A 114,205-nucleotide genomic window follows, 5' to 3' on the forward strand; every position below is an offset into this window, starting at 1 on the left:
CCCGTCTTCAAAACGCAGCAGGTTTTCCAGAAGCACCTTCATGGAATAAGGCAGCTTGGAAACACCGGGCAGACCATTGGCCTCAGCCTTGGGCAGGCTGAAATAGAGATAGTCTTTCCCGTTCACGGTCAGCGTGGAACGACAATTGAAACTGTCAAGAGATTTAGACACGAGAGACCCCGTTTCTGATAGCCAACACAGTCGTGCGAACGCCTATGCACTTTATGCACATCAGGATGCGGGTACGGCCATTTCCGCTGTCCGCACGTAAGGCAGAAAACCTTATGTTCGGCGCAAGGATGAAATTCACGCCGACCGCTGGCGTGGTTGCGGGTCTTATAGATAATTTCGTAAAGACTTGCCAGAGTGGCAAAGCGCAAATTTGGACAATTTTTTGCGCGCGCGGCAATGAAAACGGGAAAGCCTGAGCAGATGCATCTAAGCGCTGAAAACCTGGCGGCAAGGCGGGGCGAAGACCTGATTTTCACGAATGTTTCCTTCAGCTTGAGCAGTGGCGAGGCCCTCATTCTGACCGGCCGCAACGGCTCGGGAAAATCGACGCTTCTGCGTGTTGTCGCGGGCCTCCTGAAGCAGGAAAAAGGCTGCGTCGTTTTCACCGATTCCAAGGGCGAATCAGACCGCCCGGCGTGCGAGGTCAGCCACTATCTCGGCCATCGCAATGCGATGAAATCGGAGCTCACCGTGGCCGAAAATCTCTCCTTTTGGAAAACCTTCTTGGGCGACATGCCAGGCGGCTCCAGTTTGGATATCGATGAAGCCGCGGATGCCGTCGGCCTTGCCGGCATCACCCACCTGCCCTTCGGCTATCTCTCCGCCGGTCAGCAACGCCGAATCGCCTTTGCCAAATTGCTGGTCGCCTATCGCCCGATCTGGATCCTCGATGAACCGACGGCAGCGCTGGACGCGACGGCCGACCGGCTGCTTGCGCAGCTCATCACGGCCCATCAGAGGTCCGGAGGCATTGTATTGGCGGCGACCCATCAGCCGCTGGGTCTTTCGAATGCGCGGGAAATGCGGATGACCGGGTTTGCTGGAGTGAATGCGGGGGTTTGGGGATGAGTTCGACAATGCAGAGTCTGCCGAACCTGCGATACCCCCCTCTGTCACTTCGTGACATCTCCCCCACAAGGGGGGAGATCGTTTGGAGTTCGCCGCACCGTCTTACAAAATCGCAAAGCTCAGCTTCAGCAGATCCGATTTTGAATGAGAGTATGCACGTGCCGCAAGTTACCAATCTCCCCCCTTGTGGGGGAGATGTCCCGAAAGGGACAGAGGGGGGCATCTCTCACCACGGCAGGATATCCCCATGACCGCCCTCTTCCTCCGCGACCTCCGACTTTCGGTGCGCGCCGGTGGCGGCGCCCTCATCGGCATCCTCTTCTTTCTGACCGTCGTCGCCGTCATTCCCTTCGGCGTCGGCCCCGATCTGAAGCTTTTGTCGCGCATCGGCCCGGCCATCGTCTGGATCGGCGCGCTGTTGTCTGCCCTCCTTGGCCTCGATCGCCTGTTTCAGGCCGAACGCGATGACGGATCGCTCGATCTGCTGGTCATGCAGGAAACGCCGCTGGTGCTGACCGTGCTCACCAAATGCGCCGCGCACTGGACGGCGACTGGCCTGCCGCTGGTCATCGCCTCGCCGTTGCTCGGCCTCTTCATGAACATGAACGAGACGGCAATCGGCGCGACAGCGCTGACTTTGCTTGTCGGTTCGCCGGCCATCACCTTCATCGGCGCGGTCGGCGCCGCCGTCGCCGTCGCCTTGCCGCGCGGCGGGCTGCTTGTGTCGATCCTGGTGCTGCCGCTGACCATTCCCGTGCTGATCTTCGGCGTCAGCGCCACCTATGCCGCCGTCGAAGGTCCGCAGCCCTTCCTGCCGCCTTTCCTGATTCTGATGGCCCTGACCTTATTCTTCGCCGTGCTCGGGCCTGCGGCGGCGGCTCTTGCCTTGCGCAACACGACGGATTGATCGCCCCGAGACGCTGGGGTCGATTGCCGTATAAGCGATATCGGTTTAAACAGGAAAAATGAGCGATATCAGTCCTGCGATCAGCCGATTTTCCGACCTCGCCAACCCAACGCGGTTCCTGGCGCTTTCGGCGCGTCTTATTCCCTGGCTGGCGGCCATATCAGCCGTGCTCTTCGCGATCGGTCTCTATCTCGCCTTCTCGACCGAGGGAGACTATCAGCAGGGCGATACAGTCCGCATCATGTATATCCACGTGCCGGCCGCCTGGCTGTCGATGATGTGCTATACGATCATGAGCATGTCTGCGATCGGCACGCTGGTCTGGCGCCATCCGCTCGCTGATGTCGCCGCCAAGGCTGCCGCGCCGCTCGGCGCCGCTTTCACCCTTATTGCCCTCGTCACCGGCTCGCTCTGGGGCAAGCCGATGTGGGGCACCTATTGGGTCTGGGATGCCCGGCTCACTTCGGTTTTCATCCTCTTCCTGATGTATCTTGGGTTGATCGCGCTGAACCGCGCCATGGATGATCCATCGAAGGCAGCGCGCGTCAGCGCCGTGCTGATCCTTGTCGGTTTCATCAACATTCCGATCATCAAGTTCTCGGTCGACTGGTGGAACACGCTGCATCAGTCCGAAAGCATCATGCGCGTGGACGGCCCAACCATCGATGCGCAATTCCTTTGGCCGCTCTTCACCATGGCGCTTGCCTTCACGCTGCTGTTCTTCACGCTGCATCTGATGGCGATCCGCAACGAGATCTGGCGTCGCCGCATTGCCGCGCAGCGCCGTCTCGCCGCCCGCATGGCCGCCCGGGAGGAATAGTATGACGCATCCTTTCTACGTCTACGGCTCCTATGGTTTTACCGCCGCCATGATCATCGCCGTCCTCGCCTGGACATGGATCGATGGGCGTCTGCGGCGCAAGGAAATCGCCGCACTCGAAGCCTCCGGCATCCGCCGCCGGTCGCAGCGCACGCCGGAAGGCAAGGCGAAATGAGCTTGGGAACCGAAGAAGGCAACAAGCCGAAATCGGCCGGCACCGGTCGCTATCTGCTGGCGCTCATTCCACTGATCGTCTTTGCCTGCATTGCCCTCGCCGTTGGCAAGGTGATGTATGACCAGGAAGTCCACGGCACCGATATTTCCGCCATCCCCTCTGCCCTGATCGGCACAAGAGCCCCGACATTGGCGCTCGCTCCGCTCGACGGCTCCAACCTGCCGGCGCTGACAGACAATGCCATTAAGGGCAAGCTGACGCTCGTCAACGTCTTCGCCTCCTGGTGCCTACCCTGCCGCGAGGAACACCCGGTCTTGAAGCAACTCGCCAAAGATGGCCGGCTGAACATCGTCGCCATCAACTACAAGGACACTGGCGAAAACGCCCTGCGTTTCCTCGGCGAACTCGGCAATCCCTATAGCGCCATCGGCATCGATCCGAACGGTTCGGCTGCCATCGACTGGGGCGTCTACGGCATTCCGGAATCCTACCTGGTCGCCCCCGACGGCACGATCCTCTATAAACAGGTCGGGCCATTTACGGCTAACAGCCTCAAAGAGGGGCTTTATCCGGCGATAGAGAAAGCTCAAGGGAAGTCGGCACTTTAACCCCTTCTCCCCGCCGCTGGGGCGAAGGGCGGATGAGGGGGCCGAGAAGCGAAGCGACGAGGGCCTTGAGCGGCAGCGAAAGGCAATCTCCGGCAACGCCCCCTTCACCCGGCGCTCCTTCGATAAACTCGGGAGCGCCCCCTCTCCCCGATGGGGCGAGGGAAAGAAACTAAAGCCCGCCCTGCCAAGTCTTGATCGCCTCGATCGGCCAGACCAGCATGATGATGTTCAGCGTGAGATTGTCGCGGATCAGCCAGCCGGTGAACACCTCGAAGAAAATGGCGATCACGATGGTCAGCGCCACCGGCGCGCGCCATGCGAACAGGAAGCCGACGACCATGAACACCGCGTCCATCGCGGAGTTCATGATGCTGTCGCCGAAATAGTCGAGCGAGATCGTCGCCGTGCGGTAACGATTGATGATGATCGGCGAATTCTCGAGCAGCTCCCAGCCGGATTCGATCAGCATGGCAACGAACAAGCGCATCGACAGGGGCTTGCGGCGCATGATCAGATGCGTCAGCCCAAAGAACAGGAAGCCGTGGATGATGTGCGACGGCGTGTACCAGTCGGCCATATGCTGCGAATTGCCGCTGGATTTCACGACGGGTTCGAAGAGCTTGACATAGCCGCAGGTGCAGATCGGCACCCGGCCCATCATATATTCCGCAACGATCTGGACGAGCAGGACCATCGCGCAGGCAATGAACCAGAAGCTCTGCTGCCGATAGCGATTTTCGGCGTCAGCCAGCGTCGTCATTCTTCGGCTTCCGCTGGCGGATTGACCGTGTGCTTCATGATCAGCGGCATCTGCGACAAGGTGAAGATGATGGTGATCGGCATCGTACCCCAGACCTTGAACAGCACCCAGAGATTATCAGCGGCTTTGACATCGGGCAGGTAATACCAGTTCGACCCGCGCCAGACGATTTCGTTGAGCACGGCGAGAAACAGGAAGAAGATGCCCCAGCGCAGCGTGAGCTTGCGCCAGCCTTCGCTATCCAACTGGAAAGCCGCATTGAAGACATAGCCGAGCAGCGATCTGCCGAAGGCAAGCCCGCCGAGCAGCACCACACCGAACAGGGCGTTGATGATGGTCGGCTTCATCTTAATGAAGGTCTCGTTCTGCAGATAGATGCCGAGCGCGCCGAAGGTGACGACGACGATGCCGGAAACGAAGGGCATCAGCGGCAGATGACCGAGCATGATCTTCGAGACGATGAGCGAGGTCACCGTTGCCGCCATGAACAAGGCGGTTGCGACGAAGAGCGGACCGCCGAGTGCTGACAATGCCGGAAAATGCTGCACCAGCCATTCGCCACGCAGATTGCCGAAGAAGAAGACCAGCAACGGCCCAAGTTCCAGAACCAGCTTCAGCAGGGGATGATGCTTGTCGGCAGCACTTGGGGTTAGGTCACTGTCGCTGGTCGTCATTGCGGCACTCTCACTATCATCGAATTTGGTCTTGTCGTTCATTGACCGATCCCGGCAATGGCCTGGGCAAAATCCTCGGCCTCGAACGGCTCGAGATCGTCTACACCTTCGCCGACGCCGATGAAATAGACCGGCAGCTTATGCTTGGCCGAGATGGCAACGAGAATGCCACCGCGCGCCGTGCCGTCGAGCTTGGTCATGATCAGCCCGTTGACTCCTGCGATGTTGCGGAAGATTTCCACCTGATTCAAGGCATTCTGGCCCGTGGTCGCATCCAGCGTCTGCAGGACGGTATGCGGCGCATCCGGATCGAGCTTGCCGAGAACGCGGACGATCTTTTCCAGCTCCGCCATCAGCTCCGCCTTGTTCTGCAGGCGGCCGGCGGTGTCGATGATCAGCACATCGCTCTTGTTGGCCTTGGCCTGCTGGAAAGCATCGAAGGCGAGGCCGGCGGCATCGGCGCCGAGCTTGGTGCCGATGAATTCCGACTTGGTGCGGTCGGCCCAGATCTTCAACTGCTCGATGGCGGCAGCGCGGAAGGTATCGCCGGCTGCGACCATGACCTTCAAACCCGCGCCGGACAGTTTCGCGGCAAGCTTGCCGATCGTCGTCGTCTTGCCGGTGCCGTTGACGCCGACGATCAGGATGACATGCGGCTTATGACCGAGATCGAGCTGCAACGGCTTGGCGACCGGCTTCAGCACCTTGGCGATTTCCTGCGCCATGATCCGGCTGACATCCTCGCCGGTCACATCCTTGCCGTAGCGTTCCGAGGCCAGCGTATCGGTGACCCGCATGGCGGTCTCGACGCCAAGATCAGCCTGGATCAACAGGTCTTCCAAATCCTGCAGGGTCTGGTCGTCCAGCTTGCGCTTGGTGAAAAGCGCCGAAATCTGACCGGTAAGCTGCGACGAGGTGCGCGCCAGGCCGGCCCGGAGGCGCTGGAACCATGAAAGCTTCTGCTTGGGGGCTTCCGGAATGGGAGCTGGAGCGGGGGCGGCCGTGGAGAAGCCCTTGGGGAGGATGGGGGATGCGGCCGGGGTTTCGGCGGTTTCCGATGAAGGTTCTGAGTCTGTTGGAGATTCTGTGCTTTCCGACGAGAACTCCGAGTTTGTCGAGCCTGCGTCACCCCCCTCTGTCCTATCGGACATCTCCCCCTCAAGGGGGGAGATCGTTTCGGAGGTGGTCTCGTCAGGCTTATCACCAACTTCAGTCGCCACAGGATACTCTGCCGAAACAGCTTTCTCAGCCTCGATTACCTGAGCATTCAACGCAACGCGAACGTCTTCCGCTTGCGCATCGGCCTGCTCTTCTGGTTCGGAAGGCGCAGCATCCTCCAAACGATCTCCCCCCTTGTGGGGGAGATGTCCCGAAGGGACAGAGGGGGGTGACGCAGGCTCGGCAAATTCGGACGCAGCGGAAGATTCCCCAAGAGGCGCCTCTTGCGCAGCAGCCGCTTCCTCAACCGGCGAAACCTCACCCGGCGCCTGCTCTTCCACCGGCTTTTCGCGGCCGAAGGTGAAGACTTTTTTGATGAAATTGAGCGCCATGAATATTCCGTGAGCGAGTAGGATCAGGCCGCGTCGGCGGCCGCAAGTTGCATGTCGAGATGCTTGCCATTGTGGCCGGTGATCGCCACCTGCACAAGATCGCGCGGCCTGAGGCTCGGGGCTGCGACAAGCGTGAAGTTTTCCGTATGCGCCAGCCCGTTATTCTCCACAAGCAGCCATTGCCGCGTACCGACCATGGAGTCGAGATGGGACTGATGCAGTTTTTGTCCAGCCAAACGCAGCCGTGCAGCGCGTTCCTTGATCAGCGCGCGGTCGAGCTGCGGCATCCGCGCAGCCGGCGTCCCCGGACGCGGGCTATAGGGAAAGACATGCAGATGCGCAATGCCAACCTCTTCCGCCAGGCTGACGGCATTCTCGAACATCGCGTCAGTTTCGGTCGGAAAACCGGCGATCATATCGGCGCCAAAGCTCATTTCCGGCCGAAGACGGCGGGCATCCTCGATAAAATTGATAGCATCGGCGCGTGAATGCCGTCGCTTCATCCGCTTCAGGATCATGTCGTCGCCGTGTTGCAGCGACAGATGCAGATGCGGCATGAAGCGCGGCTCATCGGCAATCAGATCCATCAGATGCCGGTCGGCCTCGATGCTGTCGATCGAGGACAGCCGCAGCCGGCTGATTTCAGGGATCTGCTTCAATAGCGTCTTTGCCAGAAGGCCAAGCGTCGGCTGGCCGGGCAGATCGGCGCCGTAGCTGGTGGCATCGACGCCGGTCAGGACGATCTCGCGATAGCCGCTTTCGACCAGTTTGCGCGCCTGGCTGACCACCGCGCCCATCGGCACGGAGCGCGAATTGCCGCGGCCATAGGGGATGATGCAGAAGGTGCAGCGATGGTCGCACCCATTCTGTACCTGGATGAAGGCGCGCACATGCCCGTCGATATGCCTGATCATCTGCGGCGCGGTCGCCCGCACGCTCATGATGTCGTTGACCCGCAGCTTCTCCTCCGCCGAAACGCCGAAATCCGGCAGCGAGCGATAGGAAGCACTCGTCAGCTTCTCCTCATTGCCGAGCACGGCATCCACTTCCGCCATTTCGGCAAAAGCGTGCTTTTCCGCCTGCGCGGCGCAGCCGGTGACGATGATGCGGGCATGCGGATTGTCGCGCCGCGCGCGGCGGATCGCCTGACGCGCCTGGCGCACGGCCTCGCCGGTTACAGCACAGGTATTGACCAGGATGGCGTTGTTGAGCCCGGCGGCTTCCGCCTGCGACCTCATCACTTCGGATTCATAGGTGTTGAGACGGCAGCCGAAGGTGATGACCTCGACCCCGCTCACCGCGCCTGAGCCCCCTGCTCCTGATCGCGCGTCCAGCGACCCGTCACGGGATCGACGACACCGGACCACTCCCATTCCGCGGGGCCGGTCATGACGACGTGATCATCGCTTTCCCGCCATTCGATGGTGAGCTGGCCTGAGGCGGGGGCAGAGGCAACATCGATCGTCACCTTGCGGCCGGTACGGCCGGTGCGCGCTGCGCAGACGGCGGCCGAACAGGCGGCCGAGCCGCAGGCAAGCGTCAGCCCCGCGCCACGCTCCCAGGTGCGCGTGCGCAGCATGGTCGGCGAAAGCACCTGCGCCAAGGTGATATTGGCGCGCTCGGGAAACATCGGATGGTTTTCCAGCAGCGGCCCGAAGCGGGCGAGATCGTAGGACATCGGGTCCTTGTCGACCCAGAAGATCGCATGCGGATTGCCCATCGACATGACCGAGGGCGAATGCAGGACTGGATTGTCGATCGGCCCGATCTGCAGCTCGATGCGGCGCGTGTCGGCGAATTCCTCGGCGAGCGGGATCTTGTCCCAGGCGAAGACCGGCTTGCCCATATCGACCGAAATCGTACCGTCCTCGTGCTCGATGGCATTCAGAATGCCGGCGACGGTCTGGAAGGTGAACATCTTCTTGCCGGTTTCGGCCGCAAGCGCCTGCACGACGCAGCGCGTACCGTTGCCACAGGCCTGGGCCTTGGTGCCATCGGAATTCAGAATATCGATCCAGGCGTCGGTGCCTTGCGCCTTCGGATCGTGGATTGCCATGATCTGATCGAACTCCGTGGCCGGATCCGCATTCAGCGCAATCGCCGCAGCCGCCGTCACCACGTCCTTGCGGCCGCGCATGTCGACAACCAGGATCTTGTTGCCAAGCCCGTTCATCCGCGCGAATTCGACCGTATTGCTCATAGTGGTATGTCCGTCAGTGTTTTCGAGCTGTATATGGCGGAAATGCGGGGGAATTACCAGTGGCATGATGGGCCTACGGCGTCGGACATCGGACCGGGCCAAGAGGGAGCGTCAATTATCTAGACGTAGCTCGGTTGCAAATAATCCGTAGCGAGTGCCGTGGCCGGCAACGATGATATGCGTGCCGGTCTTAAGGCCTTGCCTGAACTCATCGGAAACACCGCACACCCTGTCGAATCCGACTATAAGACCCTGAAGTTCCAAGGGTGAATAGCAATGCTTTTCATAATGATTGTCGGCGCGCCCCACCGTGTAAGCAAGCTCTTCGTGATGCCCAGCGACCAAGGCCAGGATGATCGGCCATGCGATGATCGCCACCAATCTCCCTCCAAAATACCCCATGATCGGCGAAAACAAGACATACAACGCCGGCTTCAGCTTGCCTTCCAATGTCCCGTCCTGCAACTTCTGTATGACTCCAAAGAGCACAAGCGAGCACAAAAGCAGGGCCGTGATGCCGCCCGCTACGGTGCCCAAACGATCAGTCGCCGAAACCCATTCAGTCGAAGGAAGAAAGCGATAGCCTGTTAACGCGCTACAGAGCGCTTCGACGAAGAGGAATAGGAGGCAAAAAAGGAACCAACATGAAGCCGCAAGCACAGCCGCTCTTACCACGGGATGCCTAATTTTCCAGTCCACTGATCCGCCCATCGAACAATCGCCGCTGAAACTGATGTTGCGATTCATATCGTATACTATCGGTTGTTGTTTCAAGATGTTCGCACGAGCTAAGATCGATTATTTGTGCCTTATGTCGCGGTATGGTTGAAATCACCACCGGGCGCAGCCGCCGCTTCCGATCCGGCGTGGAGCATCGAGGCCTGCTCAACCTGGTATTCAAGCACCGGCCGTCCTATTTTGCAGGGCGGCTGAGCATGGGTTTGCATTACCTGTCAAACAACCGGCACATCGAACACTTCCCCCGCTCTCAGCGGCCGGAACCGGTCGGCATCTATGCCCTCGGCCTTCAAGGCCACATCCAGCGCCTTCACCGGTGCATCGATTGCCTCGTCAGTGAGCTGGAAGGTCGCGAAATGATGGCCGGCGACGTGGGCGGCGTTGCAGAGCTTCATGCCCTGAACCGCCTCTTCCGGATTCTGATGCTGGCCCTTCATGAACCAGCGCGGCTCATAGGCGCCAAAAGGCAGGATCGCGAGGCGGAAGCCGCCGTGCTTTTGCCGCGCCGCCTCGTAATATAGGCCGCCGTGAAAGCCGGTATCGCCGATATGGTAGATCTTGCCGACGGGAGTCGTGATGACGAAAGCGGCCCAGAGCGCCATGCGGCGGTCGCCGGCGCCACGCGCCGACCAGTGATGGCAGGGCTCGGCGTCGACGGTCACCCCGTCGGCGATGGCGATGCGATCGCCCCAATCCATCGTCGTGATCCGGGCATCGGGCGCCCCGCGGCGGATAATGGCATCGTTGCCGAGCGGGGTCAGGATTTTCGGCGCATGCGTCTCGTGCAGCCGCTTTAGCGTCGCGAGATCGAGATGGTCGTAGTGATTGTGCGAGACCAGCACGAGATCGATCGGCGGCAGGTCTTCGAAGCGGATGCCGGGCGGTACCGCCCGTTTCGGTCCGATGAAGGTGAAAGGGCTGACGCGTTCCGACCACACCGGATCGGTCAACATGTTGAGCCCGGCCGCCTGGATCAGCATCGTGGCGTGGCCGACCATGGTCACCCGCAACGCGTCGCCGAAAACCCGGCTGTCGGGCTTGGCCGGGGGAATTAGGCTGACGACCGGACGCGGCCAACGCGCGCGCCCGCCGCCGAGTTGCCATTTCAACAGGTCGCGGAAGCCACCCGGTTCCACACCGTCCGGATTGAAGAAGCGTAGCCCGTCGAAATGATCGGAGATGGGACCTTGATAATAGGGGTTCGATGTCTTCCGGAAGCCGGGTTTGTCTGTCATGAATGCGCCGATGGATTTTTCTCTCGGCCAGATGTGGGGCAAACATCAGGCTTTTGAAAGCCTTTCGGCTCTCTCGGCTTGACTTTCCCACCCGTTTCCTGTTTATCCCCGCCATCTGCGACGAGCACAAGCCTCCGAGCCACCGACCGGGACCCGTTAAGGTATAAAGAGATCCCGGAGGTCAACACCCGACAGCGCGATGCGCCCTCGGGTGCTTTTTGGCTTTGCGTCTTGTTTTCGTCATGGAAAAGCACGACGTTTTCGGGCGAGGAACCGCGCAAGTTGCGCAAGTCCAAATCCCAAGCGATCGATAAGGAAGAATTGATGTTTGAAAACCTCCAGGACCGTCTTGGTTCCATTCTGAATGGACTGACTGGCCGCGGCGCGCTTTCGGAAGCCGATGTTTCCGCAGCACTCCGCGAGGTTCGCCGCGCGCTGTTGGAAGCCGACGTGGCGCTGGACGTCGTGCGCTCCTTTACCGATCGCGTCCGTGAAAAGGCCGTCGGCGCCGAGATCCTGAAGTCGATCAAGCCTGGCCAGATGGTCGTCAAGATCGTTCATGACGAGCTGATCGAAATGCTCGGCGGCGAAGGTGTCGGCATCGACCTCAACGCCCCGGCTCCGGTCGTCGTCATGATGGTTGGTCTACAAGGTTCTGGTAAGACGACCACCACGGCGAAGATCGCCAGCCGCATGACGAGCCGCGACCGCAAGAAGGTCCTGATGGCCTCGCTCGACACGCGCCGTCCGGCCGCGCAGGAGCAGTTGCGCCAGCTTGGCGTTCAAACGGGCGTCGACACCCTGCCGGTCATCGCCGGCCAGTCGCCGACCGATATTGCCGCACGCGCCGTGCAGGCGGCCAAGCTCGGCGGCCATGACATCGTCATCCTCGACACCGCCGGCCGTACGCATATCGACGAGCCGCTCATGGTCGAGATGGCGGACATCAAGAAGAAATCGAATCCGCATGAAATCCTGCTGGTCGCCGATAGCTTGACCGGTCAGGACGCCGTCAATCTCGCCCGCAATTTCGATGAGCGCGTCGGCATCACCGGCCTCGTGCTGACCCGTATGGATGGCGACGGCCGTGGCGGTGCCGCCCTTTCGATGCGCGCCGTCACCGGCAAGCCGATCAAGCTGATCGGTGTCGGCGAAAAGATGGGCGAGCTGGAAGAATTCCACCCCCGCCGTATCGCCGACCGCATCCTCGGCATGGGCGACATCGTCTCGCTGGTCGAAAAGGCGGCGGAGAATATCGACGCCGAAAAGGCGGCCGCCATGGCTGCCAAGATGGCCAAGGGCAAGTTCGATCTGAACGACCTCGCCGACCAGCTCAAGCAGATGCAGAAGATGGGCGGCATGGGCGGCATCATGGGCATGATGCCCGGCATGGCCGGCATGAAGGACAAGATGGCCGCTGCAGGCCTCAACGACAAGCTTTTCGGCCGCCAGCTCGCCATCATCTCCTCGATGACCAAGGCCGAGCGCGCCAATCCCGACCTCCTGAAGCATTCCCGCAAGAAGCGCATCGCTAGCGGCTCCGGCACCGACGCCTCCGACATCAACAAGCTTCTGAAGATGCACCGCCAGATGGCGGACATGATGAAGATGATGGGCGGCAAGGGCAAAGGCGGCATGATGAAGCAGCTCATGGGCGGCCTTGCCGGCAAGATGGGCCTCGGCGGCGGCATGGGCGGCATGCCAGACCTTTCGAACATCGATCCCAAGCAGCTCGAAGCCCTGCAGAAGCAGGCGGAAGCCGCTGGTATCGGACGTCCCGGCGGTATGCCGGGCGGATTGCCGGGTCTTGGCGGCGGCGGCGGTTTGCCGGGTCTCGGCGGCGCCAAGCTCCCCGGCCTTGGTGGTGGTTTGCCGGGACTGCCCGGTTTGCCGAAGAAAAAGTGAGAAGGATCGCAGACCCGATGATTGATCCAGACGTCAAAGCCCAACTGGGCAACTACCGCCAGTCGATCGACAATATCGATGCCGCACTGGTGCATATGCTGGCCGAACGCTTCCGCTGCACAAAGGAAGTCGGTGTGCTGAAGGCCAAATACAATCTGCCGCCGGCTGATCCGGCGCGCGAGGAATACCAGATCGAACGCCTGCGCCGCCTGGCAAAGGACGCAAATCTGGACCCGGATTTCGCCGAGAAGTTCCTGAACTTCGTCATCAAGGAAGTCATCCGGCATCATGAACAGATCGCTGCTGATCTCAAAGCATGATCCCGAACCGAAGGACCGCGTAGCAAAAAGTGTGAAGCGGTTTTCGGAAGAGATCATGCGACACACAAGACAGCAGCGCGAAGTAACCATACCGCCAAAACGAAGCGGTCAAGAAAAGCCTAAGGAGTAAAGACATGGCACTGAAAATTCGTCTCGCCCGCGGTGGCTCCAAGAAGCGCCCGTATTATCACGTCGTCGTTGCCGACGCTCGCTCGCCACGCGACGGCCGTTTCCTGGAGACCCTCGGCTCCTGGAACCCGATGCTTGCCAAGGACGACGCCAAGCGCGTTGAACTCAAGGCCGAGCGCATCAAGCATTGGCTCGACCGCGGCGCCCAGCCGACCGACCGCGTTCTGCGCTTCCTCGCCGAAGCCGGCATTGCTACGCGCGAAGCCAAGAACAACCCGGAAAAGGCAAAGCCGGGCAAGCGCGCCCAGGAACGCGCTGCTGAAAAGGCACAGAAGGCTGCTGACGCCGCCGCTGCTGCTGAATAATCGGCCGCGACGCCTATTTGAAACGGGTGGCATGGCGACATGCCGCCCGTTTTTTGTTCCCATCGGCGAGCGTTCATCTTATGAGAGAACGCAATCGATCTTCTGGCAGTCGGCACAGGACCATGACGAAACTTGAAAACCCGGTATTGATGGCCACCATCGGCGCCGCGCAGGGCCTGAGAGGCGAAGTGCGCGCCCGCGCATTCACCTCCGATCCCACAGCGCTCGGCGACTACGGCCATCTGCACAGCCTCGACGGCCGTACCTTCGAAGTATTGGAAATCCGCGAAGCCAAGAACGTGGTGATCGTCCGCTTTCGCGGCGTCAACGACCGCAATGCCGCCGAGGCGCTGAACGGGCTGGAACTCTATATCGAGCGAGACAACCTGCCCGACGACGAGCTGGAGGATGACGAGTTCTTTTATGCCGATCTCGAGGGCCTGGAAGCGGTCGATGACAAGGGCACCGGCTATGGCACTGTCAGCGGCATCTATGATTTCGGCGCCGGCGACCTGCTGGAGTTGAAAGGCCCCGGCAAGCGCCCGGTACTCATCCCCTTTTCAGAAGCCGCCGTGCTGGAAATCGATCTTGAAGGCGGGAAGATCCTGATCGACCCGATGGCGGCAGGCTTGGTCGACAACCCCGACGAGTTCACCGGCAAGCCACCGAAGCGCTCCGGCAAAACAAAGAAATGACCCGGCCATGAGTTTCCGGGCAACCATCCTGACGCTGTATCCGGAAATGTTTCCGGGCCACCTCGGCGCATCTCTCGCCGGCAAGGCGATGGAGCGCGGGCAATGGTCGCTGGACACCGTGCAGATCCGCGATTTCGCCACCGACAAGCACCGGACCGTCGATGATACGCCGGCCGGCGGCGGGGCCGGCATGGTGCTGAAACCGGACGTGCTTGCCCGCGCTATCGACCACGCCAGTGAAAACGACGATCGCCCGCGGCTGCTGATGAGCCCGCGTGGAAAACCGCTGACTCAGAAGCGCGTTCGGAAACTCGCCGCCGGCGACGGCGTCATCATCGTCTGCGGCCGTTTCGAAGGTGTCGACCAGCGGGTGATCGACGGGCGCAATCTCGAAGAGGTCTCGATCGGCGATTACATCCTCTCCGGAGGCGAGCCGGCGGCGCTGATCCTGCTCGACGCCATCGTCCGCATTCTGCCCGGCGTCATGGGCAACGATCTTTCCGGCCTGCACGAAAGTTTTGAAGGCGGCCTGCTCGAACATCCGCAGTATACGCGGCCGCAGGTCTGGGAAGGCCGCGAAATCCCGGCGGTACTGACGTCAGGCAATCACGGCGCCATCGCCAAATGGCAGAGGCAAGAGGCGGAGAAACTGACGAAAGAACGCCGGCCGGATTTGCTTGATCAAACGCCCAGGGAGTAGCCGATCGAAGGGGGGCGCCTGCCGAAACCCCATCGTTCAATCGAAATTCTACACAATCCCAGATAGCACATTCTCCCGCTAATACCTCAGGGTAATTGATCTGGCTGCGTGCCATCCCTATTATCCGCCTGCTTGAATTTGAACATGTGTCATTCCTCTCAAGGCACCCAAACCTAAGGAGCTGAGCATGAGCAATTCCCTTGATATGAAATTCGAGATTGTCGTCATCCCAGTTTCGGATGTCGATCGCGCCAAGCGTTTTTACGATGGACTGGGTTGGAGGCTTGACGCCGATTTCGCCTCCGATGATGGCGGCTACCGCGTTATCCAGTTTACGCCGCCGGGCTCCGGTTGCTCTGTTATCTTCGGCAAGAACGTCACCGCGGCAGCACCCGGCTCCGCAAAGGGGCTCTACCTGATCGTCTCCGACATCGAAGCCGCCCGCAAGGAGCTGCGCAGCCGCGGCGCCGAGATCAGCGAGGTGTTCCACAATGCCGGCGGCGTTTACGCCGGCGCGGACGAACCCTATCTGTTTGGGCGAATTCGGGTCAGCGGTCGCGATCCCGATCACCGCAGCTACCGTTCCTTCGCCTCGTTCAACGATCCGGACGGCAATGGCTGGCTGTTGCAGGAGATCACGGGAAGATTGCCCGGACGCGTGGACGCGAATACGACGACGTTCACCTCGCCGGCCGATCTCGCAAGCGCGCTCCGCCGCGCAGAGATGGCCCATGGCGAACACGAGAAGCGGACCGGCAAGCGTGATGAGGAATGGCCGGCTTGGTATGCCGAGTACATGGTCAGCGAGCAGGCCGGCAGGCCGCTGCCATTATAAACTATGGTGACCCGGCGAATTTGCTTGATCCGCCACTTCAGGAGTGGCGGATCAAAGCTTTGTGGCAAATGCCCGACCGAAGCCGGACATCGCATATTACTTTTGCAAAGCGGCGGCAGCCGGTGCGCCGCGCATCCTCAGCACATAATAGACCCCGCCGCCGATGGCGACGCCGAAGAACCAGCCATAGGTCCCCCACCAATCCGGCAGAATGCTGGTGAAGGTCGGCAGGATCGACGAGAACAGGCCGCCGATGACGAAGGCGATCAAAGCGTTGACGTGCCAGCCGCTCTGGAATTCGAACTCGCCATTCTCATGATAGAGCGCCTCGACGTTTAGCTGACCTTTGCGGATCAGATAATAGTCGACCATCATGATGCCGAAGATCGGGCCCATGGTGGAACCGATGAAGTTGACGAAATGCGCGGCACCGGTCTCCCATGGCGCGAAGGGATAAAGCACCAGCGCGATCAATGCTGCGATATAGCCGCCGCGCTTGAAGCTGATGTGCTTCGGGAAGACATTGGCGAAGTCGAAGGCCGGCGAGACGAAATTCGCCACGACGTTGATGCCGAGCGTCGCCACCGCGAAGGTGAGCGCCGCCAGCAAGGCCAGGAACCAACTGTCGAATTTTGCCGAGATCGCTTCCGGATGCAGCAGCACTTCGCCATAAACGGCAAATGCTGCCGTGGTCGTCACGCCCGCAACGAGGCAGAAAGCCAAAAGGTTGATCGGCAGACCCCAAAGATTGCCTTTGCGCAGGGTTTTCGTGTCCGTTGCATAGCGCGAGAAATCGCAGAAGTTCAGATAGAGCGCCGCAAAATAGGTGATCCAGGTCGCGGCGACTGCGGCAAGCGCGGCAAAGCTGCCCGGTTCACCCGGCACGCCGGCGTCCTTGGTCTTCTCGAGCAGCACATCTCGCGGAATTTCGGCGCCGAAGGAGAAGGTGCCGGACTTCACCACCAGATAGACGGCAAGAAAAAGCATCATCACCCAGACCGCCGGACCGGCCCAATCCTGAAACTTGCGCACCGTCTCCATGCCGTGCTGAATGATCAGCAACTGCAAGGCCCATACGATGACATAGCAGATGATTTCCAGCGTGGAGTGGCCGAGCAAGTGGCTGTTCTGATGGAAGGCAAGAATGCTGTCGTTGCGCGTCAGCAGTGCGACGATCGCACCGGAGGCGGCCGCCGTCTGCGCGCCATACCAGAAGCAGGCAACGACGGCGCGGACCAGCGCCGGCAGATTGGCGCCGAATGTGCCGAACGAAGCACGCGCCAGCACCGGGAAGGGCACGCCAGTCTTGACGCCGGCGTTTCCCACAAGGCTCATGAAGAAGAAGATCACCAGCGAACCGATGCCGATGGCGATGACGAAGTTGATGAAGCTGCCGCAGAGCAGAAAAAGACTGGCGGCGAGATAGTAGCCCCACAGACTATGGACGTCCGAGGTCCAGACGTTGAAAATACTGAAAGCTCCCCATTTCCGCTCTTCGGCTGGTGCTAGATCCTCGTTGTAAAGCGAGGGCGATGGATTATTCACTGTCATGACTGCCCCTTTTCTCAGTTCCCCTGGCGAAACTTTTTGTCAGTTCCCCTAACGAGAGAAGTGTGCCGCACGACGTGAATTTTGACAATTATTTAAACGCTTCGGATATCGGCTTATTTTTTAGCCAGCGGACGGAGTGCGCCCCTCAAAAGCGACGTCTCGCTCATAAAATTGCCCCATAAAGGGGTGACAAAGCCGCGACAATAGGATATGTGCGCGCCCGGCATGGGAAATTTCCCATCAACCACCAAAGAAAAGCAGACGTATTCGCTCCTGCCTTCGCGGGCATATATCCAAGGCGAGACCTATAGGTCCGACCAAAGATAGATCGTTCAGGGCGCTCTGGCTGTTGAACCAACAAAGAGGTTGATAACATGAACATCATTCAGCAGTTGGAAGCCGAACAGGCCGCGAAGATCGAAGCCAAGCGCACCCTTCCCGAGTTCTCGGCCGGCGATACCGTCCGCGTCAACGTGAAGGTCACGGAAGGCAACCGTACACGCGTTCAGGCCTATGAAGGCGTTTGCATCGCCCGCTCCGGCGGCGGTCTGCAGGAAAACTTCACCGTCCGCAAGATCTCCTACGGCGAAGGCGTCGAGCGCGTATTCCCGGTTTACTCCCCGATGATCGAAAGCGTCGAAGTCGTTCGCCGTGGTAAGGTCCGTCGCGCCAAGCTCTACTACCTGCGCGACCTGCGCGGTAAGGCTGCTCGTATCGTCGAAAACACCGGCACCCGCGCCCGCAAGCTCAACGATTCCGAGCGCCAGGCCATTGCCGACGAAAAGGCTCGCGTCGAGGCTGAAAAGGTTGCCGCAGCTCAGGCTCTCGCAGCCGAAAAGGCAGCAGCAGAAGCCGCCGAAGCAAAGGCAGCAGCCGAAGCCGCTGCAGCCGCCGCGGAAACGGCAGCAGAATAAGCTTTCCCCAGGGATTGCAGAGATCAAGGCGGCCTTCCGGTCGCCTTTTTTGTTGCGGGGAAAAAGATGAAGGAAAATTCTCCGCAGACCACGAGCTTTGGAGCGGCTTTTCTGTTTTTATCATCGCCGCCATGGCAATAGCCTTGCCATTCGCTTTCTAAATATGACAATTTTCCATCACACTATCCGGGGAGATTTCCATGGCATTCCGTCGTTCGTTCCTTCTGGGCCTTACCGCCCTTGTGCTTGCACCCTTTGCCTCCTTTGCCGCCGAGCTGCCGAATCTCAACGGCAAGACCGTCGTTGTCGTCACCGAGAATGCCTATCCGCCCCTGCAATTCGTCGACCCCAAGTCGGGCAAGCCGATCGGCTGGGAATATGATGCGATGAACGAGATCGCCAAGCGGCTGAACTTCAAGGTCGAGTAACAGAACACAAGCTGGGATGCGATGATCCAGGCGGTCTCCGAAGGCCAGTACAACATCGGCATGACCGGCATCACCATCAAGGAAGACCGCAAGCAGAAGGTCGACTTCTCCGATCCCTATATGCGCTCGCAGCAGTTCATGCTGGTGCGTGGTGACGAGAAGCGCTTCACGGATGCCAAGAGCTTCGCCGCTTTTAAGGAAGGCCTGATCGGCGCGCAGCCAGGCACGACTCCCTTCTACACCGCCGTCTATGAAGTCCTCGACGGCAACGAGCAGAACCCGCGCATCAAGACCTTCGAAACTTTCGGAGCGACCGTGCAGGCGCTGAAGACGGGCGATGTCGATCTGGTGCTGACCGACGGCACCGCCGGCAAGGGTTATGTCGACGCTTCGAACGGCGGCCTGAAGCTGATCGGCGACCCGCTCGGCACCGAAGATTTCGGCTTCATCTTTCAGAAGGGCTCCGATCTCGTTGCCCCGATCAATGCAGCGATCGCCAGCCTCAAGGCCGACGGCACCTTCGAAGCGCTGAACAAGAAGTGGTTCCTCGACTATAAGATGGGCCAATGAGCCCTGCAGATCGACATACTGGAAGCCCGCTCTGATGGCACCATTGGCAGGCCCCGGCGGGCCCCACGGCAAGGAGGACTTTCCCTGGTGGTTGGTCGCCCTCGCCATACTTGGCGTCGTCGTTTCCATCGCAATCGCGGCAAACGGCCTTTACGCCCAGATCTTCTCTCTTCTGCTCAACGGCATCGGCGTCACGATCTTCGTGACGCTGGTGGCATTTACGCTTGCCATGCTGCTAGGCCTCGGACTTGCGCTGCTCGGCCTGTCGGACTTCCTCGTGCTGCGGCAGGTCGCGCGCTTCTATATCGAGATCGTGCGCGGCATTCCGATGCTGGTGCTGCTCTCCTACGTCGCCTTCGTCGGCACACCGGCCTTCGTCGCCGTCTATAACGTCATCATCTCGCCGTTGATTTCCATCGGCTGGACAAGCCCGCTTGTGGTACGGGACGTGCCGTTCGTCTGGCGCACGATCATCGCGCTGACGATCGGCTATTCGTCCTTCATCGCGGAGATCTTCCGCGCCGGCATCCAGGCGGTCGACCAGGGCCAGATCGAAGCGGCAAAGGCGCTGGGCCTCACCCGCTTCCAGCGCTTCCGCCTCGTCGTCTTTCCGCAGGCGATCCGCGTCATCCTGCCCCCGCTGTCCAACGACTTCATCGCGATGGTGAAAGACAGCTCGCTGGTTTCCGTCCTCGGGGTGGCCGATATCACCCAGCTTGCCAAGCTCTACTACTCGGCCAATTTCCGATACTTCGAAACGCTTTCGATCCTCGCCTTCATCTATCTGTTGCTGACGATCGGTCTGTCGCTGCTGCTCAGGCAACTCGAAGCGTGGATGCGCCGACGTTCAGGCAGCGATCGCTCTGCATTCCGCCGCATGGCGGCGGCACAGCCGCCGGGTGCGCAAGTGTGATTGGTGCGGCCAAATGCCGGCCCTTCCCTACACACCCTATCGCCGCCATTGCCGAAGGTTTTGAAAATTGATATGAGCATGCCCATGAATAAGATCATGAGCAAAGACGGACAAGTCGTCACGGCTTTCGTGCTGCAGGACCATAAGCGCCTGCCGGCCCGATTCTTTGCGATGATTTCGGGCGCGCTCAACAGCCGACTTCGCTGATCACTCCCGAGGCCGGCGGTCCTGATCCGTCACTCCCCATTTTCGACAATGCCAATATGGATCTTTAGCCATGAGCGCTCCACGCACCCTTTACGACAAAATCTGGGATGACCATCTCGTCGACGCCCAGGACGATGGCACCTGTCTCCTCTACATCGACCGTCACCTCGTTCACGAAGTGACGTCGCCGCAAGCCTTCGAAGGCCTGCGCATGACCGGCCGCAAGGTCCGCGCGCCGGAAAAGACGCTCGCCGTCGTCGACCATAACGTCCCGACCTCTCCTGACCGCCATCTCGGCATCAAGAACGAAGAAAGCCGCATCCAGGTCGAGGCGCTCGCCAAGAACGCCGCGGAATTCGGCGTCGAATACTACTCCGAGAACGACAAGCGCCAGGGCATCGTCCACATCATCGGCCCCGAGCAGGGCTTCACCCTGCCTGGCATGACCATCGTCTGCGGTGACAGCCATACCTCGACCCACGGCGCCTTCGGCTCCTTGGCGCACGGCATCGGCACCTCCGAAGTGGAACATGTTCTGGCGACCCAGACGCTGATCCAGAAGAAGGCGAAGAACATGCTCGTGCAGGTCGACGGCCAGCTTCCGCCCGGCGTCACCGCCAAGGACATCATCCTCGCCATCATCGGTGAAATCGGCACTGCTGGCGGCACCGGCTACGTCATCGAATATGCCGGCGAAGCCATTCGCTCGCTGTCGATGGAAGGCCGCATGACCATCTGCAACATGTCGATCGAAGGCGGCGCCCGTGCCGGCCTGATCGCGCCCGACGAGATCACCTTCGAATACATCAAGGGCAAGCCGCGCGCGCCGAAGGGCGAAGCTCTGGAACAGGCCATCGCCTACTGGAAGACGCTGAAGTCGGACGAAGGAGCGCATTACGATCGCATCGTGACGCTCGATGCCGCCAACCTGCCGCCGATCGTCTCCTGGGGCTCGTCTCCGGAAGACGTCGTCTCCGTTCAGGGCATCGTGCCGAACCCGGACGAGATTCAGGACGAGACCAAGCGTGCCTCCAAGTGGCGTGCGCTCGACTATATGGGCCTGAAGCCGGGCACGCCGATGACCGAGATCAACGTCGATCGCGTCTTCATCGGCTCCTGCACCAACGGCCGCATCGAGGACCTGCGTGCCGTCGCCAAAGTCGTCGAAGGCAAGACGGTGGCATCGACTGTCGACGCCATGATCGTTCCGGGCTCCGGTCTTGTGAAGGAACAGGCGGAAGCCGAAGGCCTCGACAAGATCTTCAAGGCTGCCGGCTTCGACTGGCGCGAACCGGGCTGTTCCATGTGCCTTGCGATGAACGACGACCGCCTAAAGCCGGGTGAGCGTTGCGCTTCGACCTCGAATCGCAACTTCGAAGGCCGCCAGGGCTTCAAGGGCCGCACCCATCTGGTGTCGCCCGCCATGGCCGCAGCCGCCGCGATCGCCGGCCACTTCGTCGATATTCGCGAATGGAACTGATTGGTTTTAGGTAACCGATGGAAAAGGCGGCTTTCGGGCCGCCTTTTTTGTTTGTGCGATGGACGAAGTAGATTGCCGTCGCCGCTCTATCGTTTCGACGCGATTGTCGGATCGGCGGGCGCTGATTTCCCGGCCGAAGGAAGCTGCGTCCGCTGACTGAGCCAGACGCTGCCAAGCACGATGGCAATACCGAATATCTGCATCGGACTTAGCTGCTGACCGAGCGCTGCCCAGCCGAGGATCACCGCGGTCATGGGACTGAGAAAGCCGAGCGGCGAGACGACGGATGGCTCCAGGCGCGACAGGCCGCGAAACCAGAGAATGTAGGTGAGCGCCGCTCCGATCAGGCCGAGATAGGCAAAACCTAAGATATTGGCGGGAGTCGGAAAGGGAAGCGGCGGCTCTATCATCATGGCGAAAGGGAGCAACAGCAAGCCGCCTGATGTCAACTGCCAGGCGGTGAAGGTGAGCGGCGAGACATCCGGCCGCCAGCGCCGGCTGAGTACGGTACCGGCCGCCATGGAGACAGCACCGCCAACCCCGGCCGCAATGCCGAGCGGATCGAGCGCCGCCCCCGGCGTAAGGATCAGCAAGGCGACGCCGACAATGCCGGCAAGGGCCGCCGCGATGGACAAGCCGCGGATCGGCGAGCCCAGCAAAAGGCGGGCGAGCACGATGACGATCAGCGGTTGGATCGCACCGACAGTTGCCGCCACTCCGCCCGGCAGCCGGTAGGCGGAAATGAACAACATCCACCAGAAGATGGAAAAATTCAGCGCGCCAAGGACGAGCGATCTCGCCCACCAGATGCCGTGCGGCAATCGCCTGACAATCGCGAGCAGAAGCAGCCCTGCGGGCAGCGCACGCAACAGGGCGACCGTGAGGGGATAGCCGGCGGGCAAAAGCTGCGTCGTCACCAGATAGGTGCTGCCCCAGATCGTGGGCGAGACGGCGGTCAGCAATAGGTCGGAATTGCGCGTCATGTCATGCGTCCAAATTTACCTTGACCTCAAGATAATTCAAAATATCTTGACGTCAAGGTTTTTCCATGGCGATGTCTGGACATGGATCGCATCGACAAGATTCTTGCCCAATGGAACCGGGAACGGCCCGATCTCGACACCACCCCGATGGGATTGATCGGCCGCCTCGGAAACGTCGCCCATCATCTCGGCCGTGAGATGGATCGGACTTTCGCGCAATTCGGCTTAAATCGCGCAACCTTCGACGTGCTGGCGACCCTGCGCCGCTCAGGAGCGCCCTATGCTCTCTCGCCCAGCGATCTGATGGCCGCCATGATGGTCACCTCCGGCACCATGACCAACCGCATCGATCAACTGGAAAAAGCAGGCCTTGTCGCCCGCGGCACCAATCCCGAAGACGGCCGCAGCTTTCTGGTGTCGCTGACCGAAAAGGGATTTGCGCTGATCGACAGCGCAGTGGCGGCCCATGTCGAGACGCAGGCCCGTCTCGTCGCAAGCCTGTCGGAAGAGGAGAGAGCAGCGTTGAACGCATTGCTCGGCAAATATTTAGCCGACCTCGAAACCTCTGCGCTGGAGAACTCCGCCGCAAACTGAACCTCCGAAAAGTGGCCCGCGGATCACGGGTCACTTTCACGCTCAGTATTCTTGTCGGGTCGGCCTGAATAGTATCTCGTTGATGTCAACGTCTTCCGGCTGGCTCATAGCAAACGCAACCATGCTCGCGAAGGAATCGGCAGGGATAGCGAGCTCATAGACCTTCCGAACACGCTCGGCGACGTCAGCTTCGGTGATGCTGTCGGGAAGCTCGGTTGCGACCGCGCCGGGCGAGATGATGGTTGTCCGGATGTTGTAAGGCTTGACCCCCTGCCGCAACCCCTCGGAGATCACCCGTACGCCATGCTTCGTCGCGGCATAGACCGCTCCTCCCGGGTTGACCTTGTGGCCGGCCACCGAGGACACGTTGATGATGTGGCCGCTCTTCTGCGCCTTCATGTGCGGCAGCGCTGCGCCGATGCCGTAAAGGACCCCCTTGAGATTCACATCGATCATGCGATCCCAATCCTCGACCCTGCAGCGCTCCAGAGGAGAGTGCGGCATCAGTCCGGCATTGTTGATGATGAGGTCGATACGGCCGTGGAGCTTCACTGCGCGGTCGACGAGATGCTTGACCTGCTCGAACTGCGTCACATCGGTCTGCAGGACGGCTTGAGGATCCAGCGAAAGCTCCTCGGCGAGAGCCTTCAGCCGATCGAGGCGGCGTGCTCCCAGCACCAATTTGGCTCCGTCCTTCGCCAGGCGGCGGGCAGCCGCCTCGCCGAGACCGCTGCTTGCTCCGGTGATGACAACCACCTTGTCCGTGATGCCTTGTGTCATGGCTTTTCCTTTCCGGGTAGTATCCGCTTAGCGGTTCACCCTTGCTTGCAGATGCGGAGGATAACGGTCCCCCTGCACGGCGATCTGCGAAAGTGCGCCTTCGATATTGCGAAGTTCGTCGACAGTAAGCACAACATCAGCCGCGCCGATGTTCTCTTCAAGCCTGTGCATCTTAGTGGTGCCGGGGATCGGAACGATCCAGGGCTTTTGAGCGAGCAGCCAGGCAAGGGCGATCTGAGCCGGCGTCGCCCGCTTCTGCGCCGCGATTGCGCCCAGCAGATCGACGAGGACTTGGTTCGCTCTTCTGGCTTCCGGCGTGAAGCGCGGGACGATGTTGCGGAAGTCCTTGCTGTCGAATGTGGTGTTTTCGCTGATCGCGCCGGTGAGGAAGCCTTTGCCCAACGGACTGAACGGAACGAAGCCGATGCCAAGTTCTTCGAGCGTCGGCAGGACCTCTTGTTCCGGCTCCCTCCACCAGAGCGAATATTCGCTTTGAAGGGCTGCGACCGGTTGCACCGCATGGGCACGCCGGATCGTCTGTGCGCCGGCCTCCGACAATCCGAAATGCTTGACCTTGCCTTCCCGGATCAGATCCCTCACCGCACCAGCGACATCCTCGATCGGGACGTTGGGATCGACCCGATGTTGATAGAACAGGTCGATGACGTCGGTCTTCAGACGCGTCAGAGCGGCTTCGGCAACCCAGCGGATGTGTTCCGGCCGGCTGTTCATGCCGCTCTGGCCGCCATTCGCATCGAATTCGAAGCCGAACTTCGTTGCGATCACGACCTTTTCCCGAATGGGCGCCAGGGCTTCGCCCAGAAGCTGCTCATTCTTGTAGGGGCCATAGGCTTCGGCGGTGTCAAAGAAGGTGACGCCGCGGTCGAAGGCCGAGCGGATCAGCTTGATCGCGTCCTGCATGTCCGTTGCGGGGCCATAGCCATAGCTCAAGCCCATGCATCCGAGACCGAGGACTGAGACTTCGAGACCGTTGTTTCCAAGTTTGCGCATCTGCATGGCTTCTTCTCCATCAGGCTTGATATTGCTCGTCGCTGACATGCTCCATCCACTCGACGACCTTGCCGTCGCGGTGTTCCTGGATGGCGATATGGGTCATGGCCGTGGTGGGAGAAGCGCCGTGCCAATGCTTCTCGCCCGGAGCAAACCAGACAACGTCACCCGGCCGTATCTCTTCGATGGGACCACCCTCGCGCTGTACCCGGCCGAGCCCGGCCGTCACGATCAGGGTTTGGCCGACGGGGTGGGTATGCCATGCCGTACGGGCGCCCGGCTCGAATGTGACGCTGGCAGCAGCCGCGCGTGTGGAATCATGGGGCTGAAACAGCGGATCCACACGGATCGTTCCTGTAAACCAGTCGGCCGGTCCCTTGCCCGATGGCTGCGAACCGTTTCGTTTGATGTCCATGATCTCATCCTTTGACTAATACGCAGCCGATCAATTCGGCTGCTGATGCTCGGAATTTAAGACGTGCGATTGGTCTCGATTAGATGGTAGAAGTGGCAAAGGCTTATGAGAAAGTTTCATGAATGCCGCGTCAGCCCGTCAACGACCTGATTGCGTTCCTCGCCGTGGCGCGGGAACAGAGCTTCACCAAAGCAGCCGCAAAACTCGGGGTTTCGCAATCGGCGCTCAGCCATACTATCCGGGGACTTGAGGCTCGTCTGGGGCTGAGATTGCTGACCCGCACCACCCGCAGCGTCTCGCCGACCGAAGCAGGCGAGCGGTTGCTGGTGACCATAGGGCCCCGTTTTGACGAGATCGAAAATGAACTGGCCGCCCTCGCGAATTTCGTGAAAAGGCGGCAGGCACCATTCGCATCACCGCCGGCGAGCACGCGGCCGAAACCATTCTATGGCCGGCGCTGGAACCGTTGCTGCCGCAATATCCGGACGTCCATGTGGAAATCATCGTCGACTATGGCCTGACCGATATCGTTGCCGAACGATATGATGCCGGCGTGCGGTTGGGCGAACAGGTGGCGCGAGACATGATCGCGGTTCGCATCGGTCCGGACATGCGTATGGCCACCGTCGGCGCTCCCGCATATTTTGACGGTCGGCCGAAACCCCTGACACCGCAGGATCTGACCGGTCACAATTGCATCAATCTGCGCCTGCCGACCTATGGCGGCATCTATGCTTGGGAATTCGAGAAGGAAGGACGGGAGTTGAAGGTGCGGGTCGAAGGCCGGCTCGTGTTCAACAATATTGCACTCCGCCTGAATGCCGCATTGGCGGGGCTGGGATTGGCGTATCTTCCGGAGGATATCGTACAGCCCTATCTGCGCGACGGGCGGCTCGTCAGGGTTCTCGAGGATTGGTGCCCGCCGTTTGCCGGATATCACCTCTATTACCCGAGCAGGCGGCAGGCCTCGCCGGCCTTCGCCCTTGTGGTCAATGCGCTTCGCCGCCGCGTTTGAAGAACTTTCGACTGGAGGGCGTAAAGCGGCCCGGAGTATCAGCGCCGAGCCGAGTGTCCGGCGGAACGGCAATCCGTCCGCAGGTTCTGACGATCAGAATGAAGCCTTCAGCGGGTCCGGCCCAATACGTCCGCCAACCGAATCCAATTTGGCGATATCGGCGAGATCATTGGCATCGAGCCTGAAGTCGAACACCTTGAGGTTTTCTTCGATACGGCTCGGCGTCACCGATTTCGGGATGACGATAAGGCCGTTGTCGATGTGCCAGCGGATGATGACCTGAGCCGGCGTGCGGCCATACTTGGCGGCGACCTGGCCGATGACGGCATTGCCGAGAAGCTTGCCTTGGCCGAGCGGGCTCCACGACTCCGTCTTGATGCCGAGCTTGTCGTGCACCTCGCGCAGGGCCTTCTGCTGGAAGGTCGGATGCAATTCGATCTGGTTCAATACCGGGGTGACACCGGTCTCGCCGATGATGCGGTCCAGATGCTCCTTGGCAAAATTGGAGACGCCGATCGAGCGGGCGCGGCCTTCTTCCTTGATGCGCAGGAAAGCCTTCCAGGAATCGACATAACGCCCACGATGCGGCGACGGCCAATGGATGAGATAGAGATCGACATAATCGGTGCCGAGCCGCTTCAGGCTTTCATCGAATGCCCTCAGGGTCGAGTCGAAACCCTGGGCTTCGTTCCAGAGCTTGGTGGTCAGGAAGATGTCCTTGCGGGCGACGCCGGACTGGCGCATGCCTTCGCCCACGCCGTCCTCGTTGGCATAGATGGCGGCCGTGTCGACATGGCGATAGCCGGCCTTGAGAGCCGTGCTGACCGCCATCGGCGCGACGTTTTCCGGCGTCTGCCAGACGCCGAGGCCGACCTGCGGAATGGAATTTCCGTCATTGAACGTGATTGTCGGTTGCGTGGTCACGATAAGTCTCCAGAGAATGAGAAGTGGGTGGAGTGAAGGCGTGATTTAAATTCGCAAAGAAAAGACTCCGGCCTCAGCCCGCGCGGGCGCACCGGTCGCAAACCTATATAGTGGGGAACGTCGGTATTTTAACCCCAGCCCACTACCCAGAATTTTAATCCCAACCCACTGCTCAGAGAACCCGGATGATCGTCCCCTTGCGCAGCAGCGGCAGGATTCGCTGCATGTCGCGAAGATTGACCGCGACGCAGCCCGCCGTCGGCTCGTAGCCATGCTTGATCAGATGAAAGAAGATCGCCGAGCCGCGATGGCGCCGGCGCGAGCGGATGTTCCAGTCGAGTACCAGGCAGATGTCATAGAGCCCGTCTCGCCGCAGCATCTCTTCATGGCTTGGCTTGAACGGCGCTTTGACGAGCCTGTTGTAATTGGCGTCCTCGGGCTGGTCGCACCAGAGCATGTCCTTGCGAATACGCCGCATCTGCAAAGGCGTCTGAAGAAAGGGGACATGATCGCCACGGACAAAGCCGTAAAGCAGCGTCATCGCCGCAATCGGCGTCGCGCCGTCCCCCTCCCGCTTCATGACGCTGCGGCCCGATCGGCCGATCGCCGCCGGCAGCGTCAGCGGCCCGATCTGCACCAGGGCGCGCGTGGGTTTCCCCGGCGCCGGACGGACGACGATTGTGGAAACGGCCCTCCTGTCGCCCGCCCTTGCTCTTTGCATTTTCCTCACATGTTTTTGCTTTGCGTGTGATTTCGTTTGAAATCATAGCAGTTTCAATTGGACGACCAAGCCTGAGCCGCCTCACGACTTGCTAAAAATGCAATTTGGCGTAGGACTTAGGAGGCAATAGAACAAGGACCGCAACGGCATGACCGCACGCACCATTCTACTGGTGGATGACGACAACGACCTGCGTGAAACGCTGGTCGAGCAACTGTCCCTTTACGAGGAATTTACGGTTGTGCAGGAAGCGACCGCCGCCAAGGGTGTCCAGGCCGCCCGTGCCGCTCCCGTCGATCTGCTGATCATGGACGTCGGCCTGCCCGATATGGACGGCCGCGAAGCCGTGAAGCTGCTGCGCAAGAACGGCTTCAAGGCACCGATCATCATGCTGACGGGCCATGACACCGATTCCGATACCATCCTCGGTCTCGAAGCCGGCGCCAACGACTATGTCACCAAGCCATTCCGTTTTGCCGTGCTGCTCGCCCGCATCCGTGCGCAACTGCGCCAGCACGAGCAGAGCGAGGACGCGACCTTCACGGTCGGCCGCTATCTCTTCAAGCCGAGCCAGAAGCTGCTGACCACGGAAGACGGCCAGAAGATCCGCCTGACGGAAAAGGAAGCGGCGATCATCCGCTATCTCTACCGCGCCGACCAGAAGGTCGTCACGCGTGACATCCTTCTCGAAGAAGTCTGGGGCTACAATTCCGGCGTCACCACCCACACGCTCGAAACCCATGTCTATCGCCTGCGCCAGAAGATCGAGCGCGATCCCTCCAACGCCGAAATCCTGGTAACGGAAAACGGCGGCTACAAGATCATTCCATAGGCGATAGCGATGGCGCTCAACGACGATATCCGCCTGCTGTCGCAACTGCCGCTCTTCCACGGCATGGGCGATGAGCCGTTGCGGTTGATCGCCTTCGGCGCCGACCGCCGTCACGTCACGGCCGGGCTTACTCTGTTCCGCGAAAAATCGCCGGCCGAATGCGCCTATGTCATCGCCCGCGGCAGCTTCGAGCTGAGCACCCTTGACCCCTCTGGGCAACCGCATGTCGAGGCCACCGTGCACGAGGGTGCCATGCTCTCCGAGCTGGCGCTGGTGACGCTGGTGGAACGCAAATACACCGCCGTGGCACTGGAAGACTCCGATGTCATCCGCATTACGCGGGCGCTGTTTCACCGGCTGATCGAAGAATATCCCGACGCCGGTCTGCTCATCCAAAACCGCGTCCGCGAAAATTTCGCCGTCCTCGCCAAGCAGGCGGCGGCGTTGCTGCACCGGTTTTCTTGAGGCTCCGGCCTCCGCGGTTGCGGAACCGGAGGCCGACCCTCGTGGTCCGAGGCTACGGCCTTTGGCCCGCACACCTCACCATGAGGGCGGAGCGAACTCCTTCATCACCATCAGAGCTGATCGTCTCGCCCAGCCGCGAAACTCTCGCCACCTCATCCTGAGGCACCTTGACGCTGGAGCGTCAGCGCAAGCGGCGAGGCCTCGAAGGATCGAGGTGGCCCCATGGCCTGCGCAGCTCTGAACTCAGTCTCAGAGATTGAAATGCGCAATCACCGGCACGTGGTCGGATGGGCGGTCCCAGCCGCGTGCCGCCTTCAGGATCTCGATGCGCTGCAGGAGCGGGCCGAGATCGGATGATGACCAGATGTGGTCGAGACGCCGGCCGCGATCGGCTGCCTCCCAATCCTTGGCGCGGTAGCTCCACCACGTATAGAGCTTTTCGTTCTCCGGCACCTGCTGGCGCATCAGATCCAGCCAGGCCCCGCGCTTCATCACCTCGATCAATCCATCGGTTTCGACCGGCGTGTGGCTGACGATCTTTAGCAACTGCTTGTGCGACCAGACGTCATGTTCGAGCGGCGCGATGTTGAGATCGCCGACGAGGATTGCGGATGTATTCGCCTCGGCATTGGCATGCAGCCGCTTCATCTCCTCGATGAAATCGAGCTTATGGCCGAACTTCGGATTGATCGTCCGATCCGGCTCGTCGCCGCCGGCCGGAACATAGAAATTATGCAGCCGAATGCGCCGGCCGCCGCGTTCGAAGATCGCCGAGATATGTCTGCTATCGCCGACTCCGCAATAATCCTGCCGATGATCTTCAGTCAGCGGGAAGCGCGAGGCGATGGCGACGCCGTGATAGCCCTTTTGCCCATGGACGATGATGTGTTCGTAGCCAAGCGCTCTCAAAGGCGACAGCGGGAAGAGCTCGTTCGGGACCTTCGTTTCCTGCAGGCAGAGAATATCGGGACGGGCCTGCATCACGAATTGCTCGACGATCGGCATGCGCAGCCGCACCGAGTTGATGTTCCAAGTCGCAATTGAGAATCCCATGCCCAAACCCTTATCTGTAGTCAGGCTAGGGATTTAGACCGGCAAGGAGAGAAAAGGAAGATCATTCAACCTCTTCTCCCCGTTCCTCATGGCCGGCAGGCGATCACCGGTTCGTACCGGTATAATCAATCCGGAAAACGCTGTCGTCGAAGGAAATATTGGTCTTCACATTATTGATGATGACATCCGTCGTCTTGCCCTGAGGGTCGATGACCGTCCATTGGCGCAGGTCGTATGTCTTGGAATCGAAGATCATCGCGATGGTCGAATCACCGAAGACGGTGCGATTGCCGAGCGTGATCTTGGTCAGATCCGGCTGCGCATCGACATTGCGCACCATGTCGGCGGAAAGGTCGATCTTGTTGGCAAGCAACAGGCTCAGCGGCGTCTTCGAGAGCTGATACATGTTATTCGTATGCGTCTGGTCGTTGATGACCTGCACGTTGTTGCCGTCGCAGATAACACGCATGCGGGACGGTGGGTCATAGTTGAAGCGCATCTTGCCGGGGCGCTGAATGAAAAACGACCCGCTCATCTGGTCGCCACGCGGCCCGATCTGCAGGAAGCCACCCTTCATAGTCTTGATGGACGAGAAATGATCGGCGATTGCCTGGGCAATGCCGGGATTGAGTGCAGCAGCCTGCGCCTGCGCAAACGCCGCAACGGGTGTCGCGCCTGCCGCACCCGCCACCAGCACAGCGCCGAGAAAATGACGGCGGGTCAGGTTCAGGCGGGTCGAGGGCTGCGCATCGGTCTTTTTCATCGAATTCTCCTTCATGCTTTGTCCATCGCGCGCAAAATCGGCGTCTTCATGGCGCGCCGGCCCATGCTCGATCACCGGCCGCGATCAAATCTCCGAAAGCATATTCGGGATAGGTGACATCAGGCTCGCGATCCCTTAGCGATCGAGAACATCCGCTTCGGTCGGCACGAGAATCTCGCGCTTGCCGGCGTGGTTGGCCGGGCCGATCAGGCCTTCCTGCTCCATCCGCTCGATCAGCGAAGCGGCACGGTTATAGCCGATGCCGAGGCGGCGCTGGATGTAGGAGGTCGATGCCTTGCCGTCGCGCACCACGATCGCCACGGCCTGGTCATAGGGATCCTCCGAGTCGGAAAGGTTGGCCGTACCTGCCGGACCGTGACCATCGTCGTCGTCATCGTCGTCGGCAGTGATCGCATCGAGATATTGGGGAGAACCCTGCGTTTTCAAGTAGGAGACGATATCTTCCACCTCGCCGTCAGCGACGAACGGGCCGTGGACGCGCTGGATGCGCCCGCCGCCGGCCATATAGAGCATGTCGCCCATGCCGAGAAGCTGTTCGGCGCCCTGCTCGCCAAGGATCGTACGGCTGTCGATCTTCGAGGTTACCTGGAAGGAGATGCGGGTCGGGAAGTTCGCCTTGATCGTTCCGGTGATGACGTCGACGGACGGGCGCTGCGTCGCCATGATGACATGGATGCCGGCCGCGCGCGCCATCTGTGCCAGGCGCTGCACGGCGCCTTCAATATCCTTGCCGGCGACCATCATCAGGTCGGCCATCTCGTCGATGATGACGACGATGTATGGCATCGGCTTCAGATCGAATTCCTCGGTCTCGTAGATCGCCTCGCCGGTCTGGCGGTCAAAGCCGGTCTGCACGGTCCGGCTGATCGCCTCACCCTTGGCAACGGCCTGCTCGACGCGGGTGTTGAAGCCGTCGATATTGCGCACGCCGATCTTCGACATCTTCTTGTAGCGCTCTTCCATCTCGCGGACGGTCCATTTGAGCGCGACCACAGCCTTCTTCGGATCGGTGACCACTGGCGAGAGCAAATGCGGAATGCCGTCATAGACGGAGAGTTCGAGCATCTTCGGATCGATCATGATCAGGCGGCATTGCTCCGGCGTCATACGATAGAGCAGCGACAGGATCATGGTGTTGATGGCGACGGATTTACCCGAGCCGGTGGTACCGGCGACCAGCAGATGCGGCATCTTGGCGAGATCGGCGATGACGGGCTCACCGCCGATCGTCTTGCCGAGCGCCATGGCAAGCTTGGCCTTCGAGCTTTCGAAATCGCGGCTGGCGATGAGCTCGCGGAGGTAGACGGTCTCGCGGGTGGAGTTCGGCAATTCGATACCGATGGCATTGCGACCGGGAACGACGGCGACGCGGGCGGCGATCGCGCTCATCGAACGGGCGATATCGTCGGCAAGACCGATGACGCGCGAAGACTTGATGCCCGGCGCAGGCTCGAGCTCGTAAAGCGTCACGACAGGGCCGGGACGGACATGGATGATCTCACCCTTGACGCCGAAGTCCTCGAGCACGCCCTCGAGCATACGGGCATTCTGCTCCAGCGCATCGGAAGAGAGCGTTGCGTCCCGCACGATGGTCTTCGGCTCGGCAAGCAGATGCACGGCCGGAAGCTGGAAACCATAGGGACGGATGAAGGAGGTCTGTGCCTCGCGCTCGGCGCGGATACCGGGCTTCGGTCGGGCGGCAGCAGGAACGACGCGGTGGCCGGCATGGCCGCCGGGAACTTTCGGCGAAGCGGCACCCAGCGCCCATTCGTCCTCTTCATCATCCGGCAAAATGCCGGCCGGACGCGGCAACTCGCGCTCATAGGATTGATCCTCGTCCTCATCCTCGTCATCGTCGATGCTCATCGACGGCGGAGAAACGACGCGGCGCGCTGGACCGTTCATCGACGGCTCGACGCGTTCGCCGCGGACGACAGGCGCCTTGGCGCGCGCCGGCTCGTTCAACGTGCCGAATTCGTCATCGTTGAAGTCGTAAGGCGCATCGAAGGCGTGGTCCCGGCGCTTGCGTGGACCCATGCCGAACAGCCGGCGAAGACGCGCCTGCGTATTGTACCATGAGTGCATGAGGGCGCCGAAGGCGAGGAAGCCGCCGCGATCGTCATCCTCGTCATCATCACCGACATTGCGCGCGCGGCTCGGCGTGTTTTCGTATTCCTCTTCCTCCTCCTCGTCTTCCGGCAGGCTGCGGCCGAGAACGCCGGCAGCAAACAGCATGAGCCAAGCCGCCGGAATCGCGAGAATGGAGCCGAACACCGTAGCAAAGACGCCGCTCGGATAGGTGCCGATGAAAAGAGCGGGGAAGCGCAGGACGATGTCGCCGATGACGCCGCCGATACCGTTCGGGATCGGCCAGGTCGGAGGCGCGGGGAAACAGGCGATGGAACCGGCGGCGACGATCGCCCCGCCAACCCAGGCGCCGAGGCGAGCCGGCACGCGATGAATTCTGCGATTGGAAATCAACGCGAAAGCCCAGGCAACGACCGGCAGCAGCGCGACGACGGAGGCAAGACCGAGCGCTTGCATCAGAATGTCGGCAAAGGCAGCGCCCGGAAAGCCCAGTATGTTCGTCGGCGTGTTGCTCGTTGCATAGGAATAGCTGGGGTCCATGACGTTCCATGTCGCCAGTGCCGCAACGGCAAGCGCCAGCAGGAACAGCAGCGCGAAGCCGCCGAGGCCCCTCACCTGTCGCCAAACCACTCCCGAAAGCGAGAGACGGCCGGAAGGACCGCCCAACGCTGCCGAATTGCTTCTGCCCATATTATCCAGCCCGTTCGTTGTCGAAAGCCGCGCGAATCGGCCTCATGGCCACTCACAGAGTACGTCAGCTCTACCTAATCAGAGGAGGGTTAATGCCATGTTAACCATGCGGGTGCGGCGGGCGAATCAGTGAAATATGGGTGCGTGGCGAGCAGTCGCACCAACAAAAAAAGCCCGAACCAAGGTCCGGGTCAAGAGCGGCTCATTTCTGATGAATGGGCCGCGACGGGATGTTGCGCGGCGCCGAAAACTTTGCCCCGGCGCCGCAAGCTGCAGATTAGGAATTGTGGTAAGCGGCTTCGCCGTGGGAGGCGAGGTCGAGACCTTCGCGCTCGGCTTCCGGCGACACGCGCAGGCCGACGATCAGGTCGACGATCTTGTAAAGGATCGCCGAACCGATGCCCGACCAGATCAGCGTAGTGAGAACGCCCTTCAACTGAGCAAGCACCTGGGTTGCAGTGCCCGGATAGGAGGCTGCGAAGTCGGCCGTCGAATAGTCGACGATGCCTGCACCGCCGAGCGCCGGGTTAACCAGGATGCCGGTCATGATGGCACCGAAGATACCACCAACGCAGTGGACGCCGAAGACGTCAAGGCTGTCGTCGTAGTTGAACTTGTTCTTCACGACATCGACGAAGAAGTAGCAGATCGGCGAAACCAGCAGGCCGAGGACGATGGAACCCATCGGACCGGCAAAGCCGGCAGCCGGCGTGACCGCGACGAGGCCGGCGACGGCGCCCGAAGCTGCACCGAGCATCGAAGCCTTGCCGCGGGTGAAGGTTTCAACGACGCACCACGAAAGAGCGGCGGCAGCGGTGGCGACGAAGGTGTTGATCATCGCAAGCGATGCATAGCTGTTGGCTTCGAGATTGGAACCGGCGTTGAAGCCGAACCAGCCGACCCACAGCAGCGAAGCGCCGACCATGGTGAGCGTCATCGAATGCGGAGCCATGATCTCCTTCTTGTAGCCGGTGCGCTTGCCGAGCATGATCGCGCCGACCAGACCGGCAATACCGGCATTGATGTGAACGACCGTGCCGCCTGCGAAATCGATCGCGCCGAAGCCGAAGACCATGCCCGACGGAGCCGAGTAGGAGCTCGGACCGCCCCAGAACCAGACCATGTGGGCGATCGGGAAGTAGATGACGGTGACCCAGAGGAAGACGAAGAGCATGACAGCCGAGAACTTGATGCGCTCGGCAAAGGCGCCGACGATCAGGGCCGGCGTGATGCAGGCGAAGGTCATCTGGAAGCAGACATAGGTGAGCTCAGGAATGCCGACGCCCTTGGTGAAGGTTTCGACGAGATCCTTCGGATCGGTGCTGACGCCGGCAAGGAAAGCCTTGGAGAAGCCGCCGATGAAGCTGTTCAACGAACCGCCGTCGGTAAAGGCGAGCGAGTAGCCGTAGACGCACCAGATGATCATGACCATCGCGGTGATCATGAAGACCTGCATCAGGACGGACAGCATGTTCTTGGCGCGCACCAGACCGCCATAGAACAGCGCAAGGCCCGGAATGGTCATCAGGAGAACGAGAACCGTGGAAACCAGCATCCAGGTGTTGTCACCCTTGTCCATGGTCATTGCCGGTGCTGCGGCAGCGGCGGCCGGGGCTGCGGTCGTCGCGGCTTGCTGCGCAAAGGCAACCGCCGGCGCGAGCAGGGCCGCAGAAAGCGCACCTACCCGAGCCAGAGTGGAGGAAAGCTTTGTAGATGTCATTGCAAATAACTCCCTGATCGGCCGTCTCTTACAGCGCTTCTGAATCGGTTTCGCCCGTACGGATGCGCACGGCATGGTCAATCGAGTAGACAAAAATCTTGCCGTCGCCGATCTGTCCGGTCTTGGCGGACCCGGCGATGGCTTCGACGGCCTTGTCGACGATTTCGGTTGCGACCGCGACTTCGATCTTCAGCTTCGGCAGGAAGCTGACGGCATATTCCGTGCCGCGATAGATTTCGGTGTGCCCCTTCTGACGTCCGTAACCCTTCACTTCGGTCACGGTCAGGCCCTGGATGCCGACAGCCGTCAGGGCCTCACGGACCTCATCGAGCTTGAACGGCTTGATAATGGCCATCACAATTTTCATCTGGTTTCCCATCCTTTGTTTACCCTCGGCGCGAAGCCGATCTCCTTGCCGCTGACGACTGTTTCAGCAGCGACTGAGGGTACACATTCAAAGGACGTGCCAGATTCGTGACACTGTTATAACTAATTGAAATTTAACGGCTTTTCTGAAAACACCTAATAAAGCGGCAGATCGCGGCGGCGCTTGCGCTCAAATAATATGCAAATTTACAAAATTGCACACGGTTTAATCATTTGCCTTTTTGCGAATCAAACCCTCCTGCGCCACCGACGCAATCAGGACACCGGATCGCGTGAAAAGGCTACCGCGGGCCAAGCCACGGGCGCCCGAAGCGCTCGGGCTGTCTTGGGTGTAAAGCAGCCAATCATCAAGCTTGAACGGCCGGTGGAACCACATGGCATGATCGAGGCTTGCGACCTGCAGGCCCTGATCGAAAACCGACGTGCCATGTGCATGCAGCGCCGCGTCGATGAGCGTCATATCCGAGAGATAGGCAAGCACGGCATTCTGATAAAGCCGGTCATCCGGCACCGGGCCGGTTAAGCGAACCCAAATATCCTGCCGCTGGCTGGGCTGCGAACGGGAAAAATAATGATCAAGCGACACCGGCCGGATTTCGATCGCCCGCTTCCGCTCCCAATAGCGGCGCACATTCTCAGGCGCGTTGGCGATATAGCGTTCCTTGATCTGCTCTTCGTCCATCAGCTCTTCCGGAGCCGGCACCTGCGGCATCTCGCTTTGATGCTCAAAACCAGGCTCGTCGATCTGGAAGGAAACCGTCATCGCGAAGATCGCCTTGCCGTGCTGGATCGCCAGCACGCGGCGCGTATTGAAGCTCGAGCCGTCCCGCAGGCGATCGACTTGGTAGAGGATCGGCACGGCGGGATCGCCGGGCAGCATGAAATAGGCATGCAGCGAGTGTACGAAACGCTCGTCCGCCACCGTCCGCTGCGCCGCCATCAAGGCTTGACCGATAACCTGCCCGCCGAAAACGCGCTGCCAGCCGACCTGCGGACTGTTGCCGCGAAAAAGGTTCATCTCGATTGTTTCGAGATCGAGCGTCGCGAGTACGACTTGCATGGCGGTCTGTCTCTCGTTCTCGCGCGACATTTGATTGAACTCCAACGGTAGGAACCACGAATGGGATGCTCTATATAGAACAGGAAATGACAGTAGGACACGAGGAAGCGCTATGTTGGACATGCTGGTAGTGGGTGGCGGTTATGTGGGTCTCGCCGCCGCGGTCGCCGTCAAGCAGGCAGCGCCTCATCTTGACGTCGTGGTCATAGAGGCCGCCCCGGAAACTGCCTGGAAAAAAGACACACGCGCTTCCGCGATCATCGCCGCCGCTTCGAAGATGCTGGAGGTCTTCGGCATCTGGGATGAGATCAAGCCGGAAGCGGAACCGATCACCCGCATGATCGTCACCGATTCGCGCACGGGCGATCCCGTGCGGCCGGTGTTTCTCACCTTCGACGGGGAAGTGGCGGAAGGTCAGCCCTTCGCCCACATGGTCCCGAACCTCACCATGGTCGGCGCGCTGCGCGGCGCCTGCGAACGCTTGGGCATTTCGATTCGCCACGGCGTCAGCGCAACGGACTTCAAGACCGGGGATACCAACGTTACCCTGACGCTCTCGGACGGCAGCGCCCTGGAAGCAAAGCTTTTGGTCGCCTGCGACGGCGTGCGCTCCAAACTCCGCGACATGGCTGGAATCAAGACGGTGAGCTGGGACTACGGCCAGTCCGGCATCGTCGTGACCGTCGAGCACGAGCGGCCGCACAATGGCTGCGCCGAGGAGCATTTCCTGCCTTCCGGCCCCTTCGCCATCCTGCCACTGAAGAACAATCGCGCCTCGCTCGTCTGGACCGAGCGCACGTCCGACGCCGACCGGCTGGTCGCCGCCGACGATCTGGTGTTCGAAGAGGAGTTGGAGCGCCGTTTCGGCCACAAGCTCGGCGCGCTGCACACGGTCGGCGAGCGCCGCGCCTTCCCGCTTGGCCTGACACTTGCCCGAGATTTCGTCGCGCCGCGTTTTGCGCTCGCCGGTGACGCCGCCCACGGCATCCACCCGATCTCCGGTCAGGGCCTCAATCTCGGCTTCAAAGACGTTGCGGCATTGGCGGAAACCGTGGTCGAAGCGGACCGCCTTGGCCTCGATATCGGCTCGATCAATATTCTCGAGCGTTACCAGACCTGGCGGCGCTTCGACACTTTCCGCATGGGGGTGACCACCGACGTGCTGAACCGGCTGTTTTCCAACGATATCATGCCGCTGCGCGTCGCCCGCGATTTCGGCCTCGGCCTCGTCGACCGGCTGCCGAAACTCAAATCCTTCTTCATCGGCCAGGCCGCCGGCACGGCTGCCAGAGACAATCCGCGGCTGCTGGCGGGCGAAGCGATCTGAGTTCTGTTTGCCTTTGCCGGTAACGCCCCCTCAATCCTCGATACGCCGCGCCTCCGAGATCAGCATGATCGGAATGCCGTCGCGGATGGGATAGGCGAGCCGGGCCTTTTCCGACACCAGCTCGTTCTTGTCGCGATCGTAGCTCAGCCGTCCCTTGGTGAGGGGGCAGACGAGGAGATCGAGCAGTTTCGGGTCGACCTTGCTGACGGTGATGTCCATCGCAAACCCCTACTGCATCACCGAATCGGTATCGCCGAAACGAGCAAGGACGATTTCGATGATGGCGATGAAGGTTTCCGCCCGCGTCTTCAGGTCGGGCGCCTCCAGAAGCGCCTGCTTCTCGGCAGGGTCGAAGGGCGCCATCATCGCCAGCGAATTCACCAGCGTCATATTGCTGGCGCGCTCCACGCTCTCCCAATCCGCCTCCAGCTTGTTGGCATCGAGATAAGCCCGGAAGGCCGAAAGCAGAGCCGAGCGATCGACCGTATCTTCCTCGTCCCGCGACTTGAGGTCGGAAATGAAGGGCGTGATACGGAACGTGCGGTAGGGCTGGTGGCCGGTGATCTCATCCATCAGCCGGAAGCGGCAGATGCCTGTCAGCGAGACGATATAGCGGCCATCGCCCGTCTCCGCGAATGAGGTAATGCGCCCAAGGCAGCCGACATGCGAAAGATGCGGCGTTTCCGCCGGCTCGCCGAGCGCCGGCTGCACGACGCCGACCAGCCGGTTGCCGGCGATCGCAGCATCGAACATCGAAAGATAACGCGGCTCGAAGATATTGAGCGGCAATTGTCCGGTCGGCAGAAGCAGGGCACCGGAGAGGGGAAAGACCACCACCGATTCCGGCAGATCGCTTGGCTTCAAATATCTGGCATTGCCGACTTGCATGATTTTCGTCCCGTTACATCACTGCGCCGCTCGTTTCCGAGATGCGCAAGAACGATACCCAACGGACTTTGTTCCGTCATACGCCACGCCACAGGACAATGTGCCCCCCTCTCCCGAAAACACAAGAGGATTTCCGGGCAAAACGCCGAAGCATTCCGCTTTCCTGCTCAGCCGAGACAACCGTTGCGGTCCGGATGAAACGTCGTGCGAACACGCGGCGTCCTATGAAAACAGGATCGACGAAAGCTTGCGGCGCGCGGCAATGGTCGCCGGGTCCTTCGGACCCCAAACCTCGAAGAACTGCAGCAACTGGCGGCGCGCGCCATCGTCGTCGAAGGCGCGGTCGCGGCGCATGATCGTCAGCAGATGCTCGGCCGCCTCATCGCGCTTGCCCTCGACATTGCGGATCTTGGCGAGTTTGACACGCTGCTCGTGATTGTCGGGATTGAGCGCCAATTCCTGTTCAAGCGCCATGGGATCGCCGAGCTTGCGGGCTTCCTCGATCTGGTCGAGCTTCTTCACTACGGCCTGAATGCCGGCATCATTGGCCAGCGTTTCCGGCAGATCGGTCAACGCTTCGCGCGCCCTCTGGTTCTGACCGGCCGCGATCATGCACTCGGCCATGCCGGCAAGCGCCTTGGCATTTTCCGGATCGGCCTGCAGCACCGCACCGAACAGCTCGGCGGCGCCATTGACATCGCCGCCGGCGAGAAGACCGGCCGCCTCTTCCAGAATAGCTTCGATCTCCGCCGCCTGATCGCCGGCGCCGTCAGCCGGGCCGCCGAGGCGATCGATGAACTGGCGAACCTGGCTTTCGGGGACTGCGCCCATGAAACCGTCGGCCGGACGGCCGTTGACGAAGGCGATGACCGCCGGAATCGACTGGATACCGAGCTGGCCGGGAATGGCCGGATGGTCGTCGATATTCATCTTGACCAGCTTGACGCGGCCCTTGCCCTCGTTGACGACCTTTTCCAGAACCGGCGTGAGCTGCTTGCACGGTCCGCACCAGGGCGCCCAGAAATCCACCAGCACCGGCTGGTTGCGCGATTCCTCTATAACGTCCCGCGCGAAATTCGCCGTCGTCGTGTCCTTGATGGGCGAAGCGCCGCCGGGTGCGACAGGTGCGGCACCGTAGGATGCCGAGCCCGACATCTGGCCACCGAACGAAGCGTTATAAGGATTGTTTGAACCGCTCATGAGTGTCTCCCGCCTGCCGGCATCCTGGACCTTTTAAAGCATGATTCCAAAAGGAAAGAAGAAGCTTTCGGATAAAATCACGCCCAATGAAATTGCGTGAGCGACAGGACATTCGAAATAGGCCGTCTCGCTCTAATCGTAGCGCTAAAATCGTACGTCAGCCCGTCACTTTCAAGACTAGCGGCGTATGACCCGTCGCTTCCATGAAGCGCAGGAGATCGCCGCTGGCAATCGAGGTCGTCGCATCGTTCGACAACGGATGGCAATTGACGATGTCATGCTCCATCAATCCGGCATCGAGAACGAAGGTGACATTCTTACCCGTATCGTTGATCGCGCCGAACGCCGTTACCGCGCCGGGAATGACGCCCAGATATTCTAACAGCTTTTCCGGTTTGCCGAAGGAGACTTTGCTGGCCGCGCCGATCAGCGTGTGCACCGTCTTTAAATCGACATTCGCATTCTCCTCGACCGTCAGCAGGAAGAAATTGTCCTTCTTGTCCTTCACGAACAGGTTCTTCGTATGCCCGCCGGGGATTTCGTCGCGCAGCGACACCGATTCGGCAACCGTGAACACCGGCGGATGATCCTTGGTGCTATGGGTAATGCCGAGGCCATCCAGGAAACGGAAAAGATCGTCGCGGGTTTTCGGGCTGTTGTCGGTCATGGGCATCTCGCAATAAAAATGACCCGCCCCTGATACGTCGCTCGCAAATCCTTTGCAATCTTCCAGACGACAAAGCCAAGCGTTCTCGGGCTTTCCGGCGGACAAGGCAAAAAATACAGATTTTTCTTCGCGACCTCGTCATTTCCCTGTTGCATTTGAAAAATGGTTAGGCCATATAGCGCCCGTCGCCGCAAGACGACGCCCAGCGGTCCAACACACTACCCCGGACGGCTGCGGATATGAGCGGGTGTAGCTCAGGGGTAGAGCACAACCTTGCCAAGGTTGGGGTCGAGGGTTCGAATCCCTTCGCCCGCTCCAATTTTCCTCAAGAAAATCAAGGCTATAACCAGATCCACTGTAAAGTGGCGTTGTTGTTTGAATTTCATGTCGCTCCCGCGAAAAGGGATCTGGCGTTGGAAGCCGCGAACCCGAAGGAGCGAAATTAGGCCCACGGGTCTCCGTTTCGGAATGCGTCGACGGCTCACGGTCGCGTCTCCCACAAAGTTTCAAGATAATCCTTTCGTACTTGGACTATTTCCATCTTGCGGGCGGTGTGGATATCAGTAGGTTGCCTGATATGGTTTCGACGCAAGGACACTCATCGACTGTTGATGCGATCGGCGTAGGTTCTTACACCGCGCCGGAGGCCGCTCGGCTTTTGAAAACGTCGGCTCTCAATGTGAACCGCTGGCTTCGCGGCTACACCTTCCGGCGCTCAGGCAAAGAGCACCACATCCCGCCGCTCTGGACAACCCAGCATACCGAGATCGAGGAGCATCTGGAAATCGGCTTCCGCGATCTAATCGAGCTTCGGTTCGTCAAGGAATTCTTAGATGCTGGCGTCGGCCTATTGGCGATACGCAACTGCCTCGACTTTGCGCGCACATGTGCGAACGACGAGCGACCGTTCTCCACGCGTCGCTTTCAGACCGACGGCCGCACGATCTTCCTACAGAGCATCGAGCGATCCGCAGAGCCGAAGCTCCTCGATCTAAAACGCCGACAGTACGTGTTCCAGCAGGTCGTTGAGCGCACGTTTAAAGAACTCGACATCGAGGACGATGCGGTTGCTCGGTGGCGTCCGTTCAACGGCAAGCAGTCGATCGTGATCGATCCCGGTCGCGCGTTCGGTCAGCCGGTTGCCTCACAATCTGGTGTTCCGACTGTTGCCCTCGCCGATGCCGTGGAGGCAGAGGGATCGGTCGAGGATGTTGCGCGAATATTCGAAGTGCCAGTGAGCGTGGTTCGCGACGCGGTGCAGTTTGAAGACGGATTGAAGAGAGCTGCGTGAAGGTTTTGATAGACGAAAACCTTCCGCCCGCGCTTGCCCGCTCCCTACACGCATTGTTTTCTGGAAAACACGAAATCATCCACGTTCGGGAGCGGTTCGGACCTGGCGTGAAGGACGTGCAATGGATCGGGGAGCTTAGCGCCGAGGGCCGGTGGATTGTGATCTCTGGCGATCGGCGGATAACTCGCAACAGAGCTGAATATAACGCCTTCAGAAGCTCGCATTTGGTAGGATTCTTCCTCTCCAAGGGTCTCTACAAGTCGCCGCTCATAAAGCAGATGGAGCGCATCCTTGCGCTCTGGCAGACGATCGAAACACAGGCGGGGCTCGTACAGGGCGGCGCGATGTTCGAGCTGCCAATGACGAGCACGAGGGTCAAGCAGTTGTAAGACGGGATCGCCCACGCCAGAAACCCGGCCTCAACTTGTCTTCTCCCTCGACGATGGCGCGGCTCGAAAGGCTCGCTGTGTCACATTGGCCTAGTCAGCCGGTAATGCGAAAGCGTGTCGGCGTCTGCGTGAGCGCGGCCGGTTTTTTCTCCACGCTGGAAACCGATGCGCCAGGAGGACCATGCCAGAAACGCTCGATCATGGTCGAAATCGCGGTATTGGGCCCGGCAATCAAAGCGAGGACAGACCCATCCGCTTCGTTGCGGACCCAGCCCGCCAAACCGAGCCTTGACGCCTCGTTGCGGGTCCAAACACGAAAACTGACGCCCTGTACCCGACCGGTTATCCGCACCAGGGCAGCCTCATAATCATCGGCCATAGCCACACCTATTAGGCAACACCACCAAAATGCCAATCTGCAAAGCGGTGCGCAAGGGATGACGATTCCCACCGCAGCCGGGCCTGCCCGATCGCATCACTCCGGCATGAAGCTGCGCAGCGCGAAATAGGCGACACCTCCCGTGACGATCGCGATAGCCGACGCTTGCGCGAGCGCCATGCCATAGTCACGCGTGCCGGCCGTGAAAGCGAGGACCGCCTTTGTCACCACATTGACGACGACAGCAATGAGGATGACGGCGGTTGCTGTGTTGACATCGATCGCCGAGCCCGCGAGCCGCGCTGTCGAAAGCGTGATGGCGTCGACATCCACCAGTCCGGAGATTACCGCCACGATGAAAAGTGCCGATGTGCCGATATAGGCGATCGTCATTTTCGATATCAGGCTGATCAGCCCGAGCAATACGGCGAATGAAAACACCATGCGCAATTCAAATGGGTTCTTCAGCGTAATTTCCGGCACATCCGTTGCAGCGCTGGAACGCCAGACCCGTAGGAAGCCGGCAATCAGGAAGCCTATGATCGCCGGTACCAGGCCGGATGCCAGCGGCACAAGCAGGTTGAAGGAAAGGGCGCTGCCGATGACCAAAACGCGGGCGAAGGACAAGGCGCCGGCGATGGCCGCTCCGGCTGCCAGATCTGCGGAGCCCTGCGGGGCCTCCTTAGAATGACGAGCAAAGGAAAGCGTCAGTGCCGTCGAGGAGACCAGCCCTCCCGCGGCGCCGGCGAGCAACACGCCGCGTCTCGTGCCCGTCAGCTTGATGGCAGCGTAACCGGCAAAAGAAAGAGCGGCGATGGTGATGGTCAGCAGCCATAGAGAGAAAGGGTTGAGTGCTCCCCAGGGATCAAGCGCCCTGTCCGGCAGCAACGGCAGCGCAACCACGGTCATGGCCAGCAACACCAGTGCCGAACGCAGTTCCGGCCAGCTCAGCCCTTTAAGAAAGCCATGCAGGCTGTGACGCGCGGCAAGAATTGCCGTCGTTACGACGCCGCCGGCTGCAGCCGTTACAATGTCGCCGACAGCAGCCAGAACCCCCAATGCGAAAACGACGAGAGCGGCAACGACCGAGGTGATGCTGTAATCCTCATCCCCTTTCGTTTCCTGCCACTTGCCAGCGATATAGATGAGGCCGAGCAAGACGGCGATGGTCCCCGGCAGCAATGGGCCGGTCATGGACTGCAATATGCCGGCTATTCCGCCGAGAAAACCGGTGAGGCCGAATGTGCGGATGCCCGCAGTTCTGCCACCGGCGCGAACATCACGCTCCTGCCAGCCCCGCTCGACGCCGACAAGCAGGCCAATCGCCAGCGCCACGCCGAGGCGTTGAAAGATTTCGCTGTGTTCCATGACATGACGATAGGCCTATTACGCTCGTAGGCAATCCACCGTCGCCTTCCGGGTTGATCGGCGGAAAGACAGTCGATCGGCGGCTATGAAAACAACCGCTTCAAACTCGCCTCGTTTTTCACGCCGTGTTGATAGAACTCGATGATGGATGCGGCAAGCTCTTCGCACCGATCTTCATCCTTGATCCCCTTCTCAACGCAGATCTGGTCGAACACGCGCTGGCAGATTTCGATATCGTCATTCTGCAGCGGGATCTCACCTGCCGACACCATGCTGCGGATCATCATATCCCCTTATCGGTCGCCATTGCCAAAAAGCGCCCCGCCGGAGGAGCCTCTGGCAGGGCAATGAAAGGAAATGCATGAGACTTACTAATTTTAGCGCAGACATGATTTGAATCAAGAAAACCGCGGGTCTATCTACGCAGTCGCGATAATGTGAACCGCATCGAAAACCAAGGTTTCGACTAACCCTGGCTTGATCGAGTTTGCATGCGTCGCACGTATCACGTCGCTAGAGCAATCCGACAAAGTCCGGCTGCATTTTTGAGCGATGCAAACAAATGGGCAAATACAGGCAACCAAGCGCATCGTTTCAGGCTCTTGTTCGATACCATCTCTGCGCAACCGGCAATGATGGATCCGGATCATGAATTCTTGGGCAAAACCTCTTCTCATTTTCGAAGTCACGCTCTTTGCCGCCGCCTCGCTCGTCCACTCCGGCGTGCTCCTTGGCGGCTACTATGCGCACACACGGGCCGCGGCAGCCGAAGGGTTGATCGCGGCGGTTCTGGTTTGCGGAATATTCGCCTGCCTCCTCCAACCGGAATGGACCCGCTCCGTGGCGCTTGTGGTCCAGAGTTTTGCCCTTTTCGCAACGCTTGTCGGCGCCTTCACCATCGCCATCGGCATCGGCCCGCAAACGACGGCAGACCGCGTATTCCACCTGCTTTTGCTGCTGGTGCTGATCTCGGGCTTTGTTGCCGCCTTTAGATGGAACAGTCGGTAGGGTGGATTATTCCAGCCTCGGTCATGCATCCAATCAGTGAGAGAATTTCAATGGCTGCTTATCTTGTTTCAGAGGTGACCCCACGCGACGCCGATGCATTTCAGACGTACAGAACGAAGGCAGCCGCTTCGATCGCGCAGTATGGCGGAAGATATCTCGCGCGCGGCGGCGACGTCGATACTTTGGAAGGTAGCTGGAAACCGCGAACCATCATCATCGTCGAATTTCCCGACGTCGAGACCGCACGCCGATGGTATAGCTCATCCGAATATGCCGCTCTGGCGGTGCAAAACCAGGCCCTGGAGCGAAATTTGATCCTTGTCGACGGGATTTCGGCCACGAACGCCTGACGGCAGCGATCTTGGTTCGACTTCGCCCCACATCAGCCACCGCGATCGCAACCTTCAGGGTCTCAAATCAGTCTCAATTGAAGTTCAGGCCTCGGCACTCGACCCCAGATGGATCATGGACAGCGCCTGAATGAAACGACGAACGATTTTGCCGCTCGCGATGCTGTCGCTCTTGCCGGTCTCGGCTTTTGCCCACCCGCATATATTCATCGACGCCAAGTTCGAGGTGGTCGCGGCACCGGACGGCTCGATTGCCGAGCTTCGCAATGTCTGGCGTTTCGACGAGGTCTTCTCCTCGTCGGTGCTGTTGGATTTCGACAAGAACGGCAACATGACGCTGGATCCAAGCGAGCTGAAAGCCGTGGGCAAGACGGTCAGGAATTCGCTTGCGCAGTACAACTACTACACAAACGTCACCAGCAACGGCAAAGCGGTCGCCATGGCGAAACCGGAGGCGATACAGGCGGACTATAAGGACAACGTTCTGGTACTGACCTTCTCGTTGAGGCCGCAGCAGAAGACGCTACTCAAGGGAACCACGATTTTCGGGATTTACGACACGACGCTTTATACCGCAGTCGATTTCGCCGCCGACAGCGACATGGCCACCTCCGGCGAGGCATTTGCCCGCTGCAAGCACAAGGTGGCGCGGCCCAATCCGAACGAGATCATCGCGCAGAACCAGGCCACACTCACCAGCATGTTCTTCAACGACCCGATGGGAACGAATTATTCGCAGCTCGTAGCGACGAGGCTGGAAGTCCAGTGCTGAGATCGCCGTCGAGCTGAAGAATGGCCTCTCGTGTCGGGTGGGAAAACACGGCCCCTAGACCCTGTTCGAGTTAAGAGGTCGTGCGCGCGACCACACGGCATATGTCCTACATAACGGGTCGGACGCTTGATACCGTAGTTTTGCCGGCCTTTGTCGTGGAATACTTGACCCTGACCTTCTCGCCGGCCTTGAAGCGTTCCACTTCAATCCTCTCCGGCAGCCTGAAGACCTTTCCGCCCATCAGCGTAATCGAGTCGCCTTTTCTATCGACGCTCTGGATCGTATCGGTAATTGCCTTTGCAAAGGCCCCCGTCGACGAAGCGATCGCAAATATTGTCGCTGCGATGATGACTGATCTTTTCATCTTCTTGATCCTGTTCGAGTTGGTTGTTTCATCAGGTATCTCACCGGCGCCAGAACGGCAGAGCCGAAACGGCATCGCCTTGACCTCAAATGGGCATGCGCGCCTTGAGAGGCGACAAATTCAACGTAAACACGCAATTTTGCAGCGAGATTTCCTGAAACATACGGATATGTAACCTCGCGGGCAGCGGCCATTTGGCGAGACCGAAATGACCGGCGAGCGCGCCCACCTTACGAAACCGTATCCTTGCGGCAAGGCCGCTGTAGAGGCGCTGCGCTAGATCGCTTGCTCACCGGCGGAGAACATTTCCCCGGTCGATCAATTCGGGCCCGTCGCCCACGAGAGCAAAGGAATCTTCCATGAAAAAGATTGTCGCCGCCACCATTCTCACCGCCATTGCGAGCCTCGGCTTCGTCGCATCCCAAGCACACGCCGCTGCCGCGCCCTGCGAAGACATGTTGAAAAACATGCGCGCAGCCAAGGCAACGGCCGAGCTTAGCGATGCCGACATGGCAAAGGTCAACGACCTCGAAGCCAAGGCCATCGAGCGCTGCAATGCCGACGACGACACTCGCTCCGACAAGTTCCTGGCCGACGCCATGAAGATCATGGGCAAATAAACGCCAACGATCTGGAGAAATCCCATGTCACATACTCTCACGTCGCCGGTTCCACAGAACCGGGTTCCCGAGGTCACCATCAATTTCTGGCTGATCAAGCTGATGGCCGTGACCATGGGTGAGACGGCCGCCGATTATCTTGCGGTTAATCTCGGTCTCGGCCTGACCGTCACCTCCCTGCTGATGACTGCAGTGCTGATTATCGCCCTGGTGCTCCAGTTTGCCCAAAAGCGCTATGTTCCACCCTTCTACTGGGCAGCCGTCGTGCTCATCAGCATTGTCGGCACGCTCGTTTCCGACAATCTCGTCGACAATTTCGGGGTCGCGCTTCAGACCACAGCCATCGCATTCACGATCACTCTCGCCGTGACCTTTGCGGTCTGGTACGCAGTCGAGAGAACATTATCCATCCACTCCATCTTCACGACTCGCCGCGAAGCCTTCTATTGGCTGGCCATCCTGTTCACCTTCGCTCTCGGGACGGCGGTGGGCGATCTGGTGGCGGAAGTCTTCGCCCTCGGCTATCTCACAACCGGCATTCTCTTTGGAGGCATCATCGCCGCGATTGCGATTGCCTATTACGTCTTCAAACTGAACGCCGTTCTGGCATTCTGGCTCGCCTATATCCTGACGCGGCCGCTCGGCGCCTCGTTTGGCGATCTTCTGTCGCAGCCGCAGGAATATGGCGGCCTGGGTTTTGGTACGACCGTCACCAGCCTGCTTTTCCTCGCCGTGATCATTTGTCTGGTGATCTACATGACCATTGCTCAAAGACCTGCGGTTCAGGAACCTCTGGAGGCGGAACTCAAGGGTTCCCGGGAGATATGACCTGATTTGCTTCAGGTTGGTGAAATGAGTTTGCAGTAATCGATATCTTCGCAGCCGTCAGTCGCAAGGAGACGTCGACACACGGCGGATCAACTCGCTTCAAAACCGCGTCATTGCCGGAATAGGAACAGATCGTTTCATGCGCATACTGCTCATAGAGGACGACATCAAAATTGGGGAATTTGTCTCACGTGGCCTGCGGGAAGCAGGCCACGTGTGCGACATGCTCTCGGACGGACAGGACGGACTTTTCCACGCCATTCGCGAAACCTATGACATCTTTATCATCGACCGGATGTTGCCCAGTCTCGACGGCCTGTCGATCATGCGCTCGATGCGTGCCGCCGGCGTCAAGACGCCTGCGCTTTTTCTAACCGCGATTGCAGGCATCGACGACCGGGTGGAAGGTCTCGAGGCGGGAGCTGACGACTACCTTGTCAAACCCTTCGCATTTTCCGAACTCCTGGCGCGTGTCAACGCACTTGCCCGGCGCCCGCCCGCCGTTTCCGAGAAAACCGTGCTGCAGGTGGCCGACCTGACGATGGACATGATGAAACGCCGCGTCACTAGGGCGGGGGTCGAGATCGAACTGCAGCCGCGGGAATTCACGCTTCTCGAGGTACTCGCCCGCAACGAAGGCCGGGTCCTCACCCGGACGATGCTTCTCGAACGCGTATGGGATTTCCATTTCGACCCGAAGACCAGCGTGGTCGAAACGCACATCAGCAGGCTGCGCGGCAAGATCGACAAACCGTTCGACGTACCGCTCCTTCATACGATCAGAAACACCGGTTATTCGTTGCATGCGCCGCGATAGCATACTGCGCAGCACATCGTTTCGTCTGGCGTTGATCTTTTCGCTGATGTTCATCAGTGCATTCCTATTGACTGGCGTGATCGTCTATCAGCTTGTCAAATGGGAACTCCAACAACGTCAGGACCAGACGATCCAAGAGACCTTTGCCGTGATGGCCGCAGCCTACGGCGATCAGGACATCCAGGACCTGCTGGATACGGTTGAGACCTACACCAGGGCAAGCGGCGACGGCCAGCGCGTCTTTTCGCTCATCGATCCCTCAGGAAAGATTCTTGCCGGCAATATGCCCGACCTCCGATTTCCGGACGGCTGGAGCGACGTCGGCGGCGATAAGATTCAATTGCCCGGTCACCAGCAATACCGGATTTTTTCTGGCACCGTCGATGGAAATCGCCTGACCGTCGGCCTCAGTCAGAGGGAAACCAAAAACATTGAAGCGATCATGCTGCAAAGCTTCGGCTGGGCTTCGATCATTGTCCTGCTGCTTGCAATTTTCGGCGGCGGATTGATTGCGCTGCGCGTGCAAAGGCGTTTTGGCGCCGTTCGAAGCACGATGGAACATGTGGCGCGTGGAAACCTGGATGCGCGCGTCCCGATCGTCGGACGCGGCGATGACGTCGATCTGCTGTCGCATGACATCAACGACGCCCTTGCGCGCCTCGCGGCGACTGTCGACGGGATGCGGCAAGTCAGCACCGATATAGCCCATGACCTGAAATCCCCGCTCAACCGCCTCAAGATGACCGTCGATGAAGCGCTCGCGAAACAGGAAACTGGTTTGGCCGTCGTTCGGGAACTCGAGGCCGCGAGCTCGGAGGCCGACCGCATCAATGAAACTTTCGAGGCGTTGTTGCGGATTGCGCAGATCGAAGCGGGAGCCCGAAAATCCAGATTCGCTAAGGTCGACCTCGGCGATATCCTGCAATCGCTCAATGACGTCTATTTCAGCGTCGCCGAGGACAATGGTCAACGGCTTAAAACCAGCCTTGACCACCCCAACCAAGCTATTTTGGGCGATCGGGAACTCCTGACGCAGATGTATGCCAACCTCATCGAGAACGCCATTCGCCATTGTCCGGCCGGGACCGATATCTTGGTCCGGAGTGAAGCAAATGCTGAAACGATAACAACAAGCGTCGAAGACAATGGCGCCGGCATTCCCGAACAAGAGCACGACAACATCTTTCGCCGTCTCTACAGGCTGGAAAAAAGCCGTACATCCAAAGGCAGCGGGCTTGGTCTCAGCCTGGTAAAAGCCGTCGCTGACCTCCATGGCGCCGGGATCCTGGTAGAGAACTCCAGACCTGGGTTGCGGATAAAGGTCGTATTTCCGAGGATCGGTCCATGAAGCGTCAAAGAGATTACAACGCACTTCCCGCAAATTGTGCGAGCCGCTCCAACGGCCAAATGGGTGCCGCTATCGACGCTCAAGTTTTTTCTATTTGTATGACATCAGCCTGTGTTAGTAATGCCGCCGGGACAATCTGCCTGCAAATTAGGCGATTAGGGACGGGTGTCGGCAAAGTGTTCAGCGTCAAAACAGCTTTGTTCAACAGGTTCTCGGCACTTGCCGGGATAGCGCTACTGGCAGCATCCGCAACGGGCGCATTTCCGGCGCTGGCGCAGGAGGCGGCCAAGTCTGCGTCAACCACCTGGGTCGTGACGCTTGGCGGCACGGTGGAGTACGGGCCCTCCTATGAGGGATCGAAGCATCTTTCCTTCAGCGGCATGCCATCTTTCGATTTCCATCGCCTTGGCGAAAGCCAGGACTATAGCGCCCCGGACGATAACATCGACTACAGCCTGTTCGAGGTCGGCGGCATCGAGGTCGGCCCTGTCGTCGGCCTAAGGGGCGGGCGCTCGGCCTTTGACGATTCCCGCCTGGAGGGACTGCGCAGGGTTCGCTGGAATTTCGATGCAGGCGCGTTCGCGCAATATTGGCCGATCGAAAATCAGTTGCGGGTGCGCGCCGAGACGCGACAGGCGCTCTGGGGCGGCGACGGTCTGGTTGCCGATCTGTCGCTCGACTGGTTCCAGCCGGTTGGAGACAGTTGGCTTCTTTCTGCAGGCCCGCGCATGTCACTGGCGAACTCCACCTACATGCGCAACAATTTCGGAATCTCCGAAAGCGGGGCGGCGAAAAACGGTCATCTCGACGCCTTTGACGCCGGCGGCGGCCTGAAATCCGTGGGCTTTACGGTCGCGGCAACCTATACGTTCTCGCCCGCCTGGAGCGTGCAGGTCTATGACAAATACAGCCGTCTGGTGAGCGATGCCGCTGACAGCCCGATCACCTCGCAGATCGGCTCACCCAACCAGAACATCATCGGCTTTACGCTCAACAGAACGTTCGATGTCCGATTTTGAAGCTTGGCTCGCTTCGTTGCGGGCGATGTAGTTCCGCGTGACAGGGACGATGTCGTTGCGCTTGCTGATCTGGATCTGGAAGACGACGAGATCTTCGAAGCGGAACGCAGCCTCTGCGGTCGAAAGATAATATTCCCACATCCGACAGAAGCGCTCGTCATAGAGTTCCGCCACCTCGGCCCAGCGCGCCATGAAGCGCTCGCGCCAGTTGGCGAGCGTCCAGGCATAGTGCAGGCGCAGCACCTCGACATCGGTGATCGTCAATCCCGCTGCCTCGACTTCCGGCACAATCTCCGAAAGTGCTGGAATATAACCGCCGGGGAAGATGTATTTGTCGAGCCACGGCGTGGTGAAGCCGGGCGTCGCCGAGCAGCCGATGGTGTGCAGCACCATGATGCCGTCATCCTCGAGCAACTCGGCGCATTTGCGGAAGAAGGTGCGATAGGATGCCAGACCGACATGCTCGAACATGCCGACCGAGACGATCCTGTCGAAATGGCCGGTCAGGCTGCGATAGTCCCTGAGCGCGAACTGAACCTCCGCCCGCGATCGATCCATAGTGCCCAAAAGCCGTTTCGAAGCATACTCGTGCTGCTCTTCGGACAGCGTGACGCCGAGGACATAGCCGCCCGGCGCCTGCTCGGCCAGGTGCAAGGCGAGACCGCCCCAACCGCAGCCGATGTCGAGAATGCTGTTGTCCGGCTCGATCGACAGCTTGGCGGCCAGATGCCTTTTCTTCGCCAGTTGCGCTTCTTCCAGCGACTGGTCGGGATGCTCGAAATAGGCGCAGGAATATTGCCGGTCCGGATCCAGGAAAAGCTCGTAGAGCCGGCCGTCGAGATCGTAGTGATGCGCGACGTTTGTCTTGGAACGCCCCGGCAGATTGCGGTGACGGAAAATCCGCAGCCTCGTGCGGATATGATCAATCACGCGGGCAATGAGCGGATGCGTGCTGTTCTGCGCCTCCCGCAGCATCATCGCGACGAAATCATAGAGCGAGCCCTGTTCGACACGGAAACGGTCATCCATGTAGAGTTCGCCGAGCCGCAGGTCGGCGTCGACGAGGAAAGCCCACTCAGCGCGGGTGTCCGTGAAGCGGACATGCACCGGCTGACCGGTGCCATCGCCGAATGTCAGGACGTGGCCGGCGGCTGTCGTCACCGTCAGAGATCCCCTTGTCACGATATGCGACAGCGCGCGTTTCAGGCACCAGTCCGCAAGGCCGGACGCGATGCCAAGGCCTTTATTTTGGCGACGGTCTTCAGCTTGCAATCTGGGCATCACTTATCCTTACCCGTGTCGGCACTGAGCGAACCGTGCTTGGAACCCCAGTCATTTTGGTCTGATGTTTCGCCCGCAGCACTTGCAATCAACCAGACGCCCGTCAGGATCAACCCGCTGCCGATGACCTGCAGGCCGACGACCGGTTCGCCGAAGACGAACCAGCCGGTCGCGATGATCAAGACGTAGCTGATGCCGGAAAGAGGAAAAGCCCGGCTGAGATCAAGCTCGGAAAGCACATTCATCCAGATGAAGAAGCAGAGGATTTCGGCGGCGATGGCCGCCAGGATCCAATGCGAAGCGAGCGCTTGCCACAGCCAATCCGCTCCCGTAGCAGCATCCAACTGCCCGGCTCCATGCTTGATGAAGAATTGGTACAGCGTGTTCAGCACCGGCACAGCCAGCCAGGATAAGCGCATCGACATCATCAGTCTGCCTCATCTGTCGAAAACAGCGGAGACGCCAGCCGCAGTATCTTTTGAAGAACAGGATTACGATGGCGAAAGAACATCGCGTTGGCGGTGAGAGTGCTGCCGAGCCGCACCTTGTTCTCATAATAGGCCTGGCCGCTCTGGTAGCGGCCTATGCCGTGTTCCAGGCAATAGCGCAGATTGGTGAACCAGCTCAGGAAATAAAGATTGTAAGGCCGCCCCTCTTCGCCATCCATGCAGAAGAATTTGTCGATGGCGACGCGTCCGTCATGGACGATCAGGTTGGCCGCAAGGAGCCTGTCCTCGACGAAATAGAAGGCGCAGAAGGAACGACCTTCCATGCGCGAGAGAATTCCCTCGAAATAGCCGGCCGTCAGCTCCTCGAACTGCCATTCGCTGCGATTGCGGGTGTCGTGGTAGAGCCTCATGACCTCAGGCAGGAAATCGCCGAAATCCGTGCGGATCTCGACCCTGACCTCGCCAAAGGATTTCAACTTGCGGCGCATGTCCTTGCGCGTGCCGGAGGAGAGCCGGGCGAGATATTCGTCGATCGTCTTGAAATCGATATCGAGCCAGGCGGTCGGCAAGCCGCCGATCATGGCGTACCGGCGGGCCGAGAGCGGCCCATCCAGCGCGGGAGCAATCGGCTGCGGAATGTCCTTGAGGCCCATCAGCGCGCAGTCTTCCGTTGCCGCAAGCTGTTCGAAGAACGACAGCAACTCGGCAAACAGCACATCGCGGCGTGCCGGTGGCACATCCGGATGAAAGCCGACCGCGCCCGTTTCCGTGCAGGGCGAGCCGAGACAGGCAAGGCGCAGCGTCAGAAAACCCGGGAAGCGCTGCCGTATGCGACGCACCATCCTCCGCAGCGCGCCCTCTTCCAGCGTCGTATCCAGCGCATACGGGCAGAGGAAAGCCGGCATGGCGGCATTGACCCGTCCGTCTTCGACGACCGTGATGTAGCGCCATTCGAAGCCCGCGATGCCGGCCTCTTCGATGGCGAGCAGGCAATCATAATCTTCGACCTGATCATGGAAGCAGGCGTTCCAGGCATCGCGGCCGATGGCGCGGATGCTGAAATGCACCTCGGCGACCGGATCGCGCGCCGACGCCGGCGAATCGTTAAGCGAGAGCTGGAACATGGCTCGCCTCGAAGAAATCCGCGGTGAAATCGGCCACCTGCCGATGCTGACGGTCGACATGGATCATATGGTAGCTGTCCTTGATCCACTTCAGTTCGTGCGGACCGCCGATATGGTCGGAAATGTAGCGTGCGTGCCGGGGATTGCTGAGGTCGTCGTCCTCGGCATGCAGGATCAACGTGGGCGTCTTGATCTCCGGCAGCCTACCCCTGAGGGCCTTGCCCAGCCGATACATCTCGACGAGCCCCCTGCCGGGGAATTTCTCCAGAATGCCCTCTCCCCCCATGCTCTCGATCAGCCGGCGCATGCGCTCGTCCTTGATCCCGAGGGATGCGGTCTCGCGAAAATTGAGACGGTCGAGAAAAGGAATGCGGGAAAGCCAGCCGATCTGCGACGACAGCAGCGGATAGTAGAAGGGGACATCCCAGCCGTCATAATGAAAACAGGGCGAATAGATGGCTACGGCGCGGATCGTCTCCGGGCGCCTTTCGGCCGCCAGCATCGAAAGCTTGCCGCCGACGCAGATACCCGCTGCAAAGACCTGCTGCGTTCTCTGCGCGAGCAATTCCGACGCCTGCACGACGCTCTCCAGCCAATCCTCCCATCGCGTGCGCCGCAGGGTACCGGCATCCACGCCATGGCCGGCGAGCAGCGGCGCATAGACGCTGTAGCCCTTGCGGTGCAGATGGCGGGCGACCAGCTTCATTTCCGCCGGAGCCCCCGTCAGCCCATGAATCAATAGGACGCCTTTGTCATTCGAGCCTTCCAGAAAAAAGCTCAGTCCATCAGCCTTCATGAGAAAGCTCCGCCTGCCGGTTTTCCTTGGCCATGAAGCCAAGCGCGTGGCAGGTGCTGATGACGTGCGTGCCGGCCTTTTCCTGCTCTTCCTTGATCTGCTCGTGCAGCGTGCGCATCTTCGTCCAATGGGTCCGCGGCCGGTAATGATGCTCGGCATGGTAACCGTTGCCGAACCACAGCCAGTTGTAGAACGACTTATGGCTGCTGACGCCCCAGGCGATCGGTTCGTCCGGATCACCATGCAGATGTTCGTAATAGCCGTTGAGCGACGACAGGCAGTTGCCGAAGTAATAGAAGGGCACGAAGAAAAGCACGGCCTTCCAGTCGTAAATCAGCGCAACCGCCGCAAGGCCGAGGAAGAAGAAGAGTTCGAAACGGCCCCATTTTGCATCGAACGGCCGGTTGCGGGCGATAGCCTTGTGAATATCGCCAAGGCTGTCACGGAAGAAGCTCAGCAGCGTGTAGGACCACACATTCTCCGGCTCACCGTTGCGGCCGTGGCGATAGATCGACAAGAGGTCGATCGTATCGCCCTTTTCGTCCGGCCGGTCGCTGTTGCCGGAGTGATGGCGCATATGCACCCAATGATAATAGGTCTGCGAGAAGCCGATCGCGAGGGATTCCAGCAGGCTGAACGCATAGTTCATCCAGCGCGGCTTGAAATAGGGCGTGTGGATGAAATTATGGGATATGCTGTTGATGTTCCACGAGATCGACACGGCATAAAGGCAGCCGAGGACGGCCGAGAGCCACAATGGCCGGCTTTCGAAACCGACGATCAGATAGATGTCGAAGGCGAGATGCGCCACAGCGGCCAGAACCGGTACGGCGTCCCATCTGGTGTGCGCAAAGATTTTCATAGTCCGGTTACTCCCACACAAGCCACGCCGGCGGTCACGAGGAACACACCCGTCGCGTGGCGGAGGTTGATATTTTCTTTGAAGATCAGGGCCCCGGCGAAGACGATGACGACATAGCTCAGCGCCATCAGCGGGAAGGCGATCGACAGAGGCACATGCTCCAGCACGGCGGTCCAGGCGAACAGCTCCACCGCCCAAAAGAAGATGCCCAGCCATGTGACGGGCTTGGCCAGCGCCGAAAGCAATGCGTTCTGGCTTGCCGATTGCTTGAAGCAGACCTCGCGCGCCGTTTCCGCCAGCACGCAGAAGAGGATCAGGCCAAGCATGGGAAGAGTCAGGCTGCCGCTCATGCCATGTACTCCGCCAGGACCTCCAGCAACGCGTGGTTTGCGGCACTGTTGATGTTTCTGACCGCTTCGGCCTTTGGCCGGATATGCGGCTGATCGATAAAGATCTCGGCCCTTTTCAAAATCCTGGTTTGAAAATTGCCGCCATAGTTCGGAGCGGAGTAGTCGCCGATGACGTCGGCGCCGATGATGCGATGGCGGTTGCCGATTTCGCTGATCAGCGCCAGGAGATAGGGCAACCGCATGCGACCCTGGTCCCAGTTCGTCACGGCGTCGTCCGCAGCCAGCACGTCCTTGTCGATCGTCAGATAAACGGCTTCGGTGCGAATCCGGCTCAGCATTCGGTCGATGAAATTTTCCTCGCCGATCTCGGAAATGGATTTCCAGTGCAAGGCGCCCTTTTCCTGCCGGTAGCTGGCGCCGCTGCCGTACTCGGCCAGGACCCGGCTCGGCGGATGTTCATAGGGATAAAGTTCGAGCTTGCCTTCGCCGAGCCAGTGCAGATTGGCGCCCTTGCGTTCGGGGCTACGAAGGTCGTGGCTGCAAACGCCGATGGTGATGACCTTCTGGATATTGCGGTTGGCAAGGGCACTGTTGACCCAGGAGCCGCAGTGCATGCCCCCATTGAAAGTGACCCAATCCGGATGATTGTCGAAATGAATGAGCGTCGTCGCAATGGACTGCCGCTCCAGCGCCCCGTCAAGAAGCAGCGCCGTTATGTGATGAAAGTCGCCCGAGCCCATGAAGCAGAGCTGCGGATCCTTGCCGACTGCCGGTGTGTTCCGCACGATATTGCGGCTGAGTTCGGCGAGTGCCTTCTGCTTGCTCCAGAGACGGACCGCCGTGCCGGTTGCCTTATCGACATATTGGCACGCGCCCGCAAATTTGCAGGCGCGCACAAAATCTGGCTGCAACTCCAACGCATCATCGAGATGAAGAAGAAGGAGTTGCACCGACTTACCTCCGGGCCGCGCGCGTGAGAAGCTGATCGAGCAAGGCAATCGCCAGATCGATCTCCTCGCGGGTGATGAGCAGGTTCGGCGCGAAGGTGATGACGTTCTTGTGGTAGCCGCCGACGTCGAGCACGAGGCCGTACATCTTCGAACCGACCTGAATGTCGCCCTTCATGCCCTCGTCGCAGAGCCAGTCCATCGTCGCCTTGTCCGGCGTGTAGCTGTCGTCCTTGCAGATCTCCATCCGCAGGGCCAGGCCGAGACCGTCGACCTCGCCGACAATAGCATGGCGCTTCTGCAACTGTTTCAGCCCATCGAGGAAATAGGCGCCCTTGGCCATGATGGCCGCGCCGAAATCCTCCTCTTCCAACATCTTCATGGTTTCGAGAGCCACGGCGGTCCCCATCGGGTTGCTGGCGAAGGTGGAATGTGTCGAGCCGGGCGGGAAGATCTCCGGGTTGATCATCTCTTCCCTTGCCCAGACGCCTGAAAGCGGGTTGAGCCCGTTGGTGATCGCCTTGCCGAAGACGAGAGCATCGGGCGACACGCCGAAATGCTCGATCGACCAGAGCTTGCCGGTGCGGTAGACGCCCATCTGGATTTCGTCGACGACGAGCAGGATGCCGTGATCGTCCAGCACCTTCTTCAATTCGACGAAGAAGTTCATAGGCGGAATGACGTAGCCGCCGGTGCCCTGGATCGGCTCGATGTAGAAGGCGGCATATTCGGACTTGCCGGCCTTCGGATCCCAGACACCGTTATATTCGCTCTCGAACAGGCGGGCGAATTTCTGGACACAGTGATGCCCATATTCTTCCTTCGACATGCCCTTCGGGCCGCGGAAATGATAGGGGAATTCAACAAACTGCGCGCGATCGCCGAAATGGCCGTAGCGGCGGCGGTAGCGGTAGCTGGAGGTGATGGCCGAAGCGCCGAGGGTGCGGCCGTGATAACCGCCTTCGAAGGCGAACATCAGGCTCTTGCCGCCGGTGTAGTTGCGCACCAGCTTCAGCGAATCCTCGACGGCCTGCGAGCCGCCGACGTTGAAATGGACGCGGCCCTTGTGGCCGAACTTGCTCTCGGCGTCCTGGGCGATCATCGCCGCAAGCTCCACCTTTTCCCGGTGCAGATATTGCGAGGCGACCTGCGGCAGCCGGTCGAGCTGACGGTGTGCGGCGGCGTTCAGGCGTTCGTTGCGGTAGCCGAAATTGACGGCGGAATACCACATCTGCAGGTCGAGGAATGGCGTCCCGGCCTTGTCGTAGACGTAAGAGCCTTCGCACTCTTCGAAGAATTTCGGCTTTGCCGTGTAGTGGACCGTGTCGCCATGGGAGCAATAGGTCTCCTCAAGGACACGCAACTCCGCCTCAGATTTGACGTGCGACTCCATCTCGCCACTGAAGGCTTCGACTACATTGGTTTTCATTAAATGCCTCTTGATCTAGTTCATGCGATCTTGGATTGCAGCAGCGCGCGGGGTCCCCGGGCGACACTGGGAAGAATGGCTTTCATCTTTGGAAGCAGGTCGACGAAGCTTTCGAAGCCGACATAGGGAATGCCCTGGTCCTCGCAATAATCGGCGAGCTTGGCTTTTGCGAAGACAAGGTCGACCTTATCGGAAACACAGAAATCGCTTCGCCCATCGCCGATGTAGATCTGCAGTTCGGCGCCTTTGACAACCCGGCATTTGCAGACGCCTGAACCGGACATGCATCCGGCTGCCGCAAGCGACGGAGAAAGAGAATACAATTCTCGGCCATGAGCGAAGCGATAGGTAAGGACGTTGGCGATTATCCGCAGGTCGTCGATGCCGTGACGCGCCAGGATGTGGCGAATGAAATAGTCGACACCGTCGCTGACGATCGTCACCGGCAAATCACTGCGGTTGCAGTATGAGAGAAAGTCCTCAAAGCCGGGATCTATGGACACCTCGTCCAGGAGGGCGTTGAGATCTTTCCGGCTTGCCTGCACGAGGGCGATCTGCCGGCGCATGCACTCGGCCGACCCGATCAGCCCGCGTTTCCACTGCTGTTCTATATCTTCCCATTCGGAACCGGCGAAACGGGATAACACCATATCCGTCGCGTCTTCGATGGATATGGTTCCATCAAAATCGCAAAACACCTGCATGAAAATATCCCTTCGCCTTATCCTGAAGTTGCGTTTAACAACGACGGATGAGCCAGGCATGAGGGCAGGATGATGCGAAAATGAAAAATGGAACGGCTCAAGACGCCGTGAAAGCTGAACCCGTACAGCGACAAGCGCCTCGCGCTCAGATGAATGTGCAAGGGTTGTTCTATTGGTTTTTCGGCAGTCGCAAATCGACCCGCAGGCCCGTGCCCCAACGCGGCGTCAATAGCTGGATTGACGCGGCAAGCCTGTCAGCCGTATCGGCGACGATCGCCAGACCGAGGCCGGCGCCTTCGGTGTGCAGCGTATTGAGCCGATAGAACCGCTGGAAAACCGCCGCACGCTCATCGGGCGGAATGCCCGGGCCGCTGTCGCTGATCGATACCCGCCAAAGCGCGCTTTCGGAGGAGATCACAACTTCGATCCTGCCGGTCACGGGCGTGTATTTAATGGCATTGTCCAACAGGTTGCCGATCATCATGCGCAGCAGGGATTCATCCGTCTTGACCTGCGCCGTCTCGTCACCCTCCAGCAGGACATCGAGCTGCCGGCTGGTGATGATATTGCCGAATTCCGCCAGGACCGACGCCACCAAATGATAGAGCGTGACGGGCGTCGGATTGAGGGGGTGATGGCTTACCCGGGCAAGCCGCAGCAATTGCTCGATCAGATGTATGGCCCGATTGTTGCTGGCCACGAGATCGGCGATAATCGTCTGCCTTTCGTGCTCGCTGTCGGTGTTGCCCAGCATCTGCAGCAACAGCTTCACGCTGGCCTGCGGGGTCCGCAATTGATGCGCCGCAAGATCCGAAAAGCGTCGCTCGAGCGTCAATGAATGTCCAAGTTTTTCGAGAAGCTGGTTGATCGAGCGGCCGAGCGGCAACAGGTCCCGCGGCAGATCTTGAACAGGGATGGCGGAGAGATCGTCGGGTGAACGCGTGCGGATCTGGCGTACCAGCCCATGGATCGTGCGCAAGCCGCTATTAATGCCGAGCCAGATGAGAAAGCCGATGACCGGCACGAGGACAAGCAGCGGAAAAAAGAGATTGAGCAGGATGTTGGAGACAAGCGTTTCCCGCAGGGCGATCTTCTCGCCGATCTCCATGACGATGGTCGTATTCGGTATCGGCAGCGAATAGACCCGCCAATTCTCTCCCTTATAGGTGATCGTGGTGAAGCCGACCTTCTGCTGCGGCACGTCGGACAGGAAGGCCGTGCTGCTATAGAAGCGGATATGGCCGTCTACCCAGGCGCGAAACATGTGAGCGTCGGCATAATCGTCGGCGTCCTCGTTGAAGGATAGCTGATTGTCCATCGCGAAGTCGATATCGTCGATCTGCTTGGCAGAGCGATCCGGCGATCTTTCCAGAGGGCGACGCAGCAAGCTCCAGATAACGTTGGCATCGTCGATGAGCTGGGCATCGTAGATATTGTTGATCTCGCGCGTCGCGCTGTTGAATGCGAAGGCGCCGATCACCACGATGGTCACCGCCACGACCGGTGCGATCCTGAAGAAGAGTTTGCGGGTTAGTGTGGAGGTGCTCATCGCTCGATCATATAGCCAACGCCACGGATCGATTTGATGAAATCGGTGCCCAGCTTCTTGCGCAGATTGTAGATCGTCACCTCGATGGCGTTGCTTTCGACGGTGTTCTCGGCATCGTAGAGCGCATACTCGATATCGTTCTTGGTCACGTATCGGCCGCTGCGCTCCATCAGCAGCTTCAGCAGATGGAATTCCTTGGCGGTGGTATGAACCTGTGCACTGCCCTTGCGGGCGACCATCGCCGATGGGTCCACCTCGACATCCCCGCATCGAATGAGGCTTTCCGTCCGCCCATCGCGGCGCCGGATCAGAGCGCGCAGGCGGGCAAGCAGCTCGTCGAGATCGAACGGCTTGACGAGGTAATCGTCGGCGCCCTCATCGAGCCCTTCGACTTTCTGCCGTACCGCATCGAGCGCTGTCAACAGCAGAACCGGCACGGCGTTGCCCCGCTGCCGAATGCCTCTCAGCACCTCCATGCCATTGAGCTGTGGCAGGTTGATATCGAGAATGACAGCCGCGAAATGCGAATGCTGCGCGGCTTCGAGACCGGACGCGCCGTCGCGCATCCAATCGACGCCGTAAGCATGTTTCTCCAAAGCCTTCTTGAGGGATGATCCAAGGATATTGTCGTCTTCAACAAGCAGAACACGCACGGTCGATCTCATCTCCAAGAGGGATTGTAGAGCCGATGTGAACCGCAATTGAAGCGGCCTTGTGGCAGAGCTATAATGTGATGCTTCAGTTCAGCAAGACCTGCAAGAGCGTATTCGAGCTGCTTTACAGTGCCCGATTGTCTTTCCGATCTCTCCCCCGGCCTTCGATCATATCCCAAGACGTTTGGTTTACATATTTTATCCGTATACTGCGTACGGAGCTGAGGGATGCAGAGACATGAAAACGCTCGCTCTTGTCGTTCCATCGTTTATTTCGATTAGCCTCACTCTGTCCTTCACTGCATTGGCGGCAAACACCGCAACCAAAGGAAACAGCGATTCAACGCCATGCGCTGCCATGGTGGACAATATCAATGATGGGCTGAAGGCATCGGCGATCAGCGCCGCCGAAAGGAAGCGGGCACGCGAGCTGGTGGCCGAAGGTCTCAAGCGCTGCAAGGTCGATGACTATTCCGGCGCCGACAGCTATTTCATCGACGCTCTGAAGATGCTGCACAAATAATGCATCCGGCATCCCCGCCGGCCGGATCACCATCGCCGGGGTTCTGAGCAGAGACGCTGCCGATCATCCGGACGCCAATCTCCGCATCGACGCCGCAAGCACGTCGAAAATGCGAGCATCCGTCGATTGCGCGATATTGAAGCGCAGGAAATTGCTCGCCGTATCCCCCTGGCTGAAGGCATTGCCCGGCGCCAGAATGATGCCCTCGGCAAGGCAGTCACGCGCGACGTCGGCCGCATCAAGACCCTCGGGTAATCGGCACCAAAGAAACATGCCGGCCTGCGGCCTCAGCCAGGGCATGATGCCGATTGCTTCCAAGCGAACGATGGTTTCGCTCATGGTCTTGGCAAGCCGAGCCCGCAGCGCCTCGATATGCTTGCGATAGCTTCCGTCCTTCAGCGCCGAGAATAACAGCTCGGCCCCCAGTTGGCCGCCGCTGAAGTTGGTGGCGATCTTCAGATCGACAAGGCCGTCGATCCAGTCCCGCCGCGCAGCGATGAAGCCGCAGCGGACTGAGGCCGACAGCGTCTTTGAAAAGCTGCCGATATGGATCACCCGATCGACCCCGTCATAGGCGGCAAGGCGTGGCGCCGGCACATGCTCGAAATCGGCAAAAATATCGTCTTCGATGATGATCAGGTTGGAAGCGTCAGCCAGTTTCAACAGGCGATGCGCCGTCACCGGCGACAATACGGCACCGGTCGGATTGTGGACGCCAGAATTGGTGACGTAGAGGCGCGGCTTATGTCTTTCGAGCGCCTCTGCGAACAGCTCGATGTCCGGCCCTGTCGGCGTGAAGGGCACGCCGACGATATTGGCCCGGTGCGCCCGCAAAAGAGCATGGAAATTGAAATAGCAGGGATCGTCGACCAGCACGGTATCGCCGGGTTCGAGCAGGAAGCGGCAGAGAAGATCGATCGCCTGCGTGCCGGATTCCATAAGCATGATCTGGTCGGGCGATGCAGCGATCCCGTGTTCGCCCATGCGTCGCGCCAGAAGCTGCCGCAACGGCGGCAGACCGAGCGGCGTTCCGTAATTGGTGAGAACGCCGCCTCCGCCGGTCCGCGCCAGGCTTCGCATCGCTCGACGCAGCGCCGCCTCCGGCATCCACGAGGGCGGAAGCCAGCCGCAACCGGGCTTCAGAACAGCGTCATCCACCTCCAGCGATTGCCGCGAAATCCAGAGCGGATCGACATCTCGTTCGCGCCGGGGAGCGATCTCCGACAGGGAAAGCGGCGCGAGCGGCCCGCAGACGTAAAAGCCGGAACCGGGCCGCGAGCGGATGACGCCCTCGGCCGCCAGCCGCTCATAGGCTTCGACCACGGTGGAAACGGACACCTGCATCGTTTTGGCAAAGCTGCGCACCGAGGGAAGCCGCGCACCCGGCGCCAGGCTGCGCGCGGCGATACGATCCGCAATTGCCGTCATCACACCCTCGATACGCGTGCCGCTGGCTGCTTTCATGACGATGGCATCGTTCATCCGTACTGCACCCCATACCATAACAGTTTGCATAAATTGTACTGTACCGTCTCTGGAATGACCAGCCGACTTCGCCGATACCGGGCAGCAAATTTGGAGCATCGGCATGGACAAGACGACAAGCGGCTGGATCTACGGAATGACGGGCGTGCTGATCTTCAGCGGCTCATTGCCGGCGACGCGGGTCGCGGTCATGGATTTCGACCCCGTCTTCCTGACTGTCGCCCGCGCCGCGATCGCCGGCATGCTGGCGCTGTGCCTGCTGCTCGCTTTTCGGGAAAAGCGGCCAGTCCGCAGCGATATCATCCCCCTCACCATCGTCGCATTGGGCTGCGTCGTCGGCTTTCCGCTACTGACAGCGCTGGCGCTTAAGCATGTCACGTCGGCGCATTCGATCGTCTTCATCGGATTGCTGCCGCTGGCGACGGCCATATTCGGCGTGTTGCGCGGTGGCGAGCGGCCCCGACCGGCCTTCTGGCTATTTTCCGCCATCGGCAGCGCCATTGTTTCCGGCTATGCGCTTGCCCAGGGCATCTCCGCATCGCCGGTCGGCGATTTGCTGATGCTGGCGGCAATCCTCGTTTGCGGGCTCGGCTATGCCGAGGGCGCGGTGCTGTCGCGCCGGCTGGGCGGTTGGCAGGTCATTTCGTGGGCGCTGGTGCTGTCGCTGCCGGTCATGATCGCACTTTGCCTGTTGACCATGCCGCAGACGATCGGCGGTATCGGCGAGCCGGCCTGGATCGGCCTGGTCTATGTCTCTCTCTTCAGCATGCTGATCGGTTTCATCTTCTGGTATCGAGGACTGGCACAGGGCGGCATTGCTGCCGTCGGGCAATTGCAGTTGCTGCAGCCCTTCTTCGGCTTGGCGCTCGCCGCCACGCTGCTGAAGGAAAGCGTCAGTTGGTCGATGCTTGCAGTCACCCTTGGCGTTGTCGCCTGCGTCGTCGGCGCAAAGAAATTCGCACGATAGCGCCTCTTGAAGACGCCGAACTCGCTCTTGCCCTCCTAAACCGATCGGTCTACCATAGTCATATCGGTCTAAAAGGAGCAAGTCATGGCCACCCCACTCGTGCCGCCGTTCACCCGCGAAACCGCCATCGCCAAGGTCCGCCTCGCCGAAGACGGCTGGAACAGCCGCGATCCCGAACGTGTCTCGAAGGTCTATACCGAAGACAGCCAGTGGCGGAACCGCGCCGAATTTCCACGCGGCCGCAAAGAAATCGTCGAATTCCTCACCCGCAAATGGGCCAAGGAGTTGGACTATCGGCTGATCAAGGAACTATGGGCTTTCGATGGCAATCGCATCGCCGTGCGTTTCGCCTATGAGTGGCACGACGACAGCGGCCACTGGTTTCGCTCCTATGGCAACGAGAATTGGGAGTTCGACGCTGACGGCCTGATGCAGCGCCGCTTCGCCTCTATCAACGACATGCCGATCAAGGAAGAGGACCGGAAATTCCATTGGCCGCTCGGCCGCCGTCCGGACGATCATCCAGGGCTCTCCGACCTCGGACTCTAAGACGAAGACGATGACGCGCACCATCTTCGAAAAATCGGACGCCATAACCCTCGTCGCCGAGGTCTTTCGCGAGCTCGGCTATGAAGGCGCGTCGATGAGCGAGATCACGGTGCGCACCAAACTGTCGAAAGGCAGCCTCTATCATTTCTTCCCCGGCGGAAAGGAGGAGATGGCGGCGGAGATCATGGCCAATATCGACGCCTGGTTCGTCAACGAGATGTTCAAGCCGCTCGAAGAAGACGAACCACATGCCGCCATTGCCCGCATGTGGGAGACGACAGACACTTATTTCCGCTCGGGCCACCGCATCTGTCTCATCGGCGCCTTCGCGCTCGACGAAACACGCGACCGTTTTGCAGGCGTGATCCGGGGCTATTTCCACCGATGGATCAAGGCGCTTGCCGGCGCTTTGACGAGAGCGGGCATCAAGATAGGGGAAGCAAATCCGCTCGCCGAAGAAGCGGTTGTCGGTATCCAGGGGGCGCTGACGCTCGCGAGAGCGCTCGGGGATGATGGAATTTTTGGGCGGACGCTTGAAAGGCTGAAGGAGCGGGTCGAAGCCAGGTTGACTTGAGCCATGCGCGCGAGGCGCTTGTCGCCGCTGCAGATGGCGGCACAGGCGACTGCCCTCTGGTCACTGGTGCATAGCTTCGCTATGCTGCTGCTAGAGGGACGCTTGAACGGCATGATCAGATCGCTTCCCGGCGACGAGACAGCGGATAGTTTGCTGGACGCGGTGCTCGCGGCCATCCGCGTCGTCGATGATTGAGCTTTTTGGAGGCGACCGCCTACTGATAGGCGGGCGTCTCCATTTTAAACAATCGTCCACAAAAGCGTGGCAGCATCAATCATCTTTGATTTGCAACTGTCGGAGCTCTTATGCTCAGCAGACGGGGGGCGCCGAGGAAAATGGATCAGACTATGCTGCAACAGACCAACGAAACCGACGATGCACTGATCGATCGCCTGCAACGTTCGGCCTTCGACTATTTCATGCTCTACACCAATCCGCAAAACGGGCTGGTGGCGGATACGTCGATCAAGACGAGCCACTGCAGCATCGCCGCCGTCGGCTTCGCGCTGTCGAGCTATCCCGTCGCCGTCGAACGCGGCTGGATCAGCCGCGCGGAGGCGGCAGAGCGCGTGTTGACCGCACTCAACTTTTTTGCCGAAAGCCAGCAGGGCGAAGAGCGAGGCGCCACCGGCCATCGCGGCTTCTACTATCATTTCCTCTATATGGCGACCGGCAAGCGTGCATGGAACAGCGAGCTCTCGACCATCGACACCGGTCTTTTCCTACTTGGCGTATTGACGGCCGCCGCCTATTTCAATGGTCCCGACCAGGACGAAGAGGACATCCGTACCTTGGCGGAGTTTCTCTATGAGCGCTGCGATTGGCACTGGGCACTGAACAAGGGCAAGACGATCAGCATGGGCTGGAAGCCGAGCAGCGGTTTCCTGCGCTGGCGCTATCAGGGCTATGACGAGGCGATCTTCCTTTACGTGCTGGCACTCGCTTCGCCATCCCACCCGGTGCCGTCGCCGAGCTACGACGCCTTCGCCTCGACTTATACCTGGATGATGTTCAAGGACACGCCCTATCTCTATGCCGGGCCACTGTTCATCCATCTCTTCTCGCATGCCTGGATCGATTTTCGCGGCATCGCTGACCGGCATGTAGCCGATAAGGAGACGGATTATTTCCGCAATACCCAGACGGCCATCGCCGTTCAGCGCGATTACACCGACCGCAATCCCGGCCACTTCATCGGCTATGCCAAGGACATCTGGGGCCTCTCGGCCTGCGACGGCCCGAATCCGACCGGCACCAAGCACAGCCGGCGTTACAGCCCGAAAGTTCTCGGCTATGCCGCCCGCGGCGCGCCGCTCGGTCCCGACGACGGTACGATCGCGCCCTGGGGGCCGCTGTCCTGCCTGCCCTTTGATCGTCAGGCTGCGCTCGACGGCACCAAGGCCCTGCTTGCCACTTATCCGAACCTGCTGCTGGACGGCCGCTTTCCCGGCGGCTTCAATCCGAGCGTCAGAGGCCCCGGCCCGGAAGGCTGGGTCGACGACCGTTCGGTGGCCATCGACCAGGGCCTGCTCGTCATGATGATCGAAAACGAACGCACCGGGCTGATTTGGAACCTGATGCGGCAATCGCCGATCCTGCGCCGCGGCTTGGAACGCGCCGGCTTCACCGGCGGCTGGCTGGACGAAAAGCAGGCGGCGCCGGCGATCGCCTGATCCATCTCAAAGTTGCGCGATTGCGGCGACCACATCGTCCTCAACCAGAATCCCGTTGACCATTGCCGCGCGTCGCGCCGTCCGCCCGCGTCGACCCGGCAGGCGGGCATTGGGATCTTGGGTGATCTCGCTTGCCAGCAATGCCAGCCGCTGCGCCGTATCGACAGCGCTCGTCGCCGCGGGATTGATCGCGATGATCATATGGCCGAGCGCCGGAGGCGCGCCCTGATCATCGAAAAGCGAAGAGGACTCGAAGGCGTAATTGGCGCCGGTCAAGCCAGCCGCCAGTATTTCGACCATGAGGGCGAGCGCCGCTCCTTTCGAATCGCCAGCGGGGATCATCGTGCCGGCCAAGGCTTCTTCGGCATTGGTTGTCGGATTGCCGCTGCGGTCGAAGGCCCAGTCGGGCGGGATCGGCACCCCTTTCTGCCGGGCAGCCATCACCTTGCCCCGCGCCACTTTCGATAGCGCCAGATCGATCACGATCGGTTCGTCATCGGGAAGCGGTGCGGCGAAGGCGATCGGGTTGGTGCCGAAGACAGGCCTTTTGCCGCCCCAGGGCGCCATGGCAGCCGGCGCATTGGCGACCATCAGTGCTACCAGCCCCTGATCGGCAAAGCGCTCCACCGTCAGACCCATGACGCCGGCATGATGCGAACGGCAGATGGCTGCGAGCGCGATCCCCTGTTCGCGGGCAATAACGGAAAGCTCGGCAACGGCAAGATCGAGCGCCGGATAGGCATAGCCGTTGCCGGCATCGATGCGCAGCACGGCAGGATAGGGCCGAACGAGCTGTGGCTTGGCAAAGCCGTCGGTCTTACCGATCTTCGCCTGCCCCGCATAGGCGGGTACGCGCCGCAGGCCATGGCCACTCTGCCCAGCCGCCTCGGCCGAGACGAGGGCGACGGCCACCGAACGGGCATTTTCCGGACTGACCCGATTTCGCCGCAGCGCCTCCGCAACCAGCGTTTGAGCCTCGGCGAGCGACAGATGCATGGTGAACGACCTTGGAACGATGAAGGAGGGCAAAGGCGATCCTACGCCCGCCCTCCTCATCACAACGCAACGATTGCCACGTTCGCCTTACTCGACGTCGAATTTGACGCCCTGCGCCAACGGCAATGTCCTGCCGTAGTTGATGGTGTTGGTCGCCCGGCGCATATAGGCCTTCCAGGCGTCAGATCCGGACTCGCGGCCGCCGCCGGTCTCTTTCTCGCCGCCGAAGGCACCGCCGATTTCCGCGCCGGAAGGGCCGAGATTGACATTGGCGATGCCGCAATCCGAGCCGCGCGCCGAAACGAAGGCTTCCGCCTCGCGCATGTCGTTGGTGAAGATCGACGACGACAGGCCCTGCGGCACGGCGTTGTGCAGCGCCAATACCGCGTCGAAATCGCTGTACTTCATCACATAGAGGATCGGCGCGAAGGTTTCGTGCTCGACCGGACCGGTCTGCGCAGGCATCTCCACGAGAGCCGGACGAACGTAGAAGGCATCGGCCGTGCCGTTTTCGACGCGTTCGCCACCGGTCACCTTGCCGCCGGCCGACTGCGCCTGACCGAGGGCTGCCTGCATCTTCTCGAAGGCCTGTTTGTCGATCAGCGGGCCGACGAGAGTCCCCGTTTCCAGCGGATTGCCGATGGTGACCGAGCCGTAGGCCTTCTGCAGACGCGGCACGAGCTGATCGTAGACGCTTTCATGCACGAAGAGGCGTCGCAGCGTCGTACAGCGCTGGCCGGCAGTGCCCATGGCGGAAAAGGCGACGCCGCGCAGCGTCAGGTCGAGATCGGCCGTCGGGCAGACGATCGCGGCATTGTTGCCGCCGAGTTCGAGGATGGCGCGGGCGAAGCGGTTGGCAAGACGCGGGCCGACGGCGCGGCCCATGGCCGTCGAGCCGGTCGCCGAAACCAGCGGAATCTTGGGGTGATCGACCAGCACCTCGCCGACGTCGCGACCGCCGATGATCAGTGTGGAGAGATTGGCCGGCGCCTCACCGCCCTCGGCGACATAGCGCTTCAGCGCCTTTTCGAACAGCGCCTGTACCGCAAGCGCCGTTAACGGTGTCTTTTCCGATGGTTTCCAGACCGTGGAGTTGCCGCAGACGATGGCGAGCGCCGCGTTCCACGACCAGACGGCAACGGGGAAGTTGAAGGCGGAAATGATGCCGATCGGCCCCAGCGGATGCCAGCTTTCCATCATCCGGTGCTCTGAACGCTCGGTGGCAATGGTTAGGCCATAGAGCTGGCGCGACAGGCCGACGGCGAAATCGCAGATATCGATCATCTCCTGCACTTCGCCGAGGCCTTCGGAGGTAATCTTGCCGACTTCGATGGAAACGAGCCGACCAAGCGCCGCCTTGCCGGCACGCAACTCTTCGCCGAGCAGACGGACCAGCTGGCCGCGCTTCGGCGCCGGCACGGCGCGCCAGGACAGAAATGCCTCATGCGCCCCGTCAATCGCAGCCTTTGCTTCGGCAGCCGAATGCTCCCTGAGCCGGCCGATTTCAGCGCCGGTCACGGGTGAGGTAACGGCAAGTGTTCCGCCCGTATAGCGATCGGCGGCAACGCCGAGTTCGGTCAGGATGGCCTTGGTCTCGGCGGCGAGATCGAGTGTAGCGGTCATGTCGTCTTCCTCTTCTTGTTATGAAGGTCCAGCTCCCGTCCCCAGGGCATCACTCGCACGCGGACCGGAGCGACCTTCGTGCGTTCAATCGATCACGCGGCGCTTCAGCGCCTCGCGCCAACAAAATGCGCGGCCTGGGCGCCGGCTTCGTACCACATTTCCTTTAGCGCCCGAAAGCCAGGCTCGCTGGGATCGGTCAGCGGCAGCGGCAAGTCGGCTTCGAAGACCCGGCCAAGAATATGGTCGGACAATATCTTCCCGAACACCGTGCCCGGCGCGATGCCGCGCCCATTATAGCCGGAAAAGCCGACGACATTCGGGGCAAATCGGTGGAAGCGCGGCAAGGCATTATCGGTCATGCCGATCTTGCCGTACCACTCGCTTTCAAAGGCGATGTCTCCGAGTTGCGGAAACAGCTTCCTTAGGGAACGGCGTGCCCAGTTTTTGTGGATGGCGAGCCCGGTATTGCGCAACGCCCCGACACTGCCGAAAACAAGACGACCGGCTTGGTCCATGCGAAAGGACGACAGGATATCTTTCGTATCCCACGCTCCCTCCCGGCCCGGCAGGACCGATTTGCGCAGATGATCGCCGAGCGGCACGGTGGCGAAATTGAAATAGGGCAGATGCACCTGCTCATTGCGCACCTGCTCCCAATGGCCGGTGCTGTAGGCATCGGTCGCGACGATGATCCAATCCGCACTGACGTTGCCGCCGGCGGTCCTGACAATCCACCGCCCGCCGTTCTTCTCCGTCGCCGTCACGCGGCTGCCGGTATGGATGACAACGCCGGCCTTGGACCCCGCATGCGCCAGGCCGCGGACATAGGCCAGCGGCTGCAACGTGCCGGCGCGCATATCGAGCAGTGCTCCCGCGTAAGCAGAACTTCCCACCCGCCGCGCCGTCTCGTCGGCATCGAGGACGATGACCGGGGCACCGCGCTTGCCCCATTGACGGGCGCGCTCCTCGATCTCCTTCAGCCCCTCGGGCCCGACGGCGCAATGCAAAGTGCCGTTGCGCTCCAGCTCGCAGGCGATTCTATGTTTCTCGATCAGCGCCATCACCAGCTTCGGCGCTTCGCCCAGAAGCTCCAGCAGCCTTTCGCCATAGACCGGGCCGAGCACGCCGGGCAGGTCTTCGGGCATGACCCACATGCCGGCATTGATCAGGCCGACATTGCGCCCTGCACCGCCAAAGCCGATTTCATTGGCCTCCAGCAGCACGACCTTGATTCCAGCTTCCGCCAGATGTAGTGCCGAGGAGAGCCCCGTATAGCCGCCGCCGACCACCACCACATCGGCCAAAACATCGCCGTCAAGCGGCCTGGTCAAAGGCGGCGGCGGAGCGGTCTTCTCCCAAAGTCCGTGAGAGCGAGGGTCATTCAGCATCGAGTCGATCCGGTTGCCTAAGAGAATCCGGCCAATCTAGCGCCACCTCCCGACTTGCGGAAGCGGCAACAACGACATCCGGTGGATAGAGAAAAACTTGCATGGCCATGCCGCTTTCGACCATTATAGAGCAAAGCGCCGGCCGCCATCGCGGCCGCGACAGAGTCAAGACAGCCGCCATCGCGGTCGCGACAGAACCAGGACAATCTCATGAAGCCCATTTTCGTTCAGCTCCAATGCGCCCCCGGCAAGACCTACGAGGTTGCCGACGCGATCTATCAGACGGAGCTGGTTTCGGAACTCTATTCCACCAGCGGCGACTACGACCTGCTGCTGAAGGTCTACATCAAGGACGAGCATGACATCGGCAAGTTCATCAACGACAACATCGCCAATATCCCTGGTATCGTCCGCTCGCTGACGACATTGACGTTCCGAGCGTTTTGAGAACAGGCCTCGCCTCAGAGACAGCGCTTTCCGAGATGCCCCTCACCTAACCCTCTCCCCGCATGCGGGGAGAGGGAGTTCATTGAGTTTCGCGTCCGAGGTGCGGTAGCGCGGCAAATGCCGAAGCAGTCCCCTCGGCCCGCCTGCGGGGAGGGGGCTAGGGTGAGAGCCCAGCCTTCCCTAACGGAACGCCGCGATATTAACCCTCTTGCTTGAAACGCCGAGGCCTCTCATCCGTAATTAAGCTCTTTTTAACCAGCAAGATGATGTGCTTTGCGCTGATCAAGAGACGGCGCCTTCGCGCGCCTGATCGCCGCGGCTTTGTGCGGCTCAAGGATCGAGGGCGGGTCAATGACATCGGCTATTTCGGATATTCAGGCGCAGAATTCCGCGGGACCGCTGATCGTGCATGTCGTGCGCCAGTTCCTGCCCAACAAGGGCGGGCTGGAAGATGTGGTCGCAAATCTCTGCCGGCAGTTGATCGGCCGCGGCTATCGTGTCCGGGTCGTCACCTGTAACAGTCTGTTCTCCGATCCCACACGCGAACTGGCACCGGCCGAAATGATCGACGATATCGAGATCGTCCGCATTCCCTGGTCAGGCTCCAGCCGTTATCCACTGGCGCCGCAGGTATTCCAGCATATCGCCGACGCCGACCTCATCCACGTCCACGCCGTCGATTTCTTCTTCGACGCGCTTGCCTGGGGCAAGCTGTTCCATGGCCGTCCGATGGTTGCCACCACCCATGGCGGCTTCTTCCATACGCCGAAATATGCCGCCATCAAGAAGCTCTGGTTCAACACCGCAACCCGGCTTTTCGCCCTCGCCTATGCCGAGCTCATTTGCTGCAGCCTGTCGGACGAACGTCTATTTTCAAGCATCGCCGGGCACCGCACCCGCCTGATCGAAAACGGCGCCGATGTCGGCAAATTCGCCAATTGCGCCGCGCTCGAAGCCCGCCGCCGCGTCGTCACCATCGGCCGCTTCTCCGTCAACAAACGGCTCGACCGCATGCTTGATGTCATGAAGGTGCTCGCGGCCCGCAATGTGGATTGGCATCTCGACATTATCGGCGCCGTCTCCGATCTCGACCAGCAGACGCTGGAAAAGGAAATCGCCGCCCGCGATCTTAGCCGCCATGTGTCGCTGCATGTGTCGATCGACAATTGCGCCATCCGCAACATCATCGCCCGCGCCTCGCTTTTCGCCTCGGCCTCCGAATATGAGGGTTTCGGCCTGGTGGCGATCGAGGCGATGAGCGCCGGCCTGCTGCCGGTGCTGCACACGAACGACGCCTACAAGGCGCTGGCCGAAACCCATCCGACGCTGATGCTGTCCGATTTCTCCAATCCGGAAACCGCTGCCGATGCCCTAGCCGCCGCTTTCGCGCGCTTGGGGGCCGAGGGCCTCGGCCTCAGGGAAGAACTCATTCATGATGCCCGCGCCTATGCGTGGGACGAGGTCGCGCAGCGCTATGTCGATGTTTATGCCGAAGCCATGACGCCGAGAGGTAGACGGCGTCAACCCCTGTCCCAACGCGGCCAGGTCGCATAACCTTCCAGAATACCCATCAGCCAGGCGCGCTTGTAGCGGGCCGTATCGGCCCTGAACCGCAGCAGCGCCGCCAGCCAGCCGGCGACAGGCCGGCATAGCCGATAGCAGACATAGGCCAGCGGAAAGCGCTGCTTGCGCATCAGGGCGCCGAAGCCACGGCCATATTTGCGCGCCCGCTCGACCTGCCGTGGGCCGTATTCGCTGGTGACCTGATCGTGATGAACGATCAATTCGGGAAAGAACATCAGCCGCTTGCCCGCAGCAAGGGCGCGCAACAGAAAATCCGCTTCCTCGCCGCTCTGGAACGGCGAATCCGAGCCGACCCCGAGATTCTCGTCGAAGCCGCCGATTTCAGGCAGCGCTGAACGGCGCACGAAGATGCTATTGGAATTGCCGCACTTCAGATAGTTCCAGCGCGTTACCGCAAGCGAGGTTTCGCCCGTCGGACTGACGGAGGCTGAGCCGCCGGCATCCAGCGTACGGCCAGTGACGATGGCAAGCTCGGGATGCTCGACGAATAGCCGCGCCGCCGTCTCCAGCGTATCGGGCTCATACCAGCAATCATCGTCGGGAAAGCAGACATAGTCGCCTTTTGCCGCCACCATTCCATTGTTGCGGGCCCGCGAAAGACCCTTGGCCGAGCGGACACGGCGGATCACGAAGAAGGGCGAGAAGCTTCCGATCAGCTCCAACAGCCGATCATCCGGGTTCTGGTCGACAAGGATCACCTCGAAATCCCTGTAACGCTGGTTCATCAGCGACAGAAACAGCCTTTCCAATTGGTCGAAGCGGTCGATCGTACAGACGACGAGGCTGAACAAGGAAGACCCTCCGGACAAACGGCAAGCCAGCCAACATCGGGATATCGCATATTAGCTGAAGTAAAAATGAAAGTTACATTAGGAATAGACGGTAAATATTAAGGCATATGAAATACAGCAGACGCTATTCCATGAAGAGCCGGACATTTGCGGCCACTTTCTGCGACCTGGGGAAACGGTAATCTTCATGACGAAGAGCATCATGGCGAATTCGGCGTTGAACGCAGCGGCGGGTCTAACCCTGCTCGCGACCGGTTTTGCCTGTTCGATTATCGCCGCACGCCTGCTTGGCCCGGAGGCCAACGGCATTATCGCCTTTTCGCTCTGGCTGACGACGACCGGCGCACTCGTCGCCGAACTCGGCACCGGCATTACGCTGCTGCGCATCCTGCCACAACTGAAGGTCCAAGGGTATTCGGCGGAGGAGCGGCGCGGCTTTGCGGCCTATCTCCTGCATCCGACGATCCTTTCGACGCTGATCCTGCTTGCCGGTTATGCCGCCTATTATTGGGAAGCGGAACGGATGCATTGGGCAAACGATGCGTCGTCCATCATCGTCATCACCGGCGCGTTTTTCGTCCTTCAGTCGCTCGGCGCATACAGCAAGAACTATCTGGTCGGCGAGCAACAGCTCGGCGCTTTCTTCCGCCTGACCCTGACAAGCTCGGTTCTGCAGCTCGCCACAGTACTTCTCGGCGCCGTCTTCTTTGGCGTCACCGGCGCTCTTGCAGGCTATGCCATCGGCCAGCTCCCGATGTTCGTCTCGAGCCTGCGGATCGCAGTTGCCAGACGGAACAGTTGCGGCGTCGGCCTTGGCTATCTCGTCAGTTCCTCGCTCATTCTCTCGGTCGAATTCATCAACAGCTCGATCTTTCTGAACCGCATCGAGCTGGTCTTCCTGCAGCACTACTGGGGCATCGAAGCCGTCGGCTTCTATGCCGTCGGCCTGTCGCTTGCCAATCTGGCGCTGCAACTTCCGGTGCAGTTGAGCGGCAGCCTGCTGCCCTATTACTCCGAGCAGATGCATTCGCAGGCGTCTGGCAAGCTGCCGGTCCATGTCTTCGAAGGTGTGGCCCGCGCCATTTCCTATATTACACTGCCGATGAGCTTCGGCCTTGCGGCGATCGCGCCGGAGCTGGTGGTGACGATCTTCGGCAAACCCTTCGAGCCTAGCGGCGGCATGGTGGCGCTGCTGTCGCTGACGGCGGCTCCTTACGTCTTCATGCAGATCTGCACGCAATATCTCTACTCCATCGACCGCATGCGCGAGCGCACCATCATCGGCGGTGTCGCCAGCGCCATCATGGTCGTTGGTTGCTTCATCGCGGTCCCCCTCTATGGCGGCGAAGGTGCTGCCCTGGTGCGGCTGCTCGCCTTTACCGCCATGTGCGTGCTGATGGTGCGCCGCATGGAATTCGAAGGCTCGATGCACAGCATGTTCGTCAGCCTTGCCAAGGTGACCGGCGCATCCGCGCTCTGCGCCGCCGCGGCCTATGGTTTCATTCATGTGCTGCCCGGCATTCCCGGCCTAGCCAGCGCCGTCATCGCCGGCGTCCTGGTGTACGGCCTGGCGCTCCGGCTGCTGAATGCCGTGCCGCCGGAGGATATTGCGGCGCTGCAACAAATTGCTGCGCGTCTGCCGCGGCGCGCCCATCCAATTGCCGTTCACGCGCTGGCATGGCTGGCGCCGCGCCGAATTTGAGGAGAATGCCATGGCTGCGTTGGGAGCCGCCGAATACCAGGGCCCGCTTAGGGAGACCACCGCAGCCGCCACGCCGGTGACCTTCTCCGGAACTGTCGGCCTGTTCACGCCCGCTGCTGCACCGACGAGCCAGACGGCCGTATTGTTCCTCAGCCCCTGGGGCTTCGAGGAAATGTGCACCCGCAAATTCTGGCGCATCCTCGCCGAAGATCTCGCCAAGACAGGCATCGCCAGCCTCCGCTTCGACTATGCCGGCACAGGCGATGCGCTGGACATCGAGGATCCAGGTGAAGGGCTGGCGCTCTGGGAAGATACGGCGCGCGCCGCTGCCGCCATGCTGCAATCGCTCTCCGGTTGCGAGCGGCTGATTCTGGTGAGCCAAGGGCTCGGAAGCATCGTCGCCCTTGATATCGCAGAACAGCTCTCCGCCGTCGACGGCATCGCCCTGCTGGCTCCGACCATCTCCGGACGCGCCTATCTGCGCGAATTGACGGTGTGGTCGAAAATGATCGACGAGGGCATGGGGCTTACCGAAACGCAGCGCCGGACCGAAGGCGTCACGATCGCCAGCCTGTCCATGCCGGACGCCATCGCCGCCGCGGTCAAGAAGCTCAACCTGATGACGCTTGCCCATGTGGGCGCGCCGGACTGCCTCGTCCTGACCCGACCTGGTCGTCCAGGCGATACCGATTTCGCGGCTCATCTTGAAACGCTCGGTCCGCATGTCGAACGCGCTGCCTATGAGGGCTATGACGAGCTGGTGTCGAACCCGACGATCGCCACCATGCCGCTCGAAGCCGGCCGGAAAATCCTGGATTGGGCACGGTCGATCGCGGTGGAATCCACGACGGCATCGCGCAGAATTCTCCGCACGCCCCGCGCCGAAGCGCTTGAAGGCGATGGTTTTCGCGAAACGCCGCTGCGTTTTGGGGAGGGTGACCGCCTCTTCGGCATTCTCTGCGAACCCACAGGCGCCCGCACGGGCGCGACAGCATTGCTCTTGACCACGGCCTATGACCGCCATGCCGGTTGGGGTCGGATGTCAGTGATCATGGCGCGGGCACTCGCCCGCGACGGCATCCCGTCGCTGCGTTTCGATACCGCCAACGTCGCCGACAGCCCGCCGCTTCCGGACGCGCAGGAGCAGGTGCTCTATTCCCGCGATCAGCATCAGGACGTGCGCGCCGCACTCGACTTTCTCGAAATCCAGAAGCTACTGCCCGCCTTTGCCGTCGGCCGCTGCAGCGGTGGCTATCTCGCCTTTCAGAGCGCGATCCGCGATAGCAGGTGCAGCGGTCTGATCACCGTCAATCCCTACGCCTTCTTTTGGGATGAAACCCAGTCGGTGGACGCAGCCCTTCGCTTCGTGCCACGTTCGCTTGAGACCTACGGCCAGAAACTCCTGCAGTTCGAGACCTTGAAACGGCTCTACGGCGGCCAGATCGATGCAAAAAGTGCAGCTCGCAACATCGTTGTGGCCCTGGCGCGCCGTGCCGTCCGCCTCGGTCGGCCCCTGCTCGGCGTTCTTCCCTTTTTTGCCGGCGAGCACGAAACCGTCATCAACGGCTTCCGCACGCTTACCAAACGGCAGGTCGATATTTCGCTGATCTACAGCGCCCACGACATCGGTCTTGATCATTTTCGCGAACATTTCGGCGAGGACGCCGCCGGCCTGAAGAACTTCCCGGACATCCGCCTCACAATCATCCCCGACGCCGACCACAATCTGACGCCGCCCTATGCGCGGAAAGTGTACTTGCACGAGGTGAGAGAGATGGGATTGAGGCTCGGCAAATGAGTACCTATCTCGCCGCTGGCGAGATAGGTCTCGGACGACCCAAAACACTCGCAACACCCGGCACTTGCTGTATACTCGCCCCATGAGGCTCCTGATCGTCGAAGACAACCGCGAACTGGCGTCCTGGCTCGGCAAGGCGCTGCGCCAGGCGCAATATGCCGTCGACATTGCCTATGACGGCGAAGACGCCGAGCATATGTTGAAGGTGGCCGGTTACGCGGTCGTCATTCTCGATCTCTCGCTGCCGAAAATGGATGGATTGACGCTGCTGAAACGGTTGCGCCAGAGCGGCAACAAGGTGCCGGTCATCATCCTGACGGCCAATGCCAGCCTCGATGGCCGCGTTGCCGGGCTCGACAGCGGCGCCGACGACTATCTGGCAAAGCCTTTCGAAATCGCCGAGCTGGAAGCCCGCATCCGCGCAGTCGTCCGCCGCGGCCATGACCGCGCAGCACCCGAAATCGCTGTGGGCGACCTGCTCTTCGATGGCGGCACGCGGCAGTTCTTTCTCGGCGGCGAAACCCTGGCGCTCACGCCGCGCGAACATGCCGTGCTCGAACATCTCGTCATGAAGGTCGGCACGACGGTCACCAAGACCGCGCTCTCCGAAAGCGTTTTCGGCTTCGACGATCTAGCCGACACCAGCGCCATCGAAATCTACGTGCACCGTGTCCGCAAGAAACTCGAAGGCAGTGCCGTGCAGATCGCCACGCTGCGTGGCCTGGGCTACCTCCTTCGCCATGCGCAATGACGAAAGCCGCCAACGCAAGGGACGTCTGCGCCGCGCCGTCGCAAGGCTGACCTCCAGCCTGCGGGCGCAACTCTTTGCCTGGGTGGTGCTGACGCTGATCGGAGCGATCTGCATCAATCTCTATCTTAGCTTTCGATCGGCGAATGCCACCTCGGATCTCGTCACCGACCATACGCTGCTTGCTTCCGCCCGCGTCATCGCCGAGGCCGTGCATGTCGATCCGAGCGGCACTGTGCAAGCCGATATCCCACCGGCTGCGCTGGAGATGTTCGATACGGGCTATGGCGATCGCGTCTTCTATCAGGTGGTGACCGCCTGGGGGAACCTCGTCGCCGGCTATCCCGATCTGCCGCAGCCGAAGAAAGAGCAGGTCGGCGAAGACATTGCATTTCGCGCCGATCAGGTTCGCGTGATGATGCTGAACCAGCCAATCGTAGGTCTCGGCGAAGACGGCACGGTCTCCGTGACCGTCGCCGTCACCCACAACAGCCAATACGCCATGCGCCGCAGGCTGTGGCTGTCGGATTTCACCAAGCAACTCGTGCTGGTGCTGCTCGCTGGCCTGGTCACCATCATCGGCCTGCAGCGCGGTCTGACGCCGGTGCTGCGGCTACGCGATGCCGTGCGCGAACGCGGCCGCCAACGGCTGGACCCGCTGGAACCGGACATGGTGCAGAGCGAGCTGCGTCCCCTGGTCCATGCGCTCAACGATCACATGGAACGGGTGCAGAACCAGATGGCGGCGCAGCGCCGCTTCGTCTCCAATGCCGCCCATCAGTTGCGTACGCCGCTCGCCCTGATCTCGACGCAGGCGAGTGTGGCGGCGCGCGAGGACGACAATGCCAGGCGCGACGAAGCGCTGACCGCACTGCGCTCCAGCACAAGGCAGGTGACACGGCTGGCGAGCCAGCTTCTCACCCTGTCGCGGGCCGAACCCGGCAGCCGCCGGCCACGCAGCGATACGATCGATCTCGTCGCTACCGCCCGGCAAGTCCTGGAAACCTTGGCGGAGGAAGCGCTGAGGCGCAATATCGACCTAGGGCTGGAGGCCGATGGCGCGCCGGTTCACGTCGAAGGCGACGGCACCATGCTGCGCGAGATGCTGGTCAATCTCGTCGACAATGCCCTGCGTTATACGCCTGCGAACGGCCGGGTCACGGTCGGTGTCCGCCGCGATGGCGGCGACGCGGTGCTCTGGGTGGAGGATAACGGTCCGGGTATTCCCGAGGCCGAACGCGGCCAGGTGTTCGAACGCTTCTATCGCATCATCGGCACGGAACCGGAAGGCAGCGGCCTCGGCCTCGCCATCGTCCGCGAAGTCGTCGACGGCGCCGGCGGCACGATCGCACTCAGCGACGCGACCGGCGGCGGCCTGCTGGTGACGGTAAGACTGCCGGCGGTTTGACCAATTCCCAACCGCCGGCAACCGGAGTAGGCGGAACCGCTACCCCGCCCGAAGCTGGACTTCGCCCTTATTCAGGAAAAATGTCTTGTCGAACAGCGCCAGATCCAGCGGATTGGGCAAGCGGACATCCGCCAGATCGGGATAGGCCTTCATAGTGGGATCGTAGGACCGGTCGATCTGCGAGAGGAAGACGATGATCAACCCTCGCTCCTGCGCAAAGGACCGCAGCGCCCGAACCTGCACCATCAATTCCGGCTTCTGCCGGTTCTGGTCAAGTATTTGCAGGTAATCGATGACGACAAGCGTTCCCTCAGGCGCAGATGCCAGCTTCTGGACAATATAATCGGCGCTGATCGCGTCCGAACTGTCGAATTCGAACAAGCCTTCAAAAAGCTCGAACTGAGCGCCGATCATCCGGAAACGATCGAGAACAGCACTTTTGGTATCTTCCAGCGTGAAGAAGGCGCCCCGATTGCCTGATTTCATCGCCTCGACGGCCAGCTTGAGGCTCATCAGGGTTTTGCCTTGCAACGGGCGAGCGCCGATAAGCACTAGATCACCGGACTCCAATTGCGCGAACATCTCTTCGGCTGATGTGGTCGCCTCCGCGCGAGCTGCGAGCAAGCTCCAGCCGCGGAAACCTTCCTCGGCTGCAATGCGGTCAAGCGCTTGGTGCAAGGGAATATTCTCCTCGCGCGACATGAGCCGGGCTTTACGCTTCAAACGATAAATTGGGCTGGAAAGCCGCATGTGAAAAACCTCCTATTGCGAGCAACGACCGCAACCCCTCCTTATGCTTGGCGCCCGAACAGTCGGTTCGATGATCGATCAGCCCTGCATGAATAATACTTTCCCGGATGGAGGGGGGAGGCATGGGCTTTGCCGGAATCGGACCGTAAGCTGATTCTCGCCCGGAGAAAATTGTGCCGTGGTCGTTTCCGCATGGCCCGGCGATACGGCAAGGCAGTGCCTGTTTTATGGCAAAAAAAGAGGCCGGGTGGGGGTGCCCGGCCTTGGGAGGAAACTGAATGCCTTGGCGGCTTATTGCACGTCCATGTGCTGCTGCGGACGCCATCTGGTGATGCGGTTTTCGACGAGCGTCATCACGTATTCGGCGCCGAGCGTCACCACCATCACCAGGATGATCGCGGCATAGAGGCCGGCGGCGTCATAGGTGCCCTTGGCGATCGAGATCAGGTAGCCGATACCGGCGAGAGAGCCGACGAACTCGCCGACGATCGCACCGATGATCGCGAAGGAGAAGGAGATGTGCAAACTTGCAAAAATCCAGCCCATCGCCGACGGCAGGATCACATTGCGGGTAACCTGCCAGTTCGAAGCGCCGAGAATGCGAGCATTGGCGATCATGTTGCGGTCGGCTTCACGAACACCCTGGAAAGCATTGGCAAACACGACGAAGAACACCATGATGAAGGCGAGCGCGACCTTGGAAGGCAGGCCGAGGCCCATGATCATCACGAAGATCGGCGCGAGAACGACGCGCGGGATCGAGTTGATCGCCTTGATGTAGATCGACAGGATATCGGAAGCCAGCTTGTTGCGGCCAAGCGCCACGCCGACGAGAACGCCGGTCACCGAGCCGATGACGAAGCCGATCAGCGCTTCTTCCATCGTCACGCCGAGGTGAAACCAGAGCGAGCCGCTTTCAGTGCCCTCACGGACCCAATCCCAAAGGCGCAGGGCGATGCCATACGGGCTGGAATAGAAGAACGGATCGATCCAGTGCAGATCGGATGCGAGCTGCCAAAGGCCGAGGATGGCGGCGAGAAGGCCGGCTTGCCATGCTGCAACGACATATTTGCGGCGCCTCATCGCCTTCAGCACTGCGGCTTCGATTTCCGCGTCCGAGGTACCGGCGCGGAAGATCGGGGCGTTGCCTGCTTCGAGAGCTGTGTTTGCCATGATCAATCCTCCCTTATGCCGCTTCCGAAGCGCGGCGATAGCTGGTCTCGACCTCTTCGCGAAGGTCGTCCCAGATCGTCTTGCAATAATCGATGAAGTTCTGCTCGTAGCGGATTTCCGAGACGACGCGTGGACGCGGCAGGTCGATCGTGTAGACCGACTTCACCGTCGCCGGGCCCGCCGTCAGCACATAGACCTTGTCGGCGAGCGCCACGGCCTCTTCGAGGTCGTGCGTGACGAAGACAACGGAAGCCTGGCGCTCGGCCCAAAGCTTCAGCAGCTCTTCATGCATAACTGTGCGTGTCTGCACGTCGAGCGCCGAGAAAGGCTCGTCCATCAGCAGGATTTCCGGCTCGTTGATGAAGGTCTGCGCCAGCGAAACGCGCTTGCGCATGCCGCCCGAGAGCTGATGCGGATAATGATGCAGGAACTTCGAGAGGCCGACGCGGGCGAGCCAGTCCTTGGCGCTCTTTTCGGCTTCGGCCTTCGACTTGCCCCGGAACAGCGGACCGGACATGACATTGTCGATGACGTTCTTCCAGGGAAAGAGCGCATCCGTTTGGAAAACGAAGCCGACACGCGAATCGATGCCGTTGACGGGTCCACCCATCAGGCGAACTTCGCCGGCACTCGGCTTGGCGAGACCGGTGACCAGATTGAGCGTCGTCGATTTGCCGCACCCGGTCGGGCCGACGACGGCGACGAATTCACCGCGTTCGACGGTCATATTGAAATCGCGCAGTGCGGTCAGCGATTTGCCGGTCGGCGATACGAACCGGCGGCTGACATTGATGAGCTCGATCGCCGGCGTCCGGCGTTCATCCTGTTGCATGATGTGATCCTGACGCGTGCCTTCGGGGCGTGCACGCAAAGCCCAGTGAACTGCAAAGTCTCTTGAACTGCCGCTTCCGGAACCGGCCGGAAGCGGCACAATGACTGCTTACTTGACGTTCTTGACGAATTCCGTCGTATAGGTCTTCGACAGGTCGATCGTCTTGCCCTTGACGTTCTTGGAGAACTGGGAGAGCACGGCGAGAACCGTCTTCGGACCATCTTCCGGCATCACGCCATCAGCCGTGAACATTTCCTTGCCTGCGTCGAGAGCCTTGATGTAGCCCTCCTTGTCGCCGACGTAGAAATCCTTCGGCATTTTCTCGGCGATCTCAGCACCGGAATGGGTATTGATGAAGCGCAGCGTCTTGACGAAGGCATTTGCAAGCTTCTGCACGTCTTCCTTATGGGCATCGACCCAGGCGGCATCCATATAGAGCGACGCGGCCGGATAGGTGCCGCCGAGCGCGGCTTCGGTGCCCTTCAAGGTTCTGAGATCGACGAGAACCGAAGCTTCGCCCGTCTTCAGCATGCGCGAGATCGTCGGCTCGGTGGTCATGCCGGCCTGGATAGCGTCCTGCTGCATCGCGGCGATGAAAGTCTGGCCGGCGCCGACCGGAACAGGGGTAACGTCAGCCGGCGTCAGGCCCGCCTTGGTCGCCATATAGAGCGTCAGGAAGTTGGTCGACGAACCGAGGCCGGTAACGCCGACGCTCTTGCCCTTCAAATCGGCGAACGACTTGATTTCGGGATGCTTGGTCGACACCAGTTCGACTTCACCCGGCACCCGGCTGAACTGCACGACGGATTCGATGAACTTGCCCTTGGCCTGCAGGTCGACGCAGTGATCGTAGAAACCGACGACGCCCTGGACAGCACCGGCAAGGAGCTGGTTTTCGGCGTCGACGCCGGCGGATTCGTTCAAAAGCTCGACATCGAGACCTTCGTCCTTGAAGTAGCCAAGGCCTTCCGCAAGCTTGGCCGGCAGATAGATCTGCTTTTCATAACCGCCCACCATGATGGAAATCTTGTCGGCGGCATGCGCTGCGGTCGCACCGAGCGATGCGGCGGTCATGACGAGGGAAAGGGCTACTGTATGAAAAAGGGTGCGCGATGAACGCATAAGTATCTCCTCCTGTTAGGATGCCTGCGTCACAGTTCGCGCGTGGCATATGCTTCCTCCGCGAAGCTTCGCAAGCTTAGCGCGGACAATCTTTCAGTAAGCTTTCAGCGAAAAATTCGCCGGACGGCAGTGGGATTTTTTTCTGACCGCCGCCGGCATTTGCCGGCGGCGCAATGGAGCGCCTTACTTGGCGTTCTTGACGAATTCCGTCGTATAGGTCTTCGACAGGTCGATCGTCTTGCCCTGAACATTCTTGGAGAACTCGGAGAGCACGGCGAGAACCGTCTTCGGACCATCTTCCGGCATCACACCATCAGCCGTAAACATCGCCTTGCCGTTTTCGAGCGCCTTCACGTAGCCTTCCTTGTCGCCGACATAAAAGTCTTTCGGCATCTTGTCTGCGATCTCGGCAGCGGAGTGGGTATTGATGAAGTGCAGCGTCTTGACGAAGGCGTTCGCAAGCTTCTGCACTTCCTCTTTGTGATCCTTGACCCACGACTCCTGCATGTAAAGAGATGCGGCAGGATAGGTTCCGCCAAGAGCGGCCCTCGTTCCGTCCATCGTGCGCATGTCGATGAGCACCTTGGCCTCGCCGGTCTTCAGCAGCCGCGAGACCGTCGGCTCGGTCGTCATGCCGGCCTGGATGGCGTTCTGTTGCATGGCGGCGATGAAGGTCTGACCGGCTCCGACCGGGACGGAGGTGAATTCACCAAGCTTCAAACCGCTTTTGACCGCCAGATATTGCGTCAGGAAGTTGGTGGAGGAACCGAGGCCGGTAACGCCGAGGCTTTTGCCCTTGAAATCCGCGGGCGACTTGATTTCCGGATGATTGCTGGACACCAGCTCGACTTCGCCCGGCGCCTGGCTGAATTGCACGACGGATTCGACGAATTTGCCCTTGCCCTGGAGATCGATGCAGTGATCGTAGAAACCGACGACGCCCTGGACAGCGCCGGCAAGCATTTCGTTTTCCGCGTCGACGCCCGCCGGCTCGTTCAGAAGCTCGACATCGAGACCTTCGTCCTTGAAGTAGCCAAGGCCTTCCGCAAGCTTGGCCGGCAGATAGATCTGCTTTTCATAACCGCCCACCATGATGGAGATCTTATCGGCGGCATGCGCTGCTGTCGCACCGAGAGATGTGGCGGTCATGACGAGAGAAAGGGCTACTGTATGAAAAAGCGCGCGCGATGAACGCATGAATGTCTCCTCCTGTTAACATGCCTGCGTCACATGTTCGCGCAAGCATATGCTTCCTCCACGAAGCTTCACGAGCCTAGCGCAGGCAACCTTTCAGTAAGCTTTCAGTGGAAATTTCGCCGGACTGCGTTGCGATTTTTTCTCACCGCTGCCCGCAGGCCCTTCTGAGCTCGAAAAGCTTTCCGAGTTCCCAATGCAAATATTTGCGAGTACCGGCGATTTACAATGCTTGTGCGAGTTGCATCATCGGCAATTAAAGCAGGAGTTTGTGGACGTCAGCGGAGTTCTGGTGGATCGTCGGGCCGCCGTGCTTGGACGGCCGGGGCTCGCTGACCCCCCTGCTGTGTTGGCATGGCGGGCCCCGCAAAAATCAAAAATGAAAGCGGAAAAAGGACCCGCTGTTCTTGGTGCAGCGGGCCTAAGACTCCAGCAACTTGTCCGGGCGCGGGCACGACCGGACGATGGGCATTAAGACCATCTAATATAATAGGGTCAAGACGCGATTCCGACCAATTTTGGTTCTGTCGCTCAACCGTGAGTGGATTGGACGCTTGCGTATTACGCTAGAGCGTTGATTCTATAATAAGAAATATAAACGAGTCGCTCTCCGTAAAATAAACTTTCGAGCAAAAAATTTTTACTGTCAGCCTCACTCCACTCAACCCGGGAATGGGTAATTTCCCTATCCGCATACTTGAAAAGACTAACGCTACGTGAAGTAAGAAAAGTTCGGTGGAGGAAATGCGACGCCCAGCGGCCTCCATATTAAGCTCACCGATAGGAGATGGCGTGTGCTAAACCGGCTGCCGCGCCGGTAGAAAACAGAGCTTCCATTTAACGTCAGTTATGTCGATTGGGGAACGATCCATGAAAACAATGGCAGCCGCTCTGCTTCCGTTTACAACCATTCTCGCCGATCCGGCTTTGGCGATCTCGCGCTATGATTCACTCGGCCAAACCTGCGCATCGGTGCAGCAGATAATTTCGCGGGAGCACGCGGTGCTGCTGCGTTATCCATCGAGGAGCGGCAATGTGGTGCTCTATGACCGCTTCGTAGCCAGCGATGGACAGTGCGGAACCGGCCATTATGCTGCGCCCGCAAGCGTACCCACCAAGGATAATCCGAAGTGTCGCCTATACAATTGCAGATCGTCCTCAGTCTTTAATCCACATTGACGCGACGCTTCTTTTCTGCCGTTTATCTTTCCGACGTTCGAAGAAAAGCTCTGCGTCAGGACTTTTGGTTGAAAATTATCGATATTTAATACACACTGAACGGGCAGATTGGGGACGTGTTCTTGCCTCCTCCCCAGGCATCTGTAAGGTGGCGCCCGCTGGGGTGCCCCCGTTCGAATGAGGAGACTGCGCAGTGAGTGCAAAAGTACCAAACCCGATTGACGCCTATGTGGGCTCACGCGTGCGCATGCGCCGGCTCATGCTCGGCATGAGCCAGGAACGGCTCGCCGAACAGATTGGCGTTACCTTTCAGCAGGTGCAAAAATACGAAAAAGGCACCAATCGCATCGGCGCTAGCCGATTGCAGGCGATCGCAGGGGTTCTGGCTGTCCCTGTCGCTTTCTTCTTTCAGCAGGACAATTCGCAGCCGCTGACGACGGAAGGGCTGGGCGCGATCAGTGGCCTGGAAGATCTGTCCGATTTTCTGACGTCCAAGGAAGGTCTCAGCCTCAACAAGGCCTTCATGAAGATCAACGATCCCAGCGTCCGCCAATCCGTGCTGATGCTCATCAAGTCGCTGGCCAACGCCTCCGAGCCCGCAGCGATGCATGCGCCGCCTGCGGCGGAAGTTCCTTTCGGCCTCAGAAACTGATCTCCATGCCTCGCCCTATGAAAAATGGGTGAGGCGCGGATCACGACCGAAGGGCAGATTGCTCCCACATCGACGATCGCGGTATCCGCAGTCGCAGAATGCGGTTGACCGCGGCGCGTTATTCGAACGCTTACGGATGGCTCCAAATTTTGAATTTGGGGCATTTCTCCCGCTTTCATGCGATTCATCCGAAACAAGGATGTTCCAGCGATTGCGATGGGATAGCAGTCATCGTAGTGTGAAATTCACAAATCGTAGATGACACCTGTGATCACACATGATGTTGGTGATCGCAAGCGATACCGGAAAGCGCGGTTTGCGATACCGGACGCTGCTAAATGCAGTGGGGATGTATGGATTTCAGGCTGCTGACATTCGGAGACCTGCGTCTCGTGGACGGAACGGGCTCGACGGTGCCTTTTCCCGAAAAAGGCCTACTGTCGACCTGCTTTCTGCTGACGAGCCTCGCGCAGAAAAAAACCCGTGCGGAGCTTGCGGAATTTCTTTGGGGCGACATTCCCTTAGATAAGGCACTCGCCAATCTGCGGCAGACCTTGTCGCGGGTCAAAAACCGGCAGGACGAACTCGGAATAGCACTGCTCGTGATCGAGCAGGCGACCGTCAGCGTGAATGTCCAAGCCTTCACCAGTGATCTCGCGCTGCTGAACGCGGGGTCGCAAACCGATCCCCACACCGCGCTGGAAGAATTGTTGCAACTCGGCCGCTGGGATTTTCTCGCCCGCACCGAAGTCATCGGTGGCCAGGCCCGCATGTGGCTGCACGTACAGCGCGATCGCATCAAGACACAGATGCTCACGACGCTGCGCGATGCCATCGCGGCCATGAGCAAAGATGCCGACCCCACCATCGTCAAGGAGGCGGCGCTGCGGCTCTTCGAGGCTCATCCCGAAGACGAGACGATCTACCAGATACTGGGAGAGACCTATGCCGGCGAACCCCAGCTTGAAAGCGCTCGCCACATTTTCGAGAGCCGCAGAAAATATCGCTGGGGCGAATTGCCCGCCGACCCCGACCCTCAGACCCTCAGCGTTGCGCGGCGCTTGTTCGAACGCCAGCGCAGCGTCGCACCGCAGCTTCGAGAGGTGCCAGGTCCACAGGTGGAAATCGTTCCGCCCGAGCGCCGCGGGCCGCCCAAGCTCGCGCTGCTGCCGCCGGTGAACACGGCCAGTAACCACCAAGCGGCGATCTTTCTCTCATCGGCGCTGCTCGAAGATATCACCGTCGGCCTTTGCGTGCTGAAGACAGTGACTATGGTGGCGCACTACACCGCGGAAAAGATCGCCCTTCACTTCGATCGCGCGGCAATGCTCGAAAAATACGGCATCAATTATATGCTGGACACCAGGCTGAGTTTCGACGGCAGTGCCTACTGGCTTTTCGCGCAATTAATTTACGCCGGTAATGATGAAGTCATCTGGGCGGAGCGCTTCAGCATGGAAGCTCAAGCTCTCCCGCACCAGCATCGCGAAATCGCGCAACGCATCGTGGCGTTTGTCGCCAGCTACGTCGAGCGCAACGAATTTTCCCGCGACTACTTCGAGCGCAACCCGGTCGTTTATCACCAGTATCTGCTCGGCCAGCGATATCTGAAAAATCTCGGCCTGCCCGACATCCGCCGTGCCCGCAAGGCATTTCAGGCGGCTTTAAAGGAAAACCCCTATTTCTCGCCGGCCCTAAGCGGCATGGCGCGCACCTATCATCTCGAGTGGTTTTTGACGGCGCGCGGTGATGCGGACCTGCTGAAGCGCATCGAGGAAGAGGCAGGCAAGGCGATCGCCACGGGCCAGGATCTCGCCAACGGCTATCGTGAATTTGCCGCTGCAAAACTCTTTCAGGGCGACTTCGACGAAAGCCTCAATTCCTTTGAACTCGCCGAGACCATCAGCCCACATCATGCCGATATCATCACGGATTATGCGGACGCGCTGGTTCATGCCTCCCAGCCCGGCAGGGCTCTGGAGAAGATGGAGCGTGCCATCAAGCTCAATCCGATGAGCCCGGACTTCTATTACTGGACGGCGGCCGGAGCCAGCTACTTTCTTGAACAGTATGATCAGGCTGCGAGCTATATCGACCGCATGGGCGATTCCGCGCCCGCTGCGCGGCTCGCCGCCGCAGTGGCTGGCATGGCGGGCGACACACGCAAGGCGAAACGCCTCGTGCGCAAGGTCAAGGAAACCTATCCGGAATTCGAGGTCGACAAGTGGCTTTCCGTCGTACCCATGCGAGAGCAATGGCAGAAGGAACATTATAGGGAAGGGCTAAAACGCGCAGGCTTTAGTTAGGCGCCAATAACCCCCAATTCACATTTTTCCTCAGCTCGTTCTTAACTATCGATCAAATTGGAGATTTAGAGATGGCACACGTCGTAATCGGCATCCCGGGCGATCCGCAACTTTACCTCGCCGACACCCAGGCCGGCACAGTCACGCCACTGGCGCCGCAAGCGCAAAGCGCACTCCACGCCGCCGATCAGCTGCGCCAGTCCGGGGCAACCATCGTCAAGGGGGTCAACCTGGCCGTTGCCGTCGGAGGCGCCGAGAAGGCCGCGAGCGGCGTATTTGACGGCTGATATCGTGACGGCAGACCTGTCCCTGTCTCTCGCCCAATTCCTGGCACGGAATTCCGGCGAGCGGGACGTTGCGGCCGCTTCGCTTTATTCGGATCGCGTCTGCACTGCCGAAGAAACGTACCGTCGCATCGAACCCTGTCTCGCCGGCCATGGCATCACCCGCCTTGGCCGGCTGACGGGGCTCGATCGCATCGGCATTCCGGTCTGGCAGGCCGTCAGCCCGAATGCCAAGTCGATCGTCATCAACAACGGCAAGGGCATCACCGATCTCGACGCCAAAGTTTCCGCGGCCATGGAGGCGCTGGAACGAATGGTGGCCGGCGCCCCCGCGGTCAAGACGATCTCTGCCAGTCAACGGGAGCTCTTGGCCAAAGGACAGCATACTGATCCGCTCCCGTCTCTCATTGCCAGCGGCCAAACCGACATTGACGATGACGAGAAAATCGTCTGGACTGAGGGTCACGATCTCATCGCCGATCGAAACGTCTGGATTCCCTTCGGCGCCATCACGCTCGATCGAACGCCTCGCAACGCTCGCTTCTGGCAGTCCTCCGATGGCCTCGCCTCCGGCAATGTGCTGACCGAGGCCATCCTGCACGGCCTGCTTGAACGCATCGAGCGGGACGCCAAGGAACTGTGGGATGTTTCCGAGCCAGCCCTGCGTATGGACGCCTGCGTCGATCCCGCTTCGCTTGCCGATCCGCTGTTGAACGAATTGCTCCGAAAGATCGGGAACGCCGATCTGACGCTCAAGCTGTTCGACATGACAAGCGATGTGAAAATGCCAGCCTTCACCGCCTTTCTCGGCCCGCTCGAAATAACCCGGGCAAAGCATGTCCGTTATATCGACGTGACCATGGGCTGCGGTGCCCATCCCTCCCCGGTGCGTGCGGCGATCCGCGCTGTCACGGAGGCGGCGCAATCGCGCCTCACCTTCATCAGCGGCGCCCGGGACGATATTCATCCGGAAGATTTCACCCGCGAATTGCCGGACAGCATCCGCCGTTGTTTTGAGGCGCTGCCCAAGCCGGCGGCGAGACCGGACGAAGCCTTACCCTATGGTGCCGAGGCGCTCTTGCGCCTGACCATCGACCGACTGCGCCAGGCAGGCATCACGTCCGCCATTGCCGTTTCCCTTGCCGACGGCTCGCTTCCCTTTGCCGTCGCCAAGCTTATCGTGCCGCAACTGGAAAATCCGCCCGGGGACCGCAAGCGCCGCTTCGGCTATCGCGCCATCTCGAAAACGTTGCAACTGCTATGAAGATCCTATTCGTCGGCCCCACGCTTCCCGATGCCGCCGAGATCGTCGATCCCGCTATCGCCCTACGCCCGCCGGCACAGCAGGGCGATATCGTCGGCGCCATGGAAGAGGGAGCCAATGTCATCGGCCTGATCGACGGACTTTTCGAAAATGTCGCGCCTGTCTGGCACAAGGAAATCCTCTTTGCCCTATCGAAAGGCGTCCGCGTCTATGGTGCGGCCAGTATGGGCGCACTGCGGGCTGCCGAATGCGCCGCTTTTGGCATGGTCGGCATCGGCCGCATTTTTGAGGCCTATGCCTCCGGTGCGGTTGCAGACGACTCCGCCGTGGCGCAGATCCATGGCCCGGCCGAGCTCGGACACCTTCCGCTCAGCGAACCGCTGGTCAACGTGCAGGCAACGTTGCGCGCCTTGGCTGAAACCGGAGCGATCAGCAAAGCCGAACAGGCGGCACTGCAGACGCGCGCCGAAACCATGTTCTTCAAATCGCTGACCTATCGCTCCCTGGCGCAAACCGCTGACCTTCCGGATCCGGCGCGCCGGCAAGTAATTTTCGATCTGCTGCGCGCCAATGCGGTCAACCAGAAGCGCATCGATGGCCTGGAATTGCTCCGTGCGATCTCCGACTGGCCCGACGAACCGCAGCAACCGCCGCGCGATTGGACCTTCAAGGCCAACAGTTTATGGCGCTTCGCCTTCCACCGCCTTGAAATTGCACCGTAAAAACCGTGTGCAATCTCACCTCGTGTCACGCTGTATGTCACGCGCCAAGACGTGCGACTTGGGTTAACGTCTGCTCATGTTCCTGGCGATGAGTATCTAGTTCTCCAGGAACTGAGGTCAAAGGGGCGTGAAATGACAGCAATACTTCCTATCGAAATGGCACACCACGATTCGGATTCACTGAAAGAACTGGCGTCTATCGCACGGTTGATCACCTATGCGCGCCAGAGCGCCAAGAGCATGAACGCCGAATTCCCGGTCTGGTGCCTTGATCTCGCACTCGGTGCCGTATTGCAGGAAATGTACGCAAACGGACTGCAGATGCCGCTTTTCGAAGAGGGTATGGACAAAGTGAATAGGGCTGTTGCACACTAGGCGCAGTTTCTCGGATTTCTGGCGGGGGGCCGGAGAAAGATGCCGGTATGGTTCTTCGGAGCCATGCCGGCATTGCTCTTTTAGCTGGAGCGTGATCTCGAAACGAGCGCGGCTGCTTTCAAGACTGAATCCTATCACAGCTTCCGATGCGGCTGCACACCCGCCACGAAGATTGCGATGCACTGACGTAAGTGCCGCAGGCGGGTTTCGCGGTCGGGCCAGTCGTTCAGCTTGCCGGGATGCGAGATCATCGCGCCGAAGATCATATTCATCAGCATGCGCGCACCGCTGATGGCGTCGTCAATGTCGATCAGACCGCGTTTCTGCTGCAGGCGGAGCCAATCGGCCAGCATTTGCCGCGACTGTTCGGCGCCGTGCGTACGCAACAGTGATGCCATTTCGGGGAACTGCTGCGCTTCGTTCACGGCAAAGTGAATAAAGGCCTCACGGTCCCGCTCCGCCGCTTCATCGATATCGATCATGAAAATCTGTTCCAGCGCCTCGTCGAGCGGCAGATTTTCGTCGGGATCGCGCGGCAGGGCCAGCATCGAGGCGCGATGCTGGGCGATAATCGCCATGAAAAGCTCGGTTTTGCTCGAAAACAAGCGATAGAGGGTCTGCTTGGAAATTCTGCATCGCGCCGCGACGAGGTCCATGATCGTGCCGCCATAGCCGAGCTCATGAAATGTCGCGCGGGCCTCGGCAACGATCTCTGCGCGCTTTGCGTCGTCACTCGCCGTCTTCGGACGACCGCGCGGGCGGCGAGCGGCGGTTTGATCCGTGTTTCTTCTTCTCGCCTCCGTCCGCGCTTCCATCTTAACCTCAAAAAAGCCAAATGAGATTGACATTTATAGCGATGCCAATATTTTCCGTACTAATTGGTACTGTAATTAAGACAATGGGAAATAGCAACGTGGGAAAGCTCGCCTCTTCTACCCGTGTATTCGTACGTCCGGCGGCATCCGAACGCCTCCCAGCCACACGGATCTCCCTGATCGCAGCAGGCATCGGCGCTACGTTGCTGCTCGCCGGCTGCAACGAGCAGAAGACAGCTCAAAACAATGCTCCAGCCGTCAAGACCGAAGTCAGCGCCGTGACGCTGCATCCGCAATCGGTTGCAATCACCGCCGAGCTGCCCGGCCGCACCAGCGCCTATCTCATTGCGGAAGTCAGGCCGCAGGTCGGCGGCATCATTCGCAGCCGCAATTTCAAGGAAGGCAGCGAAGTCAAGGCGGGGGACGTGCTCTACGAAATCGACCCCGCCACCTATCAGGCCGCCTATGACAGCGCCGCCGCCGCTCTGCAGAAGGCAGAAGGCGCCGTGCCGAGCGCACAGGCCAAGATGGACCGTTACAAGGGCTTGAGCGCCCAGAACGCAGTCAGCCAGCAGGATTACGACACTGCGCAGGCGGCCCTCGTCCAGGCGCAGGCCGATGTCGCCTCCGCCAAGGCCGCGCTGGAGACCGCACGCATCAATCTCGATTACACCAAATTGCGCGCGCCGATCGGCGGCCGCGTCGATGCCTCGACGGTAACCGTCGGCGCGCTGGTCACTGCTGACCAGACGACGGCGCTGACCACGATCCGCCAGCTCGATCCGATGAATGTCGATGTCACGCAGTCGAGCACCAACCTGCTCGAATTCCGCCGCGCCGTCGAGGAAGGCCGGCTGAAGACCAACGGCGAAAACGTCTCGGTCCACCTGACGCTGGAAGACGGTACCGACTACAAGGAGACCGGCAAGCTCGAATTTGCGGAAGCCTCGGTTGCCGAGACCGTCGGGACAATCACCGTGCGCGCCGTCTTCCCCAATCCGGATCGCGTGCTGCTGCCCGGCATGTATGTTCGCGCCAGCATCGAGGAAGGGGTCGCCGAAAACAGCTACCTCCTGCCGCAGCGGGCCGTCTTCCGCAACACCAAGGGCGAACCGACGGCAATGTTCGTCACCGCCGACAACAAGGTGCAGCAGCGTGTGCTGAAAGTGCAGCGAAGCATCGGCAATAGCTGGCTGGTGAACGAAGGCATGAAGGATGGCGATCGCCTGGTCGTGGAAGGCAGCCAGCGCATCCGGGACGGTCAGGAGGTCAATGTCGCCGCCGTCACGATCGACGACGCGACCGGCGAAGTGAAGCAGGTGGCCGGAGATCCGGCTGAACAGGCCAAGCTGGAAAAGACCGATACCCAGGCCGCCCCTGGCGCCCAGAAGTGAGGTGAGCGATGTCGCGTTTTTTCATCGACCGGCCGATTTTTGCCTGGGTCATCGCCATCGTCATCATGCTGGCGGGGGCGCTGTCGATCCTGACGTTGTCGATCTCGCAATATCCCCAGATCGCACCGACGACGGTGAGCATCAACGCTAACTATCCCGGCGCCGATGCCGCGACCGTCGAGAATTCGGTGACCAAGGTCATAGAGCAGGGCATGACCGGCATCGACAATCTCGACTACATGACGTCGACATCGACCTCGACAGGCCAGGCATCCATTTCGCTGACCTTCACCAACAAGGCCGATTCCGACGTCGCGCAGATGCAGGTGCAGAACAAGCTGCAACTCGTCACCGCACAATTGCCGCAAACGGTGCAGTCGACGGGTATCACCGTTTCCAAGTCGACATCGAACTTCCTGATGGTCGTGGGCTTCGTGTCGAAAGACGGCAAGCTGAATTCCAACGACCTTGCCGACTATGTTTCCAGCACCCTGAACGACACGCTGAAGCGCATCGAAGGCGTTGGCAACACGCAGATCTTCGGGGCCGGCTATGCTATGCGCATCTGGGTCGATCCGGATAAGCTGGCCAAATACCAGTTGATGGTCAGCGACGTCACCAACGCGATCCAGTCGCAGAATTCGCAGGTCTCGGCCGGCCAGCTCGGTGCGCTGCCGCAGCGCAAGGGCCAGCAGCTCAATGCGACGGTCACGGCCAAAAGCCGCCTGCAGACACCCGAGCAGTTCAACAACATCATCCTGAAGAGCCAGTCCAATGGCTCGCTCGTCCGCCTCAACGATGTTGCGACGGTCGAGCTCGGAGCGGAAAGCTATACGACGTCGAGCACCTATAACGGCCATCCCTCGGCCGGTCTCGCCGTCATGCTCGCATCCGGTGCCAATGCCATCAATACCGCGGAAGCGGTGAGATCGACCATCGACAGCTTGAGACAGACGCTGCCGCCGAATGTCGAAATCGTCTATCCCTACGACACGACGCCCTTCGTCAAGCTGTCGATCGAAGATGTGGTCAAGACGCTGTTCGAAGCCATCGTGCTCGTCTTCATCGTCATGTTCGTCTTCCTGCAGAACATCCGCGCCACCTTGATCCCGACGCTCGCCGTTCCCGTCGTGCTGCTCGGCACCTTCGGCGTGCTGTCGCTGTTCGGCTATTCGATCAACACATTGACGATGTTCGGCATGGTGCTGGCGATCGGCCTCTTGGTCGACGACGCGATCGTCGTCGTCGAAAACGTCGAGCGCGTGATGGAGGAAGAGGGGCTTTCGCCGCGCGAGGCGACGATCAAATCGATGCAGGAAATCACCGGCGCGCTGATCGGCATCGCGACGGTTCTTTCTGCCGTTTTCATCCCGATGGCCTTCTTCTCGGGCTCTGTCGGCGTCATCTACCGCCAGTTCTCGGTGACGATCGTCTCGGCGATGATCCTGTCCGTTATCGTCGCGCTGATCCTCACGCCAGCGCTCTGCGCCACCATCCTCAAGAAGCCCGAACACGGCTCCAAGCAGCGGGGCGCCTTCGGCTGGTTCAACCGCAATTTCGAGCGCGCGACGCTTCGCTACCAAAGCGGCATTCACGGCATGATCCGGCGCGCGGCCGTCTTTCTGCTGTTGTTCGTCTTGATCGGCGGCGCCGTCGGCTATTTGTTCAATCGCCTGCCGAGCTCGTTCCTGCCGGATGAGGACCAGGGCATCCTTTTGACCGCGATTCAGCTTCCGCCGGGTGCTACGGAATCTCGCACCTGGTCCGTGCTCAACGAGGTGAAGGATTATTATCTCAACAAAGAGAAAGACTATGTCGAAGGCGCATTCGCCGTCGCCGGTTTCGGTTTCAGCGGTCAGGGCCAGAATGTCGGCATCGTTTTCGTCAGGTTGAAGGATTTTGATCTGCGCAAGACGCCACAATCGAAGGCGCAGGCGATCGCCGGCCGCGCCATGGGCGCCTTTTCGAAGATCAAGGACGGCAGCGTTTTCGCGCTGGCGCCGCCGGCCATTCCCGGATTCGGCAGCTCCAGCGGCTTCGATTTCTTCATCAAGGATATCAACGGCGCAGGCCACGCCGCGCTGATCGCCGCCCGCAATCAGTTGCTCGGCGCGGCAGCACAGAACAAGAAGCTCTTCGGCACCCGCCCGAATGGCCAGGAAGACACGCCGCAATATTCGCTGAACATCGATCAGGAGAAAGCGAGCGCGCTGAACATCACGCTTTCCGACATCGACACGACGCTGTCGACCGCCTGGGGCGGCACCTATGTCAACGACTTCATCGACCGCGGCCGCGTCAAGAAGGTCTATGTCCAGGCGGATAAGAAGTTCCGCATGCAGCCAGAGGATTTCGGCCGCTGGTATGTGCGCAATTCCGATGGCGCCATGGTGCCGTTCTCCGCCTTCTCCAAGGGCGAATGGACCTACGGCTCGCCGCGTCTCGAACGCTATAACGGCTCGTCCGCCGTCGAAATCCAGGGTTCCGCCGCCCCCGGCGTCTCCTCCGGCGACGCCATGAACCAGATCGACCAGATCATGGCAAGCCTGCCGCCGGGCTTCAGGCACGAATGGACCAGCCTCTCGGCCCAGGAAAAGCTCTCCGGCAACCAGGCGACCCAGCTCTATGCCATTTCCATCCTGGTGGTCTTCCTGGCGCTGGCGGCGCTCTACGAAAGCTGGTCGATCCCGCTCGCCGTCATGCTATCGGTTCCGATCGGCATCTTCGGCGCCCTTCTCGCCGCCACCATTTTCGGTCAGTCGAACGACGTCTATTTCAAGGTCGGCCTGCTGACGACCATCGGTCTGGCGGCCAAGAACGCTATTCTGATCGTCGAATTCGCGATCGAGCAGCAGGCGAACGGCAAGGATCTGATCCCGGCGACGTTGGAGGCGGCCCGTCAGCGCCTTCGACCGATCCTGATGACGTCGCTCGCCTTCATCCTCGGCGTCATGCCGCTGGCAATCGCCAACGGCGCGGGCTCCGGCAGCCAGAACTCGATCGGCATCGGCGTCATGGGCGGCATGATCTCGGCGACCGTGCTCGGCATCTTCTTCATCCCCTTGCTCTTCGTCTCCGTGCGTCGCATCTTCAAGGGCGGGAAACGGCCGACAAGTGCCACGGCATCGGAGCCAACCCCGGACACGGCGTACTAAGAAGCGCTATCTGCAGGCAGTTTAAGGGAGGAGAATACGGTGATCAGGGCTTTGATGATTGAGGCGGAAAACATGACGCGCTTCCACGATGTTGCGGAAGCGCCACTCGGCGCCGGCCAGGTCCGGGTCGGTGTCCGCCACATCGGGCTTTGCGGCAGCGATCTTAACACCTTCAAGGGCCTCAACCCGCTGGTGAAGCTGCCGCGCATTCCGGGCCATGAAATCGGCGGCGAAATCCTCGCCGTCGGCCCCGGGGTCGATTCCGCCTATGCGCCCGGTCGCCGCGTCATCGTCATGCCCTATACCAATTGTGGCGAGTGCACCTCCTGCCGCAAGGGCCGGCTCAATGCCTGTCGCTATAACAAGACGCTCGGCGTGCAACAGGATGGCGGTCTGGCTGAGGAGATCGTGCTGCCGGCTGAAAAGCTGATCCTCAACGATACGCTGCCGCCGCACCATCTGGCGCTGGTCGAGCCGCTGTCGGTCGGCTTTCATGCGGTCGAACGTGGCCGGGTCGCGAAAGGCGACCGCGTCGTCGTCCTTGGCTGCGGCATGATCGGCATGGGCGTCCTAATCGCCGCCGTCGCCCGCGGCGCCGAAGTCATCGCCGTCGATCTCAGCGAGGAAAAACGCGCGCTCGCCCAGCAATTCGGTGCCGTCCAGGCAATCGACGCAGGCCGCGAGGATGTCGTCGCCAGGGTCAGCGAGCTGACCGGCGATGACGGCGTGGACGTTGCATTCGAGGCCGTCGGCCTGCCCGCCACCTTCACCCAGGCCATCGATCTTGCCTGCTTCGGCGGCCGCGTCGTCTATGTCGGCTACTCCAAGGCGCCGGTCACCTATCAGACGCAGTTCTTCAACCTGAAGGAACTCGACATCATGGGCTCCCGCAACGCCCTGATGCGCGATTTTCAAAACGTCATCAGCCATCTCGCGGAAATCGGCGACAAGGCCGACGCGCTGATCTCGAAGGTCTTCCCTTTCGAAGAGGCCGAAAAAGCGTTGCCCTATTGGGACAGCAACCGCAATGCGCTGAAGATCGTGATTGAGCGCGGTGCTTAGCGCCATGGCAAAAGAGTTTCCGTTTCGACCGCCTGATGACGGCCAAGCTCCCATTTGAAAACTCTGCTATCAACGATTGATATGCAATCATTGATGGCTGGAGAAAACCCTTGGCCAGCATAACGATCCGCAATATCGACGATCATCTAAAGGCGCGACTGCGCATTCGTGCGGCGGCACATGGGAGGTCAATGGAGGACGAGGCACGCGACATCCTACGGGCGGCGTTGTCGACAGCGGAAAAGCGGCAGCCAAATTTGGCGGAGGCAATTCGCCGTCGCATGGCTGCAACTGGCGGTGTCATATTGGAGATCGCGCCACGCGAACCAAGCCGACCCGTCGAACTTGATCCATAATCATACTCGATGCAGCCATCGCGGCATCACGAGGAGCAACGCTGGCCACACGCAACGTGCCGGATTTTCTCGACACCGGAATTGCGGTCATCAACCGGTGGGACCATCGCGGTTGATCAGCCCTATCGCCTACTCAAGTCGACGTCGAGGATATCGGCGTCTGTACTTGTTGCTTGGTCGACCACCTGCTGTGTAGCTTGGCCAGCATCAGGTAGATGATCGGCGTCGTGTAGAGCGTCAGGACCTGCGAGACGATCAGGCCGCCGACGATGGTGATGCCGAGCGGACGGCGGAGTTCTGCGCCGGGACCGGTGGCGATGATCAGCGGGATGGCGCCCATCAGAGCGGCGAGCGTCGTCATCAGGATCGGACGGAAGCGTTTCAGGCAGGCTTCATAGATCGCCTCTTCCGATGGCAGGCCGAGCTTGCGTTCGCCCTGCAGCGCAAAATCCACCATCATGATGCCGTTCTTCTTGACGATGCCGATCAGGAGGATGATGCCGATGAAGGCGATGATCGTCAGTTCCGTGCCGCTGATGACCAGCGCCAGCAGCGCGCCGAGACCGGCCGATGGCAGCGTCGAGATGATCGTCAGCGGATGCGCCAGGCTTTCGTAAAGAATTCCAAGCACGATATAGACCGTTAGCAGCGCCGCCAGGAGCAACAGAGGCTGGCTGCTCGTCGATTGCGTAATGCTGGCGGCGTCGCCGGCAAAATCCGCATGCAACGTATCCGGCAGATGCATTTGCAGCACTGCCTGTTGAATGGCATCGTTTGCAGCTTCCAGTGTCGTGTTGAGCGCCAGATTGTAGGAGATGGTCACGGACGGGTATTGCCCCTGATGATTGACCACGAGCGGTGCGAGCGTCCGGTCGACCGAGGCCACGGCACTAAGCGGAATCTGAATGCCACCCGACGCTGGCACGTAAAGCTTGGAGATATCATTGGGATCGCGGGCATAGCTGGGATCCGCCTCCAGCACGACGCGATATTGATTGCGCTGCGTATAGATGGTCGACACTTGCCGCTGCGCAAAAGCGTTGTTGAGCGCCGCGTCGATCGACTGAATGCTGACACCGAGCCGCGAGGCTTCACCGCGATTGATGTTGACTGTCGCCTGCAAGCCGTTCGGCTGTCGGTCGGTGGCGACATCGGTCAGCCCCGGCAACGTCTGCAGACGTGCGAGCACTTTCGGCGCCCAATCCACCAGCTCGTCGTAATTCGCGCCCCAGAGCGTGAACTGATATTGCGACTGCGATTGGCGGCCGCCGGCGCGGATATCGCCCGGCGAAAACAGGAATGTGCTGAGGCCGGGAATGGCCATCAGTTGCTTGCGCAGCCGGTCTATCACCTCGGCCGTCGAGACGCGTTCCGATGCCGGCTTCAGCGAAATGAACAATTGCCCGCGATTGACCGAACTGGAAAAACCGCCACCGCCGACGGACGAGCCGACACCGGAGACGGCAGGATCCCTGACCACCATATCGGCTGCCTGCTGCTGCAGCTTGACCATGGCGGGATAGGAAATATCGGTCGCCGCCTGCGTGCCGCCCTGGATGAAGCCGGTATCATCCTGCGGAATGAAACCCTTCGGTACCTTGACATAGAGATAGACGGACATGACGACGCAAGCGAGGATGACGAGGACGGAAAGTACCCGGTGATAAAGCACCGCCTTTAGTGTCCGGCCGTAGAAACTGGTGATCGCGCCGAGCGTCCCTTCGATGATCCGGCCGAACAGGCCTGGTTGGGCCTCCATGTCGCGCGCCCGCAGCCGGTGGCCGCAGATCATCGGTGTCAGAGTCAAGGACACCAGGGTCGAAAAGACGATGGTGAAACCGAGCGTCAGCGAGAAAGTCTGGAAGAAGCGGCCGACGATACCGCCCATGAAGAACAGGGGAATGAAAGCGGCAAGCAATGAGAGGCTGATCGAAACGACGGTAAAGCCGATTTGTTTCGCGCCTTCGAGTGCGGCCCGCATCGGTTTCATGCCGGTTTCGAGATTGGCATAGATGTTCTCGATCATCACGATGGCATCGTCAACGACGAAGCCGACGGACACGGCGAGCGCCATCAGCGACAGATTGTCGATCGACAGCCCGAAGAGCCACATGGCGGCAAAAGTGCCGCAGAGCGACAATGGCACGGTGACCCCGGCTGCGAAGGTGGTCGTCGCGCGCCGTAGGAAGACGAAGACCACGGCCATGACCAGGCAGATGGTGGCGAGCAGCGTCCATTGCATGTCGGTGACGCTGGCATGGATCGTCGTGGTGCGGTCGGAAAGAACCGCGATGTGGACACCGGACGGAATGAGGCTTTGCAATTCGGGGATCAGCGCCTTGACGCCATCGACGGCGGCAATGACGTTGGCGTCCGCTTCCTTGGTGATGTTGAGCAGCACCGCCGGTTTGCCGTCATACCAGGCATCCGAGCGGCTGTTGCGCACGCCGGGCTCCACCGTGGCGATATCGGAGAGGCGAACGGCCGTGCCGTCGCCGCTGTGCACGATAATCCGGCCATAATCCTCCGGCGTCCGCAGTTGACCGTTCATGGAAATGGAAAAGGCGGCGCTGTTGCCGTCGATCGAACCGATGGGGCCGAGCACGTTGGCATTGACGATTGCCGTGCGGATGCTGTCCAGCGACAGGCCCATGGCGGAGAGCCTGTCGGGATCGAGCCTGACACGCACGGCCGGCTGGTCCGCGCCGCTGACGGTAACGCCGCCGACGCCGTCCACCTGCGAGATGCGCTGCACCACCACGGTATCGGCAGCGTCATAAATGGCGCTCGGCGACACATTGTCCGATGTCAGCGCCAGGATCAGCACGGGCGCCGCGGCCGGGTTGATCTTGCGGAAGGACGGCAGGGTCGGCAGATCGCCGGGCAGATCGGTAGCAGCCGCGTTCAGCGCTGCCTGCACGTCCTGCGCCGCCCCGTCGACGCTGCGCGACAGATCGAATTGTGCGACGATGCTGCTTGATCCGAGCGAACTGACCGAGGTTAACTGCGTGATGCCGGCGATGGTGCCGAGATGCCGCTCGAGCGGAGCTGCGACGCTTGCCGCCATGCTGGCTGGGTCGGCGCCGGGACGGCTGGCGGAAACGACGATCGTCGGCAGATCGACGGTCGGCAGGCTTGCAACAGGCAGGAAACGATAGGACACGATGCCGAGGATCATCAACCCGATCGCCAGAAGCGTCGTCCCGACGGGACGTTTGATGAACGGCTCGGAGAGGTTCATGTCCCGCCACCCGCAACTTCGTCCAGTTCCGGAGCCGGCGTGCCGGTCGGGCGTCCGACGATCCGAGCGCGCAGGCTTTCGAAAGCGAGATAGATCACCGGCGTCGTATAGAGCGTCAGAAGCTGCGACAGCACCAGGCCGCCGATGATGGTGATGCCGAGCGGGATGCGCAGCTCCGCTCCTGTGCCCTGCGCCAACGCCAATGGCAGCGCGCCGAAGAGAGCGGCGAGCGTCGTCATCATGATCGGGCGGAACCGCAGGATCGAGGCTTTCAGGATAGCCTCGCGCGGCGCCAGCCCCTCCTTGCGTTCGGCCTCCAGCGCAAAGTCGATCATCATGATCGCGTTCTTCTTGACGATACCCATCAGCAGCACGATGCCGATGAGCGCGATGATCGACAGGTCCTGGCCGAACAGCATCAGCGCCAGCAGCGCGCCGACGCCCGCCGACGGCAGGGTCGACAGGATCGTCACGGGATGCACGGCGCTCTCGTAAAGCAGACCGAGGACAATATAGATCGTCACAACAGCCGCCAGGATCAGCCAGGGCTCGCCGGCAAGCGACGAGGCGAATTCCTCTGCATCGCCCGAATAATTGCGTTGGATCGTACTTGGCATGCCGATATCACGCTCGGCCGCCTGGACCTCCGTAACGGCTTCGCTGAGCGACGCACCCTTGGCGAGATCGAAACTGAGGGTCACGGCCGGGAACTGTTCGTCATGGCTGATGACCAGCGGCGCCGTCATGAACGAAGCCGTCGTAAACGCATTGAGCGGCACCTGCGTATCGCCGGCGCCGGCGACATAAAGCTTATCGAGCGATTTCGGGTCCGACTGATATTGCGGCGCGGCCTCGAGGATGACGCGGTACTGATTGGCCTGACCATAGATCGTTGCGATCTGGCGCTGGCCGAAAGCATCGTTCAGCGTGTCACTGACTGCCTGCATCGAGACACCGAGTCGCGAGGCGGTTTCTCGGTCGACATTGACGAAGATGCGGCCGCCGCCCATCTCGACCTCGGAGGCGACATCGATCAGCTTCGGGCTTTGCTGCAGCCGCTGCGCCAGTTTCTCCGCCCAGTCCACCACGGTCGCCGTATCCGTACCGGTCAGCGTATATTGATAGGGCGCGCGGCTGACCCGCGTGCTGATCGAGATATCGCGCACGCTCTGGAAGGTGACGTGGATGCCGGGCAGATCGGCCACTTCGTCACGCATGCGGTCGATGATATCGGCCGCCGACGCCACGCGTTGGCTTCTGGGCTTCAATACGAGGCTGAGATTGCCGGTATTAAGCGTCAGGTTGCTGGCGCTGGTGCCGATGACCGAAACGACACCTCTTACGTCGGGATCGCGACGGAGCCGCTCGGCCACCGTTTCCTGCGTCTGCTTCATCGCTTCGAAGGAGGTGGTCGGTTCCGTCTCGACGACGGCGGTAATCAAGCCGGTGTCCTGCGCCGGCAGAAAGCCTTTCGGGATAATGACGTAAAGCGCGATCGTCGCGGCAAGCGTCACCACCGTGATCAGCAGCATGAGCGCGCTGCGGTCCACCGCCCAGACGAGACTGCGGCGATAGCCTTCGATCAACCGCTCCATGGCGTGGTCGGCGCCGGCCAGCAAACCGCGCTGATGCTCCTTAGGTCTGCGCAGGATGCGGGCACACATCATCGGCGTCAAAGTCAGCGAGATCACCGCCGAGACCACCACGGCGATGGTCAGCGTCAATGCGAACTCGCGAAACATGCGCCCGACGATGCCGGTCATGAACAGCAGCGGGATGAAGACGGCGATCAGCGAGAAGGTCAGCGAGATGATGGTGAAGCCGATCTCGCCGGCGCCTTTCAGCGCCGCCTGCATCGGGCTCTCGCCCTCCTCGATATGGCGCGCGATGTTCTCGATCATGACGATGGCGTCGTCGACGACGAAGCCGGTACCGATGGTGAGTGCCATCAGCGATAGATTATCGAGGCTGAAGCCGGCGAACCACATGACGCCGAAAGTCGCGATCAGCGACAGCGGCAAGGCAACGCCGGCGATGAAGGTCGCCGTCACCGTCCTCAGGAACAACAGAACCACGAGGATAACCAGGCCGATGCTGATGACGAGCGTCCATTGCACGTCATGGATCGAAGCGCGGATCGTCTCGGTGCGGTCGTTGACGATGTCCAGTGAGATACCGGCCGGCAGCGCCTGCTTTAGCCGCGGAAGCTGCTTCTGCACGCCCTCGACGGTCTGAATGACGTTGGCGCCCGGCTGGCGCATGATGTCGAGGATGACAGCCGGCTGGCCCTGATACCAGGCGCCCACACGGTTGTTCTCCAGCCCTTCGACGACGGTGGCGACGTCCTTCAACTGTACCGGCGCATTGTTGCGATAGGCGACGATGACGGATTTGTAGATGTTGGGATCGATGATCTGGTCGTTGGCGGCAAGCGTGAAGCTCTGCTGCGTGCCGTCGAGCGCGCCTTTGGCGCCGGCAACGCTGGCATTGGTGATCGCAGTGCGCAGATCCTCCAGTGCCAGACCATAGGAGGCAAGCCTCGGAAGATCGGCCTGGATGCGGATCGCCGGCTTGACGCCGCCCTGAATGTTGACGTCGCCGACCCCTGTGACTTCGCTCAGCCGCTGCGCCATCATCGTATCGGCGAAATCGCTGAGTTCGCGGATCGAATAGCTATTGGAGCGCAACGCCAGCGTGACGATCGGCGTATCGGCCGGGTTCACCTTCGAATAGGTCGGCGGATAGGGCAGCGTGCGCGGCAATGTCGAACCGGCGGCATTGATCGCCGCTTGAACGTCCTGGGCCGCGCCGTCGATATCGCGGCCGAGATCAAACTGCAGGGTGATCTGGCTGATGCCGAAGGCGCTCGACGATGTCATCGACGCCAGCGATGGGATCTGCCCGAGCGGTCGCTCCAGCGGCGCGGTCACCAATGCCGCCATTGTATCGGGATCGGCGCCCGGCAATTGCGTCGTCACCCGGATCGTCGGAAAATCCACCTGCGGCAGCGGTGCCACCGGCAGAAAAAGATAACCGAGAATGCCGCCCAGCAGCACCGCGACCCCGAGAAGAGAGGTGGCGACCGGCCTGGAGATGAAGAGCGACGAGACGTTCATTGCTGTTGCGTTGACGTGGCAGGTGGATTGGTCGAAGCGGCATCGCCCCCGCCGCTATTGGCGTTGGAATTGGCGTCATTACCGCCGGCGCCATCCGCGTTGTGTTTGCGGTGACCGCCGTTGCCCCCGCCCTGACCGTTATGCTGGCGATGCGGCCGCCGGCCATCGCCGGCCGTATTGCCGTTGGTTTGAGCCTGATCGGGTTGCGCTGCGTTTTCGGCAACCGGCTGCCCATCGACCGCCGGCGTCGTTGCAGCCGGCGCGGCCGCGCCGGCTCCGGCGGAAACCTGCACTTTCGAACCGTCCTGCAGCCGAGCAAAGCCCGTCGTCACCACCTTGTCGCCGGGGGCCAGGCCATCGGCAATGACAGCTTGTACATCATCCTGCTGGCGCACTGTTACCGGCTTCATGGAAACGGTTTGATCCTGCCGGACAACATAGACAAAGGTGCCGTTCGGCCCACGCTGCACGGCCGCGGTCGGAATGACCGTCACACCCTTTAGCGTCTCGACCAGCAGGCGGGCATTGACGAAGGCGCCAGGCCACAGCGCCAGCTTGTCGTTCGGGAAATTGGCCTTCAGCTTCACCGTACCCGTGGTCGGATCGACCTGGTTGTCGACCACCGCCAGCGTGCCGTTGTCGATCACCGTCTGACCATTGCTTGCAATCGCCTGGACGGAAAGCGTCCCCGTCGCGCTCGCCGCATTGACGCGGCCAAGCTGCTGCTGCGGAATGGAGAACAGCACGGAAATCGGCTTGATCTGCGAAAGCGTCACGATGCCCGTCGCATCCGACGCGCTGACGAGATTGCCGACATCGACATTGCGGATGCCGGTGCGCCCGTCGATCGGCGCCTTGATCGTCGTATAGTCGAGCGTCGCCTGAGCGCTTTCGATGGCCGCTTGGTCGGACTGGATCGCCGCGGTATATTGCGCCACCTGGGATGTCGCGGTATCGACCTGCTGCTGGGTGCCGGAAGCGGTCACCACCATGCGCTGAAAACGCTCGAGATCGCGTTTCGCGCCGGCCAGCAACGCCTCATCCTGCGCCTTCTTGCCGATCGCCTGATCAAGCTGGGCCTTATAGACGGCATCGTCGATGCGAGCGATGACATCGCCCTTCTTGATGTCCTGGCCTTCCTCGAAACCGATTTCGACCACCTTGCCGCTAACCTGAGCGCGAACCGTCACCGTGTTCAGCGCTTTCACCGAGCCGACGCCGTCGATATAAACCGGCACATCGGCGGATTTCGCATCCGCCGCCAGCACTGGAACCGGACCGGTGAATTGCGAAAGGCTGCCGCGCCGCCGTCCGCCGCCTTGGCCAAAACCCTGGCCCTGGTTGCCACGGCGTCCACCCTCAGCCTGGGCGTCGGGTGCCGCCGCGCTCTGGTAGCCGAGCAGGCGCTCAGCGCTGCCAAGCCAGCGCTCACGCGTCACATAGGCGCCATAAGCCACTGCGCCAATCACTGCTACCGACATCAGGACCCGAAATGTCCGAGCCATCAACACACCTTCCTTCACAGCTCCGGCTTCAATGGTCTGCCGGTGCGATATAGGCGCGACTTTAGCTTGCAGCTCGTCGCGAAGGAATTTGGTAAGGCCATTAAATTTTGTCCATTTTTGTATGGCTTAGCGCAACAAATTGTTACATTGGACGAAAACCAGGGTTGTGGTTGCAAGTGAGGAGGCGGCAAAACACGTCCTCGCTGTCTTACAAACTCTGGGCAAAGCTTATGGTTCGAGCCGGCGCTCTTTCGCCGCTGCTGCCTTTCGCCGGAGGTGTGAGTGCCGATAAAATGGGTATCAGGCGGGCTGATCGTCCCGCAGCCGACGGGACCGCTGGGATAGGCCTCACAGCCCTTCCAGAAGTTCCAGAAGTCCGCCATCGCTGTTGCGGCGGCCGATGATCGACAATCCTACCGGTCCGCCATCCATCTTGCCGGCCGGCATGGAAATCTGCGGCAGGCCGGCATGGCCGGCGATAGAGAGGAGGCCAAGGGCCTGCTGGCGGTAGATTTCGAATATCTCACGCGATGAATCCTTGCGTGGCGCAGGGCCTGGTGCTGTTGGGATGATGATCACCAGATCTTCAGCAAGGGCTGCGTCCATTGCCCCAGCAATCTCGCGGCGAGTGGCATCCACCCTGGCAAAGGTCTCATCGCTGACGGATCGGGCGGCGGCGAAACGCGAGGCGATATCCGGGCCGAGTTCGGCATCATGCGCCTCGACCCAGCCGCCCAACGCTTTCCATGCATCATAGCCCTGCCAGAAGCGATAAACCTCGGATCTTTCTTCCGGCCCGACGATCGGCAGCGGATTGGCAATTGTTTTGCCGAACCGCGCCGCAATCTTTTCCGCCGCCTGCCGCAGCAAAGCGGCAAGCCCCGGATCGATGCCCGTCCAGATATCCGAGGGCAGCCAGGCGACCGTAAAATCTGCCTTGCCGACAAGGCCGAGCGCGCGGCCGACACGAACCAATGTTCCGGCATCGCGCGCAAACCAGCCGAGCGTATCGAAACCCGGGCCTAGCGGCACCACGCCGCCCATGTCGATCGCCCCGTGACTGGGCCGCATGCCGAAAATGCCGTTGAAGGAGGCCGGCAGCCGCACCGAGCCGCCCGTATCCGTCCCCAACGCGAAATCCACGAGGCCGGCCCCAACAGCCGAAGCCGAACCGGAGGAGGAACCGCCGGGCACACGGTCGGGCGCGGCGCTATTTAGCGGTGTACCGTAATGCGCATTGGTGCCCATCAGACTATAGGCAAATTCATCCATATGCGTCTTGCCGGCGAGCACTGCCCCCTCGGCCAGCAGCCGCGCGACGACAGGTGCATGCGCCGCCGCCGGGCCATGCGCCCGCCGCCAGACCGGATTGCCATTGCCGGTGATCCGCCCTTCGACATCGATATTGTCCTTGGCGGCAAAGGTCAGCCCGGCCAACGAGCCGCTATCCGCGCTGCGAACCGGTTGCGCGAAGAGCTCGATAAAGGCATTGGCGGTATCGATCATGGGCGGATTTCCGTGAAGGTGGGAATACCAAGCTAGTCGCATTCCGCCGCGCGGACAACGGCGCGACCTTCAGATGAGCAATCTAGAGCTCACTACACTAAAGGATACCCCAGCCGCGATAGCGCCCGCGTCCGGTCATCTCACGCACGCCGAGTTCCGCCACCAGATTGAGAGCGCCGCGGGAAGTAACGCCGACATGGCGTGCAACCATGCTGGCGGAAACGATAGGCCGGGAAAGTACGATCTCAATGACACCGGGCAAACTGCTGTTCGACCGCCGATCTTTCAGCCGCTGTTCCATCTGTATCTTGGCGAGCGACAGGCGATCGAGCTCCTTCAGCCCCGCCTCCGCCGATAGTGCCATGGCTTCGAGAAACGCGGTCAGCCGTGTCGTGCCGTCAGATGAGCGGCGGCGCTCGCGCCGAACGGACTTCAGGCCTGTATTGAGGCTGAAAAGGTGTGACGTGACCTTGCCGCGGCTGCGAAGATAGGCGCTGACGAGCAGGCTGCCCAGCCAATGCTGCCGCCGCAGCGGTTCGAGCCGCTCCCAGGCGTCGAACAGCACGGCAGCCCCAAAAGCCGGCGGCAGGAGATCGGCCTGGTGGATAATTGAGCGCCAGTTCTCCAACCGCTCGTTTTCGTCCCAATCCTGATCTTGGATCAGGCCGAGCGGATCGTCCGTGGTCACGACCTTGGCTTCCGGAAGCTTTCCATCCAGCACTTGGCCGGAGCGGGCGATGATGGCGTCGATCTCGGCAAAATCCATGCCGAAATCATCCTCGTCCTCGTCATCATCTTTCTCTTCTGCTTCCGCGCTCGCGACAGAGATAGGCCGCGGAGTGGCCGTTTCCTCGGCATCACCGACATCGCCGCGCAAGGTGGCAAGACCGGCCATTCCCAGCCCCCAATCCGGCTCGGCGCTCCATAGCCGTCGCCGGGCACGGAGCACGGCATGGGCGATGGTCAGCTCATGCGTCGGCGCGCGAACATCCACATGAGCATCATGCAGCACCAGATCCTCGACATGCACCAGTTCGCCGCCGACCCAGAGTGCGCCGACCGCATCGAAAAAATGCCCGCGCTCGCGAAAGCCGTCGCCGACCACATGCCGCAAGACCCGCTCGTCCAGCCGCGCCAGCATATCCTCCGCCCTAGTCATCGCAGGCAGAAGCGTCGTCAGCGGCAAAGTGACAAGATCATATCGCATTGGAATCACATGATTGATTCATTCTTACGGAAGTTAACATCCCTGACGGCATCGGCATAGAAAGCCGCCTCTTTCAATTGTGGACAGTGCTTACCATTTTTCTCTTGACCTTCCAGTAACAGGAAGGTTCATAAACCTATCCAACGCCCGCTTCCGGGCACTGGAGTTTCCATGGCATTGCACGACGAACACGAACACGACCACCATCATCATCACGACGCGCCGCAGGATGCTGTCATCCGCGATCCCGTCTGCGGCATGACCGTCAATCCGAAGGCCGGCAAGCCGTCATTGGACTATCGCGGCCATACGTTCCACTTCTGCAGCGAAGGTTGCCGCAACAAATTCGAAGCAACGCCTGAAAACTATCTGACGGCCAAAGACCCCGTCTGCGGCATGGATGTCGACCGCGCCACCGCGCGGCATTTCCTGAAGCACGAGGGCGAGAAATTCTATTTCTGCTCCGGAGGCTGCAAGACGAAGTTCGAGGCCGATCCGGCCGCTTATCTCGACGGCAAAAAGCCGGCGCCGGCGCCGATGCCGAAAGGCACGCTCTATACCTGCCCGATGCATCCAGAGGTCATCAGCGACCATCCCGGCGATTGCCCCAAATGCGGCATGGCTTTGGAGCCGATGGGTGTGCCTGCCGCCGATGAAGGCCCGAACCCGGAACTCGTCGATTTTGTCAGCCGCCTCTGGATCAGCGCCGCGCTGTCGCTGCCGCTGTTGATCCTCGCCATGGGGCCGATGCTCGGCCTTCCCCTGCGCGACCGGATCGGTGAGCCCGCCGCCACATGGATCGAGCTGGTGCTGGCGACGCCCGTCGTGCTGTGGGCTGCCCTCCCCTTCTTCCGCCGCGCCTGGAATTCGGTTCTCAACCGCAGCCCGAACATGTGGACTCTGATCGGTCTCGGCGTCGGCACGGCCTATCTCTACAGCCTCGTGGCGACCCTCGTGCCTGATATTTTCCCGATGAGCTTTCGCGGCCACGGCGAGGCTGTGCCCGTTTATTTCGAAGCCGCTTCGGTCATCGTCGCTCTGGTCTTCGTCGGCCAGGTGCTGGAACTGAAGGCGCGCGAGCGCACCGGCTCGGCAATCCGCGCGCTGCTCGACCTCGCGCCGAAGACCGCCCGCCGCATCGGCGCCGGTGGCAACGAAACCGATGTACCCGTCGATGACATCCAGGCCGGCGACCGGCTGCGCGTGCGCCCCGGCGAGCGCGTGCCGGTGGACGGCTCGGTCGTCGACGGCCAGTCGACCATCGACGAATCGATGATCACCGGGGAGCCGCTGCCGGTCGAAAAGGCCGAGGGCGATGCGCTGACCGGCGGCACGATCAATAAGAATGGCACTCTGATCATGATCGCCGAAAAGGTCGGCGCCGAAACCACCCTATCGCGCATCGTCGAGCTGGTTGCTAAGGCGCAGCGGTCCCGCGCGCCGATCCAGACGATGGTCGATCGTGTTTCGGCCGTCTTCGTGCCCGCCGTCGTGGCCGCCGCCATCATCGCCTTTGCGGTCTGGGCCTTTGTCGGACCGGAGCCGAGGCTGGCGCATGCGTTGCTTGCCGCCGTCGCCGTGCTGATCATCGCCTGCCCCTGCGCATTGGGACTTGCAACGCCGATGTCGATCATGATCGCCACCGGCCGAGGCGCCCAGGAAGGCGTGCTGGTGCGCGACGCCGAGGCACTTGAGCGCTTCGCCAAGGTCGATACGCTGATCGTCGACAAGACCGGCACGTTGACCGAGGGCAAACCGAACCTGACCGATATCGTCCCTGCTGTCGGCGTAGACGAGGCCCGCCTGCTGTCGCTTGCCGCAAGCCTGGAACGCGGCTCCGAACATCCGTTGGCCGAGGCGATCGTCGCGGGCGCACAGGAGCGCGGCGCCAGCCTTGTCGAGATATCCGGCTTCGCGGCAAAGACCGGGAAGGGCGTGGAGGGCAGCGCTGGGGAGACCAAGATCACTCTTGGCAATGCTGCGATGATGACCGATCTCGGCGTAGCGACCGATGCGTTGCAGGCGGAAACCGATCGTCTGCGCGGCGAAGGCAAAACCGTGATGTTCGTCGCCATCGACAAGAAGCTCGCCGGTGTTGTCGCCGTCGCCGACCGGGTCAAGCCGACCACAGCGGCCGCCATCAAGGCGCTGCACGACAGCGGCCTGAAAATCATCATGGCGACCGGCGACAACGCCCAGACCGCCAAGGCCGTCGCCTCGCATCTCGGCATCGACGAAGTACGCGCCGATATGCTGCCGGAAGGCAAGAAAGCGCTGATCGACGAGCTCAGGGCCAAGGGCAACGTGGTCGCCATGGCCGGCGACGGCGTCAACGACGCACCGGCGCTGGCCGCCGCCGACGTCGGCATCGCCATGGGCACCGGCGCCGATGTCGCCATGGAAAGCGCCGGCATCACCTTGGTAAAAGGCGACCTCAACGGCATCGTCCGGGCGCGGCACCTTTCGGAAGCGACGATCCGCAATATCAAACAAAACCTGGCCTTCGCCTTCGGCTACAACGCCCTCGGCGTGCCGCTTGCTGCGGGCGTGCTCTACCCCCTCTTCGGCCTGCTTCTGTCGCCAATGATCGCGGCGGCCGCCATGAGCCTGTCCTCGGTCTCGGTCATCGCCAACGCACTGCGGCTGAGGCTCGCGAATAAGGAGAGATCACATGAATATCGGTGAAGCATCCGGCCGCTCCGGCCTGCCGGCCAAGACGATCCGCTATTACGAGGATATCGGCCTGATCCGCCCCGATCGCGGCGACAATGGCTATCGCGACTACGGCGCCGACGATGTGCACAAGCTGCGTCTCCTGCACCGCTCCCGCAGCCTCGGCTTCTCCGTCGACGAGTGCCGGCAACTGCTGGCGCTTTACGAAGACAAAAGCCGCGCTAGCGCCGACGTCAAGGAGATCGCCACATCGAAACTCATCGAGATCGACCGCAAGATCCGCGAACTGGCCGAACTGCGGCGCACCCTGGAGCATCTGGTCCATGCCTGCCATGGCAACGATCGGCCGGATTGTCCGATCCTGGAGGAGCTATCGGAGGGGTGAGGTGCTAAGCCACCCGCCCTCGCTCTTCGAGGCTCCGGCCTGCGGCCTCTGCACCTCAGAGTGAGGGCTGGTCTTCTCGCCAGCTGCCCTGACCTTTTTTTAACCTCACTCCGCACTGCGCCCTCTCCGCCTCATCCTGAGGTGCCCAGCCGATGAAGCGTCAGCGGAAACGACTGGGCCTCGAAGGACGAGGCGGCCACCGCCTCCATCCTTAGTTCACCCGCTCAACCGCAATCGCCGTCGCTTCGCCGCCGCCGATGCAGAGCGCGGCGACACCGCGCCTGCCGCCCTGGCGCTCCAGCGCATGCAGCAGCGTCACGATCAGCCGTGCACCCGTGGCCCCGATCGGGTGGCCGAGCGCACAGGCGCCGCCATTGATATTGAGGCGGTCGCGGTCGATGCCGAGATCCTTGGCGGCGGCCATGGCGACGACGGCGAAGGCTTCGTTGATCTCGAAGAGGTCGACATCGCCGACCTTCCAGCCGGTCTTGTCCAAGACCTTGCGGATCGCCGGGATCGGCGCGGTCGTGTACCAGGCCGGCTCTTGAGCGTGGGTGGCATGGGCCTTGATCTCGGCGAGGATCGGCAGTCCCTCACGCTCGGCGATCGAGCGACGCGTCAGGACCAAGGCAGCCGCGCCATCCGCATTGGCCGAGGCGCTGGCAGCGGTGATCGTACCGTCCTTGCGGAAGGCCGGCTTCAGACTTGGAATCTTTTCCGGCGAGACCTTCTGTGGATGCTCATCCTTGGCGATCGTCACCGGTCCGCCCTTGGCGGCAACGGAAATCGGCGCGATCTCGGCTTCGAAGGCGCCCGTCTCGATCGCCCTGCGCGCACGCGTCAACGTCTCGACGGCATAGGCATCCTGATCGTCACGGCTGAACTGATAGGCTTCGACCGCCATTTCGCCGAATTCGCCCATCGAGCGGCCTTTTTCATAGGCGTCCTCCAGTCCGTCGAGCATCATGTGGTCGAAGATGCGGTCATGGCCCAGGCGGTAGCCGCCGCGTGCCTTGGCGAGCAGATAGGGCGCATTCGACATCGACTCCATGCCGCCGGAAACCGCGATCGAGGCGGAGCCGGCAAGGATCAGGTCGTGCGCCAGCATGGTCGCCTTCATGCCCGAACCGCAGACCTTGTTGATCGTCGTGGCGCCGACCGCATCCGGCAACCCTGCGCCTCGCGCCGCCTGTCTGGCGGGCGCCTGCCCCTGCCCAGCCGGCAGGACGCAGCCGAATAGCACCTCGTCCACCTTCTCCGCAGCCAATCCCGCCCGCTCCAGGGCAGCACGAATGACATGGGAGCCGAGTTCCGGCGCCTGCAACGGTGACAATTCGCCCTGGAAACGGCCGAGCGGCGTGCGGGTGGCGGAAACGATGACAACAGGATCGATAGCGGGCATGACATCTCCTCATGGTCAGCAAACGGTATCTTCAGCCCATTGCTATCACGTTAAATGATGTTCGTCATCTAAATATGCGCGACAGATGACGGCAACCCTGCCGGCTTCACTGCGGCGTGGAGGCGATTGCGCTCATGGTGGATCCGCCGTAAGGATATTCAGAAAAGATCGAAAGGATATCCATGCCGCTTTACATCAAGGATGATGCCATTGATCGGC

112 protein-coding genes, 1 tRNA gene and 2 pseudogenes (2 of these 115 only partly in view) are annotated in these 114,205 nt (G+C 60.6%); 58 read left to right on the plus strand and 57 right to left on the minus strand.

The window, feature by feature from the left end; genetic code table 11:
• Positions 1-171, minus strand: the 5' portion of a protein-coding gene (gene acnA, locus K290_RS0107565; RefSeq protein WP_028751340.1) for an aconitate hydratase AcnA. The gene continues 2,520 nt to the left of window position 1, outside the view; only the first 171 of its 2,691 coding nucleotides appear in the window; the start codon lies at positions 169-171; its stop codon lies beyond the left edge, outside the window.
• Positions 172-432: 261 nt separating this feature from the next.
• Between acnA and ccmA the strand changes: the two genes are divergently transcribed.
• From ccmA to K290_RS0107595, 5 genes are all read left to right on the plus strand, one after another.
• Entirely contained in the window at positions 433-1,080 is a 648-nt protein-coding gene (gene ccmA / locus K290_RS0107575) for a heme ABC exporter ATP-binding protein CcmA (RefSeq protein WP_028751342.1), read from the plus strand.
• 247 nt (positions 1,081-1,327) lie between these two features.
• Entirely contained in the window at positions 1,328-1,987 is a 660-nt protein-coding gene (gene ccmB / locus K290_RS0107580; protein WP_028751343.1) for a heme exporter protein CcmB, read from the plus strand.
• 58 nt (positions 1,988-2,045) lie between these two features.
• Positions 2,046-2,807: a heme ABC transporter permease gene (locus K290_RS0107585; protein ID WP_028751344.1), complete on the plus strand. Its 762-nt coding sequence runs from the start codon at positions 2,046-2,048 to the stop codon at positions 2,805-2,807.
• A gap of 1 nt (position 2,808) precedes the next feature.
• A complete protein-coding gene (gene ccmD, locus K290_RS0107590; RefSeq protein ID WP_028751345.1) occupies positions 2,809-2,982 on the plus strand; it encodes a heme exporter protein CcmD in 174 nt (57 codons plus the stop codon).
• Positions 2,979-3,590 (plus strand): DsbE family thiol:disulfide interchange protein, encoded by a 612-nt coding sequence (locus K290_RS0107595; protein ID WP_028751346.1) that lies wholly within the window; start codon positions 2,979-2,981, stop codon positions 3,588-3,590. Before ccmD ends, K290_RS0107595 begins: the two co-directional genes overlap by 4 nt.
• A gap of 169 nt (positions 3,591-3,759) precedes the next feature.
• Here K290_RS0107595 and K290_RS0107600 read toward each other — a convergent pair whose 3' ends face one another.
• The 7 genes from K290_RS0107600 to K290_RS0107630 form a co-directional block, all read right to left on the minus strand.
• Positions 3,760-4,350, minus strand: coding sequence for a DUF2585 domain-containing protein (locus tag K290_RS0107600; protein ID WP_028751347.1), 591 nt, complete (start codon positions 4,348-4,350; stop codon positions 3,760-3,762).
• Positions 4,347-5,066, minus strand: coding sequence for a septation protein A (locus K290_RS0107605; RefSeq protein WP_037135098.1), 720 nt, complete (start codon positions 5,064-5,066; stop codon positions 4,347-4,349). Before K290_RS0107605 ends, K290_RS0107600 begins: the two co-directional genes overlap by 4 nt.
• Positions 5,063-6,574 (minus strand): signal recognition particle-docking protein FtsY, encoded by a 1,512-nt coding sequence (gene ftsY, locus K290_RS0107610; RefSeq protein ID WP_028751349.1) that lies wholly within the window; start codon positions 6,572-6,574, stop codon positions 5,063-5,065. The genes K290_RS0107605 and ftsY overlap by 4 nt, the downstream gene beginning before the upstream one ends.
• A 23-nt stretch (positions 6,575-6,597) precedes the next feature.
• The gene (gene mtaB / locus K290_RS0107615; RefSeq protein WP_028751350.1) at positions 6,598-7,872 is read right to left on the minus strand and encodes a tRNA (N(6)-L-threonylcarbamoyladenosine(37)-C(2))-methylthiotransferase MtaB; all 1,275 of its coding nucleotides are present in this window, start codon (positions 7,870-7,872) and stop codon (positions 6,598-6,600) included.
• Positions 7,869-8,774, minus strand: coding sequence for a diaminopimelate epimerase (gene dapF, locus K290_RS0107620; protein WP_028751351.1), 906 nt, complete (start codon positions 8,772-8,774; stop codon positions 7,869-7,871). Before dapF ends, mtaB begins: the two co-directional genes overlap by 4 nt.
• Before the next feature lie 111 nt (positions 8,775-8,885).
• Positions 8,886-9,521, minus strand: coding sequence for a hypothetical protein (locus tag K290_RS0107625; RefSeq protein WP_154668565.1), 636 nt, complete (start codon positions 9,519-9,521; stop codon positions 8,886-8,888).
• A gap of 206 nt (positions 9,522-9,727) precedes the next feature.
• A complete protein-coding gene (locus tag K290_RS0107630) occupies positions 9,728-10,747 on the minus strand; it encodes an MBL fold metallo-hydrolase (protein WP_028751353.1) in 1,020 nt (339 codons plus the stop codon).
• Positions 10,748-11,071: 324 nt separating this feature from the next.
• Here K290_RS0107630 and ffh point away from each other — a divergent pair, with 324 nt between their 5' ends.
• From ffh to K290_RS0107665, 6 genes are all read left to right on the plus strand, one after another.
• On the plus strand, positions 11,072-12,652 hold the full coding sequence (gene ffh / locus K290_RS0107640) for a signal recognition particle protein (RefSeq protein WP_028751354.1): 1,581 nt from the start codon (positions 11,072-11,074) through the stop codon (positions 12,650-12,652).
• 17 nt (positions 12,653-12,669) lie between these two features.
• Entirely contained in the window at positions 12,670-12,972 is a 303-nt protein-coding gene (locus K290_RS0107645) for a chorismate mutase (RefSeq protein WP_028751355.1), read from the plus strand.
• A 134-nt stretch (positions 12,973-13,106) separates the two neighbouring features.
• Positions 13,107-13,466 (plus strand): 30S ribosomal protein S16, encoded by a 360-nt coding sequence (gene rpsP / locus K290_RS0107650; RefSeq protein WP_028751356.1) that lies wholly within the window; start codon positions 13,107-13,109, stop codon positions 13,464-13,466.
• A 122-nt stretch (positions 13,467-13,588) separates the two neighbouring features.
• A complete protein-coding gene (rimM, locus tag K290_RS0107655; RefSeq protein WP_028751357.1) occupies positions 13,589-14,161 on the plus strand; it encodes a ribosome maturation factor RimM in 573 nt (190 codons plus the stop codon).
• 7 nt (positions 14,162-14,168) lie between these two features.
• Entirely contained in the window at positions 14,169-14,861 is a 693-nt protein-coding gene (gene trmD, locus K290_RS0107660) for a tRNA (guanosine(37)-N1)-methyltransferase TrmD (protein WP_028751358.1), read from the plus strand.
• Positions 14,862-15,048: 187 nt separating this feature from the next.
• Positions 15,049-15,696 (plus strand): VOC family protein, encoded by a 648-nt coding sequence (locus tag K290_RS0107665; RefSeq protein WP_051263956.1) that lies wholly within the window; start codon positions 15,049-15,051, stop codon positions 15,694-15,696.
• Positions 15,697-15,792: 96 nt separating this feature from the next.
• Here the strand turns inward: K290_RS0107665 and K290_RS0107670 are convergent, their stop codons facing one another.
• Positions 15,793-17,247 carry an NCS1 family nucleobase:cation symporter-1 gene (locus K290_RS0107670; protein WP_028751360.1) on the minus strand — a complete coding sequence of 485 codons (1,455 nt, stop codon included), beginning with the start codon at positions 17,245-17,247 and terminating at the stop codon, positions 15,793-15,795.
• Between the two features lie 374 nt (positions 17,248-17,621).
• Here K290_RS0107670 and rplS point away from each other — a divergent pair, with 374 nt between their 5' ends.
• The 5 genes and pseudogenes from rplS to leuC all read left to right on the plus strand — a co-directional run bounded on the left by rplS (position 17,622) and on the right by leuC (position 21,759).
• Positions 17,622-18,161 (plus strand): 50S ribosomal protein L19, encoded by a 540-nt coding sequence (gene rplS / locus K290_RS0107675; protein ID WP_028751361.1) that lies wholly within the window; start codon positions 17,622-17,624, stop codon positions 18,159-18,161.
• 200 nt (positions 18,162-18,361) lie between these two features.
• A pseudogene (locus K290_RS33905) lies at positions 18,362-19,159 on the plus strand (basic amino acid ABC transporter substrate-binding protein).
• 34 nt (positions 19,160-19,193) lie between these two features.
• Entirely contained in the window at positions 19,194-20,072 is an 879-nt protein-coding gene (locus tag K290_RS0107685; protein WP_028751362.1) for an amino acid ABC transporter permease, read from the plus strand.
• Positions 20,073-20,156: 84 nt separating this feature from the next.
• Positions 20,157-20,279: a hypothetical protein gene (locus K290_RS38725; RefSeq protein WP_280749438.1), complete on the plus strand. Its 123-nt coding sequence runs from the start codon at positions 20,157-20,159 to the stop codon at positions 20,277-20,279.
• Positions 20,280-20,349: 70 nt separating this feature from the next.
• A complete protein-coding gene (gene leuC, locus K290_RS0107695) occupies positions 20,350-21,759 on the plus strand; it encodes a 3-isopropylmalate dehydratase large subunit (RefSeq protein WP_028751363.1) in 1,410 nt (469 codons plus the stop codon).
• A gap of 86 nt (positions 21,760-21,845) precedes the next feature.
• Here the strand turns inward: leuC and K290_RS0107700 are convergent, their stop codons facing one another.
• Positions 21,846-22,742 (minus strand): EamA family transporter, encoded by an 897-nt coding sequence (locus tag K290_RS0107700; RefSeq protein ID WP_028751364.1) that lies wholly within the window; start codon positions 22,740-22,742, stop codon positions 21,846-21,848.
• 81 nt (positions 22,743-22,823) lie between these two features.
• On the opposite strand from K290_RS0107700, the gene K290_RS0107705 reads away from it, so the two are divergent.
• Entirely contained in the window at positions 22,824-23,336 is a 513-nt protein-coding gene (locus tag K290_RS0107705) for a MarR family winged helix-turn-helix transcriptional regulator (RefSeq protein ID WP_028751365.1), read from the plus strand.
• Positions 23,337-23,378: 42 nt separating this feature from the next.
• Here the strand turns inward: K290_RS0107705 and K290_RS0107710 are convergent, their stop codons facing one another.
• From K290_RS0107710 to K290_RS0107720, 3 genes are read right to left on the minus strand one after another with little or no spacing between them, the layout of a single operon-like run.
• Positions 23,379-24,116 (minus strand): SDR family oxidoreductase, encoded by a 738-nt coding sequence (locus K290_RS0107710; protein WP_028751366.1) that lies wholly within the window; start codon positions 24,114-24,116, stop codon positions 23,379-23,381.
• Positions 24,117-24,143: 27 nt separating this feature from the next.
• Positions 24,144-25,133, minus strand: coding sequence for an aldo/keto reductase (locus tag K290_RS0107715; protein WP_028751367.1), 990 nt, complete (start codon positions 25,131-25,133; stop codon positions 24,144-24,146).
• 13 nt (positions 25,134-25,146) lie between these two features.
• The gene (locus K290_RS0107720; protein WP_028751368.1) at positions 25,147-25,542 is read right to left on the minus strand and encodes a (R)-mandelonitrile lyase; all 396 of its coding nucleotides are present in this window, start codon (positions 25,540-25,542) and stop codon (positions 25,147-25,149) included.
• Positions 25,543-25,664: 122 nt separating this feature from the next.
• On the opposite strand from K290_RS0107720, the pseudogene K290_RS33910 reads away from it, so the two are divergent.
• Positions 25,665-26,557: pseudogene (locus tag K290_RS33910) on the plus strand (LysR family transcriptional regulator).
• Positions 26,558-26,650: 93 nt separating this feature from the next.
• Here K290_RS33910 and K290_RS0107730 read toward each other — a convergent pair.
• Both K290_RS0107730 and K290_RS0107735 read right to left on the minus strand, forming a co-directional pair.
• The gene (locus tag K290_RS0107730; protein ID WP_028751369.1) at positions 26,651-27,481 is read right to left on the minus strand and encodes an aldo/keto reductase; all 831 of its coding nucleotides are present in this window, start codon (positions 27,479-27,481) and stop codon (positions 26,651-26,653) included.
• A 172-nt stretch (positions 27,482-27,653) separates the two neighbouring features.
• Positions 27,654-28,202, minus strand: coding sequence for a L,D-transpeptidase family protein (locus K290_RS0107735; protein WP_028751370.1), 549 nt, complete (start codon positions 28,200-28,202; stop codon positions 27,654-27,656).
• Positions 28,203-28,350: 148 nt separating this feature from the next.
• On the opposite strand from K290_RS0107735, the gene K290_RS0107740 reads away from it, so the two are divergent.
• Both K290_RS0107740 and K290_RS0107745 read left to right on the plus strand, forming a co-directional pair.
• On the plus strand, positions 28,351-29,034 hold the full coding sequence (locus K290_RS0107740; RefSeq protein WP_028751371.1) for a response regulator transcription factor: 684 nt from the start codon (positions 28,351-28,353) through the stop codon (positions 29,032-29,034).
• 9 nt (positions 29,035-29,043) lie between these two features.
• A complete protein-coding gene (locus tag K290_RS0107745) occupies positions 29,044-29,499 on the plus strand; it encodes a cyclic nucleotide-binding domain-containing protein (protein ID WP_028751372.1) in 456 nt (151 codons plus the stop codon).
• Positions 29,500-29,748: 249 nt separating this feature from the next.
• On the opposite strand, the gene K290_RS0107750 is transcribed toward K290_RS0107745, so the two are convergent.
• From K290_RS0107750 to tesB, 6 genes are all read right to left on the minus strand, one after another.
• On the minus strand, positions 29,749-30,552 hold the full coding sequence (locus K290_RS0107750; RefSeq protein ID WP_028751373.1) for an exodeoxyribonuclease III: 804 nt from the start codon (positions 30,550-30,552) through the stop codon (positions 29,749-29,751).
• 103 nt (positions 30,553-30,655) lie between these two features.
• Complete coding sequence (locus tag K290_RS0107755) at positions 30,656-31,315, minus strand: outer-membrane lipoprotein carrier protein LolA (protein WP_028751374.1); 660 nt, start codon at positions 31,313-31,315, stop codon at positions 30,656-30,658.
• A gap of 135 nt (positions 31,316-31,450) precedes the next feature.
• Positions 31,451-34,114 carry an FtsK/SpoIIIE family DNA translocase gene (locus tag K290_RS0107760; protein ID WP_028751375.1) on the minus strand — a complete coding sequence of 888 codons (2,664 nt, stop codon included), beginning with the start codon at positions 34,112-34,114 and terminating at the stop codon, positions 31,451-31,453.
• Positions 34,115-34,391: 277 nt separating this feature from the next.
• Positions 34,392-35,834 (minus strand): ammonium transporter, encoded by a 1,443-nt coding sequence (locus K290_RS0107765; protein WP_028751376.1) that lies wholly within the window; start codon positions 35,832-35,834, stop codon positions 34,392-34,394.
• A 28-nt stretch (positions 35,835-35,862) separates the two neighbouring features.
• Entirely contained in the window at positions 35,863-36,213 is a 351-nt protein-coding gene (locus K290_RS0107770; protein ID WP_028751377.1) for a P-II family nitrogen regulator, read from the minus strand.
• A 213-nt stretch (positions 36,214-36,426) separates the two neighbouring features.
• Positions 36,427-37,311, minus strand: a complete 885-nt coding sequence (gene tesB / locus K290_RS0107775) for an acyl-CoA thioesterase II (protein WP_028751378.1) — start codon at positions 37,309-37,311, stop codon at positions 36,427-36,429.
• A gap of 82 nt (positions 37,312-37,393) precedes the next feature.
• Here tesB and K290_RS0107780 point away from each other — a divergent pair, with 82 nt between their 5' ends.
• Positions 37,394-38,608, plus strand: coding sequence for a ubiquinone biosynthesis hydroxylase (locus K290_RS0107780; RefSeq protein ID WP_028751379.1), 1,215 nt, complete (start codon positions 37,394-37,396; stop codon positions 38,606-38,608).
• 30 nt (positions 38,609-38,638) lie between these two features.
• Here the strand turns inward: K290_RS0107780 and K290_RS0107785 are convergent, their stop codons facing one another.
• The 4 genes from K290_RS0107785 to K290_RS0107800 form a co-directional block, all read right to left on the minus strand.
• Positions 38,639-38,827, minus strand: coding sequence for a Trm112 family protein (locus tag K290_RS0107785; protein WP_028751380.1), 189 nt, complete (start codon positions 38,825-38,827; stop codon positions 38,639-38,641).
• Positions 38,828-38,836: 9 nt separating this feature from the next.
• Positions 38,837-39,496 (minus strand): LON peptidase substrate-binding domain-containing protein, encoded by a 660-nt coding sequence (locus K290_RS0107790; protein WP_028751381.1) that lies wholly within the window; start codon positions 39,494-39,496, stop codon positions 38,837-38,839.
• A gap of 222 nt (positions 39,497-39,718) precedes the next feature.
• Positions 39,719-40,696, minus strand: coding sequence for a thioredoxin (trxA, locus tag K290_RS0107795; RefSeq protein WP_028751382.1), 978 nt, complete (start codon positions 40,694-40,696; stop codon positions 39,719-39,721).
• 157 nt (positions 40,697-40,853) lie between these two features.
• Positions 40,854-41,363, minus strand: a complete 510-nt coding sequence (locus tag K290_RS0107800) for a prolyl-tRNA synthetase associated domain-containing protein (RefSeq protein WP_081670241.1) — start codon at positions 41,361-41,363, stop codon at positions 40,854-40,856.
• Positions 41,364-41,606: 243 nt separating this feature from the next.
• Here K290_RS0107800 and K290_RS0107805 point away from each other — a divergent pair.
• The 3 genes from K290_RS0107805 to K290_RS0107815 all read left to right on the plus strand — a co-directional run bounded on the left by K290_RS0107805 (position 41,607) and on the right by K290_RS0107815 (position 43,043).
• A tRNA-Gly gene (locus tag K290_RS0107805) sits at positions 41,607-41,681 on the plus strand.
• Between the two features lie 208 nt (positions 41,682-41,889).
• Complete coding sequence (locus tag K290_RS0107810) at positions 41,890-42,654, plus strand: hypothetical protein (protein WP_245276501.1); 765 nt, start codon at positions 41,890-41,892, stop codon at positions 42,652-42,654.
• A complete protein-coding gene (locus K290_RS0107815; RefSeq protein WP_028751385.1) occupies positions 42,651-43,043 on the plus strand; it encodes a DUF5615 family PIN-like protein in 393 nt (130 codons plus the stop codon). Before K290_RS0107810 ends, K290_RS0107815 begins: the two co-directional genes overlap by 4 nt.
• 94 nt (positions 43,044-43,137) lie before the next feature.
• On the opposite strand, the gene K290_RS0107820 is transcribed toward K290_RS0107815, so the two are convergent.
• The 3 genes from K290_RS0107820 to K290_RS0107830 all read right to left on the minus strand — a co-directional run bounded on the left by K290_RS0107820 (position 43,138) and on the right by K290_RS0107830 (position 45,074).
• Entirely contained in the window at positions 43,138-43,422 is a 285-nt protein-coding gene (locus K290_RS0107820) for an acylphosphatase (RefSeq protein ID WP_028751386.1), read from the minus strand.
• Between the two features lie 96 nt (positions 43,423-43,518).
• Positions 43,519-44,790, minus strand: a complete 1,272-nt coding sequence (locus K290_RS0107825) for an MgtC/SapB family protein (protein WP_028751387.1) — start codon at positions 44,788-44,790, stop codon at positions 43,519-43,521.
• Positions 44,791-44,873: 83 nt separating this feature from the next.
• The gene (locus K290_RS0107830) at positions 44,874-45,074 is read right to left on the minus strand and encodes a hypothetical protein (RefSeq protein ID WP_028751388.1); all 201 of its coding nucleotides are present in this window, start codon (positions 45,072-45,074) and stop codon (positions 44,874-44,876) included.
• A 364-nt stretch (positions 45,075-45,438) separates the two neighbouring features.
• On the opposite strand from K290_RS0107830, the gene K290_RS0107835 reads away from it, so the two are divergent.
• From K290_RS0107835 to K290_RS0107845, 3 genes are all read left to right on the plus strand, one after another.
• The gene (locus tag K290_RS0107835) at positions 45,439-45,798 is read left to right on the plus strand and encodes a hypothetical protein (RefSeq protein WP_028751389.1); all 360 of its coding nucleotides are present in this window, start codon (positions 45,439-45,441) and stop codon (positions 45,796-45,798) included.
• Between the two features lie 50 nt (positions 45,799-45,848).
• On the plus strand, positions 45,849-46,148 hold the full coding sequence (locus K290_RS0107840) for a DUF1330 domain-containing protein (protein ID WP_028751390.1): 300 nt from the start codon (positions 45,849-45,851) through the stop codon (positions 46,146-46,148).
• A gap of 130 nt (positions 46,149-46,278) precedes the next feature.
• Positions 46,279-46,920: a DUF1007 family protein gene (locus K290_RS0107845; protein WP_028751391.1), complete on the plus strand. Its 642-nt coding sequence runs from the start codon at positions 46,279-46,281 to the stop codon at positions 46,918-46,920.
• Positions 46,921-47,026: 106 nt separating this feature from the next.
• On the opposite strand, the gene K290_RS38930 is transcribed toward K290_RS0107845, so the two are convergent.
• Complete coding sequence (locus K290_RS38930) at positions 47,027-47,359, minus strand: DUF1344 domain-containing protein (protein ID WP_081670243.1); 333 nt, start codon at positions 47,357-47,359, stop codon at positions 47,027-47,029.
• Between the two features lie 284 nt (positions 47,360-47,643).
• Here K290_RS38930 and K290_RS0107855 point away from each other — a divergent pair, with 284 nt between their 5' ends.
• The 5 genes from K290_RS0107855 to K290_RS0107875 all read left to right on the plus strand — a co-directional run bounded on the left by K290_RS0107855 (position 47,644) and on the right by K290_RS0107875 (position 51,916).
• Entirely contained in the window at positions 47,644-47,904 is a 261-nt protein-coding gene (locus K290_RS0107855; protein WP_028751393.1) for a hypothetical protein, read from the plus strand.
• A gap of 24 nt (positions 47,905-47,928) precedes the next feature.
• Positions 47,929-48,732: a COG4705 family protein gene (locus K290_RS33915; protein WP_037135103.1), complete on the plus strand. Its 804-nt coding sequence runs from the start codon at positions 47,929-47,931 to the stop codon at positions 48,730-48,732.
• A 139-nt stretch (positions 48,733-48,871) separates the two neighbouring features.
• Entirely contained in the window at positions 48,872-49,549 is a 678-nt protein-coding gene (locus K290_RS0107865; protein WP_028751394.1) for a winged helix-turn-helix domain-containing protein, read from the plus strand.
• Entirely contained in the window at positions 49,536-50,897 is a 1,362-nt protein-coding gene (locus tag K290_RS0107870; protein WP_028751395.1) for a sensor histidine kinase, read from the plus strand. The genes K290_RS0107865 and K290_RS0107870 overlap by 14 nt, the downstream gene beginning before the upstream one ends.
• A 176-nt stretch (positions 50,898-51,073) precedes the next feature.
• Positions 51,074-51,916 (plus strand): MipA/OmpV family protein, encoded by an 843-nt coding sequence (locus tag K290_RS0107875; protein ID WP_028751396.1) that lies wholly within the window; start codon positions 51,074-51,076, stop codon positions 51,914-51,916.
• Here the strand turns inward: K290_RS0107875 and K290_RS0107880 are convergent.
• The 11 genes from K290_RS0107880 to K290_RS0107930 form a co-directional block, all read right to left on the minus strand.
• Entirely contained in the window at positions 51,857-53,197 is a 1,341-nt protein-coding gene (locus K290_RS0107880; protein WP_028751397.1) for an SAM-dependent methyltransferase, read from the minus strand. The two genes, K290_RS0107875 and K290_RS0107880, sit on opposite strands and share 60 nt — an antisense overlap.
• Positions 53,197-53,625, minus strand: a complete 429-nt coding sequence (locus K290_RS0107885) for an EamA family transporter (RefSeq protein WP_028751398.1) — start codon at positions 53,623-53,625, stop codon at positions 53,197-53,199. Before K290_RS0107885 ends, K290_RS0107880 begins: the two co-directional genes overlap by 1 nt.
• Positions 53,625-54,770 (minus strand): GNAT family N-acetyltransferase, encoded by a 1,146-nt coding sequence (locus tag K290_RS0107890; RefSeq protein WP_028751399.1) that lies wholly within the window; start codon positions 54,768-54,770, stop codon positions 53,625-53,627. The genes K290_RS0107885 and K290_RS0107890 overlap by 1 nt, the downstream gene beginning before the upstream one ends.
• Positions 54,751-55,566, minus strand: a complete 816-nt coding sequence (locus K290_RS0107895) for an alpha/beta hydrolase (protein ID WP_028751400.1) — start codon at positions 55,564-55,566, stop codon at positions 54,751-54,753. Before K290_RS0107895 ends, K290_RS0107890 begins: the two co-directional genes overlap by 20 nt.
• The gene (locus tag K290_RS0107900; protein ID WP_028751401.1) at positions 55,556-56,428 is read right to left on the minus strand and encodes a fatty acid desaturase family protein; all 873 of its coding nucleotides are present in this window, start codon (positions 56,426-56,428) and stop codon (positions 55,556-55,558) included. The genes K290_RS0107895 and K290_RS0107900 overlap by 11 nt, the downstream gene beginning before the upstream one ends.
• Complete coding sequence (locus tag K290_RS0107905) at positions 56,425-56,778, minus strand: DMT family transporter (RefSeq protein ID WP_028751402.1); 354 nt, start codon at positions 56,776-56,778, stop codon at positions 56,425-56,427. Before K290_RS0107905 ends, K290_RS0107900 begins: the two co-directional genes overlap by 4 nt.
• Positions 56,775-57,728: an arginase family protein gene (locus K290_RS0107910; RefSeq protein WP_028751403.1), complete on the minus strand. Its 954-nt coding sequence runs from the start codon at positions 57,726-57,728 to the stop codon at positions 56,775-56,777. The genes K290_RS0107905 and K290_RS0107910 overlap by 4 nt, the downstream gene beginning before the upstream one ends.
• 4 nt (positions 57,729-57,732) lie before the next feature.
• Complete coding sequence (locus K290_RS0107915) at positions 57,733-59,154, minus strand: aspartate aminotransferase family protein (RefSeq protein ID WP_028751404.1); 1,422 nt, start codon at positions 59,152-59,154, stop codon at positions 57,733-57,735.
• A gap of 20 nt (positions 59,155-59,174) precedes the next feature.
• Positions 59,175-59,858: an MtnX-like HAD-IB family phosphatase gene (locus K290_RS0107920; protein WP_028751405.1), complete on the minus strand. Its 684-nt coding sequence runs from the start codon at positions 59,856-59,858 to the stop codon at positions 59,175-59,177.
• 169 nt (positions 59,859-60,027) lie between these two features.
• Positions 60,028-61,407, minus strand: coding sequence for a sensor histidine kinase (locus K290_RS0107925; protein WP_028751406.1), 1,380 nt, complete (start codon positions 61,405-61,407; stop codon positions 60,028-60,030).
• Positions 61,404-62,060 carry a response regulator transcription factor gene (locus tag K290_RS0107930; protein WP_028751407.1) on the minus strand — a complete coding sequence of 219 codons (657 nt, stop codon included), beginning with the start codon at positions 62,058-62,060 and terminating at the stop codon, positions 61,404-61,406. The genes K290_RS0107925 and K290_RS0107930 overlap by 4 nt, the downstream gene beginning before the upstream one ends.
• A gap of 238 nt (positions 62,061-62,298) precedes the next feature.
• Here K290_RS0107930 and K290_RS33920 point away from each other — a divergent pair, with 238 nt between their 5' ends.
• A complete protein-coding gene (locus tag K290_RS33920) occupies positions 62,299-62,583 on the plus strand; it encodes a hypothetical protein (protein WP_037135107.1) in 285 nt (94 codons plus the stop codon).
• Between the two features lie 63 nt (positions 62,584-62,646).
• Here the strand turns inward: K290_RS33920 and K290_RS0107940 are convergent, their stop codons facing one another.
• Positions 62,647-64,065 carry an aminotransferase-like domain-containing protein gene (locus K290_RS0107940; protein WP_028751408.1) on the minus strand — a complete coding sequence of 473 codons (1,419 nt, stop codon included), beginning with the start codon at positions 64,063-64,065 and terminating at the stop codon, positions 62,647-62,649.
• Between the two features lie 106 nt (positions 64,066-64,171).
• Here K290_RS0107940 and K290_RS0107945 point away from each other — a divergent pair, with 106 nt between their 5' ends.
• The 5 genes from K290_RS0107945 to K290_RS0107965 all read left to right on the plus strand — a co-directional run bounded on the left by K290_RS0107945 (position 64,172) and on the right by K290_RS0107965 (position 67,831).
• Positions 64,172-65,035, plus strand: a complete 864-nt coding sequence (locus K290_RS0107945; RefSeq protein WP_028751409.1) for a DMT family transporter — start codon at positions 64,172-64,174, stop codon at positions 65,033-65,035.
• A gap of 84 nt (positions 65,036-65,119) precedes the next feature.
• Positions 65,120-65,584, plus strand: coding sequence for a nuclear transport factor 2 family protein (locus K290_RS0107950; protein WP_028751410.1), 465 nt, complete (start codon positions 65,120-65,122; stop codon positions 65,582-65,584).
• A gap of 10 nt (positions 65,585-65,594) precedes the next feature.
• The gene (locus K290_RS0107955; protein WP_028751411.1) at positions 65,595-66,158 is read left to right on the plus strand and encodes a TetR/AcrR family transcriptional regulator; all 564 of its coding nucleotides are present in this window, start codon (positions 65,595-65,597) and stop codon (positions 66,156-66,158) included.
• 3 nt (positions 66,159-66,161) lie between these two features.
• Positions 66,162-66,353 carry a hypothetical protein gene (locus K290_RS0107960; RefSeq protein WP_028751412.1) on the plus strand — a complete coding sequence of 64 codons (192 nt, stop codon included), beginning with the start codon at positions 66,162-66,164 and terminating at the stop codon, positions 66,351-66,353.
• Positions 66,354-66,505: 152 nt separating this feature from the next.
• Positions 66,506-67,831 carry a glucoamylase family protein gene (locus K290_RS0107965; protein ID WP_028751413.1) on the plus strand — a complete coding sequence of 442 codons (1,326 nt, stop codon included), beginning with the start codon at positions 66,506-66,508 and terminating at the stop codon, positions 67,829-67,831.
• Positions 67,832-67,837: 6 nt separating this feature from the next.
• On the opposite strand, the gene K290_RS0107970 is transcribed toward K290_RS0107965, so the two are convergent.
• The 3 genes from K290_RS0107970 to K290_RS0107980 form a co-directional block, all read right to left on the minus strand.
• On the minus strand, positions 67,838-68,827 hold the full coding sequence (locus tag K290_RS0107970) for an Ldh family oxidoreductase (RefSeq protein WP_028751414.1): 990 nt from the start codon (positions 68,825-68,827) through the stop codon (positions 67,838-67,840).
• Positions 68,828-68,914: 87 nt separating this feature from the next.
• Positions 68,915-70,450 carry an L-piperidine-6-carboxylate dehydrogenase gene (amaB, locus tag K290_RS0107975; protein WP_028751415.1) on the minus strand — a complete coding sequence of 512 codons (1,536 nt, stop codon included), beginning with the start codon at positions 70,448-70,450 and terminating at the stop codon, positions 68,915-68,917.
• A 104-nt stretch (positions 70,451-70,554) separates the two neighbouring features.
• Positions 70,555-71,838: an NAD(P)/FAD-dependent oxidoreductase gene (locus tag K290_RS0107980; protein WP_028751416.1), complete on the minus strand. Its 1,284-nt coding sequence runs from the start codon at positions 71,836-71,838 to the stop codon at positions 70,555-70,557.
• Positions 71,839-72,048: 210 nt separating this feature from the next.
• Between K290_RS0107980 and K290_RS0107985 the strand changes: the two genes are divergently transcribed.
• Positions 72,049-72,285, plus strand: a complete 237-nt coding sequence (locus tag K290_RS0107985) for an Lrp/AsnC ligand binding domain-containing protein (RefSeq protein ID WP_028751417.1) — start codon at positions 72,049-72,051, stop codon at positions 72,283-72,285.
• A 351-nt stretch (positions 72,286-72,636) separates the two neighbouring features.
• Complete coding sequence (locus K290_RS0107990) at positions 72,637-73,839, plus strand: glycosyltransferase family 4 protein (protein ID WP_028751418.1); 1,203 nt, start codon at positions 72,637-72,639, stop codon at positions 73,837-73,839.
• Here K290_RS0107990 and K290_RS0107995 read toward each other — a convergent pair.
• Positions 73,806-74,660 (minus strand): glycosyltransferase family 2 protein, encoded by an 855-nt coding sequence (locus K290_RS0107995; RefSeq protein WP_028751419.1) that lies wholly within the window; start codon positions 74,658-74,660, stop codon positions 73,806-73,808. The genes K290_RS0107990 and K290_RS0107995 overlap by 34 nt on opposite strands.
• Positions 74,661-74,847: 187 nt before the next feature.
• On the opposite strand from K290_RS0107995, the gene K290_RS38260 reads away from it, so the two are divergent.
• The 4 genes from K290_RS38260 (at position 74,848) to K290_RS0108015 (ending at position 80,316) form a co-directional block, all read left to right on the plus strand.
• Positions 74,848-76,362 carry a lipopolysaccharide biosynthesis protein gene (locus K290_RS38260; protein WP_028751420.1) on the plus strand — a complete coding sequence of 505 codons (1,515 nt, stop codon included), beginning with the start codon at positions 74,848-74,850 and terminating at the stop codon, positions 76,360-76,362.
• A 10-nt stretch (positions 76,363-76,372) separates the two neighbouring features.
• Positions 76,373-78,160, plus strand: a complete 1,788-nt coding sequence (locus K290_RS38265) for an alpha/beta hydrolase family protein (protein WP_028751421.1) — start codon at positions 76,373-76,375, stop codon at positions 78,158-78,160.
• 82 nt (positions 78,161-78,242) lie between these two features.
• Entirely contained in the window at positions 78,243-78,911 is a 669-nt protein-coding gene (locus K290_RS0108010) for a response regulator (RefSeq protein WP_028751422.1), read from the plus strand.
• Positions 78,901-80,316, plus strand: coding sequence for a sensor histidine kinase (locus tag K290_RS0108015; protein WP_028751423.1), 1,416 nt, complete (start codon positions 78,901-78,903; stop codon positions 80,314-80,316). Before K290_RS0108010 ends, K290_RS0108015 begins: the two co-directional genes overlap by 11 nt.
• Positions 80,317-80,355: 39 nt before the next feature.
• Here K290_RS0108015 and K290_RS0108020 read toward each other — a convergent pair whose 3' ends face one another.
• The 5 genes from K290_RS0108020 to K290_RS0108040 all read right to left on the minus strand — a co-directional run bounded on the left by K290_RS0108020 (position 80,356) and on the right by K290_RS0108040 (position 85,390).
• On the minus strand, positions 80,356-81,066 hold the full coding sequence (locus tag K290_RS0108020; protein WP_028751424.1) for a DNA helicase: 711 nt from the start codon (positions 81,064-81,066) through the stop codon (positions 80,356-80,358).
• 291 nt (positions 81,067-81,357) lie between these two features.
• On the minus strand, positions 81,358-82,239 hold the full coding sequence (locus K290_RS0108025) for an ABC transporter permease (protein ID WP_028751425.1): 882 nt from the start codon (positions 82,237-82,239) through the stop codon (positions 81,358-81,360).
• 13 nt (positions 82,240-82,252) lie between these two features.
• Positions 82,253-83,071: an ABC transporter ATP-binding protein gene (locus K290_RS0108030; protein ID WP_028751426.1), complete on the minus strand. Its 819-nt coding sequence runs from the start codon at positions 83,069-83,071 to the stop codon at positions 82,253-82,255.
• Between the two features lie 108 nt (positions 83,072-83,179).
• Entirely contained in the window at positions 83,180-84,193 is a 1,014-nt protein-coding gene (locus K290_RS0108035; protein WP_028751427.1) for an ABC transporter substrate-binding protein, read from the minus strand.
• A 183-nt stretch (positions 84,194-84,376) separates the two neighbouring features.
• On the minus strand, positions 84,377-85,390 hold the full coding sequence (locus K290_RS0108040) for an ABC transporter substrate-binding protein (protein ID WP_028751428.1): 1,014 nt from the start codon (positions 85,388-85,390) through the stop codon (positions 84,377-84,379).
• 867 nt (positions 85,391-86,257) lie between these two features.
• Between K290_RS0108040 and K290_RS0108045 the strand changes: the two genes are divergently transcribed.
• The 7 genes from K290_RS0108045 to K290_RS0108075 all read left to right on the plus strand — a co-directional run bounded on the left by K290_RS0108045 (position 86,258) and on the right by K290_RS0108075 (position 92,169).
• Positions 86,258-86,566, plus strand: a complete 309-nt coding sequence (locus K290_RS0108045; protein ID WP_028751429.1) for a hypothetical protein — start codon at positions 86,258-86,260, stop codon at positions 86,564-86,566.
• A 193-nt stretch (positions 86,567-86,759) separates the two neighbouring features.
• Positions 86,760-87,218 carry a helix-turn-helix domain-containing protein gene (locus tag K290_RS0108050; RefSeq protein WP_028751430.1) on the plus strand — a complete coding sequence of 153 codons (459 nt, stop codon included), beginning with the start codon at positions 86,760-86,762 and terminating at the stop codon, positions 87,216-87,218.
• A gap of 353 nt (positions 87,219-87,571) precedes the next feature.
• A complete protein-coding gene (locus tag K290_RS0108055) occupies positions 87,572-89,524 on the plus strand; it encodes an AfsR/SARP family transcriptional regulator (RefSeq protein WP_028751431.1) in 1,953 nt (650 codons plus the stop codon).
• Between the two features lie 71 nt (positions 89,525-89,595).
• Positions 89,596-89,811, plus strand: a complete 216-nt coding sequence (locus K290_RS0108060) for a hypothetical protein (RefSeq protein WP_028751432.1) — start codon at positions 89,596-89,598, stop codon at positions 89,809-89,811.
• A gap of 40 nt (positions 89,812-89,851) precedes the next feature.
• Positions 89,852-91,072 (plus strand): YcaO-like family protein, encoded by a 1,221-nt coding sequence (locus tag K290_RS0108065; RefSeq protein ID WP_051263967.1) that lies wholly within the window; start codon positions 89,852-89,854, stop codon positions 91,070-91,072.
• Entirely contained in the window at positions 91,069-91,794 is a 726-nt protein-coding gene (locus K290_RS0108070; RefSeq protein ID WP_028751434.1) for a TfuA-like protein, read from the plus strand. Before K290_RS0108065 ends, K290_RS0108070 begins: the two co-directional genes overlap by 4 nt.
• 132 nt (positions 91,795-91,926) lie before the next feature.
• Positions 91,927-92,169 (plus strand): hypothetical protein, encoded by a 243-nt coding sequence (locus K290_RS0108075; protein WP_028751435.1) that lies wholly within the window; start codon positions 91,927-91,929, stop codon positions 92,167-92,169.
• 134 nt (positions 92,170-92,303) lie between these two features.
• Here K290_RS0108075 and K290_RS0108080 read toward each other — a convergent pair whose 3' ends face one another.
• A complete protein-coding gene (locus K290_RS0108080; RefSeq protein WP_028751436.1) occupies positions 92,304-92,984 on the minus strand; it encodes a TetR/AcrR family transcriptional regulator in 681 nt (226 codons plus the stop codon).
• Between the two features lie 98 nt (positions 92,985-93,082).
• Between K290_RS0108080 and K290_RS0108085 the strand changes: the two genes are divergently transcribed.
• The 4 genes from K290_RS0108085 (at position 93,083) to K290_RS0108100 (ending at position 98,951) form a co-directional block, all read left to right on the plus strand.
• On the plus strand, positions 93,083-94,378 hold the full coding sequence (locus K290_RS0108085) for an efflux RND transporter periplasmic adaptor subunit (protein ID WP_037135110.1): 1,296 nt from the start codon (positions 93,083-93,085) through the stop codon (positions 94,376-94,378).
• A gap of 8 nt (positions 94,379-94,386) precedes the next feature.
• A complete protein-coding gene (locus K290_RS0108090; RefSeq protein ID WP_028751438.1) occupies positions 94,387-97,533 on the plus strand; it encodes an efflux RND transporter permease subunit in 3,147 nt (1,048 codons plus the stop codon).
• A 39-nt stretch (positions 97,534-97,572) separates the two neighbouring features.
• On the plus strand, positions 97,573-98,595 hold the full coding sequence (locus K290_RS0108095; protein WP_028751439.1) for a zinc-binding alcohol dehydrogenase family protein: 1,023 nt from the start codon (positions 97,573-97,575) through the stop codon (positions 98,593-98,595).
• A 110-nt stretch (positions 98,596-98,705) separates the two neighbouring features.
• The gene (locus K290_RS0108100; RefSeq protein ID WP_028751440.1) at positions 98,706-98,951 is read left to right on the plus strand and encodes a FitA-like ribbon-helix-helix domain-containing protein; all 246 of its coding nucleotides are present in this window, start codon (positions 98,706-98,708) and stop codon (positions 98,949-98,951) included.
• 133 nt (positions 98,952-99,084) lie between these two features.
• On the opposite strand, the gene K290_RS0108105 is transcribed toward K290_RS0108100, so the two are convergent.
• From K290_RS0108105 to K290_RS0108125, 5 genes are all read right to left on the minus strand, one after another.
• Positions 99,085-102,192 (minus strand): efflux RND transporter permease subunit, encoded by a 3,108-nt coding sequence (locus K290_RS0108105; protein WP_028751441.1) that lies wholly within the window; start codon positions 102,190-102,192, stop codon positions 99,085-99,087.
• Complete coding sequence (locus K290_RS0108110; protein ID WP_028751442.1) at positions 102,189-105,308, minus strand: efflux RND transporter permease subunit; 3,120 nt, start codon at positions 105,306-105,308, stop codon at positions 102,189-102,191. The genes K290_RS0108105 and K290_RS0108110 overlap by 4 nt, the downstream gene beginning before the upstream one ends.
• A complete protein-coding gene (locus K290_RS0108115) occupies positions 105,305-106,813 on the minus strand; it encodes an efflux RND transporter periplasmic adaptor subunit (protein ID WP_028751443.1) in 1,509 nt (502 codons plus the stop codon). Before K290_RS0108115 ends, K290_RS0108110 begins: the two co-directional genes overlap by 4 nt.
• 348 nt (positions 106,814-107,161) lie before the next feature.
• Positions 107,162-108,319 carry an amidase gene (locus tag K290_RS0108120; RefSeq protein WP_028751444.1) on the minus strand — a complete coding sequence of 386 codons (1,158 nt, stop codon included), beginning with the start codon at positions 108,317-108,319 and terminating at the stop codon, positions 107,162-107,164.
• 97 nt (positions 108,320-108,416) lie between these two features.
• Complete coding sequence (locus tag K290_RS0108125; RefSeq protein ID WP_028751445.1) at positions 108,417-109,526, minus strand: RHE_PE00001 family protein; 1,110 nt, start codon at positions 109,524-109,526, stop codon at positions 108,417-108,419.
• A 177-nt stretch (positions 109,527-109,703) separates the two neighbouring features.
• Here K290_RS0108125 and K290_RS0108130 point away from each other — a divergent pair, with 177 nt between their 5' ends.
• Positions 109,704-112,211 carry a heavy metal translocating P-type ATPase gene (locus K290_RS0108130; protein WP_425337584.1) on the plus strand — a complete coding sequence of 836 codons (2,508 nt, stop codon included), beginning with the start codon at positions 109,704-109,706 and terminating at the stop codon, positions 112,209-112,211.
• Positions 112,198-112,584, plus strand: a complete 387-nt coding sequence (gene cueR, locus K290_RS0108135) for a Cu(I)-responsive transcriptional regulator (RefSeq protein ID WP_028751447.1) — start codon at positions 112,198-112,200, stop codon at positions 112,582-112,584. Before K290_RS0108130 ends, cueR begins: the two co-directional genes overlap by 14 nt.
• Before the next feature lie 211 nt (positions 112,585-112,795).
• Here cueR and K290_RS0108140 read toward each other — a convergent pair whose 3' ends face one another.
• Positions 112,796-113,986: an acetyl-CoA C-acyltransferase gene (locus K290_RS0108140; RefSeq protein WP_028751448.1), complete on the minus strand. Its 1,191-nt coding sequence runs from the start codon at positions 113,984-113,986 to the stop codon at positions 112,796-112,798.
• Between the two features lie 182 nt (positions 113,987-114,168).
• Here K290_RS0108140 and K290_RS0108145 point away from each other — a divergent pair, with 182 nt between their 5' ends.
• Positions 114,169-114,205, plus strand: the 5' end (the start) of a protein-coding gene (locus K290_RS0108145) for a type II toxin-antitoxin system VapB family antitoxin (RefSeq protein ID WP_028751449.1). Its footprint extends 191 nt past the window's final position; 37 of the gene's 228 nt are visible here — the first part of the coding sequence; it begins with the start codon at positions 114,169-114,171; the stop codon falls past the right edge of the window.

Origin of the sequence: Rhizobium leucaenae USDA 9039, assembly GCF_000426285.1 — a bacterium.
Lineage (GTDB): Bacteria > Pseudomonadota > Alphaproteobacteria > Rhizobiales > Rhizobiaceae > Rhizobium > Rhizobium leucaenae.

Coding starts and splice junctions, on each gene's coding strand:
- K290_RS0107845 (WP_028751391.1), top strand. CDS start 46,279: ATGAAACGACGAACGATTTTGCCGCTCGCGATGCTGTCGCTCTTGCCG.
- K290_RS0108015 (WP_028751423.1), top strand. CDS start 78,901: ATGCGCAATGACGAAAGCCGCCAACGCAAGGGACGTCTGCGCCGCGCC.
- K290_RS0107750 (WP_028751373.1), bottom strand. CDS start 30,552: ATGGGATTCTCAATTGCGACTTGGAACATCAACTCGGTGCGGCTGCGC.
- K290_RS0107955 (WP_028751411.1), top strand. CDS start 65,595: ATGACGCGCACCATCTTCGAAAAATCGGACGCCATAACCCTCGTCGCC.
- K290_RS0107760 (WP_028751375.1), bottom strand. CDS start 34,114: ATGGGCAGAAGCAATTCGGCAGCGTTGGGCGGTCCTTCCGGCCGTCTC.
- trxA (WP_028751382.1), bottom strand. CDS start 40,696: ATGAGCGGTTCAAACAATCCTTATAACGCTTCGTTCGGTGGCCAGATG.
- K290_RS0107735 (WP_028751370.1), bottom strand. CDS start 28,202: ATGCAAAGAGCAAGGGCGGGCGACAGGAGGGCCGTTTCCACAATCGTC.
- K290_RS0107885 (WP_028751398.1), bottom strand. CDS start 53,625: ATGATGTCGATGCGCTTATCCTGGCTGGCTGTGCCGGTGCTGAACACG.
- K290_RS0107990 (WP_028751418.1), top strand. CDS start 72,637: ATGACATCGGCTATTTCGGATATTCAGGCGCAGAATTCCGCGGGACCG.
- ffh (WP_028751354.1), top strand. CDS start 11,072: ATGTTTGAAAACCTCCAGGACCGTCTTGGTTCCATTCTGAATGGACTG.
- K290_RS0108080 (WP_028751436.1), bottom strand. CDS start 92,984: ATGGAAGCGCGGACGGAGGCGAGAAGAAGAAACACGGATCAAACCGCC.
- K290_RS0107920 (WP_028751405.1), bottom strand. CDS start 59,858: ATGCAGGTGTTTTGCGATTTTGATGGAACCATATCCATCGAAGACGCG.
- K290_RS0107645 (WP_028751355.1), top strand. CDS start 12,670: ATGATTGATCCAGACGTCAAAGCCCAACTGGGCAACTACCGCCAGTCG.
- K290_RS38725 (WP_280749438.1), top strand. CDS start 20,157: ATGAATAAGATCATGAGCAAAGACGGACAAGTCGTCACGGCTTTCGTG.
- K290_RS0107740 (WP_028751371.1), top strand. CDS start 28,351: ATGACCGCACGCACCATTCTACTGGTGGATGACGACAACGACCTGCGT.
- trmD (WP_028751358.1), top strand. CDS start 14,169: ATGAGTTTCCGGGCAACCATCCTGACGCTGTATCCGGAAATGTTTCCG.
- K290_RS0108025 (WP_028751425.1), bottom strand. CDS start 82,239: ATGGCAAACACAGCTCTCGAAGCAGGCAACGCCCCGATCTTCCGCGCC.
- dapF (WP_028751351.1), bottom strand. CDS start 8,774: ATGAGCAATACGGTCGAATTCGCGCGGATGAACGGGCTTGGCAACAAG.
- K290_RS0107840 (WP_028751390.1), top strand. CDS start 45,849: ATGGCTGCTTATCTTGTTTCAGAGGTGACCCCACGCGACGCCGATGCA.
- ccmD (WP_028751345.1), top strand. CDS start 2,809: ATGACGCATCCTTTCTACGTCTACGGCTCCTATGGTTTTACCGCCGCC.
- K290_RS0107925 (WP_028751406.1), bottom strand. CDS start 61,407: ATGAGCACCTCCACACTAACCCGCAAACTCTTCTTCAGGATCGCACCG.
- K290_RS0107895 (WP_028751400.1), bottom strand. CDS start 55,566: ATGAAGGCTGATGGACTGAGCTTTTTTCTGGAAGGCTCGAATGACAAA.
- ccmA (WP_028751342.1), top strand. CDS start 433: ATGCATCTAAGCGCTGAAAACCTGGCGGCAAGGCGGGGCGAAGACCTG.
- K290_RS0108075 (WP_028751435.1), top strand. CDS start 91,927: ATGACAGCAATACTTCCTATCGAAATGGCACACCACGATTCGGATTCA.
- K290_RS0107685 (WP_028751362.1), top strand. CDS start 19,194: ATGGCACCATTGGCAGGCCCCGGCGGGCCCCACGGCAAGGAGGACTTT.
- K290_RS0107715 (WP_028751367.1), bottom strand. CDS start 25,133: ATGCAGATGCGCAAACTTGGAAACAACGGTCTCGAAGTCTCAGTCCTC.
- K290_RS38930 (WP_081670243.1), bottom strand. CDS start 47,359: ATGCCGTTTCGGCTCTGCCGTTCTGGCGCCGGTGAGATACCTGATGAA.
- K290_RS33915 (WP_037135103.1), top strand. CDS start 47,929: ATGTCACATACTCTCACGTCGCCGGTTCCACAGAACCGGGTTCCCGAG.
- K290_RS0107945 (WP_028751409.1), top strand. CDS start 64,172: ATGGACAAGACGACAAGCGGCTGGATCTACGGAATGACGGGCGTGCTG.
- K290_RS0107835 (WP_028751389.1), top strand. CDS start 45,439: ATGAATTCTTGGGCAAAACCTCTTCTCATTTTCGAAGTCACGCTCTTT.
- K290_RS0107960 (WP_028751412.1), top strand. CDS start 66,162: ATGCGCGCGAGGCGCTTGTCGCCGCTGCAGATGGCGGCACAGGCGACT.
- K290_RS0107970 (WP_028751414.1), bottom strand. CDS start 68,827: ATGCATCTGTCGCTCGCCGAGGCTCAAACGCTGGTTGCGGAGGCGCTG.
- ftsY (WP_028751349.1), bottom strand. CDS start 6,574: ATGGCGCTCAATTTCATCAAAAAAGTCTTCACCTTCGGCCGCGAAAAG.
- K290_RS0107985 (WP_028751417.1), top strand. CDS start 72,049: ATGAAGCCCATTTTCGTTCAGCTCCAATGCGCCCCCGGCAAGACCTAC.
- K290_RS38260 (WP_028751420.1), top strand. CDS start 74,848: ATGACGAAGAGCATCATGGCGAATTCGGCGTTGAACGCAGCGGCGGGT.
- K290_RS0107965 (WP_028751413.1), top strand. CDS start 66,506: ATGCTGCAACAGACCAACGAAACCGACGATGCACTGATCGATCGCCTG.
- K290_RS0108040 (WP_028751428.1), bottom strand. CDS start 85,390: ATGCGTTCATCGCGCGCGCTTTTTCATACAGTAGCCCTTTCTCTCGTC.
- K290_RS0108045 (WP_028751429.1), top strand. CDS start 86,258: ATGAAAACAATGGCAGCCGCTCTGCTTCCGTTTACAACCATTCTCGCC.
- K290_RS0107820 (WP_028751386.1), bottom strand. CDS start 43,422: ATGGCCGATGATTATGAGGCTGCCCTGGTGCGGATAACCGGTCGGGTA.
- K290_RS0107870 (WP_028751395.1), top strand. CDS start 49,536: ATGCGCCGCGATAGCATACTGCGCAGCACATCGTTTCGTCTGGCGTTG.
- K290_RS0107625 (WP_154668565.1), bottom strand. CDS start 9,521: ATGAATCGCAACATCAGTTTCAGCGGCGATTGTTCGATGGGCGGATCA.
- K290_RS0108140 (WP_028751448.1), bottom strand. CDS start 113,986: ATGCCCGCTATCGATCCTGTTGTCATCGTTTCCGCCACCCGCACGCCG.
- K290_RS0107880 (WP_028751397.1), bottom strand. CDS start 53,197: ATGCCCAGATTGCAAGCTGAAGACCGTCGCCAAAATAAAGGCCTTGGC.
- K290_RS0108010 (WP_028751422.1), top strand. CDS start 78,243: ATGAGGCTCCTGATCGTCGAAGACAACCGCGAACTGGCGTCCTGGCTC.
- K290_RS0107790 (WP_028751381.1), bottom strand. CDS start 39,496: ATGCAAGTCGGCAATGCCAGATATTTGAAGCCAAGCGATCTGCCGGAA.
- K290_RS0107940 (WP_028751408.1), bottom strand. CDS start 64,065: ATGAACGATGCCATCGTCATGAAAGCAGCCAGCGGCACGCGTATCGAG.
- rpsP (WP_028751356.1), top strand. CDS start 13,107: ATGGCACTGAAAATTCGTCTCGCCCGCGGTGGCTCCAAGAAGCGCCCG.
- K290_RS0108090 (WP_028751438.1), top strand. CDS start 94,387: ATGTCGCGTTTTTTCATCGACCGGCCGATTTTTGCCTGGGTCATCGCC.
- K290_RS0108120 (WP_028751444.1), bottom strand. CDS start 108,319: ATGATCGATACCGCCAATGCCTTTATCGAGCTCTTCGCGCAACCGGTT.
- K290_RS0107595 (WP_028751346.1), top strand. CDS start 2,979: ATGAGCTTGGGAACCGAAGAAGGCAACAAGCCGAAATCGGCCGGCACC.
- K290_RS0107585 (WP_028751344.1), top strand. CDS start 2,046: ATGAGCGATATCAGTCCTGCGATCAGCCGATTTTCCGACCTCGCCAAC.
- K290_RS0107865 (WP_028751394.1), top strand. CDS start 48,872: ATGCGCATACTGCTCATAGAGGACGACATCAAAATTGGGGAATTTGTC.
- K290_RS38265 (WP_028751421.1), top strand. CDS start 76,373: ATGGCTGCGTTGGGAGCCGCCGAATACCAGGGCCCGCTTAGGGAGACC.
- K290_RS0107905 (WP_028751402.1), bottom strand. CDS start 56,778: ATGAGCGGCAGCCTGACTCTTCCCATGCTTGGCCTGATCCTCTTCTGC.
- K290_RS0108105 (WP_028751441.1), bottom strand. CDS start 102,192: ATGAACCTCTCCGAGCCGTTCATCAAACGTCCCGTCGGGACGACGCTT.
- K290_RS0107800 (WP_081670241.1), bottom strand. CDS start 41,363: ATGACCGACAACAGCCCGAAAACCCGCGACGATCTTTTCCGTTTCCTG.
- K290_RS0107765 (WP_028751376.1), bottom strand. CDS start 35,834: ATGACATCTACAAAGCTTTCCTCCACTCTGGCTCGGGTAGGTGCGCTT.
- K290_RS0107710 (WP_028751366.1), bottom strand. CDS start 24,116: ATGACACAAGGCATCACGGACAAGGTGGTTGTCATCACCGGAGCAAGC.
- K290_RS0107665 (WP_051263956.1), top strand. CDS start 15,049: ATGAGCAATTCCCTTGATATGAAATTCGAGATTGTCGTCATCCCAGTT.
- K290_RS0108020 (WP_028751424.1), bottom strand. CDS start 81,066: ATGCGGCTTTCCAGCCCAATTTATCGTTTGAAGCGTAAAGCCCGGCTC.
- K290_RS0107900 (WP_028751401.1), bottom strand. CDS start 56,428: ATGAAAATCTTTGCGCACACCAGATGGGACGCCGTACCGGTTCTGGCC.
- cueR (WP_028751447.1), top strand. CDS start 112,198: ATGAATATCGGTGAAGCATCCGGCCGCTCCGGCCTGCCGGCCAAGACG.
- K290_RS0107785 (WP_028751380.1), bottom strand. CDS start 38,827: ATGGACATCACCGTCAGCAAGGTCGACCCGAAACTGCTCGATCTCCTC.
- K290_RS0107755 (WP_028751374.1), bottom strand. CDS start 31,315: ATGAAAAAGACCGATGCGCAGCCCTCGACCCGCCTGAACCTGACCCGC.
- K290_RS0108115 (WP_028751443.1), bottom strand. CDS start 106,813: ATGGCTCGGACATTTCGGGTCCTGATGTCGGTAGCAGTGATTGGCGCA.
- K290_RS0108060 (WP_028751432.1), top strand. CDS start 89,596: ATGGCACACGTCGTAATCGGCATCCCGGGCGATCCGCAACTTTACCTC.
- ccmB (WP_028751343.1), top strand. CDS start 1,328: ATGACCGCCCTCTTCCTCCGCGACCTCCGACTTTCGGTGCGCGCCGGT.
- K290_RS0107720 (WP_028751368.1), bottom strand. CDS start 25,542: ATGGACATCAAACGAAACGGTTCGCAGCCATCGGGCAAGGGACCGGCC.
- K290_RS0107830 (WP_028751388.1), bottom strand. CDS start 45,074: ATGATCCGCAGCATGGTGTCGGCAGGTGAGATCCCGCTGCAGAATGAC.
- K290_RS0107600 (WP_028751347.1), bottom strand. CDS start 4,350: ATGACGACGCTGGCTGACGCCGAAAATCGCTATCGGCAGCAGAGCTTC.
- K290_RS0108125 (WP_028751445.1), bottom strand. CDS start 109,526: ATGCGATATGATCTTGTCACTTTGCCGCTGACGACGCTTCTGCCTGCG.
- K290_RS0107980 (WP_028751416.1), bottom strand. CDS start 71,838: ATGCTGAATGACCCTCGCTCTCACGGACTTTGGGAGAAGACCGCTCCG.
- K290_RS0107890 (WP_028751399.1), bottom strand. CDS start 54,770: ATGTTCCAGCTCTCGCTTAACGATTCGCCGGCGTCGGCGCGCGATCCG.
- K290_RS0107770 (WP_028751377.1), bottom strand. CDS start 36,213: ATGGGAAACCAGATGAAAATTGTGATGGCCATTATCAAGCCGTTCAAG.
- K290_RS0108035 (WP_028751427.1), bottom strand. CDS start 84,193: ATGCGTTCATCGCGCACCCTTTTTCATACAGTAGCCCTTTCCCTCGTC.
- K290_RS0107705 (WP_028751365.1), top strand. CDS start 22,824: ATGGATCGCATCGACAAGATTCTTGCCCAATGGAACCGGGAACGGCCC.
- K290_RS0107670 (WP_028751360.1), bottom strand. CDS start 17,247: ATGACAGTGAATAATCCATCGCCCTCGCTTTACAACGAGGATCTAGCA.
- K290_RS0108110 (WP_028751442.1), bottom strand. CDS start 105,308: ATGAACGTCTCGTCGCTCTTCATCTCCAGGCCGGTCGCCACCTCTCTT.
- amaB (WP_028751415.1), bottom strand. CDS start 70,450: ATGACCGCTACACTCGATCTCGCCGCCGAGACCAAGGCCATCCTGACC.
- tesB (WP_028751378.1), bottom strand. CDS start 37,311: ATGTCGCGCGAGAACGAGAGACAGACCGCCATGCAAGTCGTACTCGCG.
- K290_RS0107825 (WP_028751387.1), bottom strand. CDS start 44,790: ATGGAACACAGCGAAATCTTTCAACGCCTCGGCGTGGCGCTGGCGATT.
- K290_RS0107915 (WP_028751404.1), bottom strand. CDS start 59,154: ATGAAAACCAATGTAGTCGAAGCCTTCAGTGGCGAGATGGAGTCGCAC.
- K290_RS0108070 (WP_028751434.1), top strand. CDS start 91,069: ATGAAGATCCTATTCGTCGGCCCCACGCTTCCCGATGCCGCCGAGATC.
- K290_RS0107605 (WP_037135098.1), bottom strand. CDS start 5,066: ATGAACGACAAGACCAAATTCGATGATAGTGAGAGTGCCGCAATGACG.
- leuC (WP_028751363.1), top strand. CDS start 20,350: ATGAGCGCTCCACGCACCCTTTACGACAAAATCTGGGATGACCATCTC.
- K290_RS0107780 (WP_028751379.1), top strand. CDS start 37,394: ATGTTGGACATGCTGGTAGTGGGTGGCGGTTATGTGGGTCTCGCCGCC.
- K290_RS0107630 (WP_028751353.1), bottom strand. CDS start 10,747: ATGACAGACAAACCCGGCTTCCGGAAGACATCGAACCCCTATTATCAA.
- rplS (WP_028751361.1), top strand. CDS start 17,622: ATGAACATCATTCAGCAGTTGGAAGCCGAACAGGCCGCGAAGATCGAA.
- rimM (WP_028751357.1), top strand. CDS start 13,589: ATGACGAAACTTGAAAACCCGGTATTGATGGCCACCATCGGCGCCGCG.
- K290_RS0107950 (WP_028751410.1), top strand. CDS start 65,120: ATGGCCACCCCACTCGTGCCGCCGTTCACCCGCGAAACCGCCATCGCC.
- K290_RS0107855 (WP_028751393.1), top strand. CDS start 47,644: ATGAAAAAGATTGTCGCCGCCACCATTCTCACCGCCATTGCGAGCCTC.
- K290_RS0107700 (WP_028751364.1), bottom strand. CDS start 22,742: ATGACGCGCAATTCCGACCTATTGCTGACCGCCGTCTCGCCCACGATC.
- K290_RS0108055 (WP_028751431.1), top strand. CDS start 87,572: ATGGATTTCAGGCTGCTGACATTCGGAGACCTGCGTCTCGTGGACGGA.
- K290_RS33920 (WP_037135107.1), top strand. CDS start 62,299: ATGAAAACGCTCGCTCTTGTCGTTCCATCGTTTATTTCGATTAGCCTC.
- K290_RS0107745 (WP_028751372.1), top strand. CDS start 29,044: ATGGCGCTCAACGACGATATCCGCCTGCTGTCGCAACTGCCGCTCTTC.
- K290_RS0108030 (WP_028751426.1), bottom strand. CDS start 83,071: ATGCAACAGGATGAACGCCGGACGCCGGCGATCGAGCTCATCAATGTC.